The organism is Arthrobacter yangruifuii, assembly GCF_009192775.1.
GTDB classification, from domain to species: Bacteria; Actinomycetota; Actinomycetes; order Actinomycetales; family Micrococcaceae; genus Arthrobacter_B; species Arthrobacter_B yangruifuii.
In genome coordinates this window covers 1-113,630 of record NZ_VTFX01000005.1, presented here as the reverse complement: position 1 = coordinate 113,630, position 113,630 = coordinate 1, and the positions used below count along the sequence as shown (strand labels likewise).

Here is a 113,630-nt window from a genome sequence, read left to right as displayed (position 1 = left end):
ATGCACCCCCGCAGAGCCTGATGTGTGCCGGAAGGCTTGTGCCCGCCTCCCGTTCTTCATAGCCTCCGTAAGTTACCATCCGGTAACTATCAGCCCTTCCGCACGACAATGAGGTCACTATGAGGAAATATCTGGCTGTTTTGGGGATATCCGCCACTTTGGTGGGCACATCCCTGGCCGCTGCCCCCGCTATTGCAGCACCCGCGGCACCTGCCGTCCGCACCGACGTCGTAGTCACCAGCTTTGACGGCACGCCCATCCATACCAACTTCTTCCCGGCCACCGGGCTGGCCGCCGGCCAGCAGGCACCTACCGTGATGGTGGGGCCAGGGTTCGGGCTGCCCGGCGGGCGCCTGCCCGGAACCACCACCAGCACGCTGATCGGCTCCATCGGCATCGCACCGCTGCGCAACGCCGGATACAACGTGGTGACGTGGGATCCCCGCGGATTCGGGCTCAGCGGCGGTGAGGCGTACGTCAACAACCCGGCCTACGAAGGCCGGGACGGCTCGGCCCTTATCGATTACATTGCCGCCCAGCCTGAAGCCAGCCTGGACGCGCCGGGCGATCCGGTGCTTGGTATGGCGGGCGCATCCTACGGCGGCGGCATCCAGTTTGTCCTTGCCGCCCAGGACCAGCGGGTGGATGCCATCACGCCCACCATCGCCTGGAATGACCTGACCTCCAGCTTGTACAAGGCCGGATCCTTCAAGAGCGGCTGGGGCGCCCTGCTCTGCGCCGAAGGAACCGCACTGGGCCAGCTGGGGTCCCTCGTAGGGAACCAGGGAGCCCTTGCCGCCCCGGTCCGCCAGGCCTGCAAGGAAGGCCTGACCTACCCCAACCGGCTCAGCCCCGCGTCGATTGCCTATTTCGAATCCCTGACCCCGGACACGATGTTCACCTCGATCACGGCCCCCACCCTGATCATCCAGGGCACCGCGGACACGCTCTTTACCCTCAATGAAGCCACGCGGAACTATCAGCTGATCAGCAGCACCGGCACGCCCACCAAGATGCTGCAGTTCTGCGGCGGGCACGGGTTGTGCAACTCCACGGCCGGACCGGACCGCATCACCCCGGCGGTCCTGAACTGGTTTGCCCGCTATCTGCGCAACGAGCCGGTGGACACCGGTGCTGCGTTCCAGTTCATCGACCAGGCCGGCGTGACCCGCGGAGCGCCCGGCTACCCGGCGGCCACGGGAGCCCTGTCCGGCACAGGAAAGGGCTCGATCGTCCTCTCCCCGGCCGCCATCAGCGGCGTTGTGGTGGCGGCGGCCGCGGCACCGGTGGCGGTCAACGTGCCGATTGCCTCACCGGCGGTTTCGACGTCGGTGTTCGGGGCTCCCCAGCTGAGCCTCACCTACCGCGGCTATGCGCCGCAGGGCAGCACGCACGTGTATGCCCAGATCATCGACAAGGCGCGGGCATCCCTGGCGCTGGGCAACCAGGTCACCCCCGTGCCGCTCATCCTGGACGGCAGGGAGCACACCGTGACCGTGCCCCTGGAAGAGGTGTCCTACACGGTCACGGCTGCCAGCCGGCTGGTGCTGCAGGTTACGCCGGCCACCTCCGTCTATGCACTTCCGAAAGCCACTGCCCTGACCAGCTTCACCGCGTCGGTGACAGTGCCTACGGTCGCGGCCTACCCGGCCATCCCCTAAGCCGGCCTCCGAAAGAGGAGAGGGACCCTGCCGGCGGCAGGGTCCCTCTCCTCGTCGTACGGACGTCCCGGCGGTTACCTGGTGCCGGCGGCCCGCAGCTGTTCTTCCACCTGCTCCAGGCTCTGTCCGCGGGTTTCCGGAACATAGCGGCGCACAAACAGCAGCGCCAGCAGGCCAAGCACCACGAAGATGAAGAACGTTTTCGAGATGCCAATGGCGTCCATCAGGATCGGGAAGGAGAACCCGACGGCAAAGTTGGTCATCCACTGGATGAAGACCGACAGCCCGATACCCAGGCCCCGGACCTTCAACGGGAAGATTTCCGAGAGCATCAGCCAGGTCACCGGTGATACGGCGCCCTGCTGGAAGCCCAGGAACGTCACGGTCAGCGCCAGAATGATCGATGCGCGGACCGTTCCTTCGGAAACGACAATGGACACAATACCGATCAGCAGCAGCGAGGACCCGGTGCCGATCAAACCGGTCATCAGCATGCGGCGGCGGCGGACCCGGCCCAGCAGCCAGATGCCGAAGATGGCTGCGGCCACGGAAACGACGCCGTTGGCGATGTTCGCGGTGAGGGCGGCTTCGGTGCCGAAACCGGCGTTGGAGAGGATCTGCGTGCCGTAGTACATGATCGCGTTCACGCCCGTGATCTGCTGGACAATGGACAGTCCCATGCCAATGAGCAGCACGCGCAGCAGCCACGGCTCGGCGAAGTCCCGCAGGCTGCCTGCCTGAGCGGAGTCCTTTTCGGCCAGGGTACGCACCTCGTCGAATTCCGTCTGCGCTGCTTCGGCGCTGCGGATTCGTTTGAGGGCGGTGAGGGTTTCCCCGAACCGGCCCTTGGACGCCAGCCAGCGCGGGCTTTCCGGCACAAAGGCGATGCCGATCCACAGGGCGATGGCCGGCACGGTGGCCACCACGAGCATCCAGCGCCAGACCCCCTGGTCTTCGCCCCAGAGGTTGCCGATCACCGCGTTGGCCACGAAGGCGACCAGCTGGCCGGTCACGATCATCAGCTGGTCCCGGGTCACCATCTGTCCGCGGCGTTCAGCCGGTGCCAGTTCGGCCAGGAACACCGGCACCAGAGCGGACGCTCCGCCGACGGCCAGTCCGAGCACCACCCGGGACATCACCATCACGGCGATGGTCGGAGCCAGCGACGTGCCCAGGGTTCCGAGCAGGAAAACGACGGCGAGTCCCATCAGGACCTTCCGCCGGCCCAGCCTGTCCGTCAGCCGGCCCGAGATGACGCCGCCGAAGGCGGCACCGAACAGCAGGCTGGAGGTGATCAGGCCTTCGGTGAAGGGGGTCAGGCCAAGATCGTCCTGCATGTACGGCAGCGCGCCGTTGATGACGCCGGTGTCATAGCCGAAGAGGAACCCGCCGAGGGTAACGATCCACGATGCACGGCGGAGCGCACGTCTGGGCGATGGGGTTTTCGCGGCCCGGGCGGAGCCGGAAGAAACTGAGCTGGACATTTCGAACTTTCTTATCTGGACGCACAAAACCCCCGTCCTACGGATTTTATCCGTAGGACGGGGGCGTGCGCGGTGGAACTAGAGCGCTGCGTAGACTTCGCGCAGCAGCGTGGCGGTCTCGGACGGCGTCTTGCCGACCTTCACGCCGGCAGCCTCGAGGGCTTCCTTCTTGGCCTGGGCCGTTCCGGCAGAGCCGGAGACAATGGCGCCTGCGTGGCCCATGGTCTTGCCTTCGGGAGCCGTGAAGCCGGCCACGTAGCCGACAACCGGCTTCGTGACGTTGGCCTTGATGAATTCAGCGGCACGTTCTTCGGCGTCGCCGCCGATTTCGCCGATCATCACGATGGCCTTGGTTTCGGGATCCGCTTCGAACGCCGCCAGGGCATCGATGTGGGTGGTGCCGATAACCGGGTCGCCGCCGATGCCGATGGCGGTGGAGAAGCCCAGATCCCGCAGTTCGTACATCATCTGGTACGTCAGGGTGCCCGACTTGGAGACCAGGCCGATCGGGCCCTTGGAGGTGATGTTGTTGGGGGTGATGCCAACCAGGGCTTCGCCCGGAGTGATGATGCCGGGGCAGTTCGGGCCGATGATGCGCGTGACCTGGTTGCCGTCGGCGTCCACCTTGGACTGGGCGTGGGCCCAGAACTCGGCGGAATCCTGCACGGGAACACCTTCGGTGATGACGACGACGAGGCCGATGCCGGCGTCGATCGCTTCCATGACGGCGTCCTTGGTGAAGGCCGGCGGCACGAAGACGATGGAGACATCGGCGGCGGTCTTGTCCATGGCCTCGGCGACGGTGCCGAAAACGGGCAGTTCCACGTCGCCGTGGGTGACCGTGGTACCGGCCTTGCGGGCGTTAACGCCGCCGACAACCTGGGTTCCGGCCTTGAGCATCAGGGCGGTGTGCTTGGTTCCTTCGCCGCCGGTGATGCCCTGAACGATGACCTTGGAGTCCTTGTTCAAAAAGATAGACATAAGGGGATTCTCTTTCTAAAAGGTTCGACAGGCTGCGGGTCAGCGAGCGGCGTAAGCGAGCTCGGCAGCCTTGTCGGCGCCTTCGTCCATGGTGGTGGCCAGCGTGACCAGCGGGTGGTTGGCTTCGGCAAGGATGCGGCGGCCTTCGTCGACATTGTTGCCGTCCAGGCGGACGACCAGCGGCTTGTTGGCCTCGTCGCCCAGGATTTCCAGGGCCTTGACGATGCCGTTGGCGACGGCGTCACAGGCGGTGATGCCGCCGAAGACGTTCACGAACACGGACTTCACCTGCTCGTCATTCAGGATGACGTCCAGGCCGGCGGCCATGACGGATGCCGAAGCTCCGCCGCCGATGTCCAGGAAGTTGGCCGGCTTCACGTTGCCGTGCTTCTCGCCGGCGTAGGCGACGACGTCGAGAGTGGACATAACCAGACCGGCGCCGTTGCCGATGATGCCCACCTGGCCGTCAAGCTTGACGTAGTTGAGGTCATTGGCCTTGGCCTTGGCCTCGAGGGGATCCGCGGCGGCCTTGTCTTCCAGCGCGGCGTGGCCGGGCTGGCGGAAGTCCGCGTTCTCATCCAGGGAGACCTTGCCGTCGAGGGCAAGGATCTCGCCGCTGCCGGTCTTCACCAGCGGGTTGACCTCAACGAGCGTGGCATCTTCCTTGGTGAAGACATCCCACAGCTTGATGATGGCGTTCATGACGCCTTCGCGCAGCTCGGGGGCGAACCCGGCGGCGTCGACAATCTCGGCGGCCTTGGCGGAGTCGATTCCGACGGCGGGGTCCACGGCAACGCGGGCCAGGGCGTCGGGACGCTCCACGGCCAGCTGCTCGATCTCCATGCCGCCCTCGACCGAGCACATGGCCAGGTAGTTGCGGTTTGCACGGTCCAGCAGGACCGAGAAGTAGTATTCCTCAGCGATGTCGGCACCCTGGGCGATCATCACGGTGTGTACCGTGTGGCCCTTGATGTCCATGCCGAGGATGTTGGATGCGTGCTCGAAAGCTTCATCGGCGGTCTTGGCGACCTTCACGCCGCCGGCCTTGCCTCGGCCACCAACCTTGACCTGCGCCTTGACGACTACGACGCCGCCGATCTTCTCAGCAGCGGCTTTGGCTTCTTCAGGAGTGTGCGCCACGATTCCGGCGAGCACGGGTACACCGTGCGCCTCAAACATATCGCGCGCCTGATATTCAAACAGGTCCACGGGCTAGTGTCCTTCTACGTCGAAGTAGGGTTTACATGCGATCGGGAAGATCGCCGAGCAGATGCATCCAGCCGGTCTGCCCCACGAGGAACTTTAGTACCTCGGCGCTGAACGCCGAACACAGACTACCGCTTTAGTGACGAAGCACACAGTTCTATCGTTTGTAGAAATTGCCCGCCGTAAGTTATGAGAATTTTCACCTTCAGTTCTCTTTGGTCAGCGGGGCGTACCGCAGCAGGAGACGCTTTTCGCCGACGTCGAACTTCACCTTGGCCACGGTCTTGTCTCCGGCGCCTTCCACCGCGAGCACGGTGCCGGAGCCGAAGGAGGTGTGGTTGACCCGGTCCCCCGCGGTAACGGAGACGACTTCCTTCTGCGGCTGGACGCGTCCGATGGCCTTGGCAACGGGCGAGTTGGCGGTGCTGCCGCCGGTGCCCATGGGTGCGCCGGCACCCCAGGAGGATCCGCCGTAGCGGCTGGAGGTGATGCTGCCGCCTCCGCCCCAGGTGGGCCGGTCCATTCCTTCGCGCTTCCACTCGATCAGTTCCGGGGGAACTTCACCGACAAACTGGCTGGCCGGGTTGTACTGGCTCTGGCCCCACATGCTGCGGACCTCGGAGCGGGTGAGATACAGGCGCTGACGGGCGCGGGTCAGGCCCACATAGGCCAGGCGCCGTTCCTCGGCCAGTTCGGCCGGGTCCGTGGCGGAGCGCTGATGCGGAAACAGTCCCTGTTCCATGCCGGTGAGGAAAACGACCGGGAATTCCAGTCCCTTGGCGGTGTGCAGGGTCATCAGGGTAACCACGCCCTGCCGGCGGGATTCCTCGACGGCGGCGGCCACCTCCTCGGCCGATCCGCCGGGGGCGTCGGGGATGGAATCGGCGTCGGCCACCAGGGACACCTGTTCCAGGAACTCCCCGAGGGAGCCCTCGGGATTGTCGCGTTCGTATTCGCGGACCACGGCCACCAGTTCCGCCAGGTTCTCCACCCGGGACTCGTCCTGCGGGTCGCTGCTGGAGCGCAGCTGGGCCAGGTAGCCGGTCTGTTCCAGCACCGCCTCCAGGGCAGCGGAGGCGCCGGAACCGCTGGCCACCTCGGCGAGATCATCAATCAGCTTCACGAAACCGTTCACGGCGTTCAGGGACCGGGTGGCCAGCCCCGGAGCCTCATCGGCACGGCGCAGGGCGGCCATGAAGGAGATCCGTTCACGTTCCGCCAGGGCGGCCACGGAGTACTCCGCGCGGTCACCGATGCCGCGCTTGGGTTCATTGAGGATCCGGCGCAGGTTCACGACGTCGTCGGAGTTCACCAGCACGCGCAGGTAGGCCAGGGCGTCCTTGATTTCCTTGCGTTCATAGAACCGGGTGCCGCCGACCACCTTGTAGGGCAGGCCCACGCGCACCAGCACGTCTTCGAGGGAGCGGGACTGGGCATTGGTCCGGTAGAACACGGCGACGTCGCCCGGGCGCAGGTTTTCCTCGTCCTGCAGCCGGTCGATCTCCTCGGCAATGAAGCGGGCTTCCTCGTGTTCGTTCTCACCCACGTAGCCGATAATCTTCTCGCCGTCGCCCTCAGCCGTCCAGAGCCGCTTCTCCGGACGGTTGGGGTTACGGGAAATCACGGCGTTGGCGGCGTTGAGGATGGTCTGCGTGGAGCGGTAGTTCTGTTCCAGCAGGATGGTCCGCGCGGACGGGTAGTCCTTTTCGAAGTCATTGATGTTGCGGACGTCGGCGCCGCGGAAGGCGTAAATGGACTGGTCGGAGTCACCCACCACGGTGAGTTCGGCCGGGGGAAGGTCAAGGGCGTCGTCGTCCCCGCCGCCCACCAACTCCCGGACCAGTGCGTACTGCGCGTGGTTGGTGTCCTGGTATTCGTCAACGAGGATGTGCCGGAAGCGCCGGCGGTAGTACTCGGCCACGCCGGGGAAGGCGCGGAACATGAACACGGTCTGGGCAATCAGATCGTCGAAGTCCATGGCGTTGGCCTGGCGCATCCGCTGTGCGTAGCCCTTGTAGACCTCCGCCACGGCGGATTCGAAGGGATCCGCGGAGTTGGCCGATTCCGCGTAGGACTCTTCGTCAATAAGTTCGTTCTTCAGCGCCGAGATTTTGTGCATGATGGACTTCGGCGTGAAGCGTTTCGGGTCCAGATCCAGGCCCTTGGCCACCAGGGTGATCAGCCGCAGCGAATCCGCGGAGTCGTAAATGGAGAAGTTCGAATTCATCCCCACCGTTTTTGCTTCCCGGCGCAGGATCCGCACGCAGGAGGAGTGGAAGGTGGAAATCCACATGGTCTTGGCGACGCCGCCGACCAGGTTTTCGATCCGTTCGCGCATTTCGGCCGCGGCCTTGTTGGTGAACGTGATGGCCAGGATCTGTCCCGGATTGGACCGTCCGGTGGCGAGCAGGTAGGCAATCCGGTGGCTGAGCACCCGGGTCTTGCCGGATCCGGCGCCGGCAACGATGAGCAGCGGCGAGCCGGCGTGCTTCACCGCTTCCTCCTGCTGCGGGTTCAGCCCCTGCAGCAGGTCCGCGGCACGGCTTTCGTCCGCGTAGGAGGAGCCCCGCCGGGCAGTGTCGGCATGCGGTGCCTTGGCGGCTGGCGCCGGATCATTCTTGCGGGGTGCGGGAAAGAGTGGATCAAAGAGATAGTCCATGATGGCTTTAAGTCTAGGCGCTGCGGCTGACATTCCGGCGAGCAGGGACGCCGGCCCGCCCGGGACAGGTCCTGCGGGCAGGCGCCGCGGGGGCGTTGGGCCCCGGCACCTCAGTCCGAGGTCAGGGCGGCGGAGATTTCGCGGACGGACGAAGCGGTCCCGGCAATGTGCCAGCGGAAGCCGTTGACTTCGACGACGGCGGTGCTGCCGCCGGCGGCCTGCACAATGGCCTTGCCCGGCAGCCAGTCCCATTCCGGGCAGCTGTGCTGGAACCAGGCACCGGACTGGCCGGTGGCCACCCGGGCCAGGTCACAGGATCCGGATCCCATCATCCGGATGGTGGCAGCTTTGGAGGCCGCGGCGGTCCAGGGCACGGATACCTCCGGGCGCAGCAGCCAGGTGGGGTGGATGTAGGTTCCGGCCGACAGGCGCTCCAGCGGTTCGTCGTCCGGCGTGGCAATCACCGACCCGTTGAGTGTTGCCGGGAAACCCTTGCCCCCAAGCCACAGCTGGTCTTCCTGCGGCTGGTAGATGGCGCCCAGCAGGACGTCCGGGTCCCCCGTTCCCTGGTCCGGATCCGGATCGGTCCGCAGTGCGATCGCCGAACACCAGTAGGTGGAGCCGGCAAAGAAGTTGTAGGTTCCGTCCACCGGGTCAATAACCCAGGACCTGCCGGACGTGCCCTGGTGGCTGGCGCCCTCCTCCCCCACAATCCCGTCCTCGGGGCGCAGCTCGCGCAGCCGGCCCACCACCAGCGCCTCGGCTTCGCGGTCTGCAGCGGTCACGACGTCGGACACCGAGGTTTTTTCACTCGCGGTCAGGCCTTCCGCCCGCATCTTCAGGGCAAGCTGACCGGCCTCCCGGACCAGGTCGGCGGCCAGTATCAGGTCTTCGGCGAGCGCAGCGGCAGTCATAACCTCCAGCGTAGCGGCCCGCCTCCGGGCGGGACAGGCGCGCCCGCGTCCGCGGCCCGGGGCCTGGGACGGGTGCAGCCATACTGTACCTATGGGAAAAACCGCCGCGCAGCGCGCCGCCAAACACGGACCATCCGCAGGCTCTCCCCGCACGGGCACTCCGGGGGCGGCCGGCGCCGCTGCCGGCCCGGGCGCGAACCCGCAGGCCAAGAGCAGCCCGGGGCTGGTTGTCATTGCCGGGGTGGTGACAACGCTGTTCCTGTTCTGGTACCTGCATCTGCTGGTTCTGGGCCAGCTGACCGACCTCGCGGACGGCCTGGCGATGCCCGATTCCCTGGTCCTGGGCTACGGGCAGGACCATTTGGCCGCCCTGCGCGCTGCGATGGACGCGGATGCCCTGGGCCAGCTCAGCTACGTGCACAAGACCGCGGGAACGCTCTTTCCCCTGGTTTTCGGCATGACCTGGCTCCTGATTATCGGGCTGAACACCCAGCGCCGGATGCTGCGCTGGGTGCTCTTCAGTGCACCGATCCTCTTCGTGGTGGCCGATCTGTGGGAGAACATTGCCATTGACAATGCCCTTGGCGCGGCCGAACTAACCGGCGGTGACGCCGCTCTGGCGGGCACCCTGACGGTCATCCGATGGGTCCTGCTCGGGCTCAGCCTTGCGGCGTCCGTGGTGGCCGTCTTTACCCGTCGGGTTGGACGGCCACCAGAACTTGTCGCCCAGGACAAAGGTTAGGGCCGGGACCACCACGGTCCGCACCAGCAGGGTGTCGAACAGGACACCGATGGCCACGATGATGCCCACCTGCGTGAGGGTCACCAGCGGCAGCACACCGAGCACCGCGAACACCGCGGCCAGCAGGATGCCGGCACTGGTAATCACGCCGCCGGTGGAGCGCAGTGCTGCCAGCATGCCCTGCTTCGTGCCCATCGTGGCTGCGTTTTCCCGGGCCCGGGTGGTCAGGAAGATGTTGTAGTCCACCCCCAGGGCCACCAGGAACAGGAAGGAATAGAGCAGCGTCTGGACATCCATGGCGGGGAAGTCCAGCACGTTCTCGAAGAGCAGCCAGCTCAGCCCCGTGGCAGCCAGGAAGGTCAGCAGCACGGAGGCAACCAGCAGGACCGGCGCCACCAGGGACCGCAGCAGGATCATCAGGACCAGGAACACCAGGACAATCACGGACGTGCCCACCAGCACCGTGTCATGCTGGTTCGCGGACAGCTGGTCCACCCGCTGCGCGGCTTCGCCTCCGACGAGGGCCTCGTAGTCCTCGCCGGCAAGATCCGCCCGCAGGTCGGTGATGAAGGTGTTGGCTTCATCGGTGCCTGCCTCGTAGCCGGTGATCAGCTCCACCCGGGTACGCCCGTCATGTTCGGTGCCGGGCGTGGCGGCAGTGACGCCGTCGATGCCGGACAGCTGCGCCACGGCGTCGTCCACGGCGTCCGTATCCACCAGGACGGTGACCGGGGACGAGGACCCGGCGGGGAAGCCCTCGGACAGGGTTTCCGCCGCGGTGACGGCCTGCGGCTTCTCGCGGAACTGCTCGTTTTCGCTGAGCCCGATCTGCAGGGTGAACAACGCGCTGCCGAGCGCCAGCAGGACAACGACGGCGGTGCCCGCGATGGTCTTCGGGTGCCGTGCGGTGGCTTCACCCAGGCGACCCCAGAACCTGCCTTCCTTGGCCGGGTCCCCCACCTTGGGCACAAAGGGCCAGAAGAGTTTGCGGCCCAGCAGCACCAAGGCCACCGGCAGCAGGAACAGGGCACTGAAGATGGCCAGGACAATGCCGATGGCCGCGGAGAATCCGAGGCCGCGGTAGCTGGCGGTATCCGTGAACAGCAGGGTAAGCAGGGCCAGGATCACGGTGCCGCCGCTGGCGATGATGGCCTCACGGGTCCGGGTCAGGGCCTTGCGCATGGCCTCGTACACCGAGTCGTGGACGCGCAGCTCCTCCCGGTAGCGGGCAATCAGCAGCAGCGCATAGTTGGTGGCGGCACCGAAGACGAGGACGCTGGTAATACCGACGGCGGACGGGTCAACCGTGATTCCGGTGACCGGAGCCAGCAGGTCCACCACCTTGGCTGCCAGCTGTTCAATGGCACCGACAACCGCCAGCGGCACAATCCAGAGCCACGGCGAGCGGTAGGTGATCAGCAGCAGCACGGCGACGACGCCGGCCGTGACGGTCAGCAGCACGAAGTTGGCTCCGGAGAACACCCCGGCCAGGTCCGCGGTGAACGCCGCCCCGCCGGTGAGTTCCGCCCGGACACCCTCGGGGGCAGCCTCGGAGACGGCATCGCGCAGTGCCTGGACCTCCTCGGACACTGCGTCACCGTCGTCGGCGGCGGCCTGCAGCGTCAGCGGAACAATGGCCACGAGCTTGTTTTCCGAGACCACCGGCGGAACCTGCGGCGGCGGACCGGATGCTCCGGCCTCGGCAGCGGCCGCGTTGATCTGCGCAATGGCGGCGGTATCGGCGTCCGTCAGCGGCCCGCCGTCCTCACGGGACACCACGACGATGGCAGAGGATTCCTGCGCATCGGGGAACTCCTGAAGCAACTCCTCCACCTGGGTGGACTGGTACTTGTCATCCAGCCCGCCCACCGAGGTGGTGTCGTTTTCCTCCGCCGGCAGGGCGAACAGGCCGATAATGACGGCCACCCCGATCAGCAGAGTGACCCACGCCGTTTTGGCGTTCTTCACTATCCCTGTATACATGTGCCTCTCCCAGCCGTCTAAGTATCTCTGAACGAAAGTATCTCACATATAGAGATACTTCAATTCCCAGTTACTATTGGGCTGTGGAAAACAACGAGCTACGGCGGGAGATCGTCGACGCAATCCGCGGCATGAGCCTGGACGGGCAGCGTGTCGCGGACGCTTTCGCGCATGCGCACGGCCTCAACGCCACGGACATGCGCGCACTGGTGCTCATCATGGAGGCGGAGATCCGGCATGAGGCATTGACCGCCGGCCAGCTCAGCGCCGCCCTGGGCACTTCCTCCGGGGCCACCACCGCGGTGATCGACCGGCTGGAACGCATTGGCCACATCCACCGCAACCGCACCCATGCGGACCGGCGGAAGGTCACCCTGCACTTCGAACCGCTGGCCATGCAGCTTGCCGGCGCGTACTTCGGCCCCCTCGGCTCGCTGACCAACGAGGTCATGTCCCGGTACACCGAAACGGAGCTGCGGACCATCCTTAGTTTTATGCTGGCCATCCGCCAGAGCTATGAGCGGCATATCACCGGCGGGCAGCCCGACGCCGGCGGCACCCCGGTTGGCGGCACCCCCGCCGACGGCGCCTCCCGCTGACGGCGGCACCCCCGCAGACGGCGCCTCCCGCTGACGGCGCCTCCCGCTGACGACGGCACACCGGACGGGATGCACCCGGCCGCCGGGAGAAACGGGTAAGCTGGAACCGCTTGCCGGTAACCCGGCGGCCCGCCCTCGTAGCTCAGTAGGATAGAGCGGCCCTCTCCTAAAGGGCAGGTCGTCGGTTCGATTCCGGCCGGGGGCACTTTTTCTTTTAAGTCCCGTTCTTTTCGGGGCCAGGACCGTGGCCCGCCGGGTCGCTAGCGCTGCAGACCCGGAAACGCCCAGTTTCCCGAGGAGCGCATCAGGTCACGCATGATGACCATTTCCTCATCCGGGCCCATCACCGCCGCTTCCTCGGCGGAGTCATAGTCCAGGTAAACGGTGTGGCTGATGTCGCGTGTCCCGGTACCCGCGAGCCGGGAGAGCAGCCGGTCGGTTTCCTGGAACACGACCAGCGCCCGGCGCATGTGGCTGGCACTGGTGATGACGGTGACGTCCCGGATGCCCGCCTCATTGGCGCGCTCCAGGGAGAACAGCGCATTCTCGACCGTGTCGGTGGCGAGACCCTCCTGGATGATGCGGTCCTCGGCGATGCCGTTTTCCACCAGCCATTGGGCCATCGCCTCGGATTCGGTTACTCCGGACTTCGGCACGCCGCCGGTGACGATCAGCCGGGATTCCGGATACTTTTCCGCAGCCGCCTTCGCCACCTTCAGCCGTTCAACCAGGGTCTCTTCCATCTCCCCCGAGTCCGACAGGGCATAGCCCAGGACCACGAAGGCATGGTTGTCCCCGGGCAATCCATCCGGCACTTCCGTGGTGAACGGCTTGCCCGCGATTTCCCCCACCGAGGCGATCCTGGCCTCGAACGCCGCAGCGCGGTCCGGATCCAGCCGGCGAATTTCGTCCATTCCCGCCGCATACCCGGCGGTGTCTGCGAGCACCTTCGAATAGACCGTGTGCATCAGCCGGGCGTTGAACTGGTCCGGGTCCAGGGCGAGGATTCCGGCATAGGTGTCCCTGGCCTCGGGGAGCTTCTTCTGCAGCACCTGGGCGGACGCCAGGGAATACCGCAGGTCCGTGTCATAGGGATCCATTTCCACGGCCTGGGCGAAGGCCTGCTCCACCACGTCGTAATCACCGTGCAGGGTTATGCCCTTGAAGATTTCCTGCTCTGCCTGCAGCAGGTCTCCCCCGTACCAGTAATAGTGCATGGCAATGCGTTCCAGGGCCTGGATCCGCTCGCCGGTGGGTGCATTGTTGCGTACCTGTTCGAAGAGCTCGTCCACCGATCCGCCGTCGGCCCCGGCCCCGGCGCTCGGAGCGGGAGAGGCACTGTCCGTGGTCCCCGCGGTGGCGGTTTCGGTGGAGGCGGGGCCGGAGCAGGCCGAGAGGGCGATGACGGATGCGAGCAGAATGCCAACGGCTGGTTTCTTCATGGGGTTCCTTTGGTCCGGGCGCTGCGAAGGTTGTCTGGGTCCTATTTGACGGCTCCGGCGGTCAACCCTCCGATCAGTCGCTTCTCGATGACGGCGAAGAGAATGATCACCGGCACAATCGCGACGATGGACACGCCAAAGACGTACTGCCAGCTGGTGGCGTACTGCCCGATGAATTTGGTCAGCGCCACGGAGAGCGGCTGGTTTTCCGCGGTGGACATAATGACCAGGCTCGCGGCGAACTCGTTCCAGGACGAAACGAAGGTAAAGATCACCGCGGTGACGATGCCCGGCCACACCAGCGGCAGGTTGATCCGGAAGAGCACCTTGAGGCGTCCCGCGCCGTCAATCTGCGCTGCCTCGTCAATTTCCTTTGGTATGGCTGCAAAGAAGCTGTGCATGATCCAGAGGGCGAAGGAGAGGTTGAACGCCGCGTTGATGAGGATCATGGCCACCCAGGTGTCATTGAGGTCCAGCCAAAGCATCTGCCGGAACAACCCGGCGGTCAGCACGGCCGGCTGAAGCATCTGGGTCACGATGACCAGAAAGAGGAAAACCATCCTCCCCGGAAACCGGAACCGGGCGGTGTAGTACGCCGCGGGCGTGGCCACCAGCAGCACCAGCAGCGTGGCAAACACGGCAATGATGATGGTGGACAGCAGATTGTAGGTCAGCGGTGTTTCCGGGGTGCTCCACATGGACTGGTAGTTGCCCAGCTGCAGACCGTCCTGCGGAAAGTACGCGGGCGGAACCGAGAGGATTTCAGACCGGGTCTTCAGCGAACCGACCAGCATGATGAGGTAAGGGGTCAGGAAAACCAGTGAAATCAGGGCACCGATGATCATCCGGCCCCACATGCGGCGGCCACTGACGTTATCCGTTCCGTACCGCTTCCTGCGGGGCTGGACCGGCGCGGCAACCGGAGGAACCGGGGGAACCGCGGGGGCGGTGACGGTCATCTCAGACCTCCTTCGTAGGTTTGACGATCTTCACGTACACCGCCACGATCACCAGGACCACGGCAAAGTTGACCACGCTGAGCGCGCTCGCCACATCCAGGCGGCGGTCAAACTGCAGCACTTTGAAGATGTAGGTCATCAGGGTGTCTGCCCCGTAGCCGGGAATGGACCCGGTCATGATCCGCAGGATGGGCAGGTTATTGAAAACGTTGATGATGTTGATCAGCACGGCCACGGCGAGCGCGCCGCGCAGCTGGGGCAGCACCACGCTGAAGTAGGTGCGGACCGGACCGGCACCGTCCATCTTGGCCGCTTCCAGGGCATCGCCGGGAACCGCCTGCAATCCGGCGAGCAGGGTGTAAGTGGTGAACGGGATGGAAACGAACACGCCGACGATGATGGCCGCAGCCAGGGCAGTGGTCGTGTTCTTGGTAAACCCGTACGCGGCGTCCATGAGTCCGATGTCCACCATGAACTTGTTGATGATGCCGTAGTCGCGGTCCAGACCGTAGTAAAACACCGTGGTGGTCATGACCACGCTGGCAGCCCAGGGAACCACCACGGCCATCCGGACCAGGGTCCTGCCCGGGAACGGCTTGTTCAGGAAGTTGGCCAGCGCCAGGGAGATGAGGACTGTCAGGGCCACCACCACGGTGACCCAGACCACCGTGTTCAGCAGGATCCGGGGCAGGTTGGGATCCGCGAACACGGTCTGGAAGTTCGCCAGGCCCACGCCCTCCACGTTCGTGCCGGCCTGGCTGATCCGCCTGGTGGAGCTGTAGATCATGTAGCCCGCGGGAAAGATCACCACGCCGAAGATCAGGACCAGTACCGGGCCGATCCAGGGCAGGGCGGCCCAGAGGCTTTCATTGCTCCGCGGCTTCTTCCTGCCGGTCCGCACTCCCGGACGCTGAAGTGTGCTCATCATGTAAAACCGTTCTGGAACAGGAAGGGACCGCCGCCTCGAACCGGAGCGGCGGCCCCTTCGGGCCGGAGTCAGGCTGCGTCAGCCTTGGACTGGATCTGGTCCAGGACAGTCTTGGCATCCTGGTCTTCAAGCTGGCCCATGAGGGACTTGAAGGCACCGTCCGTACTGTTCCAGGCAGGGTTGGTGGTGGGGTAGAACTCCGCGGTGGGCAGCATGTCAAGGAACGGCGCCAGGTCCTCGTTGCTGGCCATGGCCTCGGATCCGCTCTTGGTGGTGGGCAGGAAGCCTTCGGTCTGCACCCAGTCCACGTAGTTGTCCTCGGCGTAGAAGAAGTCCATGAAGGCAGTGATGGCTTCCTGCTTGTCCTCGTCGTTCTTGAACGCCATCAGGCGGTCGGCAACGCCCAGCGTTGCCGGCTCCCCGCTGCGGGTGGGAACGGTGGTCACCCCGTAGTTCAGTTCGGGGTTTTCTTCCTCAATCTGGCCCACCGTCTGCGGCAGGGCGTACACCATGCCGATCTGGCCCTGGGCGAAGACGTTGATCATGGGCGTCCGCTGGGTCGCTCCCGGATCGGGCTGCGTCACCCCGTCGGAAATCATCTTCTTCATGAACTCGGCAGCTTCCAGGTTCTCCGGGGAATTGACGGTGATCTCGGTTTCGCTGCCGAAGCTGCCGCCGTTGCCGGCAAACCAGATCAGGCTCTCGCCCTGTGCTTCTTCAGAACCCAGCGGCATGCCGTAGCCGGGAGTGCCGGTATCGGAGATCTTCTTTGCGGCCGCGTACAGCTCGTCCCAGGTGGTGGGCGGCGCTGCAACGCCGGCAGCGTCAAACAGGTCCTGGTTGTAGAACAGGGCGCGTACCGAGGCGATCAGCGGCAGTCCGTACTGGGTGCCGTCGAGCACCTCATTTTCAGCGAAGGATTCCTGGAAGTCGCTGAGCGTCTCTTCGGAAGCGACGTCCTCCGCCGGATACAGCAGTCCCTCGTCGGCAAAGGCCGAGAAGGCACCCCCGTTGTAAATATCCGGTGCCTCTCCGGCCTGGATCTTGGTCTGCAGAACCGATTCGAGGTTTTCCCACGATTCCACCTGCAGGTTGACGGTGATTCCCTCATTGGCGGCCTCAAAGTCTTCGATGACGCCTTCCCAGAGGGCCTTGGTGCCGTCCGAGTAGCTGGGAACGAGGAGGTCCAGGGAGCTGGCGTCCCCTTCACCGGATCCGTCGCCCCCGAAGCCGCAGGAGGAAACCGCGAGGGCGCCGGTGGCAGCCAGGGCCACCAGGCCTATGCGAACTTTGCTCTTCATTGAATCCTCTTTCAAATAGTCACGGCCGGGGACCGCGAAACGGTGACGGAATCTGATAGCTAGTTGCACTTCGGAATCAGGCTTCATCAATCAGTTGAAAGAATAATTGCGTGAGGATGCGCCCCCGTCAAGACCTTTTTGGCGTCTATTTGAAGTCAATAACGAAGGAAACGCCGACTTTCCGCGAAAATCGTCGTTTCTGTCCGCCTCCGCAGTTTTGATTTTTACTGATCTCTAGACAAGCGATGCAATCAATGTCCATCATGGAAGGACCTTGACCTTCCCGGACACCGGGACACCCGGCCCCGCTGTACAGAGGAGCACCTTCATGCCAACATCCTTCACCGACGCAGCACCGTCCCCTGCGGCCCCCGGCCGGTGGATGCGCGAAGAACTGTTTTCCCAGCCGGATGTCTGGGAGCGGGCCATCGGGCAGGCGCGCGCCGAGACGCTGCTGCCGGCAGCGGGCAAACGCGTGGCCGTGGTGGGCTGCGGTACGTCCTGGTTCATGGCACAGTCCTACGCGGCGGCGCGGGAGGCGGCAGGCCTCGGTGAAACCGATGCGTTCGCAGCCTCCGAGGCAACGGCAGTTACCCGCCGGGAATATGACGCCGTCGTCGCGATCACCCGTTCCGGCACCACCACGGAGGTAGTGAGCCTGCTGGCCGAGCTGGGAAGCTCGGTCCCCAGCACGGTGCTGCTCGGAGACCTCGATTCCCCGGCCGCGGAACTGGCCGGATCCGTGGTGGCCCTGCCCTACGCAGATGAGTCCTCAGTGGTCCAGACCCGGTTCGCCACCGCGGCGCTGGCCTATCTGCTCACCTCGCTTGGAACAGACCTGGGACCCGCTGTGGAGGACGCACGGGCCGTGCTGGCCGAACCCACTCAGGATGCACTGCTGGACGCCGAGCAGTTCAGCTTCCTCGGCCGCGGCTGGACGGTGGGTCTGGCCCACGAAGCCGCGCTGAAAATGCGCGAAGCAGTGCAGGGCTGGACCGAGTCCTATCCCGCGATGGAATACCGGCACGGACCCATCGCCATTGCCGCACCCGGCCGGGTGACCTGGCTGCTGGGTGATGAACCCGAGGGCCTGCGCTCCGACGTCGAGCGGACCGGAGCGCGGTTCGAGTCCTCCACCCGCCATCCCCTGGCCGAACTTGTCCGCATCCATAAGCTCACCCTGGAGCGTGCCATGGCCCGCGGACTCGACCCCGACAGCCCGCGCAGCCTGACCCGTTCCGTCATCCTGGAAGACCAGCCGGGCAGATGAGCACGCCGGCACCCCCTTCCCCCGTCCGCGGATCTGTCCTGGCCTTCGACGTGGGCGGAACCGATATGAAGGCGGCGCTGCAGGACGGAAGCGGAAACTTCCACTCCCTGCTGCGGATGCCGACGCCGCGTGATCCGGCCCGCCCCGGCGACGCAGTGGTGAAGGAGGTTGCCGCCCTGTCCCAGCGGTACGCACGGGAGTATCCGGAGGCGTCAGTGCAGGCGTTGGGGCTGGTGGTCCCCGGACTGGTGGATGAACATACGGGGACGGGCCTTTTCTCGGCGAACCTGGGCTGGCGGAACTATCCCTTCGCCCAGCGGCTTCGGGAGGAAACCGGGCTGCCCGTTGCCTTCGGGCACGACGTCGGGCTGGCGGGCGAGGCGGAAATGCGCCTCGGGGCGGGCCAGGGACTGCGCGACGCCGTGGTGCTGATTATCGGTACCGGCATCGCCGGGGCGGTCTTCTGCGACGGACGGCGGGTGCTCGGCGGCGGTTATGCCGGGGAAATCGGCCACGCGGCCGTCCCCTCGGGCACACTGTGCGCCTGCGGGGCGCACGGCTGCCTGGAAACGGTGGGCTCCGCCGGGGCCATCGTCCGCCGCTACACGGAACGCACCGGCAGGGCGGCAGCCGGAGCCAAAGAAGTGCTGGGTGCCGCGCGGAACGGCGACGCTGACGCTGCGGCCGTCTGGGCCGACGCCGTCGAGGCCCTGGCCGACGGCATCTGCCACCTGGCCGCGGTGCTGTGCACCGAAGCCGTGATTCTCGGCGGCGGCCTCTCCCAGGCCGGCGACCATCTGACCGGGCCGCTGCGCCGCGCCGTCGACAGCAGGCTCTCCTTCCACCGCCGGCCCGGGATCCGCGTTTCCGTCCTCGGCCAGGATGCCGGACTCCGAGGTGCTGCCCTGCACGCCCGCGGCCTGACCGAAAGCCCGTTGTGAACCGGGACGCGGGCGCGGTGCTGACCGTCACGGCCAATCCGGCCCTGGATGAAACCTATGCCGTGCCGGCGCTTGTCCCCGGCTCCAGCCACCGGGTGCCGCCGCCGGCCGTCCGTGCCGGAGGCAAGGGAATGAACGTGGCCCGGGTGGCCCACCAGCTGGGTGCCCCCACGCTCGCCGTCGCCACCAGCGGCAGCTCCTCCGGCGCCCGCTACCGCGAGGACCTTGAACTCGCCGGCATCCCGCACCGCCTCGTTCCCGTGGCGGCACCCACCAGGCGCAGCATGGCCTTTGTCGATCAGAGCGCCGGGCTTACCAGCATCTTCAACGAAACCGGGCATCCCCTCACCGGCAGCGAATGGCAGGACCTGACCGCTCTGATTGCACGCCTCCTCCCCCGTGCCGGTGTGCTGGTGGGCTCGGGCAGCCTGCCTCCACAGGCTCCGCCCGGCTTTTACCCCGATCTGGTCCGGGCCGCCGCGGGGCACGGCATTCCCTGCATCATCGACACCTCCGGGCCGGACCTGATCCGTGCGGCCGAGGCCGGCGCCTTCGCCCTGAAGCCCAACCAGCACGAGCTGCGCGAGGCCACCGGCGAAGATGATGTGCACCAAGGCGTGCTCCGTCTCCTGCGTGCCGGTGCCCAGACCGTTTTCCTCAGCTGCGGTGAAGACGGACTGCTCGCCTACTCAGCAGCCGATCCCGGGCATTACCTGCACGCCCGGCTGGACCGCAGCCTGCCGGGGAACCCGACGGGAGCCGGGGACGCCGCGGTGGCGGCCCTCGCCGTCCATCTGGCGTCCGGGAGCCGGGACCTGGAGCTGATGCTGCGTACGGCGGCCGCCTGGTCCGCCGCCGCCGTGCTGATGCCGGCAGCGGGCGAAATCTCACCCGAGCACCGCACCCTGCAGCGGCAGATCACCGTCACCAGGCACAGCACCGGCACCGCGGATGAGAACCAACCCACTGCACTGGAGGCAAATCGATGGTCCTGACCCCAACCCGGACCCTGATGGAGAACGCTGCGGCGGTGGGCACCGGAATCGGCAGCTTCAACGTCCTGCATCTGGAGACCGCCGAGGCCATAGTCTCCGGCGCGGAAGAGGCCGGCCTGCCGGTGATCCTGCAGATTTCACAGAACTGTGCGGCCTTCCACGGATCCCTGAAACCCCTGGCGGCAGCCTGTCTTGCGGTGGCTGATGCCGCCGCGGTCCCCGTGGCCCTGCATCTGGACCATGCCGAAGATGAGGCCCTGGTCCATCAGGCAGTGGAGCTCGGCTTCGGGTCCGTGATGTACGACGGCGCGGCCCTGCCCTACAGCGAGAATGTTGCCGCCACCGCCCGCGTGGTCAAACACGCCGAACCGCTGGGCGTGTTTGTGGAGGCGGAACTGGGGGAAGTGGGCGGCAAGGACGGAGCACATGCCCCGGGCGTGCGGACCGATCCCTTCGAGGCCGCGGACTTTGTGCTGTCCACCGGCGTCGATGCGCTGGCCGTGGCGGTGGGTTCCTCGCATGCCATGACCAGCCGGAGCGCACGGCTGGACCTGGACCTGATCCGGGAGCTGAAAAACGCCCTGGACGTCCCGCTGGTGCTGCACGGCTCCTCCGGGGTGCCGGACAGCATGCTGGTCGCGGCCATCACCGCCGGAATGACCAAGATCAATGTTTCGACGCATCTCAACGGTTTCTTCACCCGGGCCGTGCGCCGGATGCTGGCAGACCAGCCGGATCTCGTCGACTCCCGGAAGTATCTCTCCGCGGGCCGCCGGGCGCTTGCCCCGGAGGCCGGGCGTCTGTTGTCCCTCTTCTCCCTGACCGGGACCGTAGCGGAAAAAGGCTGAAAACCCATGGAAAAGACCGAGCGGCTCAACGCCATCCTTGATCTCCTCGCGGCACGCGGACGCGTGCAGGTGGAGGAGATCATGGCCGAGCTGAAAGTGTCACCTGCCACCGCCCGGCGGGACCTGGATGCCCTGGCCGCACAGCGGCTCCTGACGCGCACCCGCGGCGGTGCCACCATGGAAGCCGTCGCCTACGACCTGCCGACCAGGTACAGCCGGGATGACCATACAGCCGAGAAACAGGCCATCGCCCTGGCCGCCAGTGCGCTGGTCCCCAGGGGCGCCGTCATCGGCCTGTGCGGCGGCACCACCAGCACGGCCATCGCCCATGCCCTGGGGATGCGCCGGGACCTGATGGAACCCTCAAGCAAACCCACACTGACCGTGGTCACCAACGCCATCAATATCGCCGTACAGCTGGTGGTGCGGCCCAATATCCGCGTGATGGTGACCGGCGGCACCGTGAACCCGCGCTCGTACGAGCTGGTGGGCCCCTATACGGACGTCATCCTGCAGCGGGTGGCACTGGACTTGGCTTTTGTGGGGGTCAACGGGCTGGATGCCGAAATAGGCCCAACCGTCAGCGACGAAGGGGAAGCCGCAGTAAACTCGTTGATCTCCCGCCGGGCCTCGGAGACGTACATCGTGGCGGACTCCTCCAAAATCGGCACCCGCAGCTTCGCCACGCTGAACGGCTACGTGTTCAGCAACCTGATTACGGACAGCGGGATCACCGACAGTGAAAAGGCCGGGTTTGAAAGCCGCGGCACCAGGGTGATCGTGGCCCCGGTCAAGACCGCCGGCCGGACCCAAGAACGCGCCGGGAGGTAGCCGTGCAGGTCGTCATTCTGGATAGTGCTGCCGAGGTCGGAGAATACGCTGCCCGGACAATCCTCCGCGGTGTCAGCGCCGGCAGCATCAAGTCCCTGGGCGTGGCAACGGGCTCCTCACCCCTGGCCATCTACAAGGTGCTTCAACGCCACCGCAGCCCGGAGCTGTCTGCCCTGAACGCCTTCGCACTGGACGAGTACGTGGGGTTGGCGCCGGACCATCCGGAAAGCTATGCCGCCGTGATCCGCCGGGAAGTCACTGACCGGCTCGGCCTGGACCCCCGGCGGGTCCATGTGCCGGACGGCGGTGCCGCGGACCTGCCTGCCGCCTGCGCCCGCTTTGAAGCAGCCATCCGGGCAGCCGGCGGAATCGACCTGCAGATCCTGGGCATCGGGCGGAACGGACACATCGGCTTCAACGAACCGACCTCGTCCCTGGCCTCACGGACCCGGGTCAAGACCCTGATGTCCGCCACCCGGAAGGATAATGCCCGCTTCTTTGCCGATGCGTCCCAGGTGCCCTCCCTCTGCCTCACCCAGGGGCTGGGCACCATCATGGAGGCGCGGAAAGTGATTCTCGTGGCGCAGGGCAAGGCGAAGGCGCAGGCGGTCGTCCGCGCAGTGGAGGGTCCGCTGGCAAGCATGTGCCCGGCCTCGGTGCTGCAGATGCACCCGCAGGCCACCTTCGTGCTGGACCGTGAGGCAGCCGGGGACCTGGTCCTGCAGGACTATTACCGGGATGTCCAGCGCGAAACGTCCCGGTAGTTCCGGCCTCGATCGGGCCGGGATGCCGCCGGCGGCCTCAGGACCGCGCGGCGGGATCCTGCTCAAGCTGCGCATCCGCCGCCGGTTCAGCTGCGAACTGCGTGTTGTACAGCTCCGCATAGCGTCCGTCCCGCGCCAGCAGCTCCTTATGCGTTCCCTGCTCGGCAATCCGCCCGCCCTCGATGACGAGGATCCGGTCCGCGTTGCGGATGGTGGAGAGCCGGTGGGCAATCACGACGGCGGTGCGCCCCTCCAGCGCCTCGCCCAGCGCCGCCTGGACTGCTGCCTCGGAGGTGGAATCCAGTGCCGCGGTGGCCTCATCCAGGATCACGATCCGCGGGTGGGCCAGCAGCAGCCGGGCAATGGTCATGCGCTGGCGTTCGCCGCCGGACAGGCGGTAACCGCGCTCGCCCACCATGGTCTCCAACCCGTCCGGAAGGGAACGCACCATGTCCTCGAGCCGGGCACGGCGCAGCGCATCCCAGATCTGCTCCTCCCCCGCTTCGGGATTGGCCAGCAGCAGGTTGGCGCGGATGGTCTCGTGGAACAGATGCCCGTCCTGGGTGACCATGCCGAGGGCCCCGCGGATCCCGGCAAAGCTCAGGTCCCGCACATCGGTGCCGGAGAAGCGCACCGCACCCGAGTCGACGTCGTAAAGCCGGGACAGCAACTGGGCGATGGTGGATTTGCCGGCACCGGAGGTACCCACCAGGGCAACCGTTTGCCCCGGCTCCACCCGGAAGGAGACTCCGTGGAGAACTTCCTCACCGCCGCGCGTGTCCAGAACGGCAACGTCTTCCAAGGATGCCAGCGAGACTTTCTCCGCCGTGGGGTAGGCGAACCGGACGTCGTCGAACTCCACGGCCAGCGGACCCTCCGGCACAGGGACGGGGTGTTCCTTCTCGGCGATGAGCGGGCGCAGGTCCAGGATCTCGAATACCCGCTCGAAGCTGACCACCGCGCTCATGATTTCCACCCGGGCATTGGCCAGGGAGGTCAGCGGCGCGTAAAGCCGGGTCAGCAGCAGGGCCAGGGTGACGACGTCGCCGGTGTTCAGTCCGCCGGTCAGCGCCAGATAGCCGCCCAGCCCGTAGACCAGGGCCAGCGCCAGGGCCGAGACGAGGGTCAGTGCGGTGACGAAGACGGCCTGCATCATGGCCATCTTCACCCCGATGTCCCGCACGCGGGAGGCCCGCACGGCAAATTCCCGGGATTCGGCGTCCGGCCGGCCAAAGAGTTTGATCAGGGTCGCTCCGGGTGCCGAGAACCGCTCGGTCATCTGGGTGCCCATGGAGGCGTTGTGGTTGGCGGCCTCGCGCCGCAGGGCCGCAAGCCGCCCGCCCATCCGCCGGGCCGGCAGCAGGAACACCGGAAGCAGCAGCATGGCCAGCACGGTCACCTGCCAGGAGGTCCCCAGCATCACGATCAGCGTCAGGATCAGGGCAACAACGTTGCTCACCACCCCGGAGAGGGTGCCGCTGAAGGCCTGCTGGGCGCCGATCACATCATTGTTGAGGCGGCTGACCAGGGCGCCGGTGCGGGTGCGGGTGAAAAACGCAATGGGCATTTTCTGCACGTGGTCGAACACCGCCGTGCGCAGGTCCAGGATGACGCTTTCACCGATCCGTGAGGAGAACCAGCGGGTGGCCAGGGACACGGCGGCATCAGCGACGGCAACGGCGGCGATCAGCAGGGCGAGGCGGATGACCACGCCGGGTGCTGTGCCGGCCACAATGGAATTGACCACCTGGCCGGCAAGGACAGGGGTGGCCACCGCCAGGAACGCACCGGCTACGGAGAGCAGGACGAAGCCCAGAAGCCGGAACCGGTAGGGCGCCGCGAACCGGACTATCCGGCGCAGCGTCTCCTTGGAAATCCTGTTATCAGTGCCGCTGCCGCGGGATATCTTGTGGAGCGAGCTCCACGCGGCGCCTTCCATGCTCATGTCTGTTCCTCCGGTATCTGCACGTTCCAGCTTAAGCCCGGCCGGGGACGGTTCCCGGCCGATCGCCAGGGGCTGAAAACCGGCGCACCGGGCACCGGCGCGGTGAGCAGCATCACGCCTTTGCACCCTCGGTGCTGTTACACTTCCTATCGCTGCCCCTCGAGCTGAACCGGGCACTGACGAAAGGTCGTTATGTCCCCGGCACTGCAGTCTCCTGTCGTCCACACGGCAGACCCGTCCACGGAGGGCGATCCATCCGGCACCTCAGGCCGGCCTAAGGCGCTGGTCGCCGTGGATGAGCCCGCCGTCTTCTCTGTGGTGGCCGGCATTCTCGCCGACGCGGGGCTGGACACGGTTCCGGTGCAGGACGTGGACGAAGCCATAGCCGCTGCACGGGCCGCTTCACCGGTGTTGGCTGTTGTGGATTCCACCATCCGCCAGGTTGCCGGAATGGACATGCTTAAGCGGCTGCGGCACGAGCCCGCCATAACCAAGCTCCCGGTCATCCTGGTAGCCGGCGAAGCCGGCGTGGACATGGACTTCATGGTGGAACTGGGGATCGCCGACTTCGTAGCGAGCCCGGTGGATCCGGAGGATCTGTCCCGCCGGATCAACCTGATTCTCGCCACTTCACAGGCACGCCGCTCCCGGCGGATGGCCGCCGCCCGCCTGCGGGAGGACACCCGCCGGATTTCGGACGCCATCCGGGCGACGAATGACCCCCAGCAGATGGCCGAGGTCCTGGTCCACGGACTGGGGGCCACCTTCGAAGCGGACCATGTCCTGCTGGTGACGTTCCCGGATGAGCGTGTCCCCGAACTGACCCTGGCCTGGAGCCGGGAGGGAACCGGTTCCGCGGGCATGCCGCCGCTGAGCGGGCATGCCGCCGGAGAGCTCGCCGAAACACTGTGGGAGAGCGGCCGGGCGCTCGCGGTGGAGGACCACGCCCAGCCTGCCGACGAGCTGCCGCTGCCGATCAGCGCGGCGGCACGGGGTGCGGGGCTGCGGACCTCAGTGATTGTGCCGCTGGGCCATGGGGACAAGGCCTTCGGCCTGCTCTGGCTCGCGGGGGAAGGTGCACCGCGGGACTGGACCAGCACGGAGATCTCCCTGATCCAGCACGTCAGCGGAAACCTGGCGCACGGCCTCGTGCAGGGCAACCTCATCACTGCGCAGCGGATGGTGCTCAAACGCCAGCGCGAGCTGGACCAGGCCAAGACCGACTTCGTGGCGACGGTCAACCACGAGCTGCGGACACCGCTGACCTCGATCACCGGCTACCTGGAACTCATCCTTGACGGCTCCGGCGGGGACATCCCGGAGAACGTCGCCCAGATGCTCAAGATCGTGGGACGCAATGCTGTCCGGCTCCACCAGCTGATCAGCGATCTGCTCACCATCTCCCGGCAGGATGCGGACGAAAGCAGCCTGGAGGCGGAGGAAGTGGATCTGGGGGAACTCCTCCGCGGCGTTGCCGCGTCGCTGGCGCCCGCTGCCGGGGCCAGCAACCTGGACCTTCGGCTGGAACTTGGCACGGAGGCACTGCTGGTGGACGGAGACCGCGCCCAGCTGGAGCAGGTATTCACCAATCTGTGCTCCAACGCGGTGAAGTTCACCCCGGCGGGCGGCTCCGTATCGATCAGCGCCATGCCGGTGCAGCCGGACGGGGCCGGGCCGGGGGTCCGCGTACAGATCCAGGACACCGGCATCGGCATTCCGGAAGCGGACCTGCCGAATCTTTTCCGGCGTTTTTTCCGTGCCTCCAACGCCACCTCCGCCGCCATCCCGGGAACCGGGCTGGGCCTGGCTATTGTCCAGGACATTGTGCTTCAGCACGGAGGCGAGCTGGGCATCGTCTCGAAGGTGGGCACCGGCACCACGGCCACGGTCCAGCTTCCGGCCGCCCGTTAGGGCAGGGGCGGTCTATACCGGAGCGGGAGCCGCGGCCAGGATCCGTTCCGGCGCGGAATAGCAGTTCAGGGAAGCGCCGCGGCTGAAGCCGATCAGGGTCATTCCGCCGTCCTTGGCCAGCTCCACGGAGAGCGCAGACGGCGCGCTGACGGCCGCGAGCACCGGGATCCCTGCCAGCTGGGCCTTCTGGACCAGCTCGAAGGATGCCCGCCCTGACACCTGCAGCACCATGCCGCGCAGCGGGAGCATCCCGGCGCGCAGTGCCCAGCCCACCACTTTGTCCACGGCGTTGTGCCGGCCCACGTCTTCACGCAGGCACAGCAGCTCGCCGTCGGAGTTGAACAGTCCGGCCGCATGGACGCCGCCGGTCCGGTCGAACACCTTCTGCCCTTCACGCAGCCGGTCCGGCAGCGCCGCCAGCATGTCCAGCGGCAGCCGGACGTCGTCGTCGGACGGGTGGAAGTGCGAAGACTTCCGCACGGCCTCAATGGACGCAGTGCCGCAGATGCCGCACGAACTGGACGTGTAGACGTGCCGTTCCATTCCGGTATCCGGCAGCTTGGTGCCGGGCCGGAGCTGAACGTCCACCACGTTGAAGGTCTGGTTGCCTTCCTCGTCCACGCCGGAGCAGTACCGCAGGCTGACCAGCTGCGCCGGATCCCAGATCACTCCTTCGGAAACCAGGAAGCCGGCGACCAGGTCGAAGTCGTCGCCGGGCGTGCGCATGGTAACCGTGAAGGACTTGCCTCCGATCCGGATTTCCAGCGGTTCCTCTCCTGCCAGTACGTCGTCCCGCCGGCTGACGTTGCCGTCCAGCCGGAAGCGCGTAACCCGTCCTCGTTGGGTAACCCGTCCCATGATGTCTTCCTGTCTTTGGTGCTGTGGTTCTGTGGCCGGGCCGCTGATGCTGCCCGGGTTCTCCGTTGTCCGCTGTCCGGGGTTACCCTTTCGTGCTGGAAACTACCCGGCGGGGGCGCGGTTGACCTGCCAGGGCAGGGGCAGCGCCATAACGGCCTGGTCCCTGATGCAGCCCTCCGGCGGCACCACCATCACGGCATCCGCTTCGGCCAGTCCGCGGAGCATCCCGGAACGGAAGTACGGGGACGGCATGGCACGGTCATCCCGGATGCTGCAGGGAACCAGCCGGGTCCTTCCCGGCAGCGGTTCCAGGTCCACGCCGGCCAGGACATGACGCTCACGGGAAATCGGTGCACCCCGGAGCCCGTCCAGCAGCGGCTGGACGATCGTGAAGACCGCCATCATGGCAGCGAGCGGGTTGCCCGGCAGGGCCACCAGCAGGCGGCCGTCCTCCAGACGGGCGAGCATGGTGGGATGACCCGGACGCATGGCAATGCCGTCGATCAGGAGTTCCGCATTGACCTCCTCCAGGGCGCGGCGCAGGTAGTCCGCTTCGGAACGCCCGGTACCGCCGGTCGTGATGAGCACGTCGCCGGAGGACATGGCAATGGAGTGTTCATCGGTGGCGTCACTGCTCAGCGCTGCCACCACATCTTCCAGCCGGTCCGGCAGGCGGCGCACGACGTCGATCCGGCCGCCCAGCATCGTGATCAGCTGGGGCATCTGGGGACCGAAGGTGTCGCGGACCTGTCCCGGCTCGGGCAGGCCCGCTTCGATCACCTCGTCACCGGTCAGCAGGAGCGATACGCGCGGGGAGCGCAGCACCGGCAGGTTGTCATGCCCGCATACGGCGGCCAGCGCAATGTGGGCGGGGTTGAGCAGTTTTCCCGCGGGAATGGCCGTCTCCCCCGCCGATGCCTCTTCCCCGGCCGGCCGGATGTGCTCGCCGGGACGCGGTTCCGACTCGCGGGCCCGCTCGCCCAACGTCAGCTGCGGGGGCGTCGACGCGGAAACCGTGCCGCTTTCCGAACGCAGGACCGCTTCCGCACCTTCCGGGATCAAGCCGCCGGTGAGGATCTCCACGGCCTCGCCCGGCTGCAGGGCACGGCGTCCGGATTCACGGTGGATCTGCCAGCGTTCCACCTCGGGTTCCTCGTGCGTGATGACCGTCCATGGCGGAGCACCCGCGACGGCCCACCCGTCCATAGCCGCCGAGGCGTAATGCGGAACCGGCTGGAGGGCGGTGGTGTCCAGGGCCAGGATCCGGCCCAGGGCCTCGTCCAGCGGCACGGTCTCATAGGGCAGCGGGCGGGCTGCGGCATAGGCGGCATGCCGTGCCTGGGCCCAGGACGCGTTCGGCTGCGCAGGCAGGATGACGGGTGCGGCGGAATCACTCATTTGGTGTCTCCTTCAGCCGCGGCACCGCGGCATTCATCAGCCGCCACCGCCATGGCCGAGCGCATCGCGACGGCGTCTTCGGCCTGCCCGGTGGCGGCGGCAAGGCCTGCGGCATACCCCACGATGAAGGTGGTCAGCGGTGCCGCCGGCCGCACCACGCTGTGTGCTGCAACTGCAGCCAGGTCAAGGACAGCGGAAACATCCACCGGCGTGCCCTCGAGTTCCAAGGCCTGCAGCAGCCTGCTGCTCCATGCCTCGAGTTGTTCCTGCTGGCTTGCCATTAGTGCTCCTTCGTATCGCTTGGGGACCGCACGGTCCTACGGCAGGTCCCCGGCGCTCACACCCAGGGATTGTGCATCGTTCCAGGTGTCAACATCGGCTGTACTTCCCGGGGGAACATGAACACCCCTCCATTGCACCCTAGCAAGCAACGCCTTCATGGGCTTGTTCGCCAACCCCGACGAGGCAACGGACGCGACGGCGGCACGCAGGTCCGATGTCCGGTAGAGGGCAGCCAGCGGCTGGCGGTTTCCGGTGGAGTCCAGTGCCACCAGGCTCTCGGCCGGTGCCGCGGCGGCCGCTGCCAGCAGGACACGGACGGCATCTGCGACCTGCGGCATGTCGCAGGCCAGGACCAGCGTCCAGGGACAGCTGCCGGCACGGGGATCGGCGTTCCCGCTGCCGGTGCTGTCCCGTCTGCTGCTTTGCGTGCTGCTTTCCAGCGCGGCCAGGGCGCTGACGGCGGCTCCGACGGCGGCGGCCGGTCCGGCGAAGGCCGGCTCTTCGCGGACCAGCAGCGGCGTTCCCTGGCCGTCTGCGCCGGAAGCGGCAGCCAGCAGGTGCGCCAGCTCCGGCGGTCCTGCGACGGCGGTGTGCCGGGCACCCCGGGCGGCGGCAAGTGTGGTTTCCAGCAGGGTCCGGCCGTCCGCCAGCAGCAGGGCCTTGGGCGTGCCGCCCAGACGGGCGGACCGGCCGCCGGCGAGGATCACCGCGTCATAGCGGGGCATAGCGGACATCAGGCTGCCGTGTCATTCTGCAGGAACGGATCCCACTGCGGCGACGGGCGTTCGAGCTCGCGGATCTGCCAGCGCGCCCCCCGGGGTGCCTTCGGGGAGATTCTCAGTTCCCATCCGAGCTGGGCCAGGGTTCTGTCCCCCTTGGTGTTGTTACAGCGCAGGCAGCAGGCTACGAGGTTTTCCCAGTTGTCAGATCCTCCCCGGGAGCGGGGCACCACATGGTCCACCGTCGCGGCTGCCTTGCCGCAGTAGGCGCATTCGTGGTTATCCCGGCGCAGGACACCCCGGCGCGTGGCAACCGTGCCTTCCCGGTAGGGAATCTTGACATACCGGTGGAGGAGGATGACGGACGGACGGGGAAGGATTTCATTGGGACCGACCACCGGTTCACCGCTCTCCGCCACCACGCTCGCCTTTCCATTCAGAACCAGCACCAAAGCGCGGCGGAAGGTGATCACGGCCAGCGGTTCATATCCAGCATTCAGAACGAGAGTGCGCATGCACATACCTCTTCGCCTGCCGCCCACGAACCGGTGAGTACAAGACACCTTTGCCGCAAACGGCACTTCGATTGTCTATGCAAGAGTAGAACGGGATTGCGTTCTTGACCATTTGTGCCGGTCCTACCGGAAAGGGCAACCCCGCCGCAGCCATCGAAGCGTTGATCCGGCTTAACGCCGCAAGGCCCCTCCCGCAGGAAGGGCCTTGCTGTGCAGAGGTACCGGGTGCTTAGCCGCCTACGCGGATGTAGACGCCGCCGGAGCCGAGTTCGGCCGGAGCCACAACGGTGGATCCGCCGTTGAAACCGCCGTGCACTGCCTGCCCGCCGCCCACGTAGACAGCAATGTGGGCCATGCCCATTCCGCCGTCTGCGTAGTAGATCAGGTCGCCGGGCATAGCCTCAGCTGCGCTCACCGTCCGGCCAAGGGAGAGGTAGCTCGCAGGCCAGCCGTGGTGGTTGATTCCGGCTGCGGCCAGGGCGTTGGTCACCAGCATGGTGCAGTCCTGGTTGACGCCCAGCTGCGCGTAGGCAGCGGCGGCAATCGTGGACGCCGTTCCCGTGGGGGCAGCCGGTGCCTTTTTGGTGGCGGAAGCCTGGCTCTGGTCGCCGGTGGCCTGCACGGGGGTGGAGTATCCGGAGGCTGCCTGAGCGGCAGGGCCGGATGCTGCAGGGCCAGCTGCGGCAGTCTGCGCCGCTGCAGCCTGGTCTGCTGCCACCTGGTCCGCGGCGGCCTGCGCTGCAGCGGCCGCTGCCTGCTCTTCGGCTGCCTGGGCTGCAGCCTTTTCGGCGGCAACCTGTGCACGGAACTCGGCGCCGGAGGTGGAGCTGGGGGCGACGAGGGGAAGCTCGAACGGTGCGTTGGCCGGAGCCGTAACGCTGCCGGCAACAATGCTCAGCGGCGTTGCCGCGAGTGCCTGGCGGTCCGTGCTTACGGAAGCCTGTGCCGGAAGTCCGGCAGCCAGCACGAGGCCGGATGCTGCAACTACGACGGCGGCCTGGCGGCCAACGGTTCCGGCGTTGGAGCTGACTGCCCTGGACAGGGCGTTGAGTGTGGTGGTGCGGGCCACCGGCGCCCGGTGGCGGGCGCGATCAATAGTCGAGGTCATGATGTTCCGGGACCGGCCTTAGCTCACGCGGACGAAGCTGGCGCCCGGCAGGTCGGAAAGGGAATGCAGGCCGGTGTTCATGCCGTTCAGGCCACCGCTGATTACCTGGCCGTTGCCGACGTAGATGGCAACGTGGCCGCCGGTAATAACAAGGTCACCGGGAGCCGGGCTGGAAAGCACGGAACCGAACTGGAAGAACTGGCCCGGGGCCAGGTCACCGACGGACTTGCCGACGGAGCGCAGTGCCTTCTCCACCATGGCGGTGCAATCCTGCGCAACGCCGATCTGGCTGTAGGCGGAAGCCACCAGGCCCTGTGCGACATTTCCCGAGGCCGGGGCCGGGGCCGGAGCCTGGTCCTTCGGAGCCGGGCTCTGGTAGCCGGCGGTCTGCACGGGTGCTGCGTAACCCGAAGCTGCCGGGGCTGCGTAACCGGCGGCTGCCGGCGCGGCGGGGGCGGCTGCGGCAGTCTGCGCTGCTGCGGCCTGGTCCGCGGCGGCCTGCGCTGCAGCGGCCGCTGCCTGCTCTTCGGCTGCCTGGGCTGCAGCCTTTTCGGCGGCAACCTGTGCACGGAACTCGGCGCCGGAGGTGGAGCTGGGGGCGACGAGGGGAAGCTCGAACGGTGCGTTGGCCGGAGCCGTAACGCTGCCGGCAACAATGCTCAGCGGCGTTGCCGCGAGTGCCTGGCGGTCCGTGCTTACGGAAGCCTGTGCCGGAAGTCCGGCAGCCAGCACGAGGCCGGATGCTGCAACTACGACGGCGGCCTGGCGGCCAACGGTTCCGGCGTTGGAGCTGACGGCCCTGGATAGTGCGCTGATCGGGTTGGTCTGAACGGTGGCAGCACGACGGCGGCCATGAGCGTTTGATGACACAGGTTTGCCTCTCCCAATTGCCTACGAGGTGAGCTGTCGGATTCGGATGGGAGTCACCCGGTTGCCCGGCCTATTGGCCTTTTGCAACTTAACCCCAAGGGCTTCTTTCGAAACCCGAAATTGGTTCCCCCGCCTCTGCCATGCGATTCTGCGAACGGACTTCAAACAGTGGCAGAGCTAGGCGATCTGTTCAAAGGTGCCCCATCGTGGGCGATTCAGGCACGAGTGTGAGCGTACAGCAACATTTGGGTCATGTCACGTTCCGGTCACGAAACGGTATTCAACCGGTTACGGCCATTGATTTTTCAGCACTTACAACCAATTCAACGGGTCCACTACTTCGCCGTTAACCATGACCTCGAAATGCAGGTGGCATCCCGTTGATGATCCGGTGGTGCCGCTTGCTCCCACCAGGAATCCCCGATTGATTTCGGTGCCCACGGTGACGGCTATTTCAGCAAGGTGGTTGTACGTTGTCTCGACCCCGTTGCCGTGATCAATCACCACGCGGTTCCCACCGCCGTAGGGATGCCAGCCGGCAAAAACCACGGTGCCTGATGCGGCAGCATTTACGGCGGTTCCGCAGGCGGCGGCGAAATCCTGGCCGTTATGCATTTCTCCGGCTTCCCCGGTGATGGGGCTGGTCCGGTGGCCGAACCCGGAGGTCTCTACCAGCGCGGAATCCAGGGGTGTGGACAGTGTGCCCTTGGCAGCAGCGGGAACCACATGCGAACCGGCGGCAACCGTAATGGAAGCCAGCTTCGCCTCCGGATCGTATCTGCTGCTTATTACTCCGGTTCGTCCAAATCCGATCTCCGCGTGGGGATCAGCGGACACGGGCGCATTAACGGCAACCGGCTCGGGCTGGGACTGGACCGGGATTTCCGCTGCTGCCTGCGTAGGCATGGCAGCGGTAAGAATGAATCCCGAGGTTACGGCAGTGATAGCCACCTTCTGGGCGGCACCGCCGACTGACGCGGTTTTGGTTTCGGCGCGCCGGCGGCCTGATGTTGAGGCGTTGCGGGGGCGCAGTGGTGCAATATGAGCCCGCGCACGGCGCTGGCCCGAAGCAGCATGCTTCGACAAGTGTTTCCCTCTCATGGAACGCCTGCGAAGTTAGCTGTCGGATTCGAGTAGAGAAACTCGGCCTCCGGAAAAGCCGGAGCATCGGCCTGCAGCTATGCAGGCAATGCCGGCGATCTCCGGAAGGCTTCACCCCAAGGCAGTTCTACTGCCGGAAATGGGTCCTCCGCCCCTGCCTGGACTAATTCGGTACTCCGGTCCGCTGGCAGGGCTCGGCGGACGGACCGGATAACGGTGGTGTTTCAGCGTCGGAACTCACTATAGGTTAAATGTGGCCGAAAAGTGACCATTCCGTTACCCAATTGTGGAAACGAAAACATGCGCTGCCACTTCAGTAGGTAGCTCCAGGGCTCCCTCGATGTCCGGAACCCGGACGGAGATGTAACCGCCCACTACTTCGGCCGTGATCGCGGCGCCCGGCCGCAGCCCCATTTCATCCAGCTGGGAGAGCAGCTCCGGATCAACCTGGATGGGTTCAGCCAGCCGGACCAGCCGAAGTTTCGCCCCCGCTCCGGTGGCGGCGACGGTGGACACCAGGTCAGCGACGCCGTCTCGGTAGCCCTCGGCAGCCACACCGCCGATTCCTTCGAGCCCGGGGATGGGATTGCCGTACGGAGATTCCGTGGGATGGCCCAGCAGGTCATACAACCGCCGTTCCACCCGCTCGCTCATCACGTGTTCCCAGCGGCAGGCCTCGTCATGCACATAGGCCCAGTCCAGTCCGATCACATCTGCAAGCAGCCGTTCAGCGAGCCGGTGCTTGCGCATCACCTCGGTGGCCCGGCGCCGGCCGAGATCCGTCAGCTCCAGCCGACGCGTGCCGGCCACCACCACCAGTCCGTCACGCTCCATCCGCCCGATGGTTTGGGACACGGTGGGACCGGAGTGGCGCAGCCGTTCCGCAATGCGCGCACGGAGGGCAACAATGTTCTCTTCTTCCAATTCCAGGATGGTCCTGAGATACATCTCAGTGGTATCAATGAGATCCGTCATGACGGGCCGCTCCTAGCAAGGGAGAAAGAAGGGCAGCACACCGCTGCCCGGGGATACGGCAACACGTTAGCCTATTGGCCGGACCGCCCTAAAATCGCGCGGCCCCCTTCACGGCACCGGGTGGCCCGGGTCATATATCGTCGTGGTTCGAGGCCGTGCGGCAGAATGGAAGAGCAGATCCGCGCCACCTTCCACACGCTTGGAGAGTTATCCCATGGGCGATACAGCCGCACTGAAAATTCCCGCCGGACTCCTCCCCCGGGACGGACGGTTTGGTGCCGGCCCTTCCAAGGTCCGGCCGGAACAAATGGCCGCACTCGCAGCTGCGGGGACCGGCCTCCTCGGCACCTCGCACCGCCAGGCCCCGGTGCGCAGCCTGGTCGGCAGCGTCCGCGAAGGCCTTGCCAATCTCTTCTCCGCACCGGAGGGCTATGAAGTAGTGCTGGGCGTGGGCGGATCCACCGCCTTCTGGGACATTGCCGCCTTCGGGCTGGTTGCGGAGAAGGCCCAGCACCTGTCCTTCGGCGAGTTCGGATCGAAGTTTGCCGCGGCCACCAATAAGGCACCGTTCCTCTCCGCATCCAGCATCATCACCTCCGAGCCGGGCACGCGTCCGGAGCCGGCCGCGGAAGCAGGGGTTGATGTCTATGCCTGGCCGCAGAACGAAACCTCCACCGGTGTTGCTGCCCCGGTGCGGCGGGTTGAGGGCGCCGATGCCGGGTCCCTGGTCCTGATCGATGCCACCTCGGCGGCCGGCGGTCTGGACGTGGACCTGGCCCAGTCCGACGTCTATTACTTCGCTCCGCAGAAGAACTTCGCGTCCGACGGCGGCCTGTGGCTGGGCATGTTCTCCCCCGCCGCATTGGAGCGGGCAGCGCAGATCAATGCCGGTGGACGCTGGATCCCGGACTTCCTCAACCTGCAGACCGCAATCGACAATTCACGCCTGAACCAGACCTACAACACGCCGTCGTTGTCCACGCTGGTGACCCTGAACGCGCAGATCGAGTGGCTGAACGCCAACGGCGGGCTTCCCTTCGCCACGGGCCGCACCGCCGATTCGGCAGGGCGCATCTATTCCTGGGCGGAGAAATCGTCAGTGGCTACCCCGTTTGTGGCGCGTGCCGAGGACCGCTCGAATGTTATTGCCACCATCGACTTTGCCGAGGGAATCGATGCGTCCGCAATCGCGAAAACGCTGCGCGCCAACGGCGTCGTGGATGTGGAACCCTACCGGAAGCTCGGCCGCAACCAGCTGCGGATTGCGACCTTTGTCTCCATCGACCCGGATGACGTCAGTGCGCTGCTGGAGTGCATCGATTACGTGATTGCCAATTCCTGACCCGTTCCCCGCTGCAGGACCCGGACGCTAGGCGCTGTCCGGGTCCTGCAGCTTTTCCGGGCTGTCCGTGGTCATGCTGAGCCGGCGCGGCAGGCTGCGGTCGTAATGGAAACGCATGCCGTAGGACCGCCAGGCCCAGACGAAACCGATGGCGGCGGCCAGCAAACCCGAGGCAGCCGCAACGCCGAGGCTCCAGCGCGGGCCGAACGAGTCCGAGACCCAGCCCACCACCGGTGCCCCCAGCGGTGTTCCGCCCATAAAGATGGCGAAATACAGCGCCATCACCCGTCCGCGCATGACCTGCGCGGTGGTGGTCTGGACATACGCATTGGCGCTGGTCATCAGGGTGAGGGCGAACAGGCCCACCGGGATCAGCGACAGCGCGAACAGGGTCAGGGTGGGAGCGGCGGCGGACAGGATGCAGGCCAGGCCGAAGGCTCCCGAGGCCCCGAAGACAAAGCGCAGGCGCGGACGGTCCCGCCGGGCCGAGAGCAGGGCACCGGCAACGGAGCCGATGGCCATCACGGAGTTCAACAGCCCGAAGATACCGGCATCCCGGCCGAACTCGGTACGCGCCATGGCCGCGATGTAAATGGCGAAGTTCATGCCGAAGGTGCCCACAATGAAGATTGCCAGCATCACCATGACCAGGTCCGGCCGGTGCCGTACATAGGCCAGCCCTGCCCTGATGCGGCCCTTCCCCGGGGGTGACTTGGGCAGCACACGCAGTTCACCGGCCCGCATCTTCAGCAGGGCGATCACCATGGCCCCGAACGTCACGGCGTTGAGCACAAACACCAGGCCCGGTCCCACGGCTACCGTCAGCAGGCCGGCGACGGCGGGGCCGACCATGCGTGCCCCGTTAAAGGAGGCACTGTTCAGGGCGACGGCGTTGGGCAGGTCCCGCTCGGACACCACTTCCGAGACAAAGGCCTGGCGTGCCGGGCCGTCCACGGCGGACACGACACCCAGGGCCAGCGCGAAGGCGTAGACGTGCCACAACTCCGCGTGCCCGGACAGGACCAGCAGGCCCAGTGCCAGCCCCAGCGCCCCCATGCTGACCTGGGTCAGCAGGAGGACCTTGCGCCGGTTGTACGTGTCGGCAATGAGCCCCGACCACGGTGCCAGGAGCAGCTGCGGCCCCAGCTGGAGCGCCATGACGATTCCCATGGCAGTCGCATCCTGGTCGGTCAGGATGTCATAGACCAGCCAGTCCTGGGCGGTGCGCTGCATCCAGGTACCGATGTTGGATACGAGGGCACCGATGAACCAGATGCGGTAATTGAAGATGCGCAGGGAACGGAACATCAGTTCAGCGCCCCCGTGGAGATAGCGAACCCGTTGCCCCCGGCCATCACGGAATTACTCGTCCTCCCCGGCACCCGTCGACTCGGGGAGCTGCTCGCCGGACAGGTCCTGTTCCCCCTGCTCCAGGTCGGACTGTTCCTGCTCGGCTCTTTCCTGCTCAGCCTGTTCCTGTTCGGCCTGTTCCCGGGCCTGGAGCTCCTGTTCGGCGGCAATGTCTTCCGGGCGCAGCCGGTCGGACCAGGGCAGCCACTCGGGTGCCAGCAGCGCCTCGTTGGAGGGAAGCAGTCCCACCTCGCTGACCGTCACCTTCTTGCTTCGGGGCACACGGGCCACCGTCACGTACCAGAACCATCCCCGGTAGCCGGGGCGGCGGGAGGCGAACCGGTGCGTCACCAGCCGTTCAGCATCCGCAACGGCACCTACGTAGTTGCCGATTTCATCCTCGGACACCACTTCGAGCAGGCCTGCACGGGCTTCCGCCACGGCTTCGGCGAGGACGGCGTCAGGCTTTCCGGGCCGCCGCGGAGCCCGCTTCCGGGCAACGGGAACCTCCGCCGCGGGTTCTGCCGCGGGTTCAGGTTCAGGATCAGAGGGCATCTCGGGAGTAGGAGTTATTGGTGTCATTGTCACTTCAGCGCACTAACCTTATACATCCAGATCATCAGCAACGGCCCGCAGGACGGCAGCCACCTTGGACGCGTTCTTCTTGTCCGGGTAGCGGCCACGCCGAAGTCCGTTGGAAATAGTGTCCAGCAGCTTGATCAGGTCTTCGGTGATCACGGCCATGTCCTCGGCATCCTTGCGGGTCGCCTTGGCGACCGACGGCGGAGCTTCGAGGATGCGTGCCGAAAGAGCCTGCGGTCCGCGCCGGCCATCGGCAACACCGAATTCCATGCGGGTACCGGGCTTTACCTCGCTGACCCCCGCCGGCAGGGCCGAAGCATGGAGGAAGACTTCCTGCCCCTCGTCCGTGGCCAGAAACCCAAAACCCTTACCAGTGTCGAACCATTTGACCTTGCCGATGGGCACTTCGGTTACCTCGTTCTTAGTTTAATAGCAGCAGGACACCTGCTGCAGGAATAGTCGTGACCCGCGTTGGCCCGCCAGGCCCCAAGCGGCACCCGAGTGCCTGCAGGGACAAAAGAGTTGGAGCACCTGCAGAGATACTACGGGGAAGTCTGTTCCCTTTAGAATATCCCCATCGGGGTTTGGGGCACCAAGGGCGTTTCCTTTGTGCCGTGGTTTTCCGCTGTTAGCGTTAATCACCATGAGCAACACCCCGCCGGACAAGATCCGGGCCCACACCGCATCCGCAGACCCCGCTTCGGGCGCATCAGCCGTCGCGCCGGAGCGGCGGGCGCCGTCGCGCAGGTCTCCGGTCCGGCGGGCCGCCGCCGTGCTCGCAGCCGTCCTGGCAGTGTTCGGGCTGGGGACGCTCGCGGCGGTGCTCCTCCTCGCCCTGGGCGGCCAGAGTGTTGCGCCGTGGCTGGTGGCCGCGTCCTTTTATGCGCTGCCCCTCGCCTTCCTGCTTATGGCAGGCCTGGTGATCGACGGAATTCGGCGCCGGCGCCGGGGCTGATCGGTCCGTTTTTCCACCCACTCAGGTAACGTGGTGCTGATGTCTGAGATTCGAGCTCTGGCCGAAGATTTAGCCGCACGCAGTGACAACCAGCTGCGTGAATTGCTTACTGCCAGGCCGGACCTCGCGCTGCCCGCCGTCCCGGATTTCCAGGCCCTGGCAGCCCGGGCCTCCACGCGGGTGAGTGTCCAGCGGATCCTTGAAAAACTGACGGCTCCGGAACTGCAGGTTCTTGAGGCCGTGGATCTGACCACCAACGAGGATTCCCAGCTCAGCACCACTGCCTCGTGGCTGAAAGCCGCCATTGCGGGTTCAACCATCAAGTCCCTGGACATCATCCTGGGCCATCTGCATTCCCTCGCCCTGCTCCGGCGGGCCAAGCCGCATCCCGGAGCGCCCAAGGCCGATGCCTCCCGCCGGTTCTATCTCCCGGTCTCGGTCCTCGGCGAAGCGCTGGGAGCCTATCCGGCCGGTCTCGGCCGGCCGTACTCCACCCTTGCGGCCCAGCATCCCGAGTTCGGGCAGCGGCTGGTCGGGATCGTCGAGGGCCTGCGGGCCAGCGGACTGCCGCTGGAGAAGGCGGACACCCCGGCCACCGCCGCGCATTCCCTGCATCATCTGGTGTCCGACCCCGCAGGATGGGACGCGCTGATGGGCAGTGCCCCGCCCCAGACCGCCGATCTGCTGCGCCGCTTCAAATACTCCCCGGTGGGTACCATTCCGAAGCGGGCTGCGCTGGGCCGGGCCGTCCTGGACAATCCCTCCCCCGCCCCGGTGGAATGGCTGGTGGCCCGCGGGCTCCTGGTCCCCCTGGACACGCTCCATGTAGAGCTGCCGCGGCCCGTGGGGCAGGCCTCACGCGGCCACGTCATTGTCGCGGATTTCCAATTGGAAGCCCCGCGCCCCGTGCCGCGTACGGTGACCCGCAGCCTGCGTGACAATGCCGCCTTCGGCGCAGTGGCCGAAACCCTGCGCCTGGTCACGGAGCTGGTGGCGCTTGCCGCTCAAAACCCCGTGGGCACACTGCGCTCCGGCGGCGTGGGCGTCCGCGAGGTCCGCCGGCTTTCGGAGTCGCTGCGCCTGGACGGAGCCTCCACGTCCTGGCTGCTGGAACTGGCGGCACTGGCCGGACTGATCACGCTGGACGCTGCAACCTCGCGCTGGGGAGCCTCCGAAGGTACCTGGCTGACCCAAAAGCGGGAAGAGCAGTGGCACCGGCTGGTGGAAGCCTGGCTGGCGGCGGACCGGGCACCGTCCCTGGTCGGTGCGCCGCTGCCCGCCGGCGGGGCAGTCAACGCACTGGCCGCTGAAGTCTCCCGTCCGGACGCACCCGTGGTCCGCCGCCGCACCCTGGAAATGCTTGCCCAGCTCTCCGACCCCGACGGGACGGAAGAGGATGACACCGTCGGCGCCTTCGACACCGCGGACCTTATCAGCGCCCTGACCTGGCACCAGCCGCGCCTGCAGCGGCGCTTTGCCCGCCTGGTGCCGGGGATCCTGAAGGAAGCGGCGCAGCTGGGGCTGTTGGGCTCCGGTGCGTTGACGGAGCTGGGCTCTGCCGTGGCCGGCAACGACTTTTCCCGTGCCACCGCGGTCCTGCGGGATGCCCTGCCCGCCCCCTTGAATTCGTTCCTGCTCCAGGCCGATCTCACCGCGGTGGCGCCCGGCTATCTGGAGCCCGACGTCGCCCGCGAACTGGCCCTGGTCGCTACGGCTGAAGGACAGGGTCCGGCAACGATCTACCGGTTCTCGGCCGAATCCGTGCGTCGGGCACTGGATGAAGGGCTCGACGCCGAGGGCATCCTGGCCTTCCTGCAACGGCATTCGGCAACGGAGGTCCCCCAGCCCCTGCGTTACCTGGTGGAGGACACGGCGGCCCGGTACGGCCGGCTTCGCGTGGGCGCTGCCGGCTCGTACCTGCGCAGCGATGACGAAGCCGGGCTCAATGCGCTGCTGGCTGATCCGCGCACCGCCTCGCTGGGCCTGGTGCGGCTGGCCCCAACGGTTGTCGCTGCGGACGTGCCGGCCAAGGAACTCACGTTTTCCCTCCGCGAGCTGGGCTATCCCCCCGCGCTGGAAGGCCCGGCCCGCAAACCGGTCGGCTCCCACCGGATGGTTCCGGTGCCTGCTCCGTCCTCGTCCGCCACCCGGCTGAACCCGTGGGAGCTATCGGATGAGGATCTGGACCGGCAGCTCGCTGCGCTGCGCGGCGGAGGGCCGGTCCCGCATACCGGCGAAAGCCAGTCCCTGGTCAGCCTGGAAACCCTGCGTAAAGCCATCCGGACCAAGAGTTCGGTGCGGATGGGGGTAGTCGATGAGCAGGGGAATCAGCGGCAGGAGATTTTCGTTCCCCTATCGGTGAGCGACGGCAGGGTCCGGGTCTACGACCCGCGCAGCGACGTCGAACGCACAGTGTCAGTACATCGGATTATGGACGTGGAAATAGTGGAGGGTAGCCCGGCACATGGTTGACGGACCGTTGATTGTCCAGAGCGATAAGACGATTCTTCTGGAGGTCGATCACGAACAGGCAACCGAAGCCCGGCACGCGATAGCAGCGTTTGCCGAACTTGAACGGGCGCCCGAACACATCCACAGTTACCGGCTGACCCCGCTGGGGCTGTGGAACGCGCGCGCCGCAGGGCTCGACGCCGAGCAGGTCCTGAACACGCTGCTCACCTACTCCCGGTTCCCGGTGCCGCATTCGCTGCTGATCGACATTGAAGAGACCATGTCCCGGTACGGCCGGCTGCGCCTGGAAAAGGACCCCCAGCACGGTCTGGTGCTGCGCACCAACGACTACCCTGTGCTCGAGGAAGTGATGCACGCCAAGAAGATCCAGCCGCTGCTCGGCCCGCGGATCGACGGCGAGACCGTGGTGGTGCAGTCCGCCATGCGCGGCCAGCTCAAGCAGCTGCTGCTCAAGCTCGGCTGGCCTGCCGAGGACCTGGCCGGGTACGTGGACGGCACGCCGCATCCGATTATGCTCAACGAGGACGGCTGGACCCTCCGCCCGTACCAGAAGCTGGCCACGGAGAATTTCTGGGCCGGCGGCTCCGGCGTCGTGGTGCTGCCCTGCGGTGCCGGGAAGACCCTGGTAGGTGCAGCGGCCATGGCCACCAGCTCCACCACCACCCTGATTCTGGTGACCAACACCGTGTCCGCCCGGCAGTGGAAGGACGAGCTGCTGAAGCGGACCTCCCTGACCGAGGACGAAATCGGCGAATACTCCGGTGCGGTGAAGGAAGTCCGGCCGGTCACCATCGCCACCTACCAGGTCCTCACCCTGAAGCGCGGCGGGCTGTATCCGCACCTGGAACTGCTGGACGCCAATGACTGGGGCCTGATCATTTATGACGAGGTGCATCTGCTGCCGGCACCGATCTTCCGGATGACCGCGGACCTGCAGGCACGGCGCCGGCTCGGCCTGACGGCCACCCTGGTCCGCGAGGACGGCCGGGAGGGAGAGGTCTTCTCGCTCATCGGGCCCAAGCGGTACGACGCGCCGTGGAAGGACATCGAGGCACAGGGCTACATCGCCCCGGCCGAGTGCATCGAGGTCCGGGTGGACCTGCCGCGGGATGAACGGGTGGCCTACGCCATGGCCGAAGACGGGGACAAATACCGGCTGTGCTCGACGTCGGAAACCAAGACCGGCGTCGTCGAGCAGTTGGTGAAGCGGCACGCCGGCGAGCAGACACTGGTGATCGGGCAGTATCTGGACCAGCTGGACGAACTCGCCGAGCGGCTGGATGCTCCCGTGATCAAGGGCGACACTCCGGTGAAGGAACGCCAGCGGCTCTTTAATGAGTTCCGGGAAGGCGCACTGAGCACGCTGGTGGTGTCGAAGGTGGCCAACTTCTCCATCGACCTGCCCGAGGCGTCCGTGGCGATCCAGGTGTCGGGGTCCTTCGGCTCCCGGCAGGAGGAGGCCCAGCGGCTGGGACGGCTGCTGCGGCCCAAGGCGGACGGCAAGGCCGCACATTTCTACACCGTGGTGGCCCGGGACACCCTGGACCAGGATTTTGCCGCCAAACGGCAGCGGTTCCTCGCCGAGCAGGGATATGCGTATTCCATCCTGGACGCCGCGGACATCGAAAAGCCGGTGTAGGTTCCGGGGTTCCGGCCTCCCGGCTGCGGCCGGAAGACTTTACCGGACACGGTCAGCATTCATTCGGTGCACCTACAGACAACGTCCAGCTAAATGTAAGAAACTGGTCGGGTGAACAAATCGTCTACACCCGAAGCACGCCTCCTTGTTGTCGATGATGAGCCGAACATCCGCGAGCTGCTCTCCACCTCGCTGCGTTTCGCCGGCTTCGACGTTGTTGCTGCGGCCAACGGCCGTGAAGCACTGGCCGCCGTCGACTCCCACAACCCGGACCTGGCAGTCCTGGATGTCATGCTTCCGGATATGGACGGGTTCACGCTGACCCGCAGGCTGCGCGCCGCCGGACAGCACTTTCCCGTGGTCTTCCTGACCGCCCGCGATGATACCGAAGACAAGGTCACCGGCCTGACCGTGGGCGGTGACGACTACGTGACCAAGCCCTTCAGCCTCGACGAGGTGGTGGCCCGCATCCGGGCAGTACTTCGCCGCACCCAGCCGCTGGAGGACGACGACGCCGTGATCCGCGTGGATGACCTCGAGCTCGACGACGACGCGCACGAGGTCCGCCGCGGCGGCGTCACCATTGAGCTGTCCCCCACCGAGTTCAAGCTGCTGCGTTACCTCATGCTGAACCCGAACCGGGTGCTGTCCAAGGCCCAGATCCTGGACCATGTCTGGGAATACGATTTCAACGGAGATGCCTCCATTGTGGAGTCCTACATTTCCTATCTGCGGCGCAAGATCGACCGCAGCCCGGACGCGCCGGCACTGATCCAGACCAAGCGCGGCGTGGGCTACCTGCTGCGTTCCTCGGAGAAGCGCTAGCACCTTGGTACGGCGCTGGAAATCCGCTTCGCTGCGGTCGCAGCTGGTCGCCATCATGGCGGTGCTGATGGTGGTCACCGTGACCATCACCGGTATTGCCACGATTACCCTGCTGCGCCAGATCCTGGTGGACCGGCTGGACGCGGACATTGATGCCAATGCGTCCAAGGTGTCGCGCTATTTGCTGGTCAATGAGCCCAGCACCGATGCCTCACTGTTCCGCTATTACGGCCTGTACCTGAACGAGGACGGCAGCCACGGCCCGGCCACCCACTCGGAATCGGCCACCGATATCCCGAAACTGCGCGAGTACACCGCCGACGAAGTGGCGGCCCTGGACACTCAGGGCTTCGACGTCAGCGGCACCTCCCCAACGTCCAAGGGCTGGCGGGTGCGCATTTATGACTTCCAGAACCTGCCCGGCTCCGTTGCCGTAGCCATCCCCCTGGATTCCGTTGCGGCGACAGTGGATGAGGCAGCCTCCCTGGTGTTTTCCGTGGGACTGCTGGGAACCCTCGGCGCCACCGGCATTGCCTACTGGGCGGTGACCCGGCAGTTCCGTCCACTGAGCCAGGTGGAGAAAACCGCGGCTGCGATTGCCGCCGGCGATTTGTCCCGGCGTGTGGAGGTGGGCAATCCCGCCACGGAGATCGGCCGGCTGTCCCGTTCCCTCAACGCCATGCTGGCGCATATTGAAACTGCCTTCGCCGCCCGCACACAGTCCGAATCCAAGATGCGCCGCTTCGTGCAGGACGCGTCCCACGAGCTGCGCACCCCGTTGGTGACCATCCGCGGGTTCTCCGAGCTGTACCGGCACGGTGCGCTCCAGAAACCCGAAGAGATCTCCGCGGCCATGGGCCGGATCGAGAGCGAAGCCAAACGCATGGGGCAGCTGGTCGAGGATCTCCTGACCCTTGCCCGGGTGGATGAGCAGCGGCCGTTGGAATACGAACCCGTGGACCTGATGATCCTGGGCAATGACGCAGCCATGGATGCCCGCGCCAGCGCACCGGACCGGGATATCAAGGTGGTGGGACTGGACGGCCACGCCCCGCAGAGCGCCCCCACCATGGGCGACGAGGCCCGTCTGCGGCAGGTGGTGGCCAACCTGATGACCAATGCCCTGCGCTACACCCCTGCAGGCTCGCCCATCGAAGTGGCGGTGGGAGTTGCCCCCGTCATCCATGACCGGATGGATGCGGTGCTGGAGGTGCGCGACCATGGTCCCGGGATCTCCGAAGACGACGCCGCGCGGGTCTTTGAACGCTTTTACCGCGCTGATTCCTCCCGCTACCGGGAAACCGGAGGCACGGGCCTTGGGCTGGCCATCGTGGCGGCGCTGGTGGCCCAGCATGACGGAACCGTGCGGCTGGCCGAGACGCAGGGCGGGGGCGCCACGCTGTCCATCCGGCTGCCCTACCGCGCCCCGGAGCAGTTCCCGGAGCATCCGGAGGACGGCGACGCCGGCACCCGCTAACGTTCCCGGCGCAGGCAGCGGGGCGGGCAGTGGCAGGCGCCGGCAGGCGGCCGGAGCCGGGTTGCGCCGGCAGGCGGTCGGCGCCGGGTTGCCCTCCACAGGGTGTCCCCCCGGCCGCGGACGGCTGGGGTTATCCACCTCTCCCTGGCTCTCCCCCGGGCGGGACGCGCGGCGGCCCTAGGCTTCCCGGTACCGGAACCAACCGCTACCAGGAGGACAACATGCCTTTATTCGCCGTGGACAGTGAAGCGCTGGCCGCCAAGAGTGCCGAAGTGCAGGGAACCATCGAGCGCCTGCGCGCAGACGTCAACGGAATGCAGGCAGGCCTGGCCTCGCTGAGTGACATCTGGCGGGGATCCGCATCAGCCAATTTCCAGAGCCTCATCGCCGATTGGCGGGCCACGCAGGCCCGGGTGGAGGAATCCCTGGACAGCATCAACCAGGCGCTGGCCTTTGCCTCTGCCCAGTACGCCGAAACGGAGGCGGCGAATACCTCGCTCTTTATGCATTAATCCGCCGGGCAGGGAGTTCCAGAGTCCGCCCCGTCGCCGGAGGTTAAACAAAAGCAGACGCGGCACCCGAAAGTGGAGTGCCGCGTCTGCTTACGCGTTAAGCAGGAGCTGCTGAGGGCTTAGAAGCCGCCCATGCCGCCCATGCCGCCCATCTCGTCAGCGCCGCCCATGGCGGGAGCTGACTTTTCCGGCTTGTCGGCAACCACGGCTTCGGTGGTCAGGAACAGGCCGGCTATGGATGCTGCGTTCTGCAGGGCAGAGCGCGTGACCTTTACCGGGTCGTTGATGCCGGCAGCCAGCAGGTCTTCGTACTCACCGGTGGCTGCGTTCAGGCCGAAGCCTTCGGGCAGGCCGCGGACCTTGTCTACGACAACGCCCGGCTCCATGCCTGCGTTGAAGGCAATCTGCTTCAGCGGAGCATCGATGGCAACGCGGACGATGTTCGCACCCGTTGCTTCGTCGCCCTCGAGGGACAGGTTGGCGAAGGCCTTGAGGCCCGCCTGGATGAGGGCAACGCCGCCACCGGCGACGATGCCTTCTTCAACGGCAGCCTTGGCGTTGCGGACGGCGTCCTCAATGCGGTGCTTGCGTTCCTTCAGTTCAACCTCGGTTGCGGCACCGGCCTTGATGACTGCAACGCCGCCGGCCAGCTTGGCCAGGCGTTCCTGCAGCTTCTCACGGTCGTAGTCGGAATCGGAGTTTTCGATTTCGGCGCGGATCTGGTTGACGCGGCCGGCGATTTCTTCAGCGTCGCCTGCGCCTTCCACGATCGTGGTTTCGTCCTTGGTGACAACAACCTTGCGTGCCTTGCCCAGCAGGTCCAGCGTGGCGTTTTCCAGCTTCAGGCCAACTTCTTCAGCGATGACCTGGCCGCCGGTGAGGATGGCGATGTCGGCCAGCTGGGCCTTGCGGCGGTCGCCGAAGCCCGGGGCCTTGACGGCGACGGACTTGAACGTGCCGCGGATCTTGTTGACCACCAGGGTCGCCAGGGCTTCACCCTCGACGTCTTCGGCGATGATCAGCAGCGGCTTACCGGACTGCATGACCTTTTCGAGGACGGCAACGAGGTCCTTGACGTTGGAGATCTTCGAGTTGACGATCAGGATGTACGGATCCTCGAGGACCGTTTCCTGGCGCTCGGCGTCGGTGACGAAGTAGCCGGAAATGTAACCCTTGTCGAAGCGCATGCCTTCGGTGAGTTCCAGTTCCAGGCCGAAGGTGTTGGACTCCTCGACCGTGATGACGCCTTCCTTGCCCACCTTGTCCAGTGCTTCGGCGATCAGGTCGCCGATCTGCTGGTCACCGGCGGAGATGGAAGCCGTAGCGGCAATCTGCTCCTTGGTTTCAATTTCCTTGGCGGAAGCAATCAGTTCGGCGGTTACCGCAGCAACAGCCTTCTCGATGCCGCGCTTCAGGCTCAGCGGATCGGCGCCGGCAGCAACGTTGCGCAGGCCTTCCCGCACCAGTGCCTGGGCCAGAACGGTTGCCGTGGTGGTTCCGTCGCCGGCGACGTCGTCAGTCTTCTTGGCAACTTCCTTGACCAGCTCTGCGCCGATCTTCTCGTAGGGATCGTCCAGCTCGATCTCCTTGGCGATGGAAACGCCGTCATTGGTGATCGTGGGGGCACCCCACTTCTTTTCCAGAACCACGTTGCGGCCACGCGGGCCGAGGGTCACCTTGACGGCGTCGGCGAGGATGTTCAGTCCGCGCTCGAGGCCGCGGCGTGCCTCTTCTTCAAATGCAATGATCTTGGCCATAACGGCTATCGTCCTTCCGGAACAGTCATGCTTGGAGCAAAATGTTGCATTCCCGGCTGGGGTGCCCGCGACGGACGGCCCGGCCCGCGCGATCTCTTTTACGCGCGCCCCGTGCCTCACCCCAGTGGGTTGCTTGTTCACTCAACACCGTCGGACATTTAGCAGTCATCCGGCAAGAGTGCTAACTCAATAATTAGCACTCCCACACACTGAGTGCAAGCGATCACGCTGACATGCCGCCCGGTTCACAGGCTGCCGGCGGATGACCGCCCCGGGAGACAAAAGCAGCGGCGGAGCCGAGGCTCCGCCGCTGCCGATTCCGCCCCCGGCCGCGGGTCGCTGTATCTGCCGGTGAACTGATGTGTTTGCCGGTGATTTACAGTGCCCGGACTTCCTCGGCCTGCGGACCCTTCTGGCCCTGGCCGATTTCGAACTCGACCCGCTGGCCTTCTTCCAGAGTCCGGTAGCCCGATGCCTGGATAGCGGACCAGTGGACAAATACGTCCGTCGCCGCCTCGTCGAGGGTAATGAAGCCGTACCCTTTTTCACCGTTAAACCATTTGACGATCCCCTGCGCCATGATGTGTCTCCAACCTAGATTCCGATGCCGCCCTCCGGCGGCATCGGAAAGACGCCGGAGGCGCCGGATCCGGCGCCTCTATCGGTTCCCGCGGGAGGCCGAGATCAGCGGCGCAAACCGGCTGGCCCCACTCTAGCCACGGTGGTCCGGATCACCTATGCACAGGGTGTTAACGTTATGGTCTTTTTACCCGGCGGTCCGGATTACCGGTATTCGGGTCCCAGGACCACGGTGACGCCGGCGAAACCGGGCGATTCCATCGCCGGGATTCCCAGCTGGACGCCGATTTCCTGCGCATTTGCTGCCAGCTCCGGTGAGCTGTAGTAAACGCCCGATCCCTGCTGGGGGGCGCCCGTCCAGGTGGCCACCGGCCCCACGGCCCATCCCGCAGCAGCTATCCGGCCCGAGACTCCGGCACCAAGCCCGGTGATGCCGCTGGCATTAAAGACCGTCACCGGCTGCGTGGGGTCGACCGCAGGCTCCGTCGGCGTGGGTGTCGGAGTGGGTGTGGGTGTGGGTGTCTGCGTCGGGCTCGGCGACGCTGCTGCCTTATCCCCGTCCGGAGTCGGCGTCGCGGTGGCGGACGCCGTCGCACCGGCCTGTGCCGCAGGGGACGGATCATCCGAGCCGGCACCGATACCCAGCCGCGGCAGGACAAAATAGGCTGCCAGACCAATCAGCAGCGCGAGAACACCCACGGTGATCAGCAGCCCCAGCCCGTTCGACCGCCCAGGGATAAGGCGCTCACGGTGCACGCCCTGCCGCGCTGAAGATTCGGGGACCTTGTCGAACTCGTCACGGGGGTACTGGCTCATAGTGGGCTTCAATCCTTGTTCTGTCGGCACCGCATCCCGGGCTGCCGACGGTGGTGGGAACGGGCGCTAGATACCGGTGCCCGCGCGGCGGGCGGTACGGGCACGCTGGCGGGTGGTACGTAGTCTACGCAGCCGCTTGACCAGCATCGGATCGTGGGCGAGGGCTTCCTCGGTATCGATCAGGGCGTTCAGGACCTGGTAGTACCTCGTGGCCGACATCCCGAACAGGTCCTTGATGGCTTGTTCCTTGGCCCCCGCGTATTTCCACCACGCCCGCTCCAACGCCAGCATCTGCTGTTCCTGGACGCCCAGCGGGCTTTTCGGATCCACTGCATCCTCGAGGGAGAACCGCTCGGTTTCGGTCGATTCCGCCACATTCACTCCCAAAAGATTTCCGTCTATCCGTACCGCCCCATGCTAATTGGGAATAACAGCCTTGTCATTTGGGCGGAGGACCGGCGGAAGGCACTGCCGGTGCCGGCGGTGACAAAATGGTTCCGTGACCACTGACGAACCCCAGCTCTTTTCCTACACCGGCCAGCCCGCTCCCCAAACTCCCTTCCCTTTCGCCTCCCCCGTGCGGCTCGGGGACGTCATGGCTCCCGACTGGGCCGAGGTGCTGGCGCCGGCCAGGACACGCCTGGAGGAAATCGCCGCCGACCTTGAGGCGGAGCGCCGCGCCGGGCAGCACATCCTGCCGGCCCCCGGCGACATCCTGCGCGCCTTCCAGCGTCCGCTGGCCAGCGCCCGGGTGCTGATTGTCGGCCAGGATCCCTATCCCACCCCGGGCCATGCCGTGGGTCTGTCCTTTTCCGTGGCGAAGGGCGTCCGTCCGCTTCCCCGCAGCCTGAACAACATCTTTGCCGAACTGCAGGCGGATCTGGGGATCGTCCCCTCCCCTTCCGGAGACCTCAGTGCCTGGGCGGACCAGGGCGTGGTCCTGCTGAACCGGGTGCTGACGGTGCGTGCCGGTGAGGCCGGCTCGCACCGGAAGCGGGGGTGGGAGGAAGTGACCGAGCTGGCCGTCCGCGCGCTGGCCTCCCGCCGTCGTCCTGACGGCACGCGCGTTCCCCTGGTGGCAGTCCTGTGGGGCCGCGATGCCCAGGGCATTGTTCCGTTTCTGGGCGGTGCGCCCACCGTCGAATCCGCGCATCCCAGCCCCCTCTCTGCCTCACGCGGGTTTTTCGGGTCCCGGCCGTTCAGCCGCGTCAACGAGCTGCTGGTCCAGCAGGGTGCGGAGCCGGTGGACTGGCGTCCGGGCGCTGTACGGTAATAGGCAGGTCCTTCCCAAGGAGACACATTCATGCCCGAATCCGTAACTCCCCCGCGCCCGCCGGAGCCCGCCGCTCCTGCCCCGCGGCGGCAGCGCCCGCTGCTGACCCTCCAGGTACTCCGCCGCGAGCAGATCAGTGAGCACATGGTCCGCGTGGTGGCCGGCGGCCCCGGCTTTGACCGGTTCCAGCCCAACAGCTGCGCCGACGCCTACTGCAAAATCTGGTTCGGCCCGGACGGACGCCCCCTCGACGGCTCGGAAGACCTGGAGGCCATCCGGTCCCGCAGCGAACGCGAGCACTGGCCGGTGTCCCGCACCTACACCATCCGCGACGTGGATCAGCAGGCACGGGAAATCAGCATTGACTTCGTGGTGCACGGCGACGAAGGACTGGCCGGACCATGGGCCGCCGCCGCGCAGCCGGGCGAGCCGTTGACCTTCTCCGGTCCCGGCGGAGCCTTCAACCCCGACCCCGACGCCGACTGGTACCTGCTGGCTGCCGATGAGTCCGCCCTGCCCGCAGCGGCCACCGTGCTCCGCGCCCTGCCGCAGGACGCCGTCGGGCAGGCGTTTGTCGAGGTGGGCGGTCCCGGGGACCGCCAGCAGGTGTCCAAACCCGACGGAGTGGAGCTCATTTGGCTGTACCGCGGCGACACCCCGGCCGGCAGGAGCCGGATGCTGGCCGATGCGGTGGCCTCGGCGGACTGGCGGGACGGGGCAGTGCAGGTCTTTGCGCACGGTGAGCGGGAGGTCATGAAATCCCTGCGGGACGTCCTGTTCAGCCACCGCGGCCTGGACCGCCGTCAGGTGTCCCTCTCCGGCTACTGGGCTGCCGGACGCACGGAAGAAGTCTTCCAGGCCGAGAAGCGCACCCCCGTCGGAAAGATCCTGTAAGCCGAGCGGCCCCTGCCCTGACAATGACAAAGCCCGGACCGCTGCTGCGGTCCGGGCTTTTCCGTCCCCGGCTAGCGCCGGCGGTTGCGGCGGTCGTTGCCGTTGAGGTTGCCGGTAAACGGCCGGCCCAGGTTGTCACCCAGGACCACTCCGCCGGAGATCGCCAGGATGACGGTCAAGGCGTCGAACAGGCCCACCGCACCCTGGTACATCTCGTCGGTGCCGATGCTCAGGCCGTACATGGACCGGAAGATTGCCAGCCCCGGGAACAGGAACAGAATGGCGGGCACAGCCACGATCAGCTGCGGTGCCCCCATCCGCAGCGCCACGATGCGGGCCACCATGCCGATGAAGACGGCGGCAACCGCCGGAGTCAGCCGCGGGCCCATGCCGCCTGCTTCCGCCGCCTGGTAGACCAGGAAGCCCGCCACGCCGATCAGGACCGTGGGCAGCACCAGCCGCCGCGGCGACTGCTCGACAATACAGATGGTGCCCAGCGCGATGGCCAGCAGCAGCAGGGTCACCGCGAAGGGGTACTGGGACGCGACCACGTCCGTGACGTTGAGCCGGCCCATGCCCGTCAGGGCGCCCAGCACGAGCGCGACGGCGATGCCTGCCACCAGCGCGCCAAAGGTCAGGAACGCTGAGAGGAACCGGCCGGACGCCGTGACCGGGAACCCGTTGATCGCATCCTGCACCGCCGAAACCAGGCGGCCGGTGGGCAGCATCAGCAGAATCCCGCCGGCCACCACGATGCCCGGGGAGATCGGCACTTCCATGGACCAGAAGACCATCGCCATGGCCGTGACCACAAAACCGCTGGCCGCCGTCGTGAAGAAGTCCGGAACCCGCCATCGGCCCAGCACACGCTGGAGGAGGCTGACCATGACCGTGCCGGCAAAACCCACCAGCGAGGCCAGCGGGCCCCCGCCGATGAACCCGACGATGGCCGCCGAGAAAACGCCGGCGGACGCGGTGACTGCCCAGCGGGGAAACGGTTTGGGCTGCTGGGTGATTTCGTTAAGCCGGTTGGCCGCCTCGGCACGGGAGAGCCCGCCGTCGATGATGTCCGTGACCAGCTGGTGGACCAGGCCGAGCCCGGCGTAGTTGTTCGTCCAGGACCGCACCACGCGCATCACGGTGATGGGGGTTTGGTCCTTCGGGGAATAGTTCAGCAGGACGGACTGGTTCGTAATGTCCACTTCGATGCTTTCCAGCCCGAAAGCCGCGGTCACCGCGATGATGGCGGTTTCCACTTCCAGGGCACCGGCGCCGTACCGGAACATCGTCTCGGCCATGCCGAGGGCGAGGTCGAGGGTTTTCCGGGCGTTCGCATCCGGCCCGCCGCTGCGCACCAGCGGGTTGGCATAGGGGCTGCCTGCCAGCCGCTCCACAATGGACATGGCCTGGGTTGGTGGCTCCTCGCCCTGGACCAGCCTGCGCAGCATCCGCCGCGCTGCCGCGGATGAGCGGTCCGGGCGGACGGCCGCCGAGGACTCCAGCGGCGCGGTTCCCGGCGGCACGCTCTTGCGCGTGCGGGCCGGGCGCTTTTCCCGCGGGTCGGCCGTGGTGCGCAGGCGCCCGGTCTGGGGCCGCAGCGGCTTCGACCCCGTGGGGCGGACCACCGAGGTGGTGGGGGGCGGAGGTTTGGGGCGGGTGCTGCGAAGCGCCGCGGTGGGCATGTCGGTGCCCGCAGGCGGCTGTACCGGTGACTTGGACGCTTGTCCCGGCGCCCTTGACGGCTTGCCCGGTGCCTTCACGGCAGGCCGCAGGGAACGCTCGGCGGCGCCATGCGCCTTACCCGGCTGCGCCTTGCCTGCCTGGGTTTTCCCGGTCTGGGTTTTCCCTGCCTGGGTTTTCCCTGCCTGGGTTTTCCCGGTCTGGGCCCGCCGGGCGCCTGCCGGCAGGCTGATCACCGGAATGAGTCCCGCTTCCGGGGCCGGATTCGGTGCCGGATCCGGCTTCGATCCGGGCTTGCGCCCACCCGGATCGGATGTGTTCTCCAAGAACTCGCCTTTCGCCTGTTCCGGGCACTGCCCGGGTTGCTGCCTGGTAATACTGCTGCTTAGTAGAACGGCTGCTGGTGGCGGCGCCAGTAAATCTGCCGTGCCACGCGTTCGCCTATGCTGTTCCAGATCCGGTAGCGGACCGGATCCACGATGAAGTCATAGCAGCCCACGAAATCGGTGACTGTCTTGGAAAAACTGGTCTTGAACAGGCCCAGTCCGTGGTGGGGGTGGCTCTTGTCCTTGAGCTGGCTGCTCGGCGGTGTGCCGCAGAAGTCGTACTGAACAATGCCGCACTCCTTCTTGAGTTCCGTAATGGCGGTCCACTGGACCAGGTGGGAATCTCCGTACTGGGAGCGCTTCGGCTTGGACCCGCCGTCCTTGTAGGTGCCCTTGCTGCCGTAGGCAATGACGAACGCGCCCACCGTGGGTTCGCCGTCCTCGAACGCGAAGTAGAAGCGCCCCTGGCCGGCCGCCACGAAGTTGGACCAGAACCGGTGGTAGTACTCGTAGGACCGCAGCCGTGCGGCGGAACGGTCCTCGATGTAGGCCATCAGCCGGTACATGGTCCGCATGTTTTCCTCGGTCGGCTCGACCCGGCGGACGTCGGCGCCCTCCCGGATGGCCCGGCGGACCGCATTGCGGCCGCGGGAGGAGAGGTTCTTGAGCAGCTGCTCCTCGTCCGGCGTGGTGTCCAGCAGGGCCGTCGAGTCATTGGGCTGCAGGTTGAACGTCTTGATAAATCCGGCACCCGTGAACAGGGCCTGGACCTCTTCGCTGTCCACGATGTCCGGCTCAACCTTGATGGCGAAGACCTTGCGGCGGGTCTCTTTGATGAACCGGGCCAGCGCATTAACCACCAGCGGCACGTCTTCGGGTGCGGCGACGTCGGGACCCTTGATGAGGTACCAGAGGCTGCCGAGTGCCGGAACCTTCTTTTCGATCGCCAGCGTGTAGGTCACGTAATCGGGTCCGGTGAAGGCCAGATACACGGGGTTCCAGCCGTGGTGGGACTTCACTTCCGCGAAGGATGCAGACTGGAGGACGTTACCGCCGCCGGGGTTGGCCAGCACGTGCTTGTCCCAGTTGGCGATCTCCTCGGCAGTGGCCAGGCGTGCACTAAAATCTCGCAAAATACCTCAACTAATGGTTTGTTCACTGCATCGTTCTCAGCGCATCGCTACCAATACGCCGGCCCGCCGTGGAAACGGCCTTCGAACCGGGTCCCAGTCTATCCGTTGCACCCCGGCGGGACCGAACCCTCAGGCGGAGGCAGGAAGGAACCAGCGCACCTGCGGTTCCGCCTCAGCCAGGTCCCAGGCGCGCTGGATGATCCGGCGGTCCTCCCCCGTGGTCCGGGTCTGTTCCTGCCGCAGGTACTCGCGCCAGGTCGGCACGTCATAAATCTCCCTGAACTGGTCCCGGTCCGTCACGGAATGCACCAGTTCCCAGTCGGTGGCTCCGGTGCGCATGCGGGTCAACCGGACCCGGTGCATGGCGTTCACAAACTCGTCGACGAGCTCCGGAGAGACCTCATAGGCAACGAGGACCGTCACCGGGCCGGCATCGGGACGGGGTTGCTCGCCGGCCGGAAGATCCAGTTCCGTGCCTGCCACACTCCGGTCCAGGCGCCCGGTGCCGGGCAGCAGCGGAAGCACCAGGACGCTGGCACCCGCAAGCACCAGGACGACGGCGGCAAAGGCCAGCGTGGGAGCGTACCCGGCACCGGTGGCACCGGATCCCCAGAAGACGGCACCCACGGCCTGTGACCCGGAGGCGACCATGAGGTAGACCGACAGTCCCCGGGCACGCACCCATTCCGGCAACGTCAGCTGCATCGCGGCGTTCAGGGTGGAGAAGGTGCAGATCCAGGCGAATCCGGCGGGCACCAGCAGGGCGGCAACCGCAGCGGCGGGCAGGTAGCCGCAGGCGAAGGCCCCGGCCGCGAAAACTATGGCACTGCCGCCCAGCAGGGCGTTGTCCGGCAGGACGGTCCTCAGCCGCGGCAGGAGGACGACTCCCAGTACCGCACCGGCACCCAGGGCACCCAGCAGCAGCCCGTAGCCTGCCGATCCGAGGCCCAGATGCCCGTTGACGGCGACGGGCAGCAGGGCATAGACGGCGCTGGCCGGGAAGATGAACAGTCCGGACCGCAGCAGGATACGCCGGACACGCGGCGCCGCCCGGATGTAGCGGATGCCTGCGGCGAGCGCTTCGCCCATATGTTCCCGGTCCGCCGGATTCTGCTTTGGTGCCCGCCAGCTGTAAATGGCGACGGCGGTACCCATGAAGGACAACGCGTTGAGGCCGAAGACAAAGGCGGGACCGGCCAGGGCCACCAGCACTCCCGCCACGGCCGGGCCCACGGCACGGGCCGAATTCACCGCCACGCTTCCAAGCGCAGAGGCCGCCCGGATTTCGCTGCTCGGAACCAACTCGGGAATGATCGCTTGCCAGGCCGGCGAGCTCAGGGCCACGCCGCAGCCGATGAGGAACGTGTACAGCAGCAGCGAATCGGGGTTCAGCAGGCCCAGAGTGGCCACGACCGTCAGGGTGGTGGCCGCCCCGGCGGCGAAGATATTGGCGCCGAGAATCAGCCGGCGGCGGTTGAACGCGTCCGCCAGCACTCCGGCGATCAGGCCGAGCAGGAGCGACGGCGCGAGATTCGCCGTTTGAACGAGCGAGACCAGCGCAGCATTCCTGCTCGTCTCCACGAGGAACCACTGGGCTCCCACGGTCTGCATCCAGGTCCCGATGTTGGAGCCCAGCTGGGCAAGCCACAAAATCAGGAACATCCGCCGGCGCAGCGGCGCCCAGGGTGATTCCATCTGAATCCCTCCGTCAGGGGCTGGCCGGGAAGCCTTTCCAGGCGCCGGCGAAACGCTCCCGCGCCGACTGCGCGTGTGCCTGTTCCAGCGCGTGCAGCCGCCCGTAGGTGAACCCGTTCTCACCGGCCGCGGGCGCAGTTGCCCCCATCCGGCGCAGATATGCCTGCGTCACCACGCTGTCCTGATGCTCGCCGAGGATTTTCTGCACGTGCTCCGCTGCGTCCACCATGTGCTTCGCTTCCTTGGCCTGCACGGGCGCCCAGACTTCGGCCGCGTAGCGCAGCTGCTTCGCATCCTTGCGGGCATCATGCAGCGCTTCCGTCTGGTCCCCGCCCGTGAGTTTCCGTGCGGCCCGGACCCGGCGGCGCAGCCGTTTCCGGTCCCGGCGGATCATTCGGGCGGCAGCAGGACCTGCCGGTTCCTTGGCGGTTTCCGTCCAGGCCGGGCTATCCAGCAACGCCTCGAGTCCATCCAGCGCCCGGAAGTACCGCTGGGACGACAGTGCTTCCCGGATGCGCCCGTACGCCTGCCGGTAGTCGTGGAGCAGCTCCTCGTCCACCCGCGCAGCCACCGGCCCCATCACCAGATCAACGGGTTCGGCGGCAATCAGCTCCTGGAGACGGTGCCGCATCACCTGCGCATCGCGGGCCTCCCCCAGCACCCGGGCAAGCCAGCGCAGCTCGGCCCGCAGGGAGCGCCCCGGCTCGGGGTCCATGGTGCCGCGGTAGCTGGCCAGGGCTGAGCGCAGCCGCCGGGTGGCCACCCGCATCTTGTGGATACCGTCAGCATCTCCCCGGCGCACCCGCGGATCATGATGCAGCAGTTCCTCGAACTGTCCCCGCAGGTAATGCAGCAGCAACAGCGCCAGCGGGCTTCCCCGGTCCAGGGACTCCGCCCCCGATGCATCCGGCACGCCGGCGCCAACGCCCTGGTTGTCCGGGTCCGGTCCCGCCGGCACGGCACCGGCCGCACGGAACATCTCCGCGGCCTCCCGGGCCAGGCCCGCATCCGCCGCCTCGATGAGCCAGGTCCGCCAGCCGGTGCCGGAACCGTCCGTCCCCGAGTCCTTGGTCTGTGTGCTTTCATCCCATACGCGGGCGAGGACCGTGGCTGCCGTGTCCTGCAGTTCGTACTCCAGATAGCGGGTGGTGAGGGTCCGCACCGGCACCAGTTCACGGTCCCGGACCACGGCCCGGATGTCGTCCAGCAGTTCGGGAGGCATGCCGGCCGCGTGTTCCATGCCGACGGCTGTCCCCGGTTCCGAGCCCGGCGCGCTCCGCTCCCAGCGGATCCCGCCGTCGTCGTCCGTGATTCGGGTGAGGCGGAACCCCCGCCGGCGCAGAGACCGGTCCGGGGTGTCATACCGAACCTCGGTGCGGCGGCCTTCCCGGGGCTGCACCACCCGCTCAATTCCGGCCAGCTCGTGGAGCGGCGGCAGCACCTGTGCTTCGTCAACGGAGAAACGGCTTGCGGTACCTGTTCCGGCGGCCATGTGCGCCAGTATAGAACCGCAACTGCCGCTGCCGGGAGTCCCCGGGCCCCCTCCCTACCGCAGCCGGCATGCGTCCCGGTAGCATCGGCGGTACGTTAATCGGCAACTGCAGCGTCGGAGGCCAGCGGATGAACTCGATGACATACGCAAAGCTGGGCAGGTCAGGGGCGGTGGTTTCAGCCATCGGGCTGGGCTGCCTGGGGTTCGGTGACCCGGGACGCGGCACGCACAGCTGGACTCTCCGCGAGGAGGAGGCCAGTTCACTGCTGCGGCACGCCGTGGAACTGGGGATCAACTTCTTTGACACGGCCAATGTGTATTCCGCCGGCCACAGCGAGGAAATCCTGGGAGCCGCCGTCGCGCAGTACTGCCGGCGGGACGAGGTGGTGATCGCCACCAAGGTCCACGGCGAAATGGGTCCCGGCCCCAACGGTTGGGGGCTGTCCCGCAAGCACATCCTGTGGCAGGTGGAACAGAGCCTGAGGCGGCTCGGCACGGACTACATCGACCTCTACCAGGTGCACCGATGGGACGCCGTGACGCCGCTGGAAGAAACCCTGGAGACCTTGGATCTGCTGGTCCGGGACGGCAAAGTCAGGTACCTGGGTGCCTCGAGCATGCGCACATGGCAGTTCGCCAAGGCCTTGTTCCTGCAGGAACAGCACGGCTGGGCACCGTTCGTCACGATGCAGGATCACTACAACCTCCTTTACCGGGAGGAAGAACGGGAGATGTATCCGTTCTGCGCGGACCGGGGTGTTGGCGCGCTGCCCTATTCACCGCTTGCCCGCGGCCGTCTGGCCCGCCCCTGGGGAGGCAGGACGGTCCGGCAGGACCTCGATTTGCAGGGCCAGGAGCTCTACCGGGGCAACGAGGAGGTGGACCGCAGCATCACCGATGCCGTGGGAAACGTGGCAGAAGGGCTCGGTGCCACCCGCGCCCAGGTTGCCCTCGCCTGGGTACTGGCCAATCCGGTGGTCACCGCCCCGGTGGTCGGCGCCACGGACGCTTACCAGCTGGATGACACCCTCAAGGCCCTGGACATCCAGCTCACCGAGGAGGAGTTCGGTAAGCTCGAAGAGTTCTACCGTCCCCGGCCCGTAGCGGGGTTCTGACCTGCGGGCACGGCGCCACGCCCGCTCTGGCCCAGATCCCGGACGGCGGCCCGCCTTTGGGTTGTGATGGTCCCACAGCGGTTCCGTACGCTGGCTCCTGCCCGTCCACAGAAAGTCGCTGAGATACCCATGCTGTCCTTGGTCTTGTGGCTGCTTCAACTAGTACTGGCGCTGCTTTTCGCCGGAGTCGGTTTTATAAAGATCACCCAAAGCCAGACGCGTCTGCAGCAGACTCTGCGCTGGCCCGAGGACTATTCGGCGGGCACCGTGAAGCTGATCGGCGTCCTCGAGGTTCTGGGCGCCGTGGGGCTTGTTGTGCCGCAGGCGACGGGGTTGCTGCCCGTCCTGACACCGGTGGCGGCGACTGCGCTGGCCGTGTTGATGGCCTTGGCAGTCCTCGTCCACGTGCGGCGGGGTGAACGCAGCCGGATTCCCCTGGGCGTGATCCTGCTGGTGCTCTCCCTGGTGGTGGCGCTGGGACGGTTCGGCGTCTTCGGGTGAGCCCGGCGCCCACACCAACCCCGGGCCCGCCGTCGCTCGCTGCCGCCGTCGCCGCGCTCTATCCGCTGCTGCCTTCGGAGTTCACTGCTGCCCGCAACACCCTGGCCGCCGAGGCGGGGAAGGCCGGGGATAAGGAACTCGCGGGGCGGATCAAGGCACTTCCTAAGCCTTCGACGGCTGCCTGGCTGGTCAATCTGCTGGCGGACCGGCGGCGCGAAGACCTGGACCAGGTGCTCCAGCTCGGAGCGGCGCTGCGCGAGGCCCAGGCCGATCTGGACCGGAAACAGCTGCGCCGGCTGAGCACCGAACGCCAACGGCTGCTGCGCGCGATTGTCCGCCAGGCACGGGATCTGGCCGCCGGGCTGGACCACCCGGTGAGCGAATCGCTGGCGGCCGAGGCGGAACAGACCCTCTGGGCCGCCATGACCGACCCCGCGGCGGCGGATGCCGTGGCCAGCGGCCAGCTGATCCGCGCCCTCACGGCCAGCGGCTGGGACGAGGTGGACCTGGACGGCGCGGTGGCGGACCCGGACTCGGTGCCGCACGGGAGCGGGGCCGGTTCCCGGCCCGCAGGCCGCGCCAGCGGCAAGGGCAGCGGCAGCGGCAAGGGCGGGAGTGTGGACGCTGCGGAGGCACGCCGCCGGCAGGCCGCGGCCCGGCGGGCCGTGCGGACGGCGCAGGCAGAGCTGGCAGACGCGGAGGCCGCTGAGCAGCGGGCACAGGAAGCGCTCGACGCCGCCCAGCGGGACGTGGATGAATCCGCGGGCCACCGTGATGAGCTCACGGATGAAATCGATGAACTGCGGGAACGGATCCGGCAGCTGGAGCGGGAAGTGGCTGCCGTGGACCGGCGCTCCGGAAAACTGGAACGCGAGCGGGACAACGCCCGGCGCGCCGCCCGTTCCGCCCGCCGGACGGCGGAGAAGGCCCGGGAGAAGCTTGCGAACGCCCGGGACGCGTCCGGCGGCGCGGACTAGGGCCGTGCGGACCATGGCCGTGCGGCCGCTCGCAGCGCCTGCGGCGGATGAGGGCTGTGCGGACTACGGCTGTCCGGCGGCCGCCGGCAGCTGCTGGAGCATTCCGAACCGGCTGCACAGCCGCGCCAGATCCGTAGGATGCGCGGTCCCCGGGAACACGCCCGCATAATCGGCCAGTCCGATAACGTCCAGCCGGCACCCGGCGTCGTACAGCACGTCCACAACGTTGCCGAAGCGCTGCCAGCCGTAGGCAGTGGCTCCGTCCACGTCCGGCACCCCGCTGATCACCCAGTGCCGGTGGTCCTGCACCAGTGCGAGGTAATCGGAGGTGGCCGATTGTGCATGGCACAGATCCTCGAAGTCGAACCACAGCTGCCCGCCGCCGGCCCGCAGCGCCCGCAGCGTCCGGGTGCCCGGTGCCAAGCGGACCGTTTCCTGCGGGCGGGGCGGGACCAGTCCGGCCTCGGCCAGCAGGTGGGCATGGCCGCTGCGCACGTGGTGCCCGGCGGCGAAACCGGAGCCGTGCCGCAGCCCGGGAACGGTGCGGTAATCCACCTCCCCGTTCAGCTCCCGTACCTGCAGATGCCCGGTGATCAGGGCAATCCCGGGCTCGAACAGGTGGTGGAACATCTCATCCGGAAGCAGCTCCTGCGGCGCGTAGTTGGAGGTGGCCACCAGGACAATCCCGCGGTCCAGCACGGTGCGGAGCAGCCGGGTGATGAAGGCGGCATCGGCCGGATCAGTGACATGGAATTCGTCAAAGCACAGCAGCCGGACGGTGCCCAGCATCCGGTCCAGGGCTGCGGTGAAGGCGGACTCCTGCCGGTAGCCCGGGGTTCCGTAGCCGGCGAAGACCAGCGCGTGCAGTTCCCGGAAAAAGTCATGGAAATGAAGCCGGCGCTTGTCCGGGATGTCCACGGAATCAAACAGGGTGTCCAGCAGCCAGGTTTTGCCCCGCCCGGGCGGCCCCCACAGGTAGACGGAGGTGTTCTGCGGTGCCGGTTCCGGTGAGCGGGCCGCTTCGGCCGCCCGGGCCAGTGCGGGGAGGACGGATAGTTGGGCAGCATCCAGGTCCATGCCCTGTCCATCAGCTGCGAGGTGGAAGGAGTCGGCGGCGGCCTGGAGCGCATTCATCCTTCCGTTGTATCGAACCGGCCGTTTCACGCCAAACCGGTGCAAATAGCGCAAGGAAATTCGCGCTAATTATTCCGGTGCGGCGGTGGTACGTTCGAAGCCAGGCACGGAACGTATGACCACCTTGTGGAGGAACCATGACCGATCATGTTGCCCAGGTGCAGGATTGCACCGTGACCAGCTGCGACTTCAACCATGAAGGCTGCACCGCCTATGCCATCACGGTTGGCGGTACGCCGGACCACGCCAGCTGCTCCACCTTCATTGACACCTCCGCCACCGGCGGCCTGCCGAAGGTCCTCGCCCAGGTGGGGGCCTGCCAGCGCAACGAGTGCCGGTTCAACAGCCACCTCATGTGCGACGCCCACGATGTGCGGGTGGGACCGGGCGCGGAACTGGCTGACTGCCTCACCTATCAGCCGCGCTGACCGGTGCCCTCCGTCCTGCTGACCTGGGCTGCGGACCGGGAGTCCTGGCCGGACGGGTACGGCCCGGCGGTCGGCGCCGTCGCCGGCGGCGGTAGCTTCCGCCGGAGCATCCCCCTGACCGGTTTCCAGCCGGCTTCCGGAACCGAGGTCTGGCTGGTGCTGGGCGGCATAAGCGGGCAGGGGCCGCGGGGACTGGCGGGACACGGCGTCGTCGCTGCTCCGTCCGGCCGTGACACGGACCCCGTCATCGTTGATTTTGATCTCCTGCTGCCCCTGGGTGAGCAGCTGCCGGAGTCCCACCTGGCGGACATCCTGCCGGCCCTCCCCCTGCCCGGGGAAGTCCTACCCATTCCGGCTGCAGCCGTTCCCGCGCTTCGGCGGCTGTGGTCCGGGTACCTTGGCGCCGGAGCAGATCCGTTGAGTCCGGTTCCGGGAACACTCGATCCCGGAGCCGTGGGCCTGCGGCCCGTTAACGACTACGAGCACGACGCCGAGGCCCGGCGCCTCTGCCTGGCTTTCTTTGGAACCGTCTGTGCGGCCTGCGGCCTGGTCCCCGCCCAGCGGTACGGGCCGGGGACCGAGGCGCTGATGCAGGTGCATCATCTGGTGCCGGGCCCGGATCCGGCCGCCGGCTACGTCCTGGATCCCGTGTCGGACCTGGTGCCGCTGTGCCCTACCTGCCATGCGGTGGCGCATACCGGGGTGCCTGTTCCGTTCACGCCCGCAGAGGTGCGCGGCATGCTCGCTTCAGCCCCGGATGCCGCCGGACGGGCAGGGCAGAGCGGGGCCGGCGTCGTCCTCGGCTCCGTGGTGACCGCGGCACAGCAGCAGGCGCTGGAGGACGCCGCCCGGCTGCGCGGACTTCGCTAGACTCGGAACTCCCATGAGCATTCCAGCGAGCACTTCCAAATCCGTCCGGGTGGACGCCTGGCTGTGGGCGGTCCGCGCCTACAAGACGCGCTCCGCCGCCACCGCCGCGTGCCGTGCCGGCCACGTCCGGTTGAACGGCAATCCGGCCAAGGCCGCACAGCCGGTGCAGCCCGGGGACACCGTCCGGATCCGGCAGCCCGGCTTCGAACGGATCCTCGAGGTACGCCAGCTGATCAATAAGCGGGTGGGTGCCGAGGCTGCCTCGCACTGCTTTATTGACTCCACTCCCGCCCGGCCCGCTGCTCCGGCACTGGGCATTCCGGTCCGGGACCGGGGAGCCGGCCGCCCCACCAAAAAGGACCGCCGCGAACTGGACCGGCTGCGCGGCAGCTAGGCGGGCGTCCTCAGGTCAGAGGCCTGCCGTTGCCGGCAGGCTGGTGCCTGTCTCCACAAACCGCTGGTGGAAGGCCAGGGATTCGTCCAGCAGGTGCGGGGTGTGCTTGCCGAGGCTGTCCCGGCTGGCACGATCGAAATAATCCTGCAGCAGCGGCTGGAAGTCCGGGTGGGCGCACTTCTCGATAATGGTCCGGGCCCGCTGTTTGGGTGAAAGCCCGCGCAGATCCGCCAGGCCCCGCTCGGTGATGATCAGCATCGTGTCGTGTTCGGTATGGTCCACGTGGGCGGCCATGGGGACGATGCCGGAGATCTTGCCGCCCTTGGCGGTGCTTGGTGACATGAACGCGGACAGGAAGCCGTTGCGGGCGAAGTCGCCCGAGCCGCCGATGCCGTTCATCATGGACGTACCGGCCACATGGGTGGAGTTCACGTTGCCGTAAATGTCCGCTTCGATCATGCCGTTCATGGCGATGCAGCCGAGCCGGCGGATCAGTTCCGGATGGTTGGAGATTTCCTGGGTCCGCAGGATGATGCGTTTGCGGTAGAAGTCGATGTTGGCGTTGAACTCCTCGATGCCCGCCGGGCTCAGGGAGAAGGAGGTTGCCGACGCCACCCGGATCACGCCGTCGCGGATCAGGTGCAGCATTCCGTCCTGGATCACCTCGGTGTACGCGGTGAGTCCGGTGTAGCCGGCGGTGGAGAGCCCGGCGAGGACGGCGTTGGCGATGTTGCCCACCCCGGACTGCAGGGGAAGAAGCTTGTCCGTCAGCCGTCCGGCCTTGATTTCGGTGTCAAAGAAGTCCAGCAGGTGTCCGGCAATCTGCTGGGAGGTTTCATCCGGGGCGGCGAAAGGGGTCATGCGGTCCGGGGCGTCGGTTTCCACCACGGCAATGACCTTCTCCGGGTCCAGGCGCAGGTAGGGCTCGCCGATCCGGTCGTCCGGATTGACCAGCATGATGGGCTTGCGGTGCGGGGGCAGGGCGGTGCCGTAATAGACGTCGTGCATGCCGTCCATGGCTTCGGGCTGCTGGCGGTTCACCTCGAGGATGACCTTGTCCGCCTGCTCCAGCCACGTTTTGTTGTTGCCCACGGAGGAGGACGGAATGAGGCTGCCGTCCTCGTTGATGCCGACCACTTCGATGACGGCCAGGTCGATCTTCCCGTAGAACCCGAACCAGGTGTACTGGGCCACGTGTCCCAGATGGATGTCGATGTACTCGAGTTCGCCGTCGTTGATCCGTTTCCGCATTGTGGGATCGGACTGGTACGGCAGGCGCAGTTCCATGCCGCCGGCCTTGGCCAGCACGCCGTCAAGCTCCGGGGCCGTAGAGGCACCGGTGAGGACCTTGATCTGGAACTCCTCGCCCCGGGCATGTGCCGTTTCCATCTGGGCGGCGAGGGCCTGCGGCACGGCCTTGGGGTAGCCGGCTCCGGTGAAGCCGCTCATGGCGACCGTCATTCCCGGCCGGATCATGGACGCAGCCTGGTCAGCGGTCATAACGAGTTTCTGGAGTCCAGCGTGGGCAATGCGACGGTGCATGGTGGAGCCTTTCAAAGAACGAGATCAATTCACCCTATCGCCCTGTGAGCCGTGCCTCATAGTCGGGTGTTGGCGCCCACGTCCGCTGCCGCGCCTATGATGGGCGGCAGTTGTCCGTCCTGCTGCTGCCAGGCGTCGGGACCACCATCTTCCGCAGGAGGGATTCCCCTATGCTGCAGGCACCTGCGCCGGCACGGGTCTGAGTGCCTCCCGTGCCCGGCCGGCCGCAACGCATCGCCACCGCCCCCGTCAGGACCAGTGGGGGTGCGGCAGACAAGCGCCCTGCTGCCCTGCTGCTGCTGGCCACCCTCGCCGCGGTGCTGTGGGCCAACGGCATCTGGGCCAGCGCACCGGCGGCCGCCTCCTACGGGAATTTCTGGGACACCACCGTGCAGGTGCGGGCCGGCGGAACGGGCCTGGAGCTGACCCTGCGGGAGCTGGTCAATGACGCCCTGATGGCCGTCTTCTTTTTTGTGGTGGGGCTAGAAGTGCGGCGGGAATTTGCCCTCGGCGAGCTGACCAACCGCTCCCGGGCCGTGGTCCCGGTGGTCGCGGCCGCCGCTGGGCTTGCCGTGCCGGCGGTGATCTTCCTGGCGTTCACCGCCGGCACGGAAAACGCCGGTGCCTGGGGTGTGGTCATCTCCACGGATACCGCCTTCCTGCTGGGTGCCCTGGCCATTGTGGGTCCGAAGGTGCCCGGCCGGCTGCGGATCTTCCTGCTGACCCTGGCGGTGGTCGACGACGTTGCCGCCCTCAGCGTCATCGCCGTCGTCTACACCGACCATCTGGAGCCTGCGGCTCTTGTCCTGGCTTTCGCGGGGCTGGCAGCCGTGTTCTGCACCCGGTATCTGCCCCGGGGCCGCGGTCCGGTTTATGCCGTCCTGGCTGTGCTCACCTGGCTGGCCTTTTACGCCTCGGGCGTGCATCCGACCCTCGCCGGTGTGGGAATCGCCCTGCTGGTCCCCGTGTTCGCTCCCAGCAGGCACCAGGTGGAGCACGCGCTGGACCTGGCCCGCATTTTCCGCCAATCCCCCAACTCGGGGTACGCCCGCGCCGCAGCCTCCAGCCTGCGGGAATCGATTTCCATCAACGAACGCCTGCACAGCGCCTATACCCCGTACGTGGACTACCTGATCCTGCCGTTGTTCGCCCTGGCCAATGCCGGGGTTCGGCTGGACGGGGCGACCCTGGACCGGGCGGCCCGGTCCCCGCTGGCCTGGGGCATCGTCGGCGGCCTGGTCCTGGGGAAATTCCTGGGCATCTTCGGGGCATCAGCCGTGTTGAAGCGGCTGCGGATCGGTGAATTCGGTCCGGGACTGACCCTGGGACGCATCGCCGGCGGAGCGGCCCTCTCCGGCATCGGATTCACCATCGCCCTGTTCATCATCGGCCTGGCCATCGAGGATCCCGTCCTGCAGAACGAGGCCCGGGTGGCCGTGCTCGCCGCGTCCGTCCTGGCCTTCGCCGCAGGGACCGTGGTCTTCCGGGTGGAAGAGCGGCGCCGTCCGGCCGTACCTCCGGGGCAGATCCTGGCCCGTCCGGTGGACCCGGGCCGGGACCACGTGGTGGGACCGCCCGATGCCCCGCTGACGCTGGTGGAATACGGGGACTATGAATGCCCCTTCTGCAGCAAGGCCACCGGCACCATTATGGAAGTCCGGGAGCACTTCGGGCCGGAGCTGCGCTACGTCTGGCGGCATTTTCCACTCTCCCGGGTCCACCCGAACGCCGTCGCCGCCGCCGAAGCCGCGGAAGCAGCTGCCCGCCAGGGGCAGTTCCTGCCGTACAGCGCCCATCTCTTTGAACACCAGGATGACCTGCTGCCGGAGGACCTGCTCCGCGCCGCCGAGGAGATGGGACTGGATATGGAACGTTTCGAGGCGGACCAGCGCTCCGCCGAGGTCAGCAACCGGGTGCTGGATGATGCCCTGGACGCCGAGTCCATGGACCTGCACGGCACCCCCACGTTTTTTATCGGCACCCGCCGACACCACGGCCCCTACGACGCCGCCACCCTGATCGCGGCGCTGGAAGCGTCCCGGCTTTCCGGTCCTGGCACCCGGCGGCCCTGACCCGCGGCAACCGGCCGTCCGGGTAGGCTCTGAACCCATGAACTCAAACATCCTGGTCACCGGCGCCGGCCGCGGCATCGGTTCAGCAATTGCCGCCGCACTCGCGGAGGCGGGCCACACGGTGGCGGTCCATGCCGGGCACGACGCCGAGGCCGCGCGTCGGGTGGCGGCCGCCCTTCCCGGGAGCGGCCACGCCGTCGTCGTGGGGGATCTGGCTTCTCCGGAGGGCTGCCGGCAGGTTTTCGCCGAGGCGGTGGATCAGCTGGGCGGGCTGGACGTCCTGGTGAACAACGCGGGGATTTTCCGTTCCCAGCCGGTGACGTCCGGGTCCTTTGAGGACTGGGAGGCAGCCTGGCGGCAGACCATTGACGTGAACCTGATGGCGCCGGCGAATCTATGCCGGCTGATGGCCGGGCATTTGCTGTCCCGGAGCCAGGGGCCGGCGGGCGGCCGGCTGGTGAACGTCGGATCGCGCGGTGCCTACCGCGGGGAACCGGACAACCCGGCCTACGGCGCCAGCAAAGCCGGCCTGCATGCCCTGACCCAGTCCCTCGCACTCTCGCTGGCACCGCACGGAATCTTCGCCGCCGCCGTCGCCCCGGGGTTCGTGGACACCCGGATGGGCCGTCCCGCACTGGAGGGAGAAAGCGGCGTTGCCATCCGGGCGCAGAGTCCGTTCAACCGGGTGGCGGAACCGGAGGAAGTCGCCGCGACCGTAGCCTGGCTGGCCACCGAAGCACCTATCTGGACCAGCGGCACCATCATCGACGTCAACGGCGCCTCCCACCTGCGCTGACCCGGTACCGGGCAGGGCGCCGTCCCTCAGGCCTGCTGCGGCTGTCCGTTGCTGGCCGTGGTGCCGCCGTCGACGGGCAGGATGGCTCCGGTGATGAACCGGGCGGCATCGGAGGCCAGGAACAGGATCGCGTCCGCCACCTCGTCCGGCTGGCCGGGGCGGCCCAGGGCGATGCGTTCGGCGAACTTCGCCTTCTGCTCCTCATCGTCTTTTTTGTCCTCGACCAGGTCGGTCCAGATCAGGCCCGGCGCCACGGCGTTCACGCGGACCCCGTCCTTGCCGTGGTCCAGGGCAACGGCGCGGGTGAAGTTGTTGACCCCGCCCTTGGCGGCGTTGTAGGCGCTCATATTCCAGTCGGCGGCCATGCCGGAGACCGATGAGGTGTTGACGATGCAGCCCTTGGATTCGATCAGGTACGGAATAGCGGCCTTGGTACCGTAGAAAACACCCGACAGATCGGTCTCGATGACCCGGTGCCATTCCTCGACCTCGGTCTCTTCGACCGGACCGTTGGCCAGCGTACCGGCGTTGTTCACCAGCACGTCCAGGTGCCCGTGGGCAGCCACGGTGTCCTCGACGACCTTGCGGATGTCGTCCCAGTTCGCCGAATCGGCGACGACGGCGGTGGCCGTGCCGTCCGGCAGGTCGGCTGCCGTGGCGGTGATTTTCTCTGCCACGGTGTCGGTCAGGACAACGGTGGCTCCTTCGGCAACGAACCCCCGTGCCGCTGCTTCGCCGATGCCGGATCCGGCGCCGGTGACAATGACGATTTTGCCCTCAAAACGGTTTTCCATGTGCAGGTTCTCCTCTCCTGGAAGCAGTCCGGCTAGGCAATGCCGAACCTTTCGAACCTATCACCGGGCGTTTTGCGCCTCGAGCTCGTCATCCACATACCGGGGCGCGGCAGCACGGATGCCGGCGCCCACCATGATGACGGAGGAGGCGATGAGGAGGGAGATCGGCAGGGTCCAGCTGCCGGACAGCTCGTGCAGGGCACCGATGGCGAACGGGCCCGTTGCGGCCAGCAGGTACCCGACGGGCTGGATGAAGCCCGAAAGCTGCGCGGTCACCTGCGGCTCCCGGGAACGGGCGGTGATCAGGGCCAGCGCGGTGGGGAACGCGAATCCGGCCACGCCCAGGAACACTGCCCACAGCCACGGCAGCGTGTCCGGTATCAGCAGCAGCCCGCTGTAGCCGGCCACCATGCAGACACCGAGTCCGGCAATGTAGAACCGCAGCCGCGGGGAACGGGCCACCAGCACGGGCATGATCAGCCCGCCGGGAATGCCGAGACCGGCAATGATCGCGGCCATCAGTCCGGCAGTGGCCTGCTCCAGCCCTGCGTCACGGTAGATCTGGGCCATCCAGCCGAACTGGACATAGGCATGCATCGACTGCACGCCGAAGAAAATGCTCAGCGCGACGGCGGTGCGTGAAGACCGCATCCGCGTCCTGGTGCGCCGTCCCCCGCCGACAGCAGCTACCGGGTCACGGCCGGTGCGCAGTGTCAGGACCGCCCAGAAGATGCAGGCGCCCAGCGCCGCTGCTCCCCAGAGTCCCAGGCTTAGCCGCCAGCCCTCCGCATCCGTGCCGGCGAGGATGCCGCCGAACAACAGCGGCAGGGTGGCACCCAGGGCGAGAGTGGTGCCGTAGACCGAGTTCAGGACCGGCAGGTGCCTGCCGCCGTGGCGCTTGATGAAGGCCGGGACAAGGATGTTACCCACCGCCATGCCGGCGAAGGCCAGCACCGTCAGCACCAGGAACAGCACCGCCGAATCCACGAAGGCCCGCACCAGCAGTCCGCCGGCCACCGCAGCCAGGGCCAGGACAATCGAGCCGTTGATACCGGCTTTGCGGGACAGGGCGACGGCGAGCGCTCCGACTGCCGCGAAGGTCAGGCCGGGCAGCGCGGTCAGCACACCGGCAGCCGTGGCGTCCAGGCCCAGCCCTGCCTGCAGTTCGGCCAGGACCGGTCCCACGGAGGACGCTCCGGGGCGCAGGTTCACGGCCACCAGAACCACGGCGGCGGCGATCAGCCAGAAGGGCAGGGTGGATCCGCGCCCAGTGGTCTTTTCCTGCGTTCTCTTGCTCTGGCTCACCCGAGTCTTTCTATCACGGTCCAGGCACGCGGTGCCTGTATGTCAGGCGCGGGAACCGGCGGCCGGACTGAAGCTTGCCGCCGCTACGAACGCGGTGGCGGTGTCCGGCGCAATCTCGGTCATCCCGGCATCGACTATCAGCGGACCGGCACCGGGGCGGGCGGCCAGCTCCGTGAACTGCTCCCCCGCGGTGAAGCGCACGCCCGCAGGCTCCCCGGCATCCTGCCAGGCCTGCCGGGCGGCGGGATCCAGCTGCAGGTACCAGGACAGCAGCGCGTGGGCGGCCTGCGCGGAGGCTTTGCCGGTGGACATTTCCAGGTCTGCGTTCAGGACGATCTCCGGGCTGTCCGCCGGCCGGGGTGCAGGGTCCTCATCCGGCAGCTGGGTGCCGGAAACCTGCAGCTTGGCCAGGTTCTTGGGCATCTCTTCGTAGGTGACCGGTTCGAAGGCGAGGGCCTGTGCGCGGCCCACCGTCACAGGACCCGAAGGCGCTTCGGCGGCCAGGCGCTCAAACGTCGTGGGATTGGCGCGGCGGACGGTTTTCGTGAACCGGCCGTAGAGCCAGTTTTCCCACGCCTCGCTGTCCTCGGTGGCGGTGTAGGCCCGGACACTGGCGACGGCGGCGGCGGCCACGGCGTCCCGGTGAGCGGCGGGATGCGTTTTATCCACCAGCAGGACAATGGGCTGGACTTTGTCGAACGGCTGCATGGTTCCAGTTTTCCACGTTCGCACCCGGAGGTTTCCCGGGGCGGGACGGCCCGGCCGGCACCCCGGCGGACGGGGGCCTGGAAGCCTACAGCCGGACGGCTGCCTCCATCTCGTCCACGAACGCCTCGGTTTCGGCCGCGTTGCGGAATCCATAGGAGACTTCCCGCACTGCGTCCTGCCGGGCGCGGGGCACGGCATGGTACTTGTCGGCGGCAAAGTTGCCGGGCTCGCTGACGGGAACCACCAGCGGACGGTCGTTCAGCCGGGCGAACTGGCGCAGGGTCGGATCGATGCGCCACTGATCCGTCTCCACCCAAAAATGGTCCCCCATGCCCGAGCTTCCACTGGCCACCTTCACATCCTCCAACCCGGCGTTTGCCATCAGCCACGCAAGCGTGAAGGACGTCGGGGCTCCCAGCCCCGACCCGTAGGGAATATGGGCCTCCGCCACGGCTGCTGCCTGTTCTGCGAGGGCGGTGGCTTCCTGAAGGCTGAGTGTCTGCATACTTCCATGATCTCAGCCGCCGGGCACACAAACTGCCGCCGTTCCCACCGGCACCGGTCGGAACCACCGGACACGGTCCGGAGCTAGGCCGCCGCCCCGGTCTCCGGCCGGCGCATCCGGTCCGTCGCCCGCCGGACGGAGGGATCGTTTTCGGCGTTCTGCAGCAGCCGGTCGAAGTCCGTCAGCCCCACGTCCCCGCATTTGAAGGACATCCTGGCCTCCGGCCTGCTCCCTGCCGCGGTGGGCTTCCGGCGGCCGGTGAGGGCAATGCGCAGCTGTCCGCCCCCGCCGCCGTTGACCTGCACCTGCCGCTTCGCGGCCAGTTCCCGGACACCGTGCACATCCACAGCCGGGGCGTTGTAAAAGTACTCGCGAACCACCCTGGTGAGGGCTTCCGCGTCTGCACGGTCCTGCCGCGGCCACCGGACCAGCTTGTCCGTGGTTGCCCGCACCGGATGGAAAAGGAAACCGATGCCTATGAGCAGAGTGGCCAGGTCCCCGCCCCCCAGGACGAGGAACAACATGGCAGCCATGCTGAGGCCCACGATGGTCCTGACGGAATGGGGATGCCGTGGGCTGAGGGGGACGGTGACCAGCACCGGTTGAATCTGCGCCGCCATCAGGACCAGCCCCCCTTCAGCCCTGCCAGCGCCTCCGCTTCGCGTGCCAGCCGCGCTGCGTCGCGCAGCTCGTGGTCGGAACGGTTCCGTCCCAGAACCAAGGGGTCCTGCTCACCGGCGGCTTCCAGGGCGCGTAGCCGGTTCTGATGGTCCTCCGCCGTCTGCGCCAGTTTCAGCTGGGATTTGGAACTTGTCAGTTTTTGCATCAATTCCTCCACACGGGATTCCTTCGCACGGACAACTTCAAAATGGTGGCGCGCGGTGGCCTCAATGCGTGCCGCAAGCTCATGCATACGCCGCGCGGTGGAAGCGAGGTCGACCGTCTGGCCTCCCGCCAGCTGCTCGTCGGCTATGACGGCTTCCAGCGCTTTCAGTCTGGTTCCATAGGACCTTGTCACCGCACTGTAGTGCCGCATTACTTCCCAGGCCGCCCGGACCTGGCTCCGCAGGACGTCCTGGCGTGCCGCGGTCGAGGCAATGGCTGCGTCGAGTCGCGCATAGGTCTGGGCGTAAGTGTCCACGGGCTCGGACGCCCCGAACCGCATCTGCGTTACTCTGCGGACCCGCCTGAGGTTTTCGCCCACGGCTGCCTCTCTACAGTCTCTTGCCGGACTCGGAAAGGGTGCCCCGGCCGGCTGCGCACCGGCACTTTCCCGATGATCCCGCGGGTGCCGCCGCCGTCTATCGAAAGGATGCGCAGCATAAACGGGCTCCTGACGGCGGCAGCGGTGATCCGGTCCCATTAACCCTGCCCGGCACCGCCCTGCCGGGTCAATGGAGGGAGCCTGTTTGCGGGTCCTGTGGAAGACTGCAGCCATGGAAATCCTTCCGGCCCCGCTGCTCGACGGTTCCTTCCTGATTCGCAGGGCGGAGCGCGGCGACGTCGGGCCAATCGCGGACCTGCTGACGGCCGACAGCCTGGGGGCCCCGCCGGACTCCCCGGGGGGCCGCCCGATGGAGCCGTATCTGCGGGCCTATGCGGCCATTGCCGCGGATCCCGCCCACTTCCTGGCCGCCGTTGAGGACCCAGCCGGCCAGCTCGCCGGGACCATGCAGCTGACGCTGATTCCCTGTCTGGCGGCCGGCGGAGCAACACGGCTGCAGCTGGAGGCCGTCCACGTCCGCGGCGATCTCCGGTCCCGGGGGCTCGGCGCGGCCATGGTGAACTGGGCTGTCGCCGAAGGCCGCCGCAACGGCGCCGAGCTTCTCCAGCTCACCTCCAATGCGCGGCGGAGTGCAGCCCACCGTTTCTATCAGCGGCTGGGTTTTGAGGCCTCGCACATCGGCTTCAAGCGTTACCTCGGCTAGTCGAGGTAGCGCAGCCCCGCCGCTTCCAGCGGCCCCCGCATCGAGTACATGTCCAGTCCAAGTTCCCCGGCAGCGAGGCGCGCGCGCTTGGCTGCTTCATTGTCCTCACGCTTCCGGGAGGCTTCAGCCACCTCGGCGGCACGGTCCGCCGGAACAACGACGACGCCGTCCACGTCCGCCACCACCACGTCCCCGGGGTTCACCAGGGCGTTGGCGCAGACGACCGGAATATTCACCGATCCCAAGGTCGCCTTGACCGTCCCCTTGGCATTGACGGCCCGTGAGAACACGGGAAAGTCCATGTCCTGCAGTGCTGCTGCGTCCCGGCAACCGCCGTCGATCACCAGGCCCGCCCCGCCGCGGGCACGCACCGAGGTGGCCAGCAGTTCGCCGAAAAACCCGTCTTCACTTTCCGTGGTGCAGGCTGCCACGAGCACGTCGCCGGGCTGCAGTTGTTCCACGGCCACGTGCAGCATCCAGTTGTCCCCCGGCTGCAGCAGCACGGTCACGGCCGGACCGCACAGCCGGGCTCCCGGATAGACGGGACGCATGTAGGGGCGCATCAGTCCCAGCCTGCCCATCGCCTCGTGTACGGTGCTGGTTCCGTACGGGGCCAGTGCCTCGACGGCGGCCTGCGGGGCACGGGTGATGCTGCGGTGGACCACTCCGAGTTCATGCATGGGTGCTGCTCCTTTGGGGTTCCCGTCCCTGCCGCCTCAGCAGGGCGTCCAGACGCGGATACACGGCGCGGACATTGTTCTCACGGATATCCTCGAGTTCCTCGACGGTCAGGCCGGCCGCCTCCAGATAGCGTCCGGTGTCATCGAAGTTGAACCCGGTGCCGGGGTCGATGTCGCGGACCGCTCCGATCATCTCCGAGGCGAAAAGGATGTTCCGGGTGGGCATAACCTCCAGCAGCAGTTCAATGCCGGGCTGGTGGTAGACGCAGGTGTCGAAGAAGACGTTGTTGAGCAGATGTTCCTCCAGCGGCGGCTTCTTCAGCGCCATGGCCAGTCCGCGGAACCGTCCCCAGTGGTAGGGGGCTGCCCCGCCGCCGTGCGGGATCACGAATCGAAGCTCCGGGAAGTCCGCAAACAGGTCGCCCTGAATCAGCTGCATCACCGCCGTGGTGTCCGCATTGAGGTAGTGGGATCCCGTGGTGTGGAAGGCGGGGTTCACGCTGGTACTCACGTGGATCATCGCCGGCAGGCCGTATTCGACCATCTTTTCGTAGATCGGATACCAGGAGCGGTCCGTCAGCGGCGGGGAGGTCCAGTAACCGCCGGAGGGGTCCGGGTTGAGGTTCAGCGCCACCGCACCGTACTCGTTGACGCAGCGTTCCAGTTCCGGGATGCAGCTGGCCGGGTCCGCCCCGGGCGACTGCGGCAGCATGGCGGCGGGAACAAAGCGGTCCGGAAAGAGCTGGCTGACCCGGAAGCACAGCTCGTTGCAGATGGCCGCCCAGGCCGCGGAGGTGGACGCGTCCCCCACGTGGTGCGCCATGAAGGAGGCGCGGGGGGAAAACACGGTCAGGTCGATCCCGCGCTCATCCATCTGACGCAGCTGGTTCGCCGAGATGCTCTCCCTCAGTTCATCATCGCTGATGACCAGGTCCGCCGGGTCCGGGGCGGCGGTGCGGGGCTCTGCGAGCGCCGCAATCTGCCGGTCCCGCCAGGCACCCAGCGCCGGCGGGGCTGTGGTGTAGTGGCCGTGGCAATCGATGATCACTGTGCGCTCTCCTCTGCTGCGGCCGTCCGGGTGCTCCCGGACCGGCGCGGGACAAAAACTTCGCCGGCCATAATCAGCCGGGCCGTACGCAGCAGGGCGGACCTGGTGACATGCTGCGGGTCTTCCGGGTCCAGCCCGAGTTCCACGGTGAATTCACCGGACGGATGCTCCACGGAAACCGTCAGCCCCTCCCCGGGGCCGGTGCGGGGAACCGTGCTCACGTCCTGAGCCACGGTGCCGTCGATGACGCACGCGGTGGCCGCGGTGACGGCCGCGAGCACGCCGATGGATTCGTGGCAGACGTGCGGGATGAAGCTGCGCGTGCTGAGGGTGCCGCCGTGCGCCGGCGGGGCGATCAGCGTCATCTTCGGGTAGTTCCGGGCGGTGACGTCTCCCAGGCCCATCAGGTGCCCGCACTGTAGCCGCAGCTTCTCCAGGGTCTGCTTCAGTTCGGCGTTCCGGTTCAGGTCCGCGGCGGATTCGTAGCCGGTGCAGCCCACGTCCTCCGCACGGACCATCACCAGCGGCTGCCCGTTGTCGATGCACGTGACGCGGACCGGGCCTCCGCCGTCGAGCTCCACGGTGTCGGCGGGGCTGCCGGTGGGAAGCAGCGAGGCACACACGGAGCCGGCCGTGTCGAGGAAATTGATGGTCACGGCCGCCGCCGTACCGGGGACTCCGTCGATGCGGATATCTCCGGTGTACTCGACAAACCTGCCGCCGGGACCCGCCGGGGTGGGAATGCTGATTTCGGCGACCATGCCGGTGTTCAGTGTCAGGACCCGCGCCGTGGTGATGTCTGAGTCGGGAACCAGCAGCCCGGCCTCCACCGCGAAGGGAACGACGGCGGCGAGCATGTTGCCGCAGTTGGCCGTGGTGTCCACGGTGGTTCCCGTGGGCTGCAGCTGCGCGAACAGGAACTCCAGGTCCACCCCGTCCCGGCTGCTGACATCCACCATCCCCACCTTGCTGGTGAGCGGGTTGCCGCCGCCGAGCCCGTCGATCTGCAGCGGGTGCCCGGATCCGAGAGCCGCGACCAGTGCCTCGTCGCGCTGCTGCGCATCGGCGGGCAGGTCCGTGCGGCGGAAGAACGGTCCCCGGGAGGTACCGCCGCGCATGAACCAGCAGGGAATCCCGGCCTGGCTGCCGGCGCCCGCGAAGCCGGAGGGGAACGAGGGCAACGCGTCTGTGATCTGCACCACCAGAATGTACCTCGTGCACCATATTGTTGACAATAACGGTGACAACCCGGGGAGGGCGGCCGCACCCGCGCCGGCGCTGCCTTTGCGGCGCCCAACGTCCAGAGGGCGCTTCCCGTCCGTGCCGCCGCGGCGGCCGACCGGACCGCCCGCTCAGCTTGAGGCGGATCCGGCCCGCCGGATCGCCTCGGCAATGCTGGCCATGTGGGACTCCATCATCCGGGCTGCCTGCTCCCCCTGCCCGGCGCAGATCGCCTCGATGATGTCCACATGCTCCGGCAGGGAGACGGCGGCACGCCCGGGCTGGATGGCGAGCCGGAACTGGTGGCGCACATTCTGTGCCCGCAGTCTTTCGATGGTGGCCCCTGCGGTGCCCTGTCCGCTGATTTCAACGATCCGGCGGTGCAGCCGGGAGTTCGTCTCCGAATAGCGCATCAGCTCTCCGGCCTTCACGGCAGAGGCCATCTCGCCGGCCATCTGCCGGAGCTCGGCCGCCTGGCCTGCATCGATTCTGTCCGCCGCCTTGCGGGCACACAGCGCCTCCAGGACGCCGCGGACTTCGATGATTTCCACGGCTTCCTCCACGGAGACTGACCGCACGCGGGCCCCGCGGTTCTGCACCCGTTCCACCACTCCCTCGACGGCAAGTTCGGCCAGCGCGGACCGGACCGCACTGCGGCTGGCGTTGAACCGGCTGCACAGGTCCGCTTCCACGAGCCGCTGGGACGGCACCAGCTCGCCGTCCAGAATGGCCGCACGGAGGGCGTCCGCCACCTGCGCAGCGTTACTGGTGGTCGCTGCTGCATCTGCTGTCATCTGGAAGCTCCTTGGGGAAACGGCATCCATTACCCCGTCACGGGTCCTGTCACGTCAAGTAAATCACTGCCCCTGCCCGTGCCGGCGCCGGGTGCTGCCGCCGCACTTGGCATTGTTGACAATCATGGCGATAATCGGCGGACAGCGACGAGAGGACACACCATGACCGCGGTGACCGTACTGGGCCTGGGCGAAGCCGGGCGTTTGTACGCCCTGGGACTAGCGGAGTCCGGGGCCGACGTACGCGGCTATGACCCCTTCACCGACGCCCGCAGCACCGGCATCCGCCAGTTCGACTCCCCGGCGGAAGCCCTGGCCGGAACCGAGCTGGCTATCAGCCTGGTCGGCGCCGGCGCAGCCGGCAGCGTGGCGGAGCAGGTGCTTCCGCTGCTGGGGCCCGGCGCGGTCTTCGCGGATTTCAATACCTCGGGTCCGGACAGCAAAGCCGGGCTGGCCGAGGTCGCCGCACGGCACGGCGTACCGTTCGTGGACGTGGCGGTCATGGCACCCGTCCCGCGTGCCGGCAGCCGGACCCCGCTGCTCGTCAGCGGCCCGGCCGCGGATCGGTTTGCAGCACTGATGGAAAGCCTTGGCGCACCGGTGCAGACAGTTCCCGGTCCTGCCGGAGCCGCGGCCGGGCGCAAGCTGCTGCGCAGTGTCTTTATGAAGGGGCTGGCCGGGCTGGTGCTGGAGTCTTCCGCTGCGGGACAGGCGGCGGGCGCGGAGGAATGGCTGCTGGCGGAAATTGCCGGGGAGCTGGGCCCGGAGGGTCCGGCGCTGGTGGCCCGCCTGATCGAGGGCTCGCATACGCATGCGGTGCGGCGTGCCCACGAGGTGGAAGACTCCCTCGCCTACCTCGGCACGCTGGGGACGCCGGCGTGGATGACGGAGGGCACCCTGCGCTGGCTGTCCGCCCTGGCAGCGGACTCCTGACGGCATTGTCTGCGAAATTGTTGACACTTTCCGGGGCCGCTGATTGACTCTCAGCACCGCTTCGGGGCAGGCAGGCAACGAAGCCCATGCCGATCGAGCAGACTGCAAAGGACACCACTATGGCTAGTGCTTTTCGCGACGTGGCCCACCTGGGCTTCGTGGAACTGTATACCCCGGATTTCGAGAAGAGCCTCTGGTTCTTCACCGAGCTGCTGGCAATGCGCGAAGTCGGGCGGGACGGCGATTCGGCCTACCTGCACGCGTGGGACGACTACGAACACCACACCATCAAGCTGACCGCGCACGAGACCTCCGGCGTCGGCCGCCTGGGCCTGCGTGCCGCCAGTGAAGAGGCGCTGCAGCGCCGCGTCGCGGCCATTGAGGCTGCAGGACGCGGCGTCGGCTGGCACGACGGCGGTCCCGGCATGGGCAAGACCTACGCCTTCACGGATCCGGACGGGCATCCGATGGACATCTACTTCGACAGCGAATGGCACGTCCCCACGGAGGAGTCCCGGCCGGCCCTGAAGAACCAGGCGGACCGCTTTCCGGGCCGCGGGGTGAATGCCCGCCGTCTGGACCACGTGAACTTCCTGGGAAAGGACGTGGCGGAAAACGGCAGGTTCGTGGAGGAGGTGCTCGGCGGCAAGCCCACTGAACAGATCAGGTTGGACAACGGCATGCTGTCCGGCCAGTGGTTCACCTTCTCCAACAAGTCCTACGATCTGGTGTACAGCGGTGACTGGACCGGCAGCAGCGGCCGGCTGCACCACGTGGCGTTCGCCACCGACACCCGGGAAGACATCCTCAAGGCCGCGGATATCTTCCTGGAGAACGGCATCCACATTGAAACCGGTCCGCATAAGCACGCCATCCAGCAGACGTTCTTCCTGTACGTGTACGAGCCCGGCGGCAACCGGATCGAGTTCTGCAACGCCGGGGCACGCCTGATCCTGGCCCCGGACTGGAAGACCATTGAATGGTCCGAGGCGGAGCGTGCCAAGGGCCAGGCCTGGGGGATGAAGACCATCAGCACCTTCCACACCCACGGCACTCCCCCGGTGGAGCTCCCCGCCAGCTGACCAGCGCGCGGATCCCTTCAAACGACGACGGCGGCCCCTCCTTCCCGGGAGGGGCCGCCGTCGTCCGGCGGGGCCGGAACTAGTGTGCCGCGTCCGGCCGGTGGCCCTTCTTCGCCAGCTGGATCTGCTCGTACACGTGATGGCGCAGTTCGGTGAAGCGCGGCATTTCCCGTGTCTCCAGCTGGGTGCGGTCCACCGGGAGGTCAATCACAATGTCCTCCTGCACCACGGTGGGGGAAGAGGACAGGATGATGACGCGTTCGCCCAGGTACACCGACTCGTCGATGTCGTGGGTCACGAACAGGATGGTCATCCCCAGGTCCTTCCACAGCCGCCGGGTGAGGTCCTCCAGATCCGCCCGGGTCTGGGCGTCAACGGCCGCAAAAGGCTCATCCATCAGCAGCACCTCGGGCTGGTACGCCACCGCCCGGGCAATGGCCACGCGCTGCTGCATGCCTCCGGACAACTGCCACGGATAGGACTTGGGCACGTGCGCCAGCCCCACCGCTTCCAGGGCTGCGGCAACCCGCTCCCGCCGTTCCTCCTTGGGCACGCCCGCATTCTTGAGGGGCAGCTCCACGTTGTCCGCCACCCGCAGCCAGGGGAACAGCGAGCGGCCGTATTCCTGGAAGACCACCGCCATTTTCTTGGGCGGGCCGGTGACCTTTTTGCCGTCGAGCAGCACCTCGCCCTCAGTGGCGCCCAACAGCCCGGCAATGATCTTCAGCAGGGTGGTTTTGCCGGAACCGGAGGGCCCCACCAGGCAGGCCAGCTCGCCGTGGCCCAGGTCGAAGGTGAGGTTGCGGACGGCTTCGATAGGGCCACCGTCGGTGGAGTAGACCTTTTTCAGCCCGCGGACCGACAGCAGCGCTTCCCCCTCGGGCAGGGTGCGTCCGGAGGGAACGGCACCCTCCGGAGCAGGAGTTGTGTTCGCGGAAATGGCGTCAGGCTGCATTTTCTACCTCTTTAAGGCCGTGGTACCAGCGCAGCACGCGCCGTTCGCACCATTGGAAAATCAGGGACAGCGCCAGGCCGATCAGGCCGAGCACCAGGATGCCGGACCACATTTCCGGAATGGCGAAAGACCGCTGGAACTGCAAAATCGTGAAGCCCAGCCCCGAGGAGGAACCGAACATCTCCGAAATGACCATCAGGATGAGGCCAATGGACAGTGACTGCCGGATACCCGCCATGATCGTCGGGGCTGCGGAAGGCAGCACCTGGTAGCGGATCCGGTTCATTCCGGAAATGCCGTAGGAGCGGGTGGTTTCGTTCTGCACCGGGTCGATGGAGCGCACGCCTTCAATGGTGTTCAGCAGCACCGGCCAGATGCAGCCGACCACAATCACGGCCACCTTCATGGCGTCGTTCAGGCCCACCAGCAGGATCAGCACCGGAACCAGCACCGGCGGCGGCAGGGCGCGGAAGAATTCGAACACCGGTTCGGTCAGCGCCCGCAGCGTCCGATTCAGGCCCACCAGCAGCCCGACGGCGATGCCGAGAATGATCGCGATGGCCAGCCCGGCGAGCAGCCGGGCCACCGACGGCAGGACGTCGGCGGTGATGCGCCCCTCGAACCAGGTGGGCCCGAAGACATCGACCAGGGCCGCCGGCGTGGGGACAAAGAAGTTCGGTTCACCGCGGGTGGACACCCACCACAGGAGCACCAGCAGCACGGGCAGCGCGAGCACGTACCCCAGGTTCTTGAGGGTCTTCACAGCACTGCCTCTCCCCGAACGGACGGATGCCAGGCCAGCAGGCGCTGCTCGGCCTGGCGCATCACAATATTGATCGCGACGCCCAGCAGGCCGGTGGCCAGCACGAGTGCGTACATTCCGGAGATGGCACCGCCGGACTGGGCGTCGGCAATCTCGCGTCCCAGACCCGGCGAACCGATGATGAGCTCGGCGGTGATGGCCAGGATCAGTGCCACGGAGGCGCCCAGGCGCAGGCCCGTCATCAGGTACGGCAGGACGGTGGGGAACACTACGTCCCGGACCCGCTGGAACCGGGAGAACCCGTAGGACTGGGCCGTCTGGGTGGCCACATTGTCAACGTCGGCCACTCCGTAGAGCACCTGGATCAGCACCTGCCAGAAGCAGGCGTAGATGATCAGCATGAGGGAGGACTCGATTTTGACGCCGAACAGCAGCACAGCCAGCGGGATCAGCGCAACGGAGGGAACCGGGCGCAGGAACTCGATGGTGGAGTTGGTGAAGCGGCGCAGGAACGGGCTCATGCCGATGACCAGGCCGAGGACGCCGGCGGAGACGACGGCGACTGCCAGGCCAATGGCCCAGGCCATCAGGGTATGTCCCACGGCCAGCCAGAAGGCCGTCAGCCCGAAGTCCCGGACCAGCGCGATGATGACCTCCGAAGCAGGCGGTAGGAAGCGGGCTTCCACCAGGCCCACGGCCGGAACCGCCTCCCAGACCAGCAGGAAGCCCAGAACACCGAGAAGGCCCAGTACCGGCTTCGGTACGGAGCGGCGCGCGCCCGTCCGGGCCGTGCGCGGCTGCGCGGCCCGTCCGGGTTTCAGCACTTCGGCACTCATTACGGCAACAGCTCATCCAGGTTCGGCTCTTCTGTGATCAGCCCGTCGCTGACCGAGAGCTCCGCAAGTGTTTCCACGCCGGCACGGTTGATCTCCGTGGTAAAGCTGGGCAGGGTCAACGCCTTTGCCGTCTCGGCGTCGATCTTCGTATACGTGAGCAGGACATCGCGGACCGCATCGGGGTTCTGCTCGGCGTATTCCAGGGACTTGTTCATGGCCGCGGTGAATTTCTCCACCGTCCCGTCGTCATCCCCGATCTTCGCCGACGTCGTGAAGTAGGCGCCGACGGCCAGATTCTCCGCCGTATCGACGTAGTTCGAGGCCACGAGGGTGGACCCGGCCTTCTGCCCGCCCGCCAGGAAGGGCTCCACCACCTGGATGGCATCCACCTGGCCGCGTTCAAGGGCTGCCTGCATGTCAGGGAAGGCCAGCTCCACGAACTGGATACCGGACGGGTCGCCCCCGGCCTTGCGCACCGCGGCCCGGACGGTGGTGTCATTGATGTTGTTGAGGGTATTCACGGCCACCTTCTTGCCGCTGAGATCCGCAGCCGATGCGATCCCGGAATCCGGGGCGGCCAGGATGCCGCCGAAGTCGGCACCGTCTTCGCCGGTGGATGCCGCGCCGGCCGCCACCACCTGCACATCCAGGCCCTTGGACTGCGCCACCAGCATGGAGGAGATATTGCTGAAACCGAAGTCCATGCTCCCGCTCATGACTGCCGGAACAATGGCGGCACCGCCCTGAGCCGGCTGCAGTTCCAGCTCCAGGCCCTCGTCTTCGAAGAATCCCTCCTGGACGCCGAGGTAGATCGGGGCCACGTCGACGATGGGAATGACGCCAACCGTGACCTTGGTCAGCTCGCCGCCGGCGGCCTCAGCGGTGTCCTCGGTGCCCCCGCTGGGCGAGCCCGAACCGCAGGCGGCGAGTGCCAGGACCGCGGTGGAGGCGGCGAGCACCCTAAGAATTGGCTTCATTGTCGATCCCCGGTTCTGTGTTCCAAGTTAGCTAGGTCACACACACGCTATTTTTGGCAGACATGATTGTCAAAGATTCCGGATAACGATCGGACCCTCCCCCTGCGCGCTCTCCCGGACCGGGGCGCGGCAGATCAGCCCGAGGGCCACCGCCCGGTTCGGAACAGTTCCTCAAGCACCGCAGCCGCCGGCGCGGGATCCAGGCCGTGCGAGGCGAGCCAGGCGTCGTCACCATAGGAGGCGGCATACCGGTCCCCCGAGTCACACACCAGCGAAACGATGCTCCCGGCACGGCCTTCCGCCTCCATGGCCGCCGCCAGCTGCCACACACCCCAGAGGCTGGTGCCGGTGGAGGGGCCCGCATGCAGGCCCGTCAGCCGGCGCAGATGGCGTGAGGCCGCCACCGACGCGGCATCCGGCACCTGGATCATGTGGTCTATAACGGCCGGAATAAAGCTGGGCTCCGGCCGGGGCCGGCCAATGCCTTCGATCCGGGACGGCCGCCCGGCGGCGGGCTGCCCCGGGTTCCGCCAGGCGGGGAAGAACGCGGAATTCTCCGGGTCCACCACCGCCAGCCGCGTGGGGTGCCGGTGGTAGCGGATGTACCGGCCGATCGTGGCACTGGTGCCGCCGGTGCCTGCGCCCACCACAATCCACTCCGGCAGCGGATGGTCCTCCCGGGACATCTGCGAAAAAACCGACTCGGCAATATTGTTGTTGCCGCGCCAGTCGGTGGCCCGTTCGGCATAGGTGAACTGGTCCATGTAGTGTCCGCCGGTACTCGCTGCGACGGCTTCCGCAGCGGCATAGACCTCTGACGGATCCTGGACAAAGTGGCAGCGCCCGCCGTAGTGCTCAATCAGCCGGATTTTCTCCGCACTGGTGGTCTGCGGCATCACGGCCACAAACGGCAGTCCCAGCAGCTGGGCGAAATACGCTTCGGAGACGGCCGTGGAGCCGCTGGACGCTTCCACGATAGGAGTGCCCTCCGTGATCCAGCCGTTCACCAGGCCGAAGAGGAACAGGGACCGGGCCAGCCGGTGCTTGAGGCTGCCGGTGCGGTGGGTGGACTCGTCCTTGAGGTAGACCTGCACCGACCAGCCGGCGGGAACCGGCACCTGGAACAGGTGCGTATCCGCCGAGCGCGCCCCCTCGGCCTCGATACGGCGGATGGCGGTCTCCGCCCAGGTACGGTCCGGAAGCGTAAGAGTGTTCACGCCTCCAGCCTACGTTCGGCTGCCGGGCGAAGGGTCTGCCGGGCGAAGGGTCTGCCGGCCGCCGCTGATTTCATCAGTACCCTGATGATCGATAGTGTCGAAGGGACTGGCCGCTGACCAGGCAACACCGATTCAACAGGAGAACCCATGGAGATCATCCCCCAGGCAGCCGCTGAATCACATGCCGGCGCCGATCCGACGCCCGGCATCATGGAACAGGACCAGGCCCGGACCGCGGCGCAGTCCCCTGCACGGGATTCGGGCAGCGTGCTCGTGGCCGGTGCCGGCGGAGTCATCGGCCGGCATGCCGCGGACGAGTATGCTCGCCGCGGCTGGAAGGTCCGCGGTGCCAGCCGCCGTCCGGTGCCCGGCGCCGGCTGGGAGCACCTGTCGGTGGACCTGCTGGATGCCGACAAGGCCCGCGATGGGCTGGCTGTGGCGTCGGACACCACCCATCTGGTGTTCGGCGCCTACATTGAGCGCCCGACGTCGGCGGAACTGTCCGAGGTCAACACCGCCCTGCTGCGCAACACCCTGGATGCGCTGCACGCGGCCGGGGCACCGCTGCGCCACGTCACCCTGTATCAGGGCGGCAAGGCCTACGGCGCGCACCTGGGCTATTTCAACGCCCCTGCCAAGGAGCGCGACCCGCGGCTGATCCAGCCCAATTTCTACTATGACCAGGAAGACCTGCTCCGCGAGGTGGCCGCCGAACGCGGTTTCACCCTGACCGTGCTGCGGCCGGAAGGCGTGATCGGCTACGCCACCGGCAACCCGATGAACCTGCTGATGGCCATTGCGGTCTACGCCAGCATCAGCAAGGAACTGGGCCAGCCGCTGCGCTTCCCCGGCACCGTGGCCGCCTACGATGCCCTGTACCAGGTCACGGACGCCGAGCTGCTGGCCCGCGCGGCCGTCTGGGCTGGTTCGGAGCCCGCCGCTGCGGGGGAAATCTTCAACATTACCAACGGTGACTTCTTCCGCTGGCGGCAGCTGTGGCCGGCCTTCGCCAGGTACTTCGGCATGGAGTACGCGGAGCCGCAGCCCGTGCCCCTCACGGACGCCATGCCGCAGTACCGTGCCCTTTGGGAGCGTATGACCGAGCGGCATGGCCTGGAGCAGATTCCCTATGCTGACCTGGTCCGCTGGGAATTTGCCGATTTCATTTTCCGCTCGGAGTTCGACAATGTCTCCTCCACCGTCAAGGCACGGCAGGCCGGCTTCGCCGACTGCCTGGATTCCGAAGACCGCTTCCTGGAGCTCTTCGGCCGGCTGGCCGAGAACCGCATCATTCCCGGCCCCGCGGCGTGACGTGTACCCTGCAACCCACCTGCAGTTGACCGCTGCACCCACGCTGGCGCGCCTGCGCTATAAGAGGAGTCTCACATGAAGATTGTCGGCATCCGCGCCTTCGGCGGCCCCGAGGCCCTGGAGGTCCTCGATGTGCCCGAACCCCATGCCGGTCCCGGTCAGGTACGCCTCCGGGTGCGGGCCGCGGCCGTCAGCCCCACCGACACGATGCTGCGTTCCGGCCTCCAGGATATGGGCGGGCAGGAACCGCCCTACATCCCGGGGATGGATGCCGCCGGAGTGGTGGACGAGGTCGGCGACGGCGCCGGCTGGCGGATCGGCGACGAGGTCATGGCCCTGGCCCTTCCCCGGTCAGTGCACCGCGGCGCCTACGCGGAGTATCTGGTGGCACCGGCGGACTCGATTGCCCGCGTCCCGGCCGGCATCGGACTGGAGGCCGCCGCCACCCTGCCCATGAACGGCCTCACTGCCGTGCAGACCCTGGAGAAACTCGCCCTCCGCGAAGGACAGGTCCTGGCCGTCACCGGGGCGGCCGGCACCCTGGGCAATTACCTGATCCAGCTGGCCAAGGAGGCGGGGCTCACCGTGGTGGCCGACGCCGCCGAAAAGGATATTCACCTGGTGTCGGCGCTGGGCGCGGACCATGTGGTGCGCCGCGGCGACGACGTCGCAGAACAGATCCGCGAGCTGTTCCCGGACGGCGTGGACGCCGTCGCGGACGCAGCCGTGCTGGACGAAAAAGCGGCCGGTGCCGTGCGTGACGGCGGCGGATTCGCCACCTACCGCGGATGGAACGGGGAGCCGGGCCGGGGTGTCATGGTCCATCCCATCTGGGTGCGGGAGGAATACCATTCCGGGGCGAAGCTGGACCGTCTGCGGGCGCTGGCCGAAGCGGACCTGGTGAGCCTGCGGATCGCCGATGTGCTGCCGGCCGAACGTGCCGCTGACGCACACCGCCGGCTGGAGGGCGGAGGGCTGCGCGGACGGATTGTGCTGACCTTCTAACACCGTCCGGCAGGTTTGGCGCGAGGGGTATGCGGGGCACCGCGGCGCTGCTAGTGTTCCCGGCATGGAGATCCTGATTTTCGAGTAGCGCGCCGCTGCGCCCTCTCGAATCCCCGCAGACACCAACCACAGCTTGTTGAGGCCCGGCCTCCAAGTCCTTCCGTCTGCACGCCCCTTTGCGTCAGTGTGTTTGGCCTGCCCTGGAAGGGCCTGTGCCGGCGTCCACGGCGCCAGTCATAGGAGCAAAACCATGCGTACACCGAAGAGAAAACCGAATCAGTCCCCTCCGGAGCAGCACCCGGGGGCCGGCGGGCAGGCCGCGTCCGGTCTGCATATCAATCTGGCCCCGGCCGCCCAGGCACGGCTCAGCAAGGCCGGCCAGGCCCGGCCGGAAGCCGCGGCCGAAGCCGGGCTGCCGGGCTGGCAGAGCCTGGGCAAGGGCCACAAACCCACCCATGCCGTGACGTCCCGGCAGGGTCCCCGGGAGCGCAAGGTCCGCTGGTAGCGGCACTGCGTTCCTGAACCGGGTCACCCGCAACAGCGGACTGGCCGGCCGCACGGCCTGGGCCGGCCAGTCCGCCTGCGGTGCCTCCGTCCCCGGGACGGGCCGGCGCGGGCAACTCAGTTGATGCGGGCCTCCCTGCCCTCCCATTCCTGCGAGCGCAGCTCATTCTTGCGGATCTTCCCGGTGGAGGTCTTGGGCAGCTCAACGATGAATTCCACGCTGCGCGGAGCCTTATAGGAGGCAATCCGTGCCTTCACATGGGCCAGCAGTTCCTCATTGCCGGCCTCCAACCCCGGCACAAGCACCACGAAGGCCTTGGGCCGCTCGCCCCAGCGTTCGTCCGGCACCCCGATGACGGCGACGTCAGCCACCGCCGGATGGCTGGCCAGGGCCTGCTCCACCTCGATGGTGGAGATATTCTCGCCGCCGGAGACCACCACGTCCTTGGAGCGGTCCAGCAGCTGGACGTAGCCGTCCGGGTGCATCACACCCAGGTCACCGGTGTGGAACCAGCCTCCGCGGAAGGCCTCGGCCGTGCCGTCATCGTCCCGGTAGTAGCCGCGCATCACACTGTTGCCGCGCATCACAATCTCGCCCATTTCGACGCCGTCGGGCACCACGTCGAGCAGCGTGCCGTCGGCGTCGGGAACATCGCGGACCACGCGCAGGCGCTCGGCGGTGAGCATGCCTACTCCCTGCCGGGCCATGTTCTTTGCCAGCGCCTCGGGGTCCAGCCCATCCCAGGCGGCCTGGGGTTCACAGACGGCGTAGGGGCCGTAGGACTCGGTCAGCCCGTAGACGTGGACCACGGCGGCCTGCAGCTGGTGGATCTTGCCGATGACGGTGGGGCTGGGCGGAGCGCCGGCGGTGACGATGGTCAGCGGGCGCTCCAGCACGTGCGCCTCCTCCGCGGTGGCGATGGCGGAAAGGACGGTGGGGGCGCCTGCCAGGTGATCGATGCCGTGGGTGTCGATCAGCCGCCAGATCTCCGGGCCGCGGACGGCGCGCAGGCACACGTGGGTGCCGGAGGCCCCGGTCAGTGCCCAGGTGGTGCACCAGCCGTTGCAGTGGAACATCGGCAGGGTCCAGAGATACACGGTGTCCGCCCCGAACCCCTGGTGGTGGATCTCGGCAAGCGAGTTCAGGTAGGCGCCGCGGTGCGTGTACATCACGCCCTTGGGCAGGCCGGTAGTGCCGGAAGTGTAGTTCAGGCTGATCACCGTGTGCTCGTCCTCCACCGTCCAAGGCAGCGGGGTATCCGCGCCCCGGGCCGTAAACACGGCGTACGACGTCGTGCCCTCCACGGTGTCTTCACTGCCGTCCTGCAGCGGTACGGAGATCACTTCGGTGACCGTTTCCAGCTCCGGGGCACCCAGGGATCCCAGGCCGCGCAGCAGGTCCGGGTCGCCGAAGAGCAGTGCAGCGCCCGAATGGTTGCAGATGTAGGCCACCTCCGGCGGGGACAGCCGGGTGTTCAGCGGAACCAGGACACCGCCGGCCAGCGGCACGGCATAGTGGGCAATCAGCAGTTCGGCGGAATTGGTGCCGAGGAACGCGGCGCGGGCACCCTCGGTCAGCCCTGAAGCCCGCAGGGCGTGCGCCGTCCGGGTCACCGCCGCAGCGAATTCCCGGTAGGTGAGCTGCCGCTCCCCGTCGATCACCGCCGTTTTGTCCGGATGCACTGCACTGGCGCGTTCCAGGAAGCGAAGCGGGGTCAAAGCGGTATCCAAGCCGGTCATGTCTCTCCTTTGAGGTGTAACGGGCCTTCCACGCTACATGGCCGATGAGGTCCACATCACATTTATGAAGGCCCCCGGCGACACACCGCGGGCTGCCGGAAAAACGGCGGGACAATAATAAGCACCGGCCCGCAGCGAGGCAAATCGCCCCCGGACATTTGCTCGGGCAGCGCCGCAGTACGAAATCTGCGTGCCCGGACGCCGATATCGTTAAATACAGTGCCCGCCCCACCTGGGGTTCGGTGCCGCCCGGCTCCCCCTCCTTTGAGCCGTCCGGACGGCAGCTAGACGCTCCTCCCACCCCAGCCCAGGCGCAGTGCTGCGTGCCGGCCCGGGTGCCGGAGCGGGGCACTGCGACGCCGGGATTCCGGTCCCGGAGCTAGAACCTCAACGAAGCGGAGACGTAATGCCCCACAAAATCATCCTGGATTGCGATCCCGGGCATGATGATGCGGTCGCCCTGCTGCTGGCACACGGCAGTCCGGAGATCGACCTCCTGGCGGTGACCACCGTCGTTGGAAACCAGACGCTGGAGAAGGTGACACGCAACGCACTGGCAATTGCCCGTGTCGCAAATATCACAGGCGTTCCCTTCGCTGCCGGCTGCGACCGGCCCCTGGTCCGCACCATCGAGAACGCCCCGGACATCCACGGCGATTCCGGCATGGACGGCCCCGAGCTTCCGGACCCGACGCTTGAACTTGATTCCCGCCACGCGGTGGATCTCATCATCGACACAGTGATGGCCCACGAACCGAACACCGTCACCATCGTCCCCACCGCCGGGCTGACCAACATTGCCATGGCCGTGCGCAAGGAGCCGCGCATCGCCGAGCGGGTCAAGGAAGTTGTCCTCATGGGCGGCGGCTACCACGTGGGCAACTGGTCCGCTGTGGCCGAGTTCAATATCAAGATCGACCCCGAAGCGGCGCACATCGTGTTCAACGAGAAGTGGCCGCTGACCATGGTCGGCCTGGATCTCACGCACCAGGCGCTGGCTACGGACGAAGTTGCCGAGCGCATCGCCGCCGTCGGCACCAAGCCCGCAAAGTTCGTCGGAGAACTGCTCGAGTTCTTCGGCGAGGCCTACAAGGACGCCCAGGGCTTCGACTTCCCGCCCGTGCATGATCCGTGCGCCGTCGCGTATGTCATCGACCCCTCCGTCATGACCACCCGGCGTGTTCCGCTGGACGTGGAACTGACCGGCACCCTGACCCTGGGGATGACGGTGGCGGACTTCCGCGCACCGGCCCCCGCGGACTGCAACACCTCGGTGGCCGTGGACCTGGACCACCGGAAGTTCTGGGACCTGGTTGTGGACGCCCTCCAGCGCATCGGCGAGGTCGAACTGTGAGTGAAATGACCCGACGCCGGGTAAACGTCGGAGCGCTCATGGCGGCCCTGCTGGCTGCCTGCGTGGCGTTCCAGCTGAACGCCTCCATGCTCTCCCCCGCCCTGTTCACCATTGAGCAGGAGCTGGACACCACGTCCGCTGCCGTGGCCCTGACGCAGACCGCGTTCTTCACCGCGGCCGCCCTGTTCTCCCTCTTCCTGCCCCGGCTCGGCGACATCATCGGCCGCAGGAAAGTCCTCACCGGCATGCTGGTGGTCCTGACCATCGGCTCCGTCATTGCCGCCCTCGCACCGAGCATCGAGGTGCTGTTCCTGGCCCGGCTGATCCAGGGCGTCTCCGGACCCACAGTTGCGCTGTCCATGATCATGCTGCGCGTGGAAATCCGCGACCCCAAGCAGTACGGCACCCTGATGGGTGTCATTGCCGCCGTCAACGGCGGAATCGCGGGCGTGGATGCCATTGCCGGCGGCTATCTGGCGCAGAACCACGGGTTCGCGTCGATCTTCTGGTCCATGGCCGTCGTCGGCGTCATTGCCGCCGCCCTCGTCTTCGCCGTCGTGCCCGAGTCCCGGGCCGAGAAGAAGGAAAAGATGGACTGGGTGGGCGTGGTTCCCCTGGTCATCTCGGTGGGCACCCTGCTGACGGCCTTCAACGAGGCAGGCAAGCTGGCCGAGGCCAACTGGCCGCTGGTCATCGGCCTGATCGTGGTTGCCGTCATTGCGTTCACCGTGTTCTGGAAGGTCGAAAACCGAACCGAGCAGCCGCTGATTGCCACCTACCTGCTGAAGCAGCGTTCCACCTGGGCCCTGCTGCTCACGACCGTGCTGACCATGACCGGCGTCTTTGCCGTCATGAACGGCATTATCCCGGCCCTGGCACAGGACGGCGCCGTGGGCTTCGGCATGGGCGCGGAGGAATCCGCCTGGTGGACCATCACGCCCTACGCCATCGCCGGCCTGATCATCGGCCCCTTCGCCGGACGCTTGGCCGGCAGCTGGGGCTACGCCAAGGTGCTGCGGATCGGCACCGTCGGTTCCGTGATCGCCCTGGCCCTGATGCTCCCGGTGGTCGGCAGCGATTCGAAGCTGGGCCTGCTGGCAATTTCCATCCTGATCGGCATCACCTACGCCGGCATCGGCAACGTCATGCTCAGCGGCCTGGGCGTCATGCTCTCCCCGAAGGAAAACCCCGGCTTCCTGCCCGGGCTCAACGCGGGTGCCTTTAACCTGGGCGCCGGCCTGAGCTTCGCCGTAATTTACGCCGCCAAGACCGCAACCACGGTAACGGACGGGTCCGGCACCGAAGGCTACTACGGCGGAATTGTTGCCGGCGGGGTGATCCTGGCCCTGGCCCTGGCCGCGTCCTTCCTGATCCCCAAGCCGGCCCCGGCCGGTACCCATCCGGCGGCAGCCGAAGCGGATGCCGCCCGAGCCAAAGTGGAGGTGAATCCATGAGCGAGACCGCCCGCCGGCGGGTAAACGTCGGAGCGCTGATGGCGGCCCTGCTGGCCGCCTGCGTGGCGTTCCAGCTGAACGCGTCCATGCTGTCCCCCGCCCTGGTGCGGATCGAGGAGGAACTGGACACCACGTCCGCTGCCGTGGGTCTGACCCAGACCGCGTTCTTCACCGCGGCCGCCCTGTTCTCCCTCTTCCTGCCCCGGCTCGGCGACATCATCGGCCGCAAGAAAGTCCTCACCGGCATGCTGGTGGTCCTGACCATCGGCTCCGTGGTTGCTGCCCTGGCACCAAGCATTGAGGTGCTGTTCCTGGCCCGGCTGATCCAGGGCGTCTCCGGACCAGTGGTGCCGCTGACGCTGATCATGCTGCGCGTGGAAATCCGCGACCCCAGGCTGTACGGCACCCTGATGGGTGTCATCACGGCTGTCAACGGCGGCATCGCGGGGGTTGACGCCGTCGCCGGCGGCTACCTCGCGGAAAACCACGGGTTCGCCTCCGTCTTCTGGGCCATGGCCGTTGTCGGTGCGGTCGCCACGGCCCTGCTCTTCTTCCTGGCGCCGGAATCCCGGGCCGAGAAGAAGGAAAAGATGGACTGGGTGGGCGTGGTTCCCCTGGTCATCTCCGTGGGCACCCTGCTGACCGCGTTCAACGAGGCCGGCAAACTGGCCGACGCCAACTGGACGCTGGTGGCGGCCCTGATAGTCATCGGCGTGATTGCGTTTGTGGCGTTCTGGAAGGTGGAAAACCGCACCGAGCAACCGCTGGTAGCCACCTATCTGTTGAAGCAGCGTTCCACCTGGGCGTTGCTGCTGACCACCCTGCTGACCATGACCGGTGTCTTTGCCGTCATCAACGGCATTATCCCGGCCCTGGCGCAGGACGGCGCCGTGGGCTTCGGCATGGGCGCGGAGGAATCCGCCTGGTGGACCCTGACCCCCTACGCCATCGCGGGCCTGGTTATTGGCCCCTTCGCCGGCCGGCTTGCCGCCGGCTGGGGTTACGGCAAGGTGCTGCGGATCGGCATGATCGGTGCTGTCATCACGCTGGCCCTCATGCTGCTGGTGGTCGGCAGCGAATCGAAGCTGGGCCTGCTGGGTGTGTCCGTGCTGATTGGCATCACCTACGCCGGCATCAGCAACATCATGCTCAACGGCCTGGGCATTGTGCTCTCCCCCAGGGAGAACCCCGGCTTCCTACCCGGACTCAACGCCGGCGCCTTCAACCTCGGTGCCGGGCTGAGCTTTGCCGTGATCTACGCGGTGAAGACGGCAGCCACCCCGGCCGACGGCGCCGGGTCCACCGGGTACTACGCCGGTATCATTGCGGGTCTGGTCATCCTGGGCCTGGCCCTTGCCTCGTCCTTCCTCATCCCGAGGCCCGCCGATGCCGAGGTTGACGCTGCCCCGGCCGAGACCGACCACCGCTGACCCCCGTCTGCCGATTCAAGGAGAATCCCTGCATGTCCGCCGGAAAAGTTGTAGTAGTCGGCTCGCTTAATGCCGACCTGACCGTCCGTACCGACCGTTTCCCCTCCCCCGGGGAGACCCTGAACGGATCGGAACTGGTCATTGTTCCGGGCGGCAAGAGCGCCAACCAGGCCGCTGCCGCCGCCCTGCTGGGTGCCGATGTGCGGCTTTTCGGCGCCGTGGGTGCAGACGGGCACGGGGACCTGCTGCTCAAGGCTGCCGCCGGTGCCGGCGTGGATGCCTCACGCGTCCTGCGCCGCGCCGGCACGGCCACGGGCACCGCCATGATCGTCGTGGACGCCGCCGGGGAAAACACCATCATCGTCTCCCCCGGCGCCAACGGCACGGTCACCGGTGCCGAGCTGCCGGCGGACCTCTTTGAGGACGCCGCCGTGCTCTGCCTGAGCCTGGAGGTGCCGCTCGAAGCGGTCACCGCCGCAGCCCGGGCCGGGCACGATGCCGGTGCGCAGGTGCTGCTGAATCTCTCGCCGTACCGGGAGGTCCCGGCCGAACTGCTGGGCCTGACCGATGTCCTGCTGCTCAACGCCCACGAAGCCGCGCTCGTGACGGGGCTGGCGGACCCGGCGTCGGACTGGGACGCGGTCCTCGCCGCCCTCGCCGGCCTGGGTGTGCGCCGCACCATCGTCACGCTCGGCGGTGAGGGCGCCGTCGTCCTGGACGGCACTGCCGCCGGTACGGACCGGATTGTCACCGTCGCCCCCACCCGGGTGACCGCGGTGGACACCACCGGCTGCGGCGACGCGTTCACGGCCGGTACGGCCGCCCGGCTTGCCGCCGGCGACTCCCTGGCCGACGCCGCCCGGTTTGCGGCACGCGCCGGTGCACTGGCTGCCACCCGCGAGGGGGCACAGTCCTCCTACTCGGCGCTGGCGGAAATGGTGGGTACCGCGTAGGTCAAAGCATCAAAAAAGGCCCGGCATCCGCGCATGTGTGCGGATGCCGGGCCTTTTTTGAACTCTTCCCACCCGCCGACGAACATGGTCCGTTCGCCGTCGACGCAGACAGGCCAACAGCGCCGGACCCAGTTGAGCTTTTCGCGGCCGGGGAGTTGCAGAGTAGGCGGATGGCGTGTCGTTCCGGTGTTCAGGAGAAGAAGCCGGCTTCCTTACGCGTAGTCTTGGCCGGACAGCGGAGACTGACTGCACCCTGTCCGTACACACCAGGATTGCGGCGACACTACCGCACCCACGAACAGGAGAGATCTTGAAGAAATCCGCCTACGTGGCCATTGCGCTGGTACTCGCAGTGGTAACGTCCGGATGCGGTTCGGACGCCGATGCCTCAGTTACGGAGCCCACCGGCACCTCGACCCCGGTGGAAGCCTCAGCATCACCGTTCATCGATCCCCTGGACCGGCTTCCTGCCCAGCCTTTCGGAGTGGATGCAGCAAAGATTGTGGCGGATCCCGCCCAGTTCGGCATCCAGTGGCAGATGGGCGAGGATCAGTCTGCTGAGGCTGTGGCCGAGGCACTCACAGTCTTTCTGCAAGTACAGTGGCTCGCCAACGAACGCCAGACCTACATAGCCGGCCCGGACAGGGACAAAATCCAGGGAAGCCTGAAAGATGCCGAACACTTCGTGGCACCGGAGCACCTTGAACCACTGCGAAAGGCTGCTGCGGACGGGCTCGCGTACACCGCGCTACATGAAAAAGAAGGCGACGATACAGCCCCGCCGAGTGAGCAGATCTACTACCCTTTCCATCTGGGCGAAGTCGGCGGGGGACCTTCAGATGCAATCCCCTTCGATGTCTCCAGCGGCATGCAGTTGACCCCGCGGATTTCCCACGTTTTTGGCAGGCAGGAAGGCCACCCGGTCGACATCAACATCCGCGCGTACCTCGACTACGAGGTCACCTTGGTAGACGGGCGGATGGCTGTGGTTTCGTACCCATCGTGGTACGGGATGAGGAACGTGGACGGTGAGTGGAAAGTGGATGGCTGGACGTTTAACTACCACGACGCGGAACCGACCGTGACAACCAAGTAAGAACGTTCACCGCGGCTTCTTCGTGCCCTGCGGCGCAGCACGTGCGTCCAACCTGCGCACCGACTCCCGCACGGCGCCGTGCAACATGATCTCGAGATCCCCGACCACACGGTAGGGGTGTTCGACCATGCCGTCCGCGACCCATCGGAGCACGACGGCGAGCACGGCCGAGGTGTAGAAGTCAGCCACCAGCACGCGGTCCTGCTGGCGTGCCGGCCCGCCGCCGTCGCGGTCCATCACGGCCTCGGTAACGGGCCGCATCTGCCGAAACAGGAACCGCTCCAACCCGGGCTGGCCCAGCCCGTTGAGCACCCCCAGCGTCGATGAGCGGTTCTCGCGCAGATATAGCATCAGTCGCACCAGCCCGTCGGCCCATCCCACCTCGGACGCGAATGCGCGGACCTGTTGGGCAACCTCGGTCTCGAACACCCAGACGGCGAGCTGGCGCACATCGGGGAAATGGTAATAAAACGCCTGTCGCGTCAGTCCGCAGTCCCGCGTCAGTTCGGTAACCATCACCTTGTCGAGCGGCTCGGTGCGCAGCCGGGCTTTGAGCGCGGCCGCCAGAGCTGCTCGCGCCCTCGCACCCCTCTGCGCGTTGATGCCCTCATCGGTCATGCCTGACGGTAGCACCGGGCGTTTTTGGACACATCGCTTCAACTGTCTAATGACGGCACAGCGCGGTTTTTTTACCTTCGAATAAGAAGGCACGCATGCCGCGGGCCCGAAACGGAGAGGTCCAAGTTGTTCTTGTTCGAATCAATTCCCTGGTACTCCTGGGCGATGTTCGGCGTCGTCCTGGTTGCCCTCATCGCACTCAACGAGGTGACGCGACGGTGGAAATGGGCCGGTCTGGCCTTCTTTGTGGCGCTGCCCATCCTCCTGACCGTGTTCGTGTGGCCGACCACGGCAGGAGACGGATCGTCCACAGGCACGTGGTTCCACTGGGTGAAGGTGTACTCGGCACTCCTCGGGTGCCTGGGTTTTATGCTCATCCGGTATGTTCCCCGTTTGGCAAAGAACCGCTGGATGTTGATGTTCCCCGCGCTGATCCTGGCGATTAATATTGCCGAGGCCGTCATCCGGGACTTCGAGGTGGCCGGACTGCAGGGCATGCACGACGGCGTCTTTATGGTCGGCGGTCCCTGGAACTACATGAACGCCATCGCCGGCATCCTGAACCTGCTCACCATCTGTGGCTGGACTGGCATCATCGTGTCCCGCGACAAGTCGAAGGACATGATCTGGCCCGACATGATGTGGTTCTGGATCATCGCATACGACCTGTGGAACTTCGCCTACGTCTACAACTGCGTCGGTGACCACGCGTTCTACGCCGGTGCGGCACTGCTCATCTCCTGCACCATCCCCGCGTTCTTCCTCAAGAAGGGTGCGTGGCTACAGCACCGCGCCCACACCCTCGCGCTGTGGATGATGTTCACGATGGCGGTCCCCACGTTCGTGAGCACGTCACCGTTCGCCGTGGAGTCCTCGCACAACCCGACCGCGCTGTTCGTCGTGTCGGCCATCTCGCTGGCGGCCAACATCGCCGTCGCGGTCTACCAGCTGTTCACCATCGTCCAGCGGCACCGCAACCCGCTGCGCGATGAGCTGTACACCCACCTGCGCCCGTACCGGGAGGTGCGTGACGCTAACCTGCCCGCCGAGACCCCGGCTGTCCTGCCGGAGCCCAAAGGCCGGCCGGTCACCGTCTGACCTTCAGGGCATGAGAAAACCCCTCCTGATCGGACCTTTGGTCTGGTCGGGAGGGGTTTCGCGCTCGGAGCCCCCTGCACCGAGCGCTGGTGGAAACGGAGCGCTGACCCAAGCCCGTCGCCGGTTCGGCGGTCTTTCTCCAACGTCGGACTATGCTGTCGGGCATCACGGCAAACCGCCAAATCGTCAGCAGGCTCTCATGGGGGAAACATGTCCAAACACGTGCCGCCCGGCACCAGCCACTTCAATCCTTACAATGGCCGTGCCGAAGCAGGCCAGGTCCCGGCAGTGGCGGGCGGAACGCCGATACGGCCGAAGCAGGTCGATTCGTCCTTCGGCCTCCTGCTGGGCGCTTTGATCCTGACCGCACTGGGTATTCTCACCAGAATCATCCTTCTCAATGCCGGCGAGGGTGCGGTCTGGCCGGTGATGCTGTGCATCTGCTTCGCTGTCACGTCTGTGGCAGCCGGATTTATCCGCAAGGGCCATCATTGGGCCCGGATCCTGCTTACCGCCTACACCGCGGTCTCGGTGCTGACTTTCCTTACCGGGACGAACCTTCTGAGCTGGGGCGCCATCCTGACCCTGGTCGCAGCCACGGTGCTTTTGTACTGGGCACCCTCACGTGCCTATTTCAAGGCGATGGACCAGCACCGGCGAAACACGACTGATTAGGGCGTAGGGAAGGTTTTCCGTGCCGGCTGCGGCCCGGTGAGCTGGCCCCGCAGTTCCTGGAGAGCTGCCACCCGTTCGGCCAGCTCGTCCGGGCCCGCTTCTTCCCACAGGTCAAGGCCGCTGCCCTCATCAATGGCGGCGAGCGCGGCGGCCTTTACCTGGCCGTCGAGCCGACCCACCTGGAACTGCGCCGCCGCAAGCGGCACCCACAGCTCGGCCGCGTTGTCCTCCCGCAGAAGGTAAGCGAATGAGTCGATAAGGCGACGTGTCGCCTCCTCATCCGGCACCTCGTCCTCGAGGTATTCGAAGTATTCATCACGGACATCCGCGGCTGTGTCGTTGGCGAAAATGCCTGTCCCCCATGCACCCATGTCCTGAGTATTGCAGATGCACCGCAAGACCCGCTCAGCTGCCGAATGATCCCTCCAGGAAATGCCGGTTTGCTTCGGCCCGCACCAGAAGCTCCTCCCCGGTGAAGCGCTTCCGGTCAAAGGCTTCCCACTCGCCCACGAACATGGTCCACTCGCCGTCTACCTGCACCGGCCAGCAGCGGCGGACCCAGTTGAGCTTCTCCCGGACATTGTTCCGGTCACTCGGATCGGTGCTCGTGTACTGCAGGACGGTGCAGTTGTGGATCATCTGCTCCCTGTCGGCCTCCCGTTCCAGGAATTCCTCGTCACTCCAGCGCTCCAGGACCAGCCGCGTAGCCCACATGAATTCCCCATGGGTAACCAGCAGAACGTTGTCCCGGGCGTTTTCGCGGTGCAGGGTGCTCAGGATATTCCGTACCCGGTTCTCGGCAACATTCGCAATGGATTCGCCTGCCGGCGGAGCCCAGTACAGCGGATCACTGTCCCGGTACGCGGCGTTCTGCGAGTACTTGCGCGCAAAGTCCTGCTTCGACATGGACCCGATCTCGCCCCAGGACCGTTCACGGATCACGCGGTTCTCCTCCCAGCGCACATCCAATCCCAGATGCGCGGCAGTCTCACGGGTCCGGGTGTACACGGAGACCATGGCACGGTCGAACTCGATATTCTGTTCGGCAATCCAGGCTCCGGCCACCTTGGCCTGCTGTACCCCGAGGTCCGTGAGCCGCCAGGACCTGTCCGGGACGGTCATCGTCTCTTCGTTGTACAGGCTGGGGTCCCCCGCCTTGGCCGCCCGCTGCATCACGTTAGCTTCACTCTGTCCGTGGCGGACGAGGAACAGATTCCGGGGCATGACCATGTGAGACTCCTTCAACGTGGGCAGGTTCTGCTGTTCATTTTAGATACGACGGCGGCGCCTCCCTGCCGCCTGTGCGTGTCAGCCGCTGAAGGACGACGCCCATGGTCCGGGTGACCGCTCGTTCACCGGCATGCCCTCATCCTGGAATCTTCGGCGGCTTCCAGTCTGCGCGTTGATGATGGTGGGCAAGACGATCTGGGCGGCGGCACGCGTGAGATGTCATGAACGCGGAGAGGGGTTGACAGGGGGTTCAGACCCCTAGACACTTTCAAATGAAAGTATTCCACTTTGAACGAAGGAGTTTCCGATGCGTCATGGTGATATCTCTTCCAGCCCCGACACCGTGGGCGTGGCTGTCGTCAACTACAAAATGCCACGGCTTCACACCAAGGCCGAGGTGCTGGAGAACGCTCGGAAAATTGCAGACATGGTCGTGGGAATGAAGCAGGGACTACCGGGGATGGACCTGGTTGTTTTTCCCGAGTATTCAACCCAAGGCATCATGTACGACAACGATGAGATGTTCGAAACGGCGTCCACGATTCCGGGCGATGAGACAGACATCTTTGCCGCCGCCTGCCGGGAGGCCGACACCTGGGGGATCTTCTCAATCACCGGTGAGCGCCACGAGGACCACCCGAAGAAACCGCCATACAACACCCTGATTCTGATGAACAACCAGGGCGACATTGTCCAGAAGTACCGCAAGGTTCTGCCTTGGAACCCGATCGAGGGCTGGTACCCCGGGGACACCACGTATGTGACCGAGGGACCCAAGGGCATGAAGGTCTCACTGATCATCTGTGACGACGGCAACTACCCCGAGATTTGGCGCGACTGCGCGATGAAGGGCGCGGAGCTGATCGTCCGCTGCCAGGGGTACATGTACCCGGCCAAGGACCAGCAGGTGCTGATGTCCAAGGCCATGGCCTGGGCAAACAATTGCTACGTTGCCGTGGCCAATGCTGCCGGTTTCGATGGCGTGTACTCCTACTTTGGCCACAGTGCCATCATCGGCTTCGACGGCCGGACACTCGGCGAGACGGGAGAAGAGGAGTACGGCATCCAGTATGCCCAGCTCTCCGTCTCGGCAATCCGCGACGCCCGGGAGAACGATCAGTCCCAGAACCACCTCTTCAAGCTCCTGCACCGCGGGTACACGGGGATTCACGCGGCCGGGGACGGCGACAAGGGCGTGGCAGAGTGCCCCTTCGACTTCTACAAGCTGTGGGTCACAGACGCCCAGAAGGCCCAGGAAGCCGTCGAGGCCATCACTCGAGACACTATCGGCGTCGCCGAGTGCCAAGTCGGGTCGCTTCCCTCCAAGAAAGAAATGACCGTTTAGCACCGTACTACGACGGTAGGGGCGCCGGACCGAGGTCTGGCGCCCCTACCTTTTTGGAGCGCGCCATGCCATTCATCAACGACCGACTTAATGAAATCAAGCAGCAGCAAGACCTGAAGAAGATGCTCCAGGAGGACGGGAGCCGGCCCATCGACCCCAGCGGTCCACCCGAGAGTCTTCCGGCGGTCGACGACGGAGCCGATTTGGACACCATTCGTCGCCGCCTGCGCCACCGGATCATGGGCCAGAATCAAGCCATTGAGGCTGTCGTCCGCTCAGTGGCCATCGGCCGGGCCGGCCTCAACGATCGCGACCGCCCGTTGGCTAACGTCCTGCTGCTGGGTCCGACCGGAGTCGGCAAGACCGAGCTAGTGCGCCAGGTTGCTGGAATCCTGCGCTCGGATCCTGACGACCTCTCACGCATCGACATGAGTTCGCTCTCCCAGGAGCACTACATGGCTTCCCTGACCGGTGCCCCTCCCGGATACGCCGGGGCGAAGGAGAGCTTCTCGCTTTTCGACCGCTCGAAAATCGCCGGAGACCCCTACACCCCGGGAATCGCTCTTTTCGACGAGGTGGAGAAGGCACACCGTTCCGTGCACCGGGCCATGCTCCACGTCTTGGACAACGGGCTGCTCAAGCTCGCAAACGGGCAGGAAACAATCAACTTCCGAAACTCCTATGTATTTATGACCTCCAATCTGGGATCGGCTGAGCTGCTGGCCCGCAGTCGCAGCCGGGTACGCGGCATTCTCGATAAGACGGCCCGCGGCATAGGTGTGTCGGAGTCCACGGTGTACCGGCGAGTCTCCCTCGCCAACGAGGGAATGGTGGTCCGTAAGGCCCTGGAAGGATTCTTCGAGCCCGAGTTCATCAACCGAATTGACGAGATCGTCGTGTTCAATTCATTGACCGGCCGGGATGCCGTAGGAGTGGTCCGCCTGGAGATCTCAGACCTGGCGCGGCGGTGTGCACTGCGTGGCATCGATTTGGCCGTAGACCCTGCGGTGGCGGCCTTCATCGCCGGGCAGGGGTTCGACCAAACCTACGGAGCCCGCAGCATCAAGCGCCTGGTGCGCGACCAGTTGGCCACCCCCGTCGCCCGAGCTGCCCTCGGCCTACGGGGAGCCACCGGAGAGTCTGTGCAGCTGCTCGCCGAAGTCGGCGACGGTGCCGTGGCTGTCATTCCCGTCGAGTCATAACTGCTCGATGATCTCGAAGTCCAAGCCATCCGCCCGGGCGAGATAGACCGGGTGGGTGGCCTGGTTACCGTGGAACTGCACCGTGCCCCGGGGGCCGTCATAGCCCAGCTCTCCGATAACGCGATTCATATCCTGGACCAAGGGCGAGCAGGCCAGCCGCGCTAGGTGGACCAGGGTGTGCATACCTTCATAACAGGACTCGGCCACATTGTTCAGCGGTGGAGCTCCCACACCGTGGAAGGCTGCGTACCGGGACTGCAGGTCGAAGGACCCGGCCGTGACGAGGGTGCGGAAGAACCCCGCTGATACATAGAGATCGTCCGTGGCTTCGGGGCCGCTCCCCATGACCATGTTCTCCTCCATCAAAGGGCTGTAGCGCACCATCCGCTCACTCAGACCAAGTTCGGCAAAGAGCCTGTTGAATAAAACCGCTTCCTGTCCCACAAGGAGCATCAGCACCCCGTCGCAGGAGGATTTGGCCACCTCGTTCACGAGCATGTTCACCCGGCCGGCGTCCATGGGCACAAAGGCCTCTCCGACAATTTCGATCCCCAGCCCGGCACATGCTTGGGTTAGCACCGCCGCAGTCTGCCGCGGCCAGACGTAGTCGTGACCCACCACGAACCAACGCCTCCTGCCCAGCTGGCACGCCATCCAAGCCAGTGCCGGAATGATCTGGAAGTTCGGCACCTCGCCACTGCAGTAAACACCCGGGCGGCGCTCTCCGCCTTCGTAGAGGGAGGTGTAGACGTAAGGAAGCCTTCCAGCGATCGCAGGTACCAGGGCATTGCGCACCGATGAGATATGCCATCCCGTCACAGCATCGAGACGGCCCTCGTCCGCCAAAGCAGCCACCTGTGCGGCCACCTCCCGGGGAGCCTGGCCGGCGTCAATGAACTCGAGCTCAACCTGCCTGCCCAGGACGCCGTCCTCTTTGTTGAACTCCGCAGCAGCCAGCTCGGCCACTGCTTGGCACGAGGGGCCGAAGATGCCCGCGCTTCCCTCCAACGGAACAACCATACCGACACGCCAGTTCAACGGTTGACTCGACATCCAGTCACCCTTCCGGTCAGAGGTGTGCGCCCCTCACGTTGCCATAGATTGCTTCCACATGTAAAGATTCAGTTTGGAAGTTAATTGTGGTGGACAGGAGTCGTCGGAATGTCGGTGACAACAGCGGATGTCGGCTTGGCCGCGGCTCTCGGAGCGGCCACGCGGCGCGTTCACGAGCGCGCCCACGCTCTGTCTTCAGCCGAGGGGCTCACTGCGGACCAGTGGTCGGTTCTTGACTTCGTGGCAAAATCCAACACCCCGGTGGCCATGCACGAGATCGTTGAGGCCGTCGGCTTAACCGGCCCCAGTCTCACACGGGCGGTGGACAAACTGGTAACCTCGGCCCTCATGTTTCGCGAGGTCGACCCCGGTGACCGTCGACGCGTACTGGTGAGCCCGTCCAAAAGAGGCTGGGCCGTCTACGCCAAACTGGCACCGCAGATGACAGCCCTCGAACAGGATCTGGCTGGCAGCACCGAGACTGCCGAGCAGATCCTCCGGATGCTAAACGGGCTGGCCCGCTAGCTCCTGCACTGCACCGCCTGCGGCACCGGAAGGCATGGAAGTTCGCTTCGCCAAGATCCAGGCTGCGACAGCCAGCACACCCAGCAGCGCGGACAGCCCCGCTGCTCCCGCACCCCCGGGCACCCAGGCATCGCGCATCAGGAGCACCGCCGGAAGGGATGTCGTGGGAATCGCCCACAGTGTTACCAGCCATCCGGCGAAGGGAGTCCAGGCGGTTTTCTCTAGGGCAAGAAGCGTGAAGAACATCGCCCAGAGGACACCCCAAGCGAGCCAGATCACACCAAAGGTGAGGTCGCCCGCGAAGAACGAGTCGATGGCGGCATAAATGGCTGCCATCACCACGAAGAGGGAAAACCACCCAATGCCCTCACCGGAAATCCCCGACAGATTAGTGATACCGACATAAAGATAGGTGAAGCCGAAGAGCAGGATCGTGAACGTCGCGTGCAGCGTGGCAGGATCCCCGCCGGACTGGGCGAGAATCATCAGCGGCATTATGCATTGCAGCGCCCCGACGAGAATGTTGAAGATCCCGGCGCTTTTGGCGGAGATGCGCCCGAGCAGCATCAACCCATTTATGAAGAGCACGGCACCGACATAGAACAGTCCCACTGCACTCATGGTTCACCTCCGAGGAGCCTCGGCCCCATTAGTTTCATTTGAAAATATCTCATACAGAAACTACCGAGGCTACGACATCACGTCAACGCCCGTGCATCATCGATTCCCCCGGACCTTGGGAACGCTTGGGACGGGGCTGGCTCTCCCCCGGCGAAAGCCAGCTCCGGGAAGTTGGTCGCCAGATCTGCGTTCGCATCCACCAGATCGTTCTTGATCGAATCAATCAGGAACGGCGGATGTCCTCCGCCCGGAGTCGGGTTCTCCACGAACGTGATGTCCACTTTCAGCAGCCCCTTGAGCACGCCCTCGGCGTTGCCGTGGTCAGTCAGGGAGACGAGGACCGTCAGGTCGTAACTGGAGCGCGGAAGCTGAGTTTGCAGAACCGTGCGCTGTGCGCAAATGCCGCGGTATTGCTCCCGCCGACACTCTATCGGCATACAGCTGCGGCCGGCGCCGCCAGTCCGTCGGCCGCTTTGGTTCATCGCGCAGAGCTAGGATAAGTGGCCACAGAGCTCCATCCGCCGACCGGAATCGAGGCAGGATATTGGATCGCAAATTACTCAATCGAATTGGCCCGCCAATATTGTTCCTGATTGCAGTCTTTGTTCATGCTGTCGTCCTTGGCGGAACGATAAGTCTCATGCAGCTGCTCATCACAGCCCTGGTTATCGTCCTCGTGTGGGCTGCTTCTGATCGCCTCATAAAGCGGAAACGCCCATGAAGGCCATCCGGTCCGTGTTCGGGGGTCTGGGTCCTGGCTTCGACAGGCCATAGAAAAACCCCTCCCGATCGGACGTTTCGCCTGATCAGAAGGGGTTTGTCGGAGCCCCCTGCCGGATTCGAACCGGCGACCCCCTGTTTACAAGACAGGTGCTCTGGCCAACTGAGCTAAGGGGGCGCGGGGCCTGGGAAAAACCAGACCCGCAACGCCGCCGTCGTCCGCCTGAAGAAACAGGTTCGAACAAACAGCGCTAGACAAGATTAGCCCAGAGCGCCCGCCCCCGTGAAACTGAACTGTTCCACGGGGCACGGGCTCAGGGCCAAGCGGGACTTACTTGTTCGCGTCGATCGCGCTCTGGACGGTCTCCGCGAAGGTGTTCAGGTCCGCTTCGGCGCCGTTGACGTAGGCCGTCGGGGTGCCGCTAATGCCGTCCACGCGGGCCAGCTGGTCCGCATACTTCACGAACGGGCGGTAGGTATCGTCGTCGATGCAGTCTTCAATGCCGTCGGTGTCGGCGCCCGCGGACTTGGCCATGTCCACCAGTCCGGCGTTTTTGACTTCACCGGAGGCGTGCTGGGCGAAGATGGCCTTCATGAAGTCCCAGTAGGACTCGGGGCTTTCCGCTGCGACGCACGCGGCCGCGTTGGCGCCGCGGGAGGAGTAGTTGGTGGGCGAGTTTCGGTCCAGGAACGCCACCGTGCGGTACTCATAGGTGATTTCCCCGGCATCCAGCCACTGGGCAATCTGGTCATCGAACTGCGCTGCAAAGTCCGCGCAGTGCACGCAGTTGATGTCCACATATTCCACTATCGGAATGGGCTGGCCCTTCTCCGCTGCGACAACACCCGGCGGAACCGGGGTCTCCTCCGCAGCCTCCTCCGGGGCGGGGGGCAGCGTCTCGGTGTCGATGTCGAAGCTTTCAGTGGGCTCCAGCGCGCTGGTGGACGTCAGCGTAAAGCCGCCGTACTGGTTGGCATTGGCCGGCGACGGTCCGGTACTGGCCACATTCCGGTTCATGCTGCTGAACACAATCACGGCCACGATCGCGATGAGCGCAACAATGGCAACCACCACACCCCAGATCACCAGGAGACGGTTGCGCCGGTCCTTCTTCTGCTGGGCTTGACGCATTGCGCGTGCCTGCTCGCGGGCAGCGGCAGTGCGCTCCGCCTTAGTGGGCTTGGGATTCCGGTCAGTCATCATTCCTCATGTCTCTCAACGCGGGCCACGTGTGACGGGGCCGTTCGGCTCATCACCAGTGTAGGCGGAACGGCGTCCGCCGCCGTCAGACCGCCGCCCGGGGACGGTACAAAGTTTCACCGCTTCGCTAGAGTGGCAATATACGGCCAACCAACAAAGGGGTACCATTCGTGAACGCTGACGCGGAGCCGAGTTCCAAGGACGAAGCTTCAGGCAACTACGGCGATTTTGATTTCATCGTCGTATCCAACCGGCTTCCTGTTGACAGGATCAGCGGAGCCGACGGCGACACCTGGCGCAGGTCCCCGGGCGGGCTGGTCACGGCGCTGGCTCCCGTGATGGGCAAAGCCGACGGCGCGTGGGTGGGCTGGCCCGGATCCCCGGACGAGGAGCTGGAGCCGTTCGACCACGACAACATGCACCTCAAGCCGGTGCCGCTGAGCACCGACGAGGTTGAACTCTATTACGAGGGCTTCTCCAACACGACGCTGTGGCCGCTTTACCACGACGTCATCGCCACCCCGGAGTTCCACCGCACCTGGTGGGATGCCTACCGCACCGTCAACCGCCGGTTTGCCGACGCCGCCGCCTCGGTCGCCGCGAAGGGCGCCACTGTCTGGGTGCAGGATTACCAGCTGCAGCTGGTCCCCCAGCTGCTGCGTCAGGCCCGCCCCGACCTGAAGATCGGCTTCTTCAACCACATTCCCTTCCCGCCGCTGGAGATCTTCGCCCAGCTGCCGTGGCGCCGGAACATTATCGAAGGGCTCCTCGGCGCGGACCTGATCGGGTTCCAGCGCCCCTCGGACGCCAGCAACTTCCTGCGCTGCGTGCGCCGTTTCGCCGGATACACCATCCGCCAGCAGCAGGTAAACGTCACGACCGAAGACGGCCTGTCCTATGTTTCCCGGGCCGAGGCGTTCCCCATTTCCATCGACGCCGCCCAGATCGCAGAACTGGCGCAGCGCGAGGACGTGATTGAGCGTTCCAAGCAGATCCGCCGCGAACTGGGCAACCCGGACACCGTGCTGCTGGGCGTGGACCGGCTGGATTACACCAAGGGCATCAGCCACCGGCTCAAGGCCTACGGAGAACTGCTGGAAGACGGCCGGATCACGGTGGAAAACGCCGCCATGATCCAGGTTGCCAGTCCCTCCCGCGAGCGCGTGGAACAGTACCGGCTGCTGCGCGAGGAAGTGGAAGGCACCGTGGGACGCATCAGCGGCACCTATGACACCATTTCCAACACTGCCCTGCGCTACCTGCACCACAGCTACCCCGTGGAGGAAATGGTGGCGCTCTACCTTGCGGCGGACGTCATGCTCGTCACCGCACTGCGGGACGGCATGAACTTGGTCGCGAAGGAATATGTGGCCGCCCGCACCGGCAACACCGGCACTCTGGTGCTCTCCGAATTCACCGGCGCGGCGGACCAGCTGCGCCAGGCCGTACTGGTCAACCCGCATGACATTGACGGCTTGAAGGCCGCCATCCTCACGGCCATCAACATGCCAGCACGGGAAGCCAGCCGACGGATGCGCCTAATGCGCCGGCAGGTGCTGCAGAACGACGTCGAGCGCTGGTCCCGGAACTTCCTGGAGGCCCTCGACCAGGATCAGGACCGGGATCAAAGCCAGAACCAGGATCCGGACCGGGAAAGGGAACAGTGATGGGTGCGCTGGACGCCGAACTGCAGGCCGCACTGGAGTCCCTGGCGGGCACCGGACGGCTTTTGGTGGCGCTGGACTTTGACGGCGTACTCTCCCCGCTCGTGGAGCATGCCGAGGATGCCCGTCCGCTGGACGGATCGGCAGCCGCTGTCCGCGCCCTTGCCGCCCTGCCGGAGACGGTCACCGCGTTCATTTCCGGACGCGCGCTGGACAGCCTGCGCACCGTTGCCTCCCCGGAACCCGAAACTCTGCTGATCGGCAGCCACGGCGCCGAGACCTGGACGGGCCCCAACCAGGAGCCGCTGCAGCTGACCGCAGAACAGGCCGAGCTGCTGGCACGCGCCCGCGCTGCGGTGGAATCCGTGGTTGCCCGGCACCCGGGATGCCGGCTGGAGGACAAGCCCGCCGGCGTCGTGTTGCACACCCGGAGCGTGACGGGACCGGTGGCCGCCGCTGCGACGGAGGATGCGCGCCGGGAACTCGGCCAGCTCGACGGCGTGCACGTCACCGACGGCAAGTCCGTCCTGGAAGCCTCCGTGATTTCCACCAACAAGGGTGAGGGCATCCGCGCCCTGCGCGGGCTGACCGGCGCCACCGCCGTGCTCTTCGCCGGAGATGATGTCACCGATGAACGTGGCTTCGAAGCCCTTGCACCGGGTGACGTCGGCATCAAGGTCGGCGAAGGAACCACTGCCGCGGACTATCGGGTGGAATCCCCCGAAGCGTTCACCGCGGTGCTGGCCGAACTTGCACGGCTGCGCACCGCCGCCGTCATCGGTTAACCCGGGGCGCCGGGCCCGCGTCTGCACCGGGAAACGTGTGCAATACTGTCCCCGTGAGCCGCGTCACATGCGATAGATGTGCCGCGGTACGCAACCCAACTCAATAGCTCTCCATTCACAACGGATCGTCGGGCACGTACCTGCCCGTGAAGGGAAATACCATGGCAACGGTAACGTTTGACCAGGCAACTCGCCTCTACCCGGGGACGGAACGCCCCGCAGTAGACAACCTCAGCCTCGAAATCGCCGACGGCGAATTCCTGGTTCTCGTCGGCCCCTCGGGCTGTGGAAAATCCACCTCGCTGCGGATGCTCGCAGGCCTCGAAGACGTCGACTCCGGGCGGATCCTCATCGGTGACCGTGACGTCACTGACGTTCCGCCCAAGGACCGCGACATCGCTATGGTTTTCCAGAACTATGCGCTGTACCCGCACATGTCCGTGGCGGACAACATGGGCTTCGCCCTCAAGATCGCCGGCATCGGCAAGGAAGAGCGCATGGAGCGCGTCCGTGAGGCCGCGAAACTGCTGGACCTCGAGGACTTCCTGGACCGGAAGCCGAAGGCACTCTCCGGCGGTCAGCGCCAGCGCGTTGCCATGGGCCGGGCAATTGTCCGCAACCCGCAGGTCTTCCTGATGGATGAGCCGCTTTCCAACCTGGATGCCAAGCTGCGCGTGCAGACCCGCACCCAGATTGCCTCCCTGACCCGCCGCCTCGGCGTCACCACGGTCTACGTCACCCATGACCAGGTCGAGGCCATGACCATGGGTGACCGCGTGGCCGTGCTGAAGGACGGGGTCCTGCAGCAGGTCGACACCCCGCGGAACCTCTACGACCACCCCCGGAACGTGTTTGTGGCCGGCTTCATCGGTTCCCCGGCCATGAACCTGCTGGAGCTGCCGGTGGTGGACGGCGGCGTCGCCTTCGGCGGAGCGGTGTACCCGGTGGAAAGCGCTGTGCTGGGCGCTGCAGCGGGCAATACCGTCACGCTGGGTGTCCGTCCCGAGGACTTGGAAACCGTCCCTGAAGGCGAGGGCCTGCGCGTCGAGGTGGATGTGGTTGAAGAACTGGGAGCAGACGCCTACGTTTACGGCCACAGCACCATCGACGGCAAAGACCACGACATGGTGGTCCGTGTGGACGGCCGGCGCCCGCCGCTGAAGGGCGACACCCTCCACGTCCGCCCGCAGAAGGGCCACGTCCACCTGTTCGACACCTCCAGCGGGGAACGGCTGGCAGAACAGGCCTGATCCAAACCGCAAATGTGGTGGCTCCCCGGCTCAACTAGACTTTAAAGGTGGGGAGCCACCGCTTTTTCGCTTAATGCATGCCTGAGATGTAAGGGTTTTCGCCTATGACAGACGCCTTACCTGCCAACTGGCAGAACGAACCCACGGACTGGGAGCAGACGGGTAAGCTGCCCCGGACCACCCGTTCCTCCACCAACCGGATCAACACGCTGGGGTCGCTGAACATCACGGCTGCCTCCATGGATCCGGCCCTGCTGGACCTGCCCTGGCACATCCCGCTCGAGGACTGGCCCAAGGAGAACCTGGCCGCCCTCCCCCGCGGCATTTCCCGCCATGTGGTCCGCTTTGCCCGGCTGAACAATTCGCTCATAGCCATCAAGGAAACCAGCGAACACGTAGCGCGGCAGGAATACCACATGCTGCGCAAACTCCGTCGCCTGAATGTTCCCGCAGTGGCTCCGGTGGCGGTGATTACCGGCCGCACGGACCCCTCGGGGGAAGAACTGCAGCCGGTGCTGGTCACCCGGCACCTGCGGTTCTCTCTGCCTTACCGCGCCGTCTTCTCCCAGACCCTGCGTGAAGTCACCCTGACCCGCCTGATCGACGCCCAGGCGCTTTTGCTGGTCCGCCTTCATCTCGCCGGTTTCTACTGGGGTGACGTCTCCCTGTCCAACACCCTCTTCCGGCGGGATGCCGGCGCATTCGCCGCCTACCTCGTGGACGCGGAGACCGGAGAGCTTTACCCCGAGCTGTCCAACGGCCAGCGCGAGTACGATCTGGAGATCGCCCGGGTCAACATTGCCGGTGAATTGATGGATCTGGCCGAGGGCGGTCTGGTGGAGGAATCCGTGGACCCCCTGTCCACCAGCGAACGGATCATGGACAGCTACCGCCGGCTGTGGGCGGAGCTGACCGAGCAGGAGTCCTTCGGCATGGCGGACCGCTGGCGCGTGGACGCGCGTATCCGCCGCCTGAATGACCTGGGGTTCGACGTCGACGAACTCAGTATCAGCACCACCCCAGACGGGACGCAGGTCCAGTTGCAGCCCAAGGTCGTCGACGCCGGGCACCATCAGCGCAGGCTGCTGCGCCTGACCGGAATCGATGCCCAGGAGAACCAGGCCAGGCGGCTGCTCAATGACCTCGATTCATACCGGGTGACCAACCATCCGGAACTCGATGAAGAGCTCAGCGCGCATCTATGGGTGACCCAGGTCTTCGAACCCATCGTCAAGGCCGTGCCCCGGGATCTGGGCAGCAAGCTGGAGGCTGCCGAAGTGGTGCACGAGGTCCTCGAGCACCGCTGGTATATGTCCGAGAAGGCCAACCACAACGTGCCCATGGCCGAGGCAGTGCAGTCCTACATGGACAACATCCTTCGCCACCGGCGCGACGAAGCTGCGATCCTGCTCAGCACCGATACCCGGACCATGAACATCCTGGACGCAGGAGGAGCCCCGGCCTAAGGCCGGAGCTCCTCGGATGGGGCGCGGAAGCGGTCAGTAGCTGTAGCTACTGCTGCTGCTCATGATCGCGATCATGATGAAGATGAAGAAAACCACCCCGACGAGGGTCCCCAGCCCGCCGATGATAATGCCGGCTACGGCCGGGACGTTGCCCATCCCTGCTTTGCGGGACTGGTTCAGGCCGATAATGCTCAGGACCAGGCCCACCACGGAGATAAAGAAGGACGTGATAAGGCCGGCAATGCCCATGGCCTGCCCGGGGTTCACCTGCGGCTGGGGGTAGCCGTCCTGGCCGTAGGCGGGGTAACCCGCCGGCTGGCTGTAGGCCGATGCGTCCTGGCCGTAACCCGGATAGGCGGCCTGCTGCCCGTAGGGGTTAGCCTCGGGCTGGCTGTCCTGCTGCTGCCCGTAAGGGTTAGCCTCGGGCTGGCTGTAGGGGTTAGCCTCAGGCTGGCTGTAGGGGTTAGCCTCAGGCTGGCTGTCCTGCTGCTGCCCGTAGGAGGGGTACGCGGTGGTCTCCTGTTCCTCTGGGGTGCCGGAGGCGGGAGCGGACCCGTACTGGCCGCTGTCCGAAGAAGTCTTGTCGTTGCCGGCAGGGTCTGCCCCTGGCTGCCACTCTGGTCGGTTCTCTGACACGCGAATATCCCCCTGAAGAAAAATGGTTAGCACGGCCGGGACGAGTGATCGATCAACCGCGCAACGCCAATGTGACGTACACCAATCCTATACAAGCCCGGCTGCCGGTGCCATAAGCGTGGAAAACCCCTCGCCTGCCTTTCAGGGCGTGTCCAGGATCTCCTGTGATCTCCGCTGCAGTTGTCATCCGGGCAGGGGCTGGAGCCGTTAAATGGAAGTGTAGGTTCGATAGATCTGTGGAAGGAAAGACGCTCCGAATGGTCGAAGACTTGGCTACCGTTTCCGGACGGGCCCACCTGCGTGTGATCCCCGTCCATGAACCGTCGGCCCGCCGCGACTGGTGGCGGTCTTCGGTGATTTACCAGATCTACCCCCGCTCGTTCCGTGATCTGCGCGGCGACGGCGTCGGAGATCTGCAGGGCATTACCGCGGAAATACCTGCCCTCGCCGATCTCGAGATCGACGCCGTCTGGCTCTCCCCGTTTTACCGCTCTCCGCAGAAGGATGCCGGCTACGACGTCGCCGATTACTGCTCCGTTGATCCCCTCTTCGGCGATCTGGACGACTTCGATGCGCTGATTGCCCAGGCTTCCCGCCATAAGATCCGCGTCATCGTGGATCTGGTTCCCAACCACTGCTCCGACCAGCACCGCCTCTTCCAGGAGGCCCTGGCCTCCCCGGCCGGTTCCCCGGCCAGGGACATGTTTATTTTCCGGGACGGCACCGGTGAGCATGGAGAGAATCCGCCGAACAACTGGCAGTCCCACTTCGGCGGCCCGGCCTGGACCCGGATCACCGAACCCGACGGTACTCCCGGGCAGTGGTACCTGCACCTGTTCGATACGTCCCAGCCGGACTTCAACTGGGACTGCCCCGCCGTGCACGCCGAATTCGAAAAAATCCTTCGGTTCTGGCTGGACCGGGGCGTCGGCGGGTTCCGGGTGGACGTTGCCCACGCGCTGATCAAGAAATCCGGTCTTCCGGACTGGGGCGGCCGTGCCGACGGATCCTCCTCCGAGGGCTATCCCGGGGTTGAAGCACCCATGTTCGGCCAGCCGGGCATTCATGACATCTACCGGTCCTGGCGGAAAATCCTGGACTCCTATGACGGTGAACGGGTGCTCTGTGCCGAAGCCACCATCGACCCGGTGGAGCGCCTGAGCGACTGGGTCCGCCCGGACGAGATGCACCAGACCTTCAACTTCGCCTACCTGCACCATCCCTGGGACGCGCCGGCCCTGCGGAAGGTCATTGAGTCTTCCCTGCGTGCGTTCGACAGAGTGGGGGCTCCGACCACCTGGGTCCTGTCCAATCACGACGTCGTCCGGCACACCAGCCGTTTCGGCCTGACGGGCGCCGGGCCCCGGAGCGGGGACGGGCTGGGGCCGCAGGACGAACAGCCCAACCTCGAACTCGGCCTCGTCCGGGGCCGCGCCGCAACCCTGCTGATGCTGGCCCTGCCCGGCGGTGTTTATCTTTACCAGGGCGAGGAGCTAGGCCTCCCGGACCACACACTGCTCCCGGATGAGTTCCGCCAGGACCCCACGTTCCACCGCACCGCAGGCGTCCGGGTGGGCCGTGACGGAAACCGGGTTCCCCTGCCGTGGAAAGCGAACCTGCCCAGCTACGGCTTCAGCTCGACGGGCGAGAGCTGGCTTCCGCAGCCGCCGATCTGGGGGAAGCACTCCCGCGACATTGAGCGCCGTAATCCCGACTCCACCCTGAACCTCTACCGCAACGCCCTCGCCCTCCGCCGGGAGCTCCGTCTGGGCGACGGTTCATTGGCATGGTGGCCGGAGCACGACGACGAGGGGCTGGTCGCCTTTGTCAACGGCGGTGTGCTCGTGGCCATCAACATGGGCGAAGCGCCGGTGCAGCTGCCCGATCTCCCGCTCCTGCTGGGCAGTGCGGCAGATGCCCTTGAGGGCAGCCGGCTGCGGCCCAACCGTACGGTCTGGCTCCGGCTGGATTAGCGGGGTCCGGCTGAATTAGCGGGGTCCGGCTGGATTAGCGGGTCCACCGCCGGGAATGGCCTTCCCGGGGTTCAGGATGCCGCCGGGATCGAACACGGCTTTCACCCTCCGCTGCAGCTCGAGCACCTCTGCCCGCTGTTCCTGCGGCAGCCAGCGCAGCTTGAACTGCCCGATGCCGTGTTCGCCCGTGATGGTTCCGCCCAGGGACAGTGCCACGGTGATGGACTCATCCAGGGCGGCATCCAGGCGCTTTCGGGCGCCGTCGTCGGCAGCCTGCACCCAGAAGGTGGGATGCAGGTTGCCGTCTCCGGCATGGGCAACCACCCTGAGGCGAACCCGGTGCCGTTCGGCCATCCGTTCAAGCTCGGCAACGTAGCGCACCAGCGCAGAGCGTGGAACGGCAACGTCCTCCCCCACCCGGAACTCGTGGGCCGTTGCGTCGCCACGGCTGTGCCGGCGCAGCTCCACCAGCCTGCCGGCTTCCGCCGAGCCTTCCGTACTCACTGTTCCCCCCAAGCCAGCCAGCACCCGGCGCACGACGCCGGCCTCGGCGTCGGCCCCGAACCCGTCCGTCTGGATGAGCAGCAGGGCGTTGCCGCGGGTCCGGAGGTTGCTTCCGTGGGTGCCGTCCAGCGCGTCGAGCGTGGCCCCGTCCAGCAACTCCATGATGGCCGGTTGGACTCGTGCTGCGCCGACCGCCAGGACCCCGGCAGCCGCCGTCGGAAAATCGGGAAAGAAGGCCGCAATGGTCCGCACGGCCACGGGCAGGTACCGCAGCCGCACGGTGATACTGACGATAATTCCCAAGGTGCCTTCGGAGCCGGTGAACAGGCCGGTGAGGTCGTAGCCCGCTACCCCCTTGAAGGTGCGATGTCCGGTGCTGATCAGCGAGCCGTCGGCCAGGACCACCTCCAGCGCCAGGACGGAGTCGCGTGTCACCCCGTACTTCGCACAGCGAAGTCCTCCGGCATTGGTGGCCACGTTCCCGCCGATGGTGGAGATCCGGTAGCTGGCCGGGTCCGGGGCATACATTAACCCGTGGGGCGCCGCCGCCGCATTGAGATCGGCGTTGATCACCCCGGGTTCGACGACGGCGATCTCGTCCTGCGCATTGAGTTCAAGAATGCGGTTCATTCGGTCCAGACAGAGGACGATGCAGCCGCCCGTCGCATGGGCACCGCCCGACACTCCGGTACCGGCTCCGCGGGGCACCACGGCGGTACCCGTCGCCGACGCCCAGCGCATCACCTCCTGGACACCGCGGACGCTTGTGGGCCAAACCACCGCCAACGGCTCCGCGTAGTCCAGCACGGGACCTCGGTCTGCGGCAAAGGCAGCCAGGACCTCCGGTGCCGTTTCCACCAGCCGGTCCGGGCCGGTGAGAGTCAGGCTGTGCCCCGCGTTCACGGACATGGGCTACCGAGCGCCCATAAAGCGCGCGTAGCGCTCCAGGATCTGCTCCCATTCGCTCTGGAGCCGGTCATATTCGCGTGCCGCGTCCGCGAGCCGGTCCAAGCCCGAGTGGCGCAGGGTGACCAGGGTGGAGCCGTCTGCTGCAGGAGCGAAATCCACCCGGACCTCGGTGGGGAACCGCGGGTCCTGCCCGGCCACCCATTCCAGCTCCAGCAACGTGTTCGGCTCCCGGGTGCGCACCGTTGCCCATACCGCCATTTCGCCATCGGGACCGGTCTCGGTAAGTACCCCGCCCTCAAACTCGGCGTGCGTTCCCTCCCCGAAATCCGTCAGGTCCTCCGGCCACCAAAGGTGCAGGTAGTCGGTGAAGCCGTTGAACGCTTCCTCGGGATCGCGGGGAACCTGACGGGTGGCCACCACGTCGGGAACGGACGCGCCGGCACCAGGCGTCCCCTCATCCGGATCCGGAGCTGCGGCATGGGAAAACAGGGAAGCACTCATGATTCCCAGCCTACCGGCCTGCCCGAAGAGAGCGGGCTGCCGGCCTGGTTAAACAGGAAAGGCCCGCACCGACACCGGTACAGGCACATCCTGTGGGTTAAACAGGTCAGGCCCCGCACATGGTGCGGGGCCTGACCCTCTCAACAAAAATTGTCCGGCGGTGACCTACTCTCCCACATCCTCCCGGATGCAGTACCATCGGCGCTGTGGGTCTTAGCTTCCGGGTTCGGAATGGGACCGGGC

At 66.4% G+C, this 113,630-nt stretch carries 106 protein-coding genes, 2 tRNA genes, 1 rRNA gene, 1 pseudogene and 2 riboswitches; of the genes and pseudogenes, 49 read left to right on the top strand and 61 right to left on the bottom strand.

What is annotated here, in order from left to right:
* Positions 1–119 precede the first annotated feature (119 nt).
* Positions 120–1,661, top strand: a complete 1,542-nt coding sequence (locus GD627_RS11495) for an alpha/beta hydrolase family protein (RefSeq protein WP_152272612.1) — start codon at positions 120–122, stop codon at positions 1,659–1,661.
* A gap of 74 nt (positions 1,662–1,735) precedes the next feature.
* Here the strand turns inward: GD627_RS11495 and GD627_RS11490 are convergent, their stop codons facing one another.
* The 5 genes from GD627_RS11490 to GD627_RS11470 form a co-directional block, all read right to left on the bottom strand.
* Positions 1,736–3,145 carry a sugar porter family MFS transporter gene (locus tag GD627_RS11490; RefSeq protein WP_152272611.1) on the bottom strand — a complete coding sequence of 470 codons (1,410 nt, stop codon included), beginning with the start codon at positions 3,143–3,145 and terminating at the stop codon, positions 1,736–1,738.
* A gap of 78 nt (positions 3,146–3,223) precedes the next feature.
* Entirely contained in the window at positions 3,224–4,126 is a 903-nt protein-coding gene (gene sucD / locus GD627_RS11485; protein ID WP_146362942.1) for a succinate--CoA ligase subunit alpha, read from the bottom strand.
* Between the two features lie 39 nt (positions 4,127–4,165).
* Positions 4,166–5,335 carry an ADP-forming succinate--CoA ligase subunit beta gene (gene sucC / locus GD627_RS11480; RefSeq protein ID WP_146362944.1) on the bottom strand — a complete coding sequence of 390 codons (1,170 nt, stop codon included), beginning with the start codon at positions 5,333–5,335 and terminating at the stop codon, positions 4,166–4,168.
* 202 nt (positions 5,336–5,537) lie between these two features.
* Entirely contained in the window at positions 5,538–7,991 is a 2,454-nt protein-coding gene (gene pcrA, locus GD627_RS11475) for a DNA helicase PcrA (protein WP_246165465.1), read from the bottom strand.
* Positions 7,992–8,101: 110 nt separating this feature from the next.
* Positions 8,102–8,905, bottom strand: a complete 804-nt coding sequence (locus GD627_RS11470; protein WP_152272609.1) for an inositol monophosphatase family protein — start codon at positions 8,903–8,905, stop codon at positions 8,102–8,104.
* Between the two features lie 91 nt (positions 8,906–8,996).
* On the opposite strand from GD627_RS11470, the gene GD627_RS11465 reads away from it, so the two are divergent.
* Complete coding sequence (locus tag GD627_RS11465) at positions 8,997–9,647, top strand: hypothetical protein (RefSeq protein WP_246165464.1); 651 nt, start codon at positions 8,997–8,999, stop codon at positions 9,645–9,647.
* A gap of 21 nt (positions 9,648–9,668) precedes the next feature.
* On the opposite strand, the pseudogene GD627_RS11460 reads toward GD627_RS11465, so the two are convergent.
* Positions 9,669–11,630: pseudogene (locus GD627_RS11460) on the bottom strand (MMPL family transporter); the annotation flags it as partial.
* An 83-nt stretch (positions 11,631–11,713) separates the two neighbouring features.
* Between GD627_RS11460 and GD627_RS11455 the strand changes: the two are divergent.
* Both GD627_RS11455 and GD627_RS11450 read left to right on the top strand, forming a co-directional pair.
* Positions 11,714–12,229 carry a MarR family winged helix-turn-helix transcriptional regulator gene (locus GD627_RS11455; RefSeq protein ID WP_152272607.1) on the top strand — a complete coding sequence of 172 codons (516 nt, stop codon included), beginning with the start codon at positions 11,714–11,716 and terminating at the stop codon, positions 12,227–12,229.
* A 131-nt stretch (positions 12,230–12,360) separates the two neighbouring features.
* Positions 12,361–12,434, top strand: a tRNA-Arg gene (locus GD627_RS11450).
* Positions 12,435–12,489: 55 nt separating this feature from the next.
* On the opposite strand, the gene GD627_RS11445 is transcribed toward GD627_RS11450, so the two are convergent.
* From GD627_RS11445 to GD627_RS11430, 4 genes are all read right to left on the bottom strand, one after another.
* On the bottom strand, positions 12,490–13,671 hold the full coding sequence (locus tag GD627_RS11445) for an ElyC/SanA/YdcF family protein (RefSeq protein ID WP_152272606.1): 1,182 nt from the start codon (positions 13,669–13,671) through the stop codon (positions 12,490–12,492).
* A gap of 41 nt (positions 13,672–13,712) precedes the next feature.
* A complete protein-coding gene (locus GD627_RS11440) occupies positions 13,713–14,630 on the bottom strand; it encodes a carbohydrate ABC transporter permease (RefSeq protein WP_194266041.1) in 918 nt (305 codons plus the stop codon).
* Position 14,631: 1 nt separating this feature from the next.
* The gene (locus GD627_RS11435; RefSeq protein ID WP_246165463.1) at positions 14,632–15,555 is read right to left on the bottom strand and encodes a carbohydrate ABC transporter permease; all 924 of its coding nucleotides are present in this window, start codon (positions 15,553–15,555) and stop codon (positions 14,632–14,634) included.
* A 71-nt stretch (positions 15,556–15,626) separates the two neighbouring features.
* The gene (locus tag GD627_RS11430; RefSeq protein WP_152272604.1) at positions 15,627–16,859 is read right to left on the bottom strand and encodes an extracellular solute-binding protein; all 1,233 of its coding nucleotides are present in this window, start codon (positions 16,857–16,859) and stop codon (positions 15,627–15,629) included.
* 328 nt (positions 16,860–17,187) lie between these two features.
* Between GD627_RS11430 and GD627_RS11425 the strand changes: the two genes are divergently transcribed.
* The 6 genes from GD627_RS11425 to nagB are packed head-to-tail and all read left to right on the top strand — an operon-like array spanning position 17,188 to position 22,508.
* Positions 17,188–18,129 carry an SIS domain-containing protein gene (locus GD627_RS11425; protein ID WP_152272603.1) on the top strand — a complete coding sequence of 314 codons (942 nt, stop codon included), beginning with the start codon at positions 17,188–17,190 and terminating at the stop codon, positions 18,127–18,129.
* Positions 18,126–19,070 carry an ROK family protein gene (locus tag GD627_RS11420; RefSeq protein WP_152272602.1) on the top strand — a complete coding sequence of 315 codons (945 nt, stop codon included), beginning with the start codon at positions 18,126–18,128 and terminating at the stop codon, positions 19,068–19,070. Before GD627_RS11425 ends, GD627_RS11420 begins: the two co-directional genes overlap by 4 nt.
* Positions 19,067–20,065, top strand: a complete 999-nt coding sequence (locus GD627_RS11415; protein WP_152272601.1) for a 1-phosphofructokinase family hexose kinase — start codon at positions 19,067–19,069, stop codon at positions 20,063–20,065. Before GD627_RS11420 ends, GD627_RS11415 begins: the two co-directional genes overlap by 4 nt.
* Positions 20,056–20,913: a class II fructose-bisphosphate aldolase gene (locus GD627_RS11410; protein WP_152272600.1), complete on the top strand. Its 858-nt coding sequence runs from the start codon at positions 20,056–20,058 to the stop codon at positions 20,911–20,913. The genes GD627_RS11415 and GD627_RS11410 overlap by 10 nt, the downstream gene beginning before the upstream one ends.
* A 6-nt stretch (positions 20,914–20,919) precedes the next feature.
* Entirely contained in the window at positions 20,920–21,744 is an 825-nt protein-coding gene (locus GD627_RS11405; RefSeq protein ID WP_152272599.1) for a DeoR/GlpR family DNA-binding transcription regulator, read from the top strand.
* Positions 21,745–21,746: 2 nt separating this feature from the next.
* Positions 21,747–22,508, top strand: a complete 762-nt coding sequence (gene nagB, locus GD627_RS11400) for a glucosamine-6-phosphate deaminase (protein WP_152272598.1) — start codon at positions 21,747–21,749, stop codon at positions 22,506–22,508.
* A gap of 37 nt (positions 22,509–22,545) precedes the next feature.
* On the opposite strand, the gene GD627_RS11395 is transcribed toward nagB, so the two are convergent.
* The gene (locus GD627_RS11395; RefSeq protein ID WP_152272597.1) at positions 22,546–24,453 is read right to left on the bottom strand and encodes an ABC transporter ATP-binding protein; all 1,908 of its coding nucleotides are present in this window, start codon (positions 24,451–24,453) and stop codon (positions 22,546–22,548) included.
* Positions 24,454–24,744: 291 nt separating this feature from the next.
* Here GD627_RS11395 and GD627_RS11390 point away from each other — a divergent pair, with 291 nt between their 5' ends.
* The gene (locus GD627_RS11390; protein WP_194266040.1) at positions 24,745–26,364 is read left to right on the top strand and encodes an ATP-binding response regulator; all 1,620 of its coding nucleotides are present in this window, start codon (positions 24,745–24,747) and stop codon (positions 26,362–26,364) included.
* 12 nt (positions 26,365–26,376) lie between these two features.
* Here the strand turns inward: GD627_RS11390 and fdhD are convergent, their stop codons facing one another.
* The 9 genes from fdhD to GD627_RS11350 form a co-directional block, all read right to left on the bottom strand.
* Positions 26,377–27,222 (bottom strand): formate dehydrogenase accessory sulfurtransferase FdhD, encoded by an 846-nt coding sequence (fdhD, locus tag GD627_RS11385; protein WP_152272595.1) that lies wholly within the window; start codon positions 27,220–27,222, stop codon positions 26,377–26,379.
* 102 nt (positions 27,223–27,324) lie between these two features.
* Positions 27,325–28,620, bottom strand: coding sequence for a molybdopterin molybdotransferase MoeA (locus tag GD627_RS11380; RefSeq protein ID WP_146362962.1), 1,296 nt, complete (start codon positions 28,618–28,620; stop codon positions 27,325–27,327).
* Positions 28,617–28,901, bottom strand: coding sequence for a DUF6457 domain-containing protein (locus GD627_RS16840; protein ID WP_246165462.1), 285 nt, complete (start codon positions 28,899–28,901; stop codon positions 28,617–28,619). The genes GD627_RS11380 and GD627_RS16840 overlap by 4 nt, the downstream gene beginning before the upstream one ends.
* Before the next feature lie 36 nt (positions 28,902–28,937).
* Complete coding sequence (mobA, locus tag GD627_RS11375) at positions 28,938–29,636, bottom strand: molybdenum cofactor guanylyltransferase (protein ID WP_246165461.1); 699 nt, start codon at positions 29,634–29,636, stop codon at positions 28,938–28,940.
* A complete protein-coding gene (locus tag GD627_RS11370; protein ID WP_146362964.1) occupies positions 29,636–30,136 on the bottom strand; it encodes an HNH endonuclease in 501 nt (166 codons plus the stop codon). Before GD627_RS11370 ends, mobA begins: the two co-directional genes overlap by 1 nt.
* Before the next feature lie 229 nt (positions 30,137–30,365).
* The gene (locus GD627_RS11365) at positions 30,366–31,244 is read right to left on the bottom strand and encodes an NlpC/P60 family protein (protein WP_152272594.1); all 879 of its coding nucleotides are present in this window, start codon (positions 31,242–31,244) and stop codon (positions 30,366–30,368) included.
* 18 nt (positions 31,245–31,262) lie between these two features.
* Positions 31,263–32,114: an NlpC/P60 family protein gene (locus GD627_RS16945; RefSeq protein WP_152272593.1), complete on the bottom strand. Its 852-nt coding sequence runs from the start codon at positions 32,112–32,114 to the stop codon at positions 31,263–31,265.
* A gap of 3 nt (positions 32,115–32,117) precedes the next feature.
* Positions 32,118–32,277: riboswitch (cyclic di-AMP (ydaO/yuaA leader) on the bottom strand.
* A 149-nt stretch (positions 32,278–32,426) separates the two neighbouring features.
* On the bottom strand, positions 32,427–33,020 hold the full coding sequence (locus GD627_RS11355; protein ID WP_246165460.1) for a M23 family metallopeptidase: 594 nt from the start codon (positions 33,018–33,020) through the stop codon (positions 32,427–32,429).
* Between the two features lie 183 nt (positions 33,021–33,203).
* A riboswitch (cyclic di-AMP (ydaO/yuaA leader) is annotated at positions 33,204–33,399 on the bottom strand.
* 92 nt (positions 33,400–33,491) lie between these two features.
* Entirely contained in the window at positions 33,492–34,190 is a 699-nt protein-coding gene (locus tag GD627_RS11350) for an iron-dependent transcriptional repressor DtxR (protein WP_146362972.1), read from the bottom strand.
* A 214-nt stretch (positions 34,191–34,404) separates the two neighbouring features.
* On the opposite strand from GD627_RS11350, the gene serC reads away from it, so the two are divergent.
* Positions 34,405–35,532 (top strand): phosphoserine transaminase, encoded by a 1,128-nt coding sequence (gene serC, locus GD627_RS11345; protein WP_152272591.1) that lies wholly within the window; start codon positions 34,405–34,407, stop codon positions 35,530–35,532.
* A gap of 27 nt (positions 35,533–35,559) precedes the next feature.
* Here the strand turns inward: serC and GD627_RS11340 are convergent, their stop codons facing one another.
* From GD627_RS11340 to GD627_RS11330, 3 genes are read right to left on the bottom strand one after another with little or no spacing between them, the layout of a single operon-like run.
* Positions 35,560–36,840 (bottom strand): MFS transporter, encoded by a 1,281-nt coding sequence (locus GD627_RS11340; protein WP_152272590.1) that lies wholly within the window; start codon positions 36,838–36,840, stop codon positions 35,560–35,562.
* 54 nt (positions 36,841–36,894) lie between these two features.
* Entirely contained in the window at positions 36,895–37,437 is a 543-nt protein-coding gene (locus tag GD627_RS11335; RefSeq protein WP_194266039.1) for a DUF3027 domain-containing protein, read from the bottom strand.
* 48 nt (positions 37,438–37,485) lie between these two features.
* Entirely contained in the window at positions 37,486–37,869 is a 384-nt protein-coding gene (locus GD627_RS11330; protein WP_146362980.1) for a cold-shock protein, read from the bottom strand.
* A 238-nt stretch (positions 37,870–38,107) separates the two neighbouring features.
* On the opposite strand from GD627_RS11330, the gene GD627_RS16830 reads away from it, so the two are divergent.
* The 6 genes from GD627_RS16830 (at position 38,108) to GD627_RS11300 (ending at position 45,344) form a co-directional block, all read left to right on the top strand.
* Positions 38,108–38,419, top strand: a complete 312-nt coding sequence (locus tag GD627_RS16830) for a hypothetical protein (RefSeq protein WP_246165459.1) — start codon at positions 38,108–38,110, stop codon at positions 38,417–38,419.
* A gap of 39 nt (positions 38,420–38,458) precedes the next feature.
* Positions 38,459–40,891: a helicase-associated domain-containing protein gene (locus tag GD627_RS11320; RefSeq protein WP_152272588.1), complete on the top strand. Its 2,433-nt coding sequence runs from the start codon at positions 38,459–38,461 to the stop codon at positions 40,889–40,891.
* Positions 40,884–42,530 carry a DNA repair helicase XPB gene (locus tag GD627_RS11315; protein WP_152272587.1) on the top strand — a complete coding sequence of 549 codons (1,647 nt, stop codon included), beginning with the start codon at positions 40,884–40,886 and terminating at the stop codon, positions 42,528–42,530. Before GD627_RS11320 ends, GD627_RS11315 begins: the two co-directional genes overlap by 8 nt.
* Before the next feature lie 111 nt (positions 42,531–42,641).
* The gene (locus GD627_RS11310) at positions 42,642–43,355 is read left to right on the top strand and encodes a response regulator transcription factor (protein ID WP_152272586.1); all 714 of its coding nucleotides are present in this window, start codon (positions 42,642–42,644) and stop codon (positions 43,353–43,355) included.
* 4 nt (positions 43,356–43,359) lie between these two features.
* The gene (locus GD627_RS11305; RefSeq protein ID WP_194266038.1) at positions 43,360–44,832 is read left to right on the top strand and encodes a sensor histidine kinase; all 1,473 of its coding nucleotides are present in this window, start codon (positions 43,360–43,362) and stop codon (positions 44,830–44,832) included.
* Positions 44,833–45,053: 221 nt separating this feature from the next.
* Positions 45,054–45,344: a WXG100 family type VII secretion target gene (locus GD627_RS11300; protein WP_146362988.1), complete on the top strand. Its 291-nt coding sequence runs from the start codon at positions 45,054–45,056 to the stop codon at positions 45,342–45,344.
* Between the two features lie 119 nt (positions 45,345–45,463).
* Here GD627_RS11300 and groL read toward each other — a convergent pair whose 3' ends face one another.
* From groL to GD627_RS11275, 4 genes are all read right to left on the bottom strand, one after another.
* Positions 45,464–47,101 (bottom strand): chaperonin GroEL, encoded by a 1,638-nt coding sequence (gene groL, locus GD627_RS11295; RefSeq protein ID WP_152272585.1) that lies wholly within the window; start codon positions 47,099–47,101, stop codon positions 45,464–45,466.
* A 376-nt stretch (positions 47,102–47,477) separates the two neighbouring features.
* The gene (locus GD627_RS11290) at positions 47,478–47,681 is read right to left on the bottom strand and encodes a cold-shock protein (protein WP_146362992.1); all 204 of its coding nucleotides are present in this window, start codon (positions 47,679–47,681) and stop codon (positions 47,478–47,480) included.
* A gap of 203 nt (positions 47,682–47,884) precedes the next feature.
* Positions 47,885–48,496 (bottom strand): LytR C-terminal domain-containing protein, encoded by a 612-nt coding sequence (locus GD627_RS16485; RefSeq protein WP_146362994.1) that lies wholly within the window; start codon positions 48,494–48,496, stop codon positions 47,885–47,887.
* Between the two features lie 66 nt (positions 48,497–48,562).
* Positions 48,563–48,826 (bottom strand): DUF3263 domain-containing protein, encoded by a 264-nt coding sequence (locus GD627_RS11275; RefSeq protein ID WP_246165523.1) that lies wholly within the window; start codon positions 48,824–48,826, stop codon positions 48,563–48,565.
* Between the two features lie 169 nt (positions 48,827–48,995).
* Between GD627_RS11275 and GD627_RS11270 the strand changes: the two genes are divergently transcribed.
* Together GD627_RS11270 and GD627_RS11265 are read left to right on the top strand one after the other, a co-directional pair.
* Positions 48,996–49,769 (top strand): uracil-DNA glycosylase, encoded by a 774-nt coding sequence (locus tag GD627_RS11270; protein ID WP_425481915.1) that lies wholly within the window; start codon positions 48,996–48,998, stop codon positions 49,767–49,769.
* A gap of 30 nt (positions 49,770–49,799) precedes the next feature.
* Positions 49,800–50,663 (top strand): siderophore-interacting protein, encoded by an 864-nt coding sequence (locus tag GD627_RS11265; RefSeq protein WP_152272582.1) that lies wholly within the window; start codon positions 49,800–49,802, stop codon positions 50,661–50,663.
* 71 nt (positions 50,664–50,734) lie between these two features.
* Here the strand turns inward: GD627_RS11265 and GD627_RS11260 are convergent, their stop codons facing one another.
* The 4 genes from GD627_RS11260 to GD627_RS11245 form a co-directional block, all read right to left on the bottom strand.
* On the bottom strand, positions 50,735–52,669 hold the full coding sequence (locus GD627_RS11260; RefSeq protein ID WP_343032395.1) for a threonine/serine exporter family protein: 1,935 nt from the start codon (positions 52,667–52,669) through the stop codon (positions 50,735–50,737).
* A 59-nt stretch (positions 52,670–52,728) separates the two neighbouring features.
* Positions 52,729–53,802, bottom strand: a complete 1,074-nt coding sequence (locus tag GD627_RS11255) for a lipid II:glycine glycyltransferase FemX (protein ID WP_152272581.1) — start codon at positions 53,800–53,802, stop codon at positions 52,729–52,731.
* A 129-nt stretch (positions 53,803–53,931) separates the two neighbouring features.
* Entirely contained in the window at positions 53,932–55,497 is a 1,566-nt protein-coding gene (locus GD627_RS11250; protein ID WP_152272580.1) for an MFS transporter, read from the bottom strand.
* Between the two features lie 13 nt (positions 55,498–55,510).
* Positions 55,511–56,989, bottom strand: a complete 1,479-nt coding sequence (locus GD627_RS11245; RefSeq protein ID WP_152272579.1) for a CYTH and CHAD domain-containing protein — start codon at positions 56,987–56,989, stop codon at positions 55,511–55,513.
* A 137-nt stretch (positions 56,990–57,126) separates the two neighbouring features.
* On the opposite strand from GD627_RS11245, the gene GD627_RS11240 reads away from it, so the two are divergent.
* The 3 genes from GD627_RS11240 (at position 57,127) to GD627_RS11230 (ending at position 59,582) form a co-directional block, all read left to right on the top strand.
* Positions 57,127–58,104, top strand: coding sequence for an aldo/keto reductase (locus GD627_RS11240; RefSeq protein WP_152273063.1), 978 nt, complete (start codon positions 57,127–57,129; stop codon positions 58,102–58,104).
* Between the two features lie 129 nt (positions 58,105–58,233).
* Positions 58,234–58,605, top strand: a complete 372-nt coding sequence (locus GD627_RS11235) for a DoxX family protein (RefSeq protein WP_246165458.1) — start codon at positions 58,234–58,236, stop codon at positions 58,603–58,605.
* On the top strand, positions 58,602–59,582 hold the full coding sequence (locus GD627_RS11230) for a hypothetical protein (protein WP_152272578.1): 981 nt from the start codon (positions 58,602–58,604) through the stop codon (positions 59,580–59,582). Before GD627_RS11235 ends, GD627_RS11230 begins: the two co-directional genes overlap by 4 nt.
* A gap of 63 nt (positions 59,583–59,645) precedes the next feature.
* Here GD627_RS11230 and zapE read toward each other — a convergent pair whose 3' ends face one another.
* Positions 59,646–60,716: a cell division protein ZapE gene (gene zapE / locus GD627_RS11225; protein WP_152272577.1), complete on the bottom strand. Its 1,071-nt coding sequence runs from the start codon at positions 60,714–60,716 to the stop codon at positions 59,646–59,648.
* A gap of 137 nt (positions 60,717–60,853) precedes the next feature.
* Between zapE and GD627_RS11220 the strand changes: the two genes are divergently transcribed.
* Genes GD627_RS11220 through GD627_RS11210 form a run of 3 tightly spaced genes read left to right on the top strand, consistent with a single transcriptional unit; the run spans position 60,854 to position 62,408 of the window.
* On the top strand, positions 60,854–61,144 hold the full coding sequence (locus GD627_RS11220; RefSeq protein WP_146363010.1) for a DUF1540 domain-containing protein: 291 nt from the start codon (positions 60,854–60,856) through the stop codon (positions 61,142–61,144).
* Positions 61,145–61,147: 3 nt separating this feature from the next.
* Positions 61,148–62,014, top strand: coding sequence for an HNH endonuclease (locus tag GD627_RS11215; RefSeq protein ID WP_152272576.1), 867 nt, complete (start codon positions 61,148–61,150; stop codon positions 62,012–62,014).
* 13 nt (positions 62,015–62,027) lie between these two features.
* Complete coding sequence (locus GD627_RS11210) at positions 62,028–62,408, top strand: RNA-binding S4 domain-containing protein (protein ID WP_146363014.1); 381 nt, start codon at positions 62,028–62,030, stop codon at positions 62,406–62,408.
* A gap of 15 nt (positions 62,409–62,423) precedes the next feature.
* Here the strand turns inward: GD627_RS11210 and scpC are convergent, their stop codons facing one another.
* A complete protein-coding gene (gene scpC, locus GD627_RS11205) occupies positions 62,424–63,950 on the bottom strand; it encodes a succinyl-CoA:acetate CoA-transferase ScpC (protein WP_152272575.1) in 1,527 nt (508 codons plus the stop codon).
* A 212-nt stretch (positions 63,951–64,162) separates the two neighbouring features.
* Between scpC and nhaA the strand changes: the two genes are divergently transcribed.
* On the top strand, positions 64,163–66,022 hold the full coding sequence (gene nhaA / locus GD627_RS11200) for a Na+/H+ antiporter NhaA (RefSeq protein ID WP_246165457.1): 1,860 nt from the start codon (positions 64,163–64,165) through the stop codon (positions 66,020–66,022).
* 37 nt (positions 66,023–66,059) lie between these two features.
* Entirely contained in the window at positions 66,060–66,818 is a 759-nt protein-coding gene (locus GD627_RS11195) for an SDR family NAD(P)-dependent oxidoreductase (protein WP_152272574.1), read from the top strand.
* 26 nt (positions 66,819–66,844) lie between these two features.
* Here GD627_RS11195 and budC read toward each other — a convergent pair whose 3' ends face one another.
* The 6 genes from budC to GD627_RS11165 form a co-directional block, all read right to left on the bottom strand.
* Positions 66,845–67,612, bottom strand: coding sequence for a meso-2,3-butanediol dehydrogenase (gene budC / locus GD627_RS11190; protein WP_152272573.1), 768 nt, complete (start codon positions 67,610–67,612; stop codon positions 66,845–66,847).
* Between the two features lie 60 nt (positions 67,613–67,672).
* Positions 67,673–68,917, bottom strand: coding sequence for an MFS transporter (locus tag GD627_RS11185; protein WP_246165456.1), 1,245 nt, complete (start codon positions 68,915–68,917; stop codon positions 67,673–67,675).
* A 42-nt stretch (positions 68,918–68,959) separates the two neighbouring features.
* Positions 68,960–69,625, bottom strand: a complete 666-nt coding sequence (locus tag GD627_RS11180; protein WP_152272572.1) for a peptidyl-tRNA hydrolase — start codon at positions 69,623–69,625, stop codon at positions 68,960–68,962.
* Positions 69,626–69,710: 85 nt separating this feature from the next.
* Positions 69,711–70,130, bottom strand: coding sequence for a hypothetical protein (locus GD627_RS11175; RefSeq protein WP_146363026.1), 420 nt, complete (start codon positions 70,128–70,130; stop codon positions 69,711–69,713).
* Positions 70,131–70,213: 83 nt separating this feature from the next.
* A complete protein-coding gene (locus tag GD627_RS11170; RefSeq protein ID WP_152272571.1) occupies positions 70,214–70,750 on the bottom strand; it encodes a hypothetical protein in 537 nt (178 codons plus the stop codon).
* Positions 70,750–71,334, bottom strand: a complete 585-nt coding sequence (locus GD627_RS11165) for a hypothetical protein (protein ID WP_152272570.1) — start codon at positions 71,332–71,334, stop codon at positions 70,750–70,752. Before GD627_RS11165 ends, GD627_RS11170 begins: the two co-directional genes overlap by 1 nt.
* A 232-nt stretch (positions 71,335–71,566) precedes the next feature.
* Between GD627_RS11165 and GD627_RS11160 the strand changes: the two genes are divergently transcribed.
* Positions 71,567–72,058: a GNAT family N-acetyltransferase gene (locus GD627_RS11160; protein WP_152272569.1), complete on the top strand. Its 492-nt coding sequence runs from the start codon at positions 71,567–71,569 to the stop codon at positions 72,056–72,058.
* On the opposite strand, the gene ligK is transcribed toward GD627_RS11160, so the two are convergent.
* The 4 genes from ligK to GD627_RS11140 form a co-directional block, all read right to left on the bottom strand.
* A complete protein-coding gene (gene ligK / locus GD627_RS11155; RefSeq protein ID WP_152272568.1) occupies positions 72,055–72,738 on the bottom strand; it encodes a 4-carboxy-4-hydroxy-2-oxoadipate aldolase/oxaloacetate decarboxylase in 684 nt (227 codons plus the stop codon). The two genes, GD627_RS11160 and ligK, sit on opposite strands and share 4 nt — an antisense overlap.
* Positions 72,731–73,786 carry an amidohydrolase family protein gene (locus GD627_RS11150; protein WP_152272567.1) on the bottom strand — a complete coding sequence of 352 codons (1,056 nt, stop codon included), beginning with the start codon at positions 73,784–73,786 and terminating at the stop codon, positions 72,731–72,733. The genes ligK and GD627_RS11150 overlap by 8 nt, the downstream gene beginning before the upstream one ends.
* Positions 73,783–74,985, bottom strand: a complete 1,203-nt coding sequence (locus GD627_RS11145) for a 4-oxalomesaconate tautomerase (RefSeq protein ID WP_246165455.1) — start codon at positions 74,983–74,985, stop codon at positions 73,783–73,785. Before GD627_RS11145 ends, GD627_RS11150 begins: the two co-directional genes overlap by 4 nt.
* 153 nt (positions 74,986–75,138) lie before the next feature.
* Positions 75,139–75,801, bottom strand: a complete 663-nt coding sequence (locus tag GD627_RS11140) for a GntR family transcriptional regulator (protein ID WP_152272566.1) — start codon at positions 75,799–75,801, stop codon at positions 75,139–75,141.
* Positions 75,802–75,963: 162 nt separating this feature from the next.
* On the opposite strand from GD627_RS11140, the gene GD627_RS11135 reads away from it, so the two are divergent.
* Positions 75,964–76,734 (top strand): NAD(P)-dependent oxidoreductase, encoded by a 771-nt coding sequence (locus tag GD627_RS11135; protein ID WP_152272565.1) that lies wholly within the window; start codon positions 75,964–75,966, stop codon positions 76,732–76,734.
* 119 nt (positions 76,735–76,853) lie between these two features.
* Positions 76,854–77,816, top strand: a complete 963-nt coding sequence (locus GD627_RS11130) for a catechol 2,3-dioxygenase (protein WP_152272564.1) — start codon at positions 76,854–76,856, stop codon at positions 77,814–77,816.
* Positions 77,817–77,895: 79 nt separating this feature from the next.
* On the opposite strand, the gene GD627_RS11125 is transcribed toward GD627_RS11130, so the two are convergent.
* The 5 genes from GD627_RS11125 to cds1 form a co-directional block, all read right to left on the bottom strand.
* Complete coding sequence (locus GD627_RS11125; RefSeq protein WP_146363044.1) at positions 77,896–78,771, bottom strand: ABC transporter ATP-binding protein; 876 nt, start codon at positions 78,769–78,771, stop codon at positions 77,896–77,898.
* Complete coding sequence (locus GD627_RS11120) at positions 78,761–79,534, bottom strand: ABC transporter permease (RefSeq protein ID WP_152272563.1); 774 nt, start codon at positions 79,532–79,534, stop codon at positions 78,761–78,763. The genes GD627_RS11125 and GD627_RS11120 overlap by 11 nt, the downstream gene beginning before the upstream one ends.
* Positions 79,531–80,370 (bottom strand): ABC transporter permease, encoded by an 840-nt coding sequence (locus GD627_RS11115; protein WP_152272562.1) that lies wholly within the window; start codon positions 80,368–80,370, stop codon positions 79,531–79,533. Before GD627_RS11115 ends, GD627_RS11120 begins: the two co-directional genes overlap by 4 nt.
* The gene (locus GD627_RS11110; RefSeq protein WP_152272561.1) at positions 80,370–81,347 is read right to left on the bottom strand and encodes an ABC transporter substrate-binding protein; all 978 of its coding nucleotides are present in this window, start codon (positions 81,345–81,347) and stop codon (positions 80,370–80,372) included. The genes GD627_RS11115 and GD627_RS11110 overlap by 1 nt, the downstream gene beginning before the upstream one ends.
* 134 nt (positions 81,348–81,481) lie before the next feature.
* Positions 81,482–82,564, bottom strand: a complete 1,083-nt coding sequence (gene cds1 / locus GD627_RS11105) for an L-cysteine desulfhydrase Cds1 (protein WP_152272560.1) — start codon at positions 82,562–82,564, stop codon at positions 81,482–81,484.
* Between the two features lie 147 nt (positions 82,565–82,711).
* Here cds1 and GD627_RS11100 point away from each other — a divergent pair, with 147 nt between their 5' ends.
* The 3 genes from GD627_RS11100 to GD627_RS11090 all read left to right on the top strand — a co-directional run bounded on the left by GD627_RS11100 (position 82,712) and on the right by GD627_RS11090 (position 85,385).
* Positions 82,712–83,875, top strand: coding sequence for an SDR family oxidoreductase (locus GD627_RS11100; RefSeq protein WP_246165454.1), 1,164 nt, complete (start codon positions 82,712–82,714; stop codon positions 83,873–83,875).
* 75 nt (positions 83,876–83,950) lie between these two features.
* Positions 83,951–84,880 carry an NADP-dependent oxidoreductase gene (locus GD627_RS11095; protein ID WP_152272559.1) on the top strand — a complete coding sequence of 310 codons (930 nt, stop codon included), beginning with the start codon at positions 83,951–83,953 and terminating at the stop codon, positions 84,878–84,880.
* A 250-nt stretch (positions 84,881–85,130) separates the two neighbouring features.
* Positions 85,131–85,385, top strand: a complete 255-nt coding sequence (locus GD627_RS11090; protein WP_152272558.1) for a hypothetical protein — start codon at positions 85,131–85,133, stop codon at positions 85,383–85,385.
* 116 nt (positions 85,386–85,501) lie between these two features.
* Here the strand turns inward: GD627_RS11090 and GD627_RS11085 are convergent, their stop codons facing one another.
* On the bottom strand, positions 85,502–87,124 hold the full coding sequence (locus tag GD627_RS11085; protein WP_152272557.1) for an AMP-binding protein: 1,623 nt from the start codon (positions 87,122–87,124) through the stop codon (positions 85,502–85,504).
* Between the two features lie 406 nt (positions 87,125–87,530).
* Between GD627_RS11085 and uriH the strand changes: the two genes are divergently transcribed.
* The 5 genes from uriH to GD627_RS11060 all read left to right on the top strand — a co-directional run bounded on the left by uriH (position 87,531) and on the right by GD627_RS11060 (position 93,411).
* Positions 87,531–88,478 (top strand): uridine-preferring nucleoside hydrolase UriH, encoded by a 948-nt coding sequence (gene uriH, locus GD627_RS11080; RefSeq protein WP_146363058.1) that lies wholly within the window; start codon positions 87,531–87,533, stop codon positions 88,476–88,478.
* A 5-nt stretch (positions 88,479–88,483) separates the two neighbouring features.
* Positions 88,484–89,932, top strand: a complete 1,449-nt coding sequence (gene uriT / locus GD627_RS11075; protein ID WP_152273057.1) for a uridine transporter UriT — start codon at positions 88,484–88,486, stop codon at positions 89,930–89,932.
* Positions 89,929–91,362, top strand: coding sequence for a uridine transporter UriT (uriT, locus tag GD627_RS11070; protein WP_152272556.1), 1,434 nt, complete (start codon positions 89,929–89,931; stop codon positions 91,360–91,362). The genes uriT (GD627_RS11075) and uriT (GD627_RS11070) overlap by 4 nt, the downstream gene beginning before the upstream one ends.
* 32 nt (positions 91,363–91,394) lie before the next feature.
* On the top strand, positions 91,395–92,315 hold the full coding sequence (locus GD627_RS11065; RefSeq protein ID WP_152272555.1) for a ribokinase: 921 nt from the start codon (positions 91,395–91,397) through the stop codon (positions 92,313–92,315).
* A 310-nt stretch (positions 92,316–92,625) separates the two neighbouring features.
* The gene (locus GD627_RS11060; RefSeq protein WP_152272554.1) at positions 92,626–93,411 is read left to right on the top strand and encodes a hypothetical protein; all 786 of its coding nucleotides are present in this window, start codon (positions 92,626–92,628) and stop codon (positions 93,409–93,411) included.
* A 6-nt stretch (positions 93,412–93,417) separates the two neighbouring features.
* On the opposite strand, the gene GD627_RS11055 is transcribed toward GD627_RS11060, so the two are convergent.
* Complete coding sequence (locus GD627_RS11055) at positions 93,418–94,029, bottom strand: TetR-like C-terminal domain-containing protein (RefSeq protein WP_152272553.1); 612 nt, start codon at positions 94,027–94,029, stop codon at positions 93,418–93,420.
* 132 nt (positions 94,030–94,161) lie between these two features.
* On the opposite strand from GD627_RS11055, the gene GD627_RS11050 reads away from it, so the two are divergent.
* Together GD627_RS11050 and GD627_RS11045 are read left to right on the top strand one after the other, a co-directional pair.
* Complete coding sequence (locus GD627_RS11050; protein WP_246165453.1) at positions 94,162–95,127, top strand: DUF5692 family protein; 966 nt, start codon at positions 94,162–94,164, stop codon at positions 95,125–95,127.
* A 222-nt stretch (positions 95,128–95,349) separates the two neighbouring features.
* The gene (locus GD627_RS11045) at positions 95,350–95,802 is read left to right on the top strand and encodes a hypothetical protein (protein ID WP_194266036.1); all 453 of its coding nucleotides are present in this window, start codon (positions 95,350–95,352) and stop codon (positions 95,800–95,802) included.
* Here the strand turns inward: GD627_RS11045 and GD627_RS11040 are convergent.
* Positions 95,799–96,173 carry a DUF4259 domain-containing protein gene (locus tag GD627_RS11040; protein WP_152272550.1) on the bottom strand — a complete coding sequence of 125 codons (375 nt, stop codon included), beginning with the start codon at positions 96,171–96,173 and terminating at the stop codon, positions 95,799–95,801. The two genes, GD627_RS11045 and GD627_RS11040, sit on opposite strands and share 4 nt — an antisense overlap.
* 34 nt (positions 96,174–96,207) lie before the next feature.
* On the bottom strand, positions 96,208–97,032 hold the full coding sequence (locus GD627_RS11035) for a histidine phosphatase family protein (protein ID WP_146363074.1): 825 nt from the start codon (positions 97,030–97,032) through the stop codon (positions 96,208–96,210).
* Positions 97,033–97,339: 307 nt separating this feature from the next.
* Here GD627_RS11035 and GD627_RS11030 point away from each other — a divergent pair, with 307 nt between their 5' ends.
* Positions 97,340–98,377: an aliphatic amidase gene (locus tag GD627_RS11030; protein ID WP_152272549.1), complete on the top strand. Its 1,038-nt coding sequence runs from the start codon at positions 97,340–97,342 to the stop codon at positions 98,375–98,377.
* A gap of 65 nt (positions 98,378–98,442) precedes the next feature.
* Complete coding sequence (locus GD627_RS11025) at positions 98,443–99,579, top strand: AAA family ATPase (RefSeq protein WP_246165452.1); 1,137 nt, start codon at positions 98,443–98,445, stop codon at positions 99,577–99,579.
* Here the strand turns inward: GD627_RS11025 and GD627_RS11020 are convergent.
* On the bottom strand, positions 99,574–100,599 hold the full coding sequence (locus tag GD627_RS11020) for a substrate-binding domain-containing protein (protein WP_152272548.1): 1,026 nt from the start codon (positions 100,597–100,599) through the stop codon (positions 99,574–99,576). The genes GD627_RS11025 and GD627_RS11020 overlap by 6 nt on opposite strands.
* A gap of 141 nt (positions 100,600–100,740) precedes the next feature.
* Here GD627_RS11020 and GD627_RS11015 point away from each other — a divergent pair, with 141 nt between their 5' ends.
* Positions 100,741–101,157 carry a MarR family transcriptional regulator gene (locus tag GD627_RS11015; protein ID WP_152272547.1) on the top strand — a complete coding sequence of 139 codons (417 nt, stop codon included), beginning with the start codon at positions 100,741–100,743 and terminating at the stop codon, positions 101,155–101,157.
* Here the strand turns inward: GD627_RS11015 and GD627_RS11010 are convergent.
* From GD627_RS11010 to GD627_RS10995, 4 genes are all read right to left on the bottom strand, one after another.
* Entirely contained in the window at positions 101,137–101,778 is a 642-nt protein-coding gene (locus GD627_RS11010; protein WP_152272546.1) for an AmiS/UreI family transporter, read from the bottom strand. The genes GD627_RS11015 and GD627_RS11010 overlap by 21 nt on opposite strands.
* A gap of 77 nt (positions 101,779–101,855) precedes the next feature.
* Entirely contained in the window at positions 101,856–102,260 is a 405-nt protein-coding gene (locus GD627_RS11005) for a hypothetical protein (RefSeq protein WP_194266035.1), read from the bottom strand.
* A 342-nt stretch (positions 102,261–102,602) separates the two neighbouring features.
* Positions 102,603–102,676 (bottom strand) — tRNA-Thr (locus tag GD627_RS11000).
* Positions 102,677–102,829: 153 nt separating this feature from the next.
* A complete protein-coding gene (locus tag GD627_RS10995) occupies positions 102,830–103,699 on the bottom strand; it encodes a DsbA family protein (protein ID WP_186764313.1) in 870 nt (289 codons plus the stop codon).
* Positions 103,700–103,869: 170 nt separating this feature from the next.
* On the opposite strand from GD627_RS10995, the gene GD627_RS10990 reads away from it, so the two are divergent.
* From GD627_RS10990 to GD627_RS10975, 4 genes are all read left to right on the top strand, one after another.
* Positions 103,870–105,366: an alpha,alpha-trehalose-phosphate synthase (UDP-forming) gene (locus tag GD627_RS10990; RefSeq protein WP_152272544.1), complete on the top strand. Its 1,497-nt coding sequence runs from the start codon at positions 103,870–103,872 to the stop codon at positions 105,364–105,366.
* Positions 105,366–106,148 (top strand): trehalose-phosphatase, encoded by a 783-nt coding sequence (gene otsB, locus GD627_RS10985; protein ID WP_246165451.1) that lies wholly within the window; start codon positions 105,366–105,368, stop codon positions 106,146–106,148. Before GD627_RS10990 ends, otsB begins: the two co-directional genes overlap by 1 nt.
* A 161-nt stretch (positions 106,149–106,309) precedes the next feature.
* Entirely contained in the window at positions 106,310–107,398 is a 1,089-nt protein-coding gene (locus GD627_RS10980; protein ID WP_146363084.1) for an ABC transporter ATP-binding protein, read from the top strand.
* A 104-nt stretch (positions 107,399–107,502) separates the two neighbouring features.
* Complete coding sequence (locus GD627_RS10975; protein ID WP_152272542.1) at positions 107,503–108,864, top strand: DUF4032 domain-containing protein; 1,362 nt, start codon at positions 107,503–107,505, stop codon at positions 108,862–108,864.
* A gap of 33 nt (positions 108,865–108,897) precedes the next feature.
* On the opposite strand, the gene GD627_RS10970 is transcribed toward GD627_RS10975, so the two are convergent.
* Entirely contained in the window at positions 108,898–109,500 is a 603-nt protein-coding gene (locus GD627_RS10970; protein ID WP_152272541.1) for a hypothetical protein, read from the bottom strand.
* 257 nt (positions 109,501–109,757) lie between these two features.
* On the opposite strand from GD627_RS10970, the gene GD627_RS10965 reads away from it, so the two are divergent.
* Complete coding sequence (locus GD627_RS10965; protein ID WP_152272540.1) at positions 109,758–111,473, top strand: glycoside hydrolase family 13 protein; 1,716 nt, start codon at positions 109,758–109,760, stop codon at positions 111,471–111,473.
* Between the two features lie 15 nt (positions 111,474–111,488).
* Here GD627_RS10965 and GD627_RS10960 read toward each other — a convergent pair whose 3' ends face one another.
* From GD627_RS10960 to rrf, 3 genes are all read right to left on the bottom strand, one after another.
* The gene (locus GD627_RS10960; RefSeq protein ID WP_152272539.1) at positions 111,489–112,886 is read right to left on the bottom strand and encodes an FAD-binding oxidoreductase; all 1,398 of its coding nucleotides are present in this window, start codon (positions 112,884–112,886) and stop codon (positions 111,489–111,491) included.
* 3 nt (positions 112,887–112,889) lie between these two features.
* Entirely contained in the window at positions 112,890–113,387 is a 498-nt protein-coding gene (locus tag GD627_RS10955) for an SRPBCC family protein (protein WP_152272538.1), read from the bottom strand.
* 152 nt (positions 113,388–113,539) lie between these two features.
* Positions 113,540–113,630: ribosomal RNA gene (gene rrf, locus GD627_RS10950) — 5S ribosomal RNA — on the bottom strand; the annotation flags it as partial.

Bases quoted from the DNA above. Each gene is read 5' to 3' on its own strand.
- GD627_RS11495 (WP_152272612.1), top strand. From the start codon at position 120: ATGAGGAAATATCTGGCTGTTTTGGGGATATCCGCCACTTTGGTGGGC.
- GD627_RS11490 (WP_152272611.1), bottom strand. From the start codon at position 3,145: ATGTCCAGCTCAGTTTCTTCCGGCTCCGCCCGGGCCGCGAAAACCCCA.
- sucD (WP_146362942.1), bottom strand. From the start codon at position 4,126: ATGTCTATCTTTTTGAACAAGGACTCCAAGGTCATCGTTCAGGGCATC.
- pcrA (WP_246165465.1), bottom strand. From the start codon at position 7,991: ATGGACTATCTCTTTGATCCACTCTTTCCCGCACCCCGCAAGAATGAT.
- GD627_RS11470 (WP_152272609.1), bottom strand. From the start codon at position 8,905: ATGACTGCCGCTGCGCTCGCCGAAGACCTGATACTGGCCGCCGACCTG.
- GD627_RS11465 (WP_246165464.1), top strand. From the start codon at position 8,997: ATGGGAAAAACCGCCGCGCAGCGCGCCGCCAAACACGGACCATCCGCA.
- GD627_RS11445 (WP_152272606.1), bottom strand. From the start codon at position 13,671: ATGAAGAAACCAGCCGTTGGCATTCTGCTCGCATCCGTCATCGCCCTC.
- GD627_RS11440 (WP_194266041.1), bottom strand. From the start codon at position 14,630: ATGACCGTCACCGCCCCCGCGGTTCCCCCGGTTCCTCCGGTTGCCGCG.
- GD627_RS11435 (WP_246165463.1), bottom strand. From the start codon at position 15,555: ATGAGCACACTTCAGCGTCCGGGAGTGCGGACCGGCAGGAAGAAGCCG.
- GD627_RS11430 (WP_152272604.1), bottom strand. From the start codon at position 16,859: ATGAAGAGCAAAGTTCGCATAGGCCTGGTGGCCCTGGCTGCCACCGGC.
- GD627_RS11425 (WP_152272603.1), top strand. From the start codon at position 17,188: ATGCCAACATCCTTCACCGACGCAGCACCGTCCCCTGCGGCCCCCGGC.
- GD627_RS11420 (WP_152272602.1), top strand. From the start codon at position 18,126: ATGAGCACGCCGGCACCCCCTTCCCCCGTCCGCGGATCTGTCCTGGCC.
- GD627_RS11410 (WP_152272600.1), top strand. From the start codon at position 20,056: ATGGTCCTGACCCCAACCCGGACCCTGATGGAGAACGCTGCGGCGGTG.
- GD627_RS11405 (WP_152272599.1), top strand. From the start codon at position 20,920: ATGGAAAAGACCGAGCGGCTCAACGCCATCCTTGATCTCCTCGCGGCA.
- GD627_RS11395 (WP_152272597.1), bottom strand. From the start codon at position 24,453: ATGAGCATGGAAGGCGCCGCGTGGAGCTCGCTCCACAAGATATCCCGC.
- fdhD (WP_152272595.1), bottom strand. From the start codon at position 27,222: ATGGGACGGGTTACCCAACGAGGACGGGTTACGCGCTTCCGGCTGGAC.
- GD627_RS11380 (WP_146362962.1), bottom strand. From the start codon at position 28,620: ATGAGTGATTCCGCCGCACCCGTCATCCTGCCTGCGCAGCCGAACGCG.
- GD627_RS16840 (WP_246165462.1), bottom strand. From the start codon at position 28,901: ATGGCAAGCCAGCAGGAACAACTCGAGGCATGGAGCAGCAGGCTGCTG.
- mobA (WP_246165461.1), bottom strand. From the start codon at position 29,636: ATGTCCGCTATGCCCCGCTATGACGCGGTGATCCTCGCCGGCGGCCGG.
- GD627_RS11370 (WP_146362964.1), bottom strand. From the start codon at position 30,136: ATGCGCACTCTCGTTCTGAATGCTGGATATGAACCGCTGGCCGTGATC.
- GD627_RS11365 (WP_152272594.1), bottom strand. From the start codon at position 31,244: ATGACCTCGACTATTGATCGCGCCCGCCACCGGGCGCCGGTGGCCCGC.
- GD627_RS11355 (WP_246165460.1), bottom strand. From the start codon at position 33,020: ATGCCTACGCAGGCAGCAGCGGAAATCCCGGTCCAGTCCCAGCCCGAG.
- GD627_RS11350 (WP_146362972.1), bottom strand. From the start codon at position 34,190: ATGACGGATCTCATTGATACCACTGAGATGTATCTCAGGACCATCCTG.
- serC (WP_152272591.1), top strand. From the start codon at position 34,405: ATGGGCGATACAGCCGCACTGAAAATTCCCGCCGGACTCCTCCCCCGG.
- GD627_RS11340 (WP_152272590.1), bottom strand. From the start codon at position 36,840: ATGTTCCGTTCCCTGCGCATCTTCAATTACCGCATCTGGTTCATCGGT.
- GD627_RS11335 (WP_194266039.1), bottom strand. From the start codon at position 37,437: ATGCCCTCTGATCCTGAACCTGAACCCGCGGCAGAACCCGCGGCGGAG.
- GD627_RS16830 (WP_246165459.1), top strand. From the start codon at position 38,108: ATGAGCAACACCCCGCCGGACAAGATCCGGGCCCACACCGCATCCGCA.
- GD627_RS11320 (WP_152272588.1), top strand. From the start codon at position 38,459: ATGTCTGAGATTCGAGCTCTGGCCGAAGATTTAGCCGCACGCAGTGAC.
- GD627_RS11315 (WP_152272587.1), top strand. From the start codon at position 40,884: ATGGTTGACGGACCGTTGATTGTCCAGAGCGATAAGACGATTCTTCTG.
- GD627_RS11300 (WP_146362988.1), top strand. From the start codon at position 45,054: ATGCCTTTATTCGCCGTGGACAGTGAAGCGCTGGCCGCCAAGAGTGCC.
- groL (WP_152272585.1), bottom strand. From the start codon at position 47,101: ATGGCCAAGATCATTGCATTTGAAGAAGAGGCACGCCGCGGCCTCGAG.
- GD627_RS11290 (WP_146362992.1), bottom strand. From the start codon at position 47,681: ATGGCGCAGGGGATCGTCAAATGGTTTAACGGTGAAAAAGGGTACGGC.
- GD627_RS16485 (WP_146362994.1), bottom strand. From the start codon at position 48,496: ATGAGCCAGTACCCCCGTGACGAGTTCGACAAGGTCCCCGAATCTTCA.
- GD627_RS11265 (WP_152272582.1), top strand. From the start codon at position 49,800: ATGCCCGAATCCGTAACTCCCCCGCGCCCGCCGGAGCCCGCCGCTCCT.
- GD627_RS11250 (WP_152272580.1), bottom strand. From the start codon at position 55,497: ATGGAATCACCCTGGGCGCCGCTGCGCCGGCGGATGTTCCTGATTTTG.
- GD627_RS11245 (WP_152272579.1), bottom strand. From the start codon at position 56,989: ATGGCCGCCGGAACAGGTACCGCAAGCCGTTTCTCCGTTGACGAAGCA.
- GD627_RS11240 (WP_152273063.1), top strand. From the start codon at position 57,127: ATGACATACGCAAAGCTGGGCAGGTCAGGGGCGGTGGTTTCAGCCATC.
- GD627_RS11235 (WP_246165458.1), top strand. From the start codon at position 58,234: ATGCTGTCCTTGGTCTTGTGGCTGCTTCAACTAGTACTGGCGCTGCTT.
- zapE (WP_152272577.1), bottom strand. From the start codon at position 60,716: ATGAATGCGCTCCAGGCCGCCGCCGACTCCTTCCACCTCGCAGCTGAT.
- GD627_RS11220 (WP_146363010.1), top strand. From the start codon at position 60,854: ATGACCGATCATGTTGCCCAGGTGCAGGATTGCACCGTGACCAGCTGC.
- GD627_RS11210 (WP_146363014.1), top strand. From the start codon at position 62,028: ATGAGCATTCCAGCGAGCACTTCCAAATCCGTCCGGGTGGACGCCTGG.
- scpC (WP_152272575.1), bottom strand. From the start codon at position 63,950: ATGCACCGTCGCATTGCCCACGCTGGACTCCAGAAACTCGTTATGACC.
- GD627_RS11195 (WP_152272574.1), top strand. From the start codon at position 66,060: ATGAACTCAAACATCCTGGTCACCGGCGCCGGCCGCGGCATCGGTTCA.
- budC (WP_152272573.1), bottom strand. From the start codon at position 67,612: ATGGAAAACCGTTTTGAGGGCAAAATCGTCATTGTCACCGGCGCCGGA.
- GD627_RS11180 (WP_152272572.1), bottom strand. From the start codon at position 69,625: ATGCAGCCGTTCGACAAAGTCCAGCCCATTGTCCTGCTGGTGGATAAA.
- GD627_RS11175 (WP_146363026.1), bottom strand. From the start codon at position 70,130: ATGCAGACACTCAGCCTTCAGGAAGCCACCGCCCTCGCAGAACAGGCA.
- GD627_RS11170 (WP_152272571.1), bottom strand. From the start codon at position 70,750: ATGGCGGCGCAGATTCAACCGGTGCTGGTCACCGTCCCCCTCAGCCCA.
- GD627_RS11160 (WP_152272569.1), top strand. From the start codon at position 71,567: ATGGAAATCCTTCCGGCCCCGCTGCTCGACGGTTCCTTCCTGATTCGC.
- ligK (WP_152272568.1), bottom strand. From the start codon at position 72,738: ATGCATGAACTCGGAGTGGTCCACCGCAGCATCACCCGTGCCCCGCAG.
- GD627_RS11140 (WP_152272566.1), bottom strand. From the start codon at position 75,801: ATGACAGCAGATGCAGCAGCGACCACCAGTAACGCTGCGCAGGTGGCG.
- GD627_RS11135 (WP_152272565.1), top strand. From the start codon at position 75,964: ATGACCGCGGTGACCGTACTGGGCCTGGGCGAAGCCGGGCGTTTGTAC.
- GD627_RS11130 (WP_152272564.1), top strand. From the start codon at position 76,854: ATGGCTAGTGCTTTTCGCGACGTGGCCCACCTGGGCTTCGTGGAACTG.
- GD627_RS11125 (WP_146363044.1), bottom strand. From the start codon at position 78,771: ATGCAGCCTGACGCCATTTCCGCGAACACAACTCCTGCTCCGGAGGGT.
- GD627_RS11115 (WP_152272562.1), bottom strand. From the start codon at position 80,370: ATGAGTGCCGAAGTGCTGAAACCCGGACGGGCCGCGCAGCCGCGCACG.
- GD627_RS11110 (WP_152272561.1), bottom strand. From the start codon at position 81,347: ATGAAGCCAATTCTTAGGGTGCTCGCCGCCTCCACCGCGGTCCTGGCA.
- GD627_RS11100 (WP_246165454.1), top strand. From the start codon at position 82,712: ATGGAGATCATCCCCCAGGCAGCCGCTGAATCACATGCCGGCGCCGAT.
- GD627_RS11095 (WP_152272559.1), top strand. From the start codon at position 83,951: ATGAAGATTGTCGGCATCCGCGCCTTCGGCGGCCCCGAGGCCCTGGAG.
- GD627_RS11090 (WP_152272558.1), top strand. From the start codon at position 85,131: ATGCGTACACCGAAGAGAAAACCGAATCAGTCCCCTCCGGAGCAGCAC.
- GD627_RS11085 (WP_152272557.1), bottom strand. From the start codon at position 87,124: ATGACCGGCTTGGATACCGCTTTGACCCCGCTTCGCTTCCTGGAACGC.
- uriH (WP_146363058.1), top strand. From the start codon at position 87,531: ATGCCCCACAAAATCATCCTGGATTGCGATCCCGGGCATGATGATGCG.
- uriT (WP_152273057.1), top strand. From the start codon at position 88,484: ATGACCCGACGCCGGGTAAACGTCGGAGCGCTCATGGCGGCCCTGCTG.
- uriT (WP_152272556.1), top strand. From the start codon at position 89,929: ATGAGCGAGACCGCCCGCCGGCGGGTAAACGTCGGAGCGCTGATGGCG.
- GD627_RS11065 (WP_152272555.1), top strand. From the start codon at position 91,395: ATGTCCGCCGGAAAAGTTGTAGTAGTCGGCTCGCTTAATGCCGACCTG.
- GD627_RS11055 (WP_152272553.1), bottom strand. From the start codon at position 94,029: ATGACCGATGAGGGCATCAACGCGCAGAGGGGTGCGAGGGCGCGAGCA.
- GD627_RS11040 (WP_152272550.1), bottom strand. From the start codon at position 96,173: ATGGGTGCATGGGGGACAGGCATTTTCGCCAACGACACAGCCGCGGAT.
- GD627_RS11035 (WP_146363074.1), bottom strand. From the start codon at position 97,032: ATGGTCATGCCCCGGAATCTGTTCCTCGTCCGCCACGGACAGAGTGAA.
- GD627_RS11030 (WP_152272549.1), top strand. From the start codon at position 97,340: ATGCGTCATGGTGATATCTCTTCCAGCCCCGACACCGTGGGCGTGGCT.
- GD627_RS11025 (WP_246165452.1), top strand. From the start codon at position 98,443: ATGCCATTCATCAACGACCGACTTAATGAAATCAAGCAGCAGCAAGAC.
- GD627_RS11020 (WP_152272548.1), bottom strand. From the start codon at position 100,599: ATGGTTGTTCCGTTGGAGGGAAGCGCGGGCATCTTCGGCCCCTCGTGC.
- GD627_RS11015 (WP_152272547.1), top strand. From the start codon at position 100,741: ATGTCGGTGACAACAGCGGATGTCGGCTTGGCCGCGGCTCTCGGAGCG.
- GD627_RS11010 (WP_152272546.1), bottom strand. From the start codon at position 101,778: ATGAGTGCAGTGGGACTGTTCTATGTCGGTGCCGTGCTCTTCATAAAT.
- GD627_RS11005 (WP_194266035.1), bottom strand. From the start codon at position 102,260: ATGAACCAAAGCGGCCGACGGACTGGCGGCGCCGGCCGCAGCTGTATG.
- GD627_RS10995 (WP_186764313.1), bottom strand. From the start codon at position 103,699: ATGACTGACCGGAATCCCAAGCCCACTAAGGCGGAGCGCACTGCCGCT.
- otsB (WP_246165451.1), top strand. From the start codon at position 105,366: ATGGGTGCGCTGGACGCCGAACTGCAGGCCGCACTGGAGTCCCTGGCG.
- GD627_RS10980 (WP_146363084.1), top strand. From the start codon at position 106,310: ATGGCAACGGTAACGTTTGACCAGGCAACTCGCCTCTACCCGGGGACG.
- GD627_RS10975 (WP_152272542.1), top strand. From the start codon at position 107,503: ATGACAGACGCCTTACCTGCCAACTGGCAGAACGAACCCACGGACTGG.
- GD627_RS10965 (WP_152272540.1), top strand. From the start codon at position 109,758: ATGGTCGAAGACTTGGCTACCGTTTCCGGACGGGCCCACCTGCGTGTG.
- GD627_RS10960 (WP_152272539.1), bottom strand. From the start codon at position 112,886: ATGTCCGTGAACGCGGGGCACAGCCTGACTCTCACCGGCCCGGACCGG.
- GD627_RS10955 (WP_152272538.1), bottom strand. From the start codon at position 113,387: ATGAGTGCTTCCCTGTTTTCCCATGCCGCAGCTCCGGATCCGGATGAG.